Below are 93,824 nucleotides of genomic sequence, written 5' to 3' on the forward strand. Positions count from 1 at the left end.
ATGGAAGAGGAAAGAAAGAATTTTATTTATGGTATTGTGGATGAAAACGGGAATATAGAGGTGCCAGGCTGCATACGTAATGGTATAAAAGAAGAAATAGCTAATAAAATATTTGACCAAATGGTGGATTTTGCTTCCTATGCATTTAATAAATCCCATGCTGCTGCTTATGCAGTAATAGCTTATCAAACAGCTTATTTAATGAGATATTATCCAACAGAATTTATAGCAGCTATGCTAAATAGTGTGATGGGTAATAACGAAAAAGTTGCCTATTATGTAAGGTTTGCCAATGAAAGAGGTATAGAAGTGCTGCCTCCAAATATAAATAAAAGCTATAGTAAATTTAATGCACAAGAAGACAAGATAATATTTGGTATGGCATCTATAAAAAATGTAGGAGTAAATGTAATAGAAAGTATAGTGAAATCTAGAAACGAAAAAGGTAACTTTATAGATTTAATTGATTTTTGTAATAAGGTAGACTTAAGCTGTGTTAATAAAAGGGCTGTAGAAAGTTTGATAAAATCAGGAGCTTTTGATACTTTTGGAATATATAGATCAAAAATGCTGGCAGTATACGAAAAGGTGTTAGATGGTGTAAATAATGATAGAAGGAAAAATATAGATGGACAGATAAATCTTTTCTTAGATTTTAAAGAAAGCACGGTAAAGATAGAATATCCTAATATAAATGAATTTGATAAAAAATATATATTAGCTATGGAAAAAGAAATGACAGGATTATATATATCAGGACATCCACTTGAAGAATATAAGGATATATTAAATAGTAGTTCTATTACAAAAATACCTGAAATAATTGACTCTGAAACTTTAGAGGATGAGTTGGTAGAACAAGAAAGAAAGATAAAGGATGGAGAGATAGTCAAAATAGGGGGAATTATTACTTCAGTAAATAAAAAGGTGACTAAAAATAATGAAATGATGGCTTTTATAACCATAGAAGACCTATATTCCTCTATTGAAGTTATTGTATTTCCGAAAACCTTTAATAGGTATAGGGACTTAATTGATGCAGATTCAATGGTAATAGTAAAAGGAAGAGTAAATATAAGAGAAGGTGAACAGCCTAAGATATTGTGTGAAAATGTAGAAGCATTATGTGAAAATGGAGAAAAGCGCAATTCTTATAATAAAATTTACATAAGAATTCAGCAAGAAAAGTATGTAAATGATGTTATGAAAAAATTAAAACCGGTATGTATACAATATAAAGGTAATATACCAATATATTTATATGTTAGTGAAAACAAAAGATCATTTTTAATTAATAAGAATTTATGGATAAATAGTGATAAAGAAATATTAACATATTTGAAAAATAGCTTTGGAGAAGAAAATGTAAAGGCTGTTTAGAATAATAGTATATTTATCACGGAAAGTAAGCAAAATATTATAGAAAAGATGATTGTTATCATTACATTCTTTAATACTTTGCTTACTTTTACTAATTATTTATATAAATCATTGCATATTTTACTTAATATTATTAAAATTAATAATATAGGTATAGAAGTTTTATTTTATAAAATAAGTGGGACTAAAAATGTCCAAGCGGTAACATAGGAGGTATAATATGAAAAAGATTGCTGTTTTAACAAGTGGTGGAGACGCTCCAGGTATGAATGCTGCTATAAGAGCAGTGGTTAGGACAGGTTTGGATAAAAAACTAACAGTTATGGGAATACAGAGAGGCTTTAGCGGCCTTATAAATGGTGAAATATTTGAAATGGACAGGAGAAGTGTTGCAGACATAATACAGAGAGGCGGAACTGTATTAAGAACGGCTAGAAGCGAAGAGTTTAAGACTGAAGCGGGTCAGAAGAAGGGGGCAGCAATTTTAAATGCCTTTGGAATAGATGGTCTTGTAGTAATTGGAGGAGATGGTTCTTTTCATGGTGCGAGGGCATTATCGAAATATGGAATTAATACTGTAGGACTTCCAGGAACTATAGATAATGACTTAGCTTACACTGATTATACTATAGGTTTTGATACTGCAGTAAATACAGTATTGGATGCTATAAATAAACTAAGGGATACATCCAGCTCTCATGAAAGAGTAAGTGTTGTGGAAGTTATGGGCAGAAATTGTGGAGATATAGCTTTATATGCAGGATTAGCAGGGGGAGCAGAAAGCATTATTGTTCCTGAAAAAGGCTATGATATAAATGAATTATGTAGAACTATATTAGAAGGCAAACTAAGAGGCAAGAGACATAACTTAGTCATTGTTGCAGAGGGCGTAGGTGGAGCTAATGATATTGCTAAGAAGGTAGAAGAGGTTACTGGAATAGGAGCAAGAGCAACAATATTAGGGCATATTCAAAGAGGAGGGAGTCCAACTTCTAATGATAGAATATTAGCATCTAGATTAGGGTATAGAGCGGTTGAGCTATTGATGGAAGGGAAATCCTCAAAGGTTGTAGGCGTAAAAGGTGGAAATGTAATAGATGTAGATATAGATAAAGCATTGGCAATGGAAAGGAAGTTTGATGAGAAGTTATATAACATAGCAATTGCATTATCGTATTAATAGAGTGTATATAAGGGGAGGAATGTTTTATGCAAAAAACTAAAATGGTTTTTACAATTGGACCAGCAAGTGATAAGGAGGATATATTAAGTGAATTAATAAAGGCAGGGATGAGTGCTTCAAGACATAATTTTTCCCATGGAACTCATGAAGAACATAGAACAAGAATAGAATTGGTAAGAAAACTCAGCCAAAAGTTTGGCAAGCAGATAGCAATAATACTTGATACTAAGGGACCAGAAATTAGAACTGGTGATTTTCAAAATGGCAAAGTAGAGCTATTAGAGGGGAATAAATTCACAATATATTGTGGAGAAGAAGTAATGGGTGATGAAACAAAATGTTCAATAACCTATGATGGACTTTCAGAGGATGTAAAACCTGGCAACATGATACTTATAGATGATGGTCTTATTGGAATGGAAGTGCAGGAAGTTGAAGAAAATAAGATCCACTGTATTATTAAAAATAACGGTTCTATAGGGAATCATAAAGGAGTAAATGTACCTGGTGTAGTTACATCATTACCATCTTTAACGGATAAAGATAAAGATGACTTAAAATTTGGATGTGAATTAGGGGTAGATATAATTGCTGCTTCATTCATAAGAAAGGCTTCTGATGTCTTAGCTATTAGAAAGGTATTAGAACAAAATGGCGGAAGTGATATACAGATTTTCTCAAAGATAGAAAATCATCAAGGGGTAGAAAATATTGATGAAATAATTAGATTTTCCGATGGAATAATGGTAGCAAGAGGAGATATGGGAGTAGAGATTCCAATAGAACAAGTTCCTTTAATTCAAAAAATGATTATAGAAAAATGTAATAAATCAGGAAAAGCAGTTATTACTGCTACACAAATGCTTGATTCAATGATCAGAAATCCAAGACCAACAAGAGCTGAGGCATCGGACATAGCAAATGCTATATTAGATGGTACGGATGCTATAATGTTGAGTGGAGAAACAGCTGGAGGAAAATATCCAATAGAGGCAGCTAGAACTATGTCTAGAATAGCTAAGGCTGCAGAATCCAAAATTGATTATGAAATTACTTTAAACAAAAATAGAGAATCTCATGTATTAAATGTAGCTAATGCTATAAGCATTGCAACTTGTACAACTGCAACAGAATTAAATGCTTCTGCTATAATTACAGCTACCCAAAGTGGCCATACAGCTAGAATGGTTTCAAAATATAGACCTGCCTGCCCAATTATTGCTGTAACTCCAAGTAAAAGTGTTGCAAGGAAATTGGCTTTAAATTGGGGGGTATTTCCTATATTAACTAATAAAGTAGAATCCACAGATGAACTTATTGAAACCTCTGTTGAAATGGCATTAGAATCGGGGTATGTAAACAAAGGAGATCTAGTAGTAATTGCTGCTGGAATACCTGTTAGTTATTCAGGAACCACCAATATGCTAAAGGTTCATGTGGTAGGAGATATTTTAGTCCAAGGAAGAGGAGCTGGAATAAATCCAGGTTATGGCACAGTAAAGATTGTAAATAGTCCAAAACAGGCGAATGAAATTATAGAACAGGGTGATATACTAGTAATCAAAAATTCAGATATTGAATACATTTCTGTACTAGATAGGGTTGGAGGAGTAATAACAGAAAAGGGTGGATTAACTTCACACTTAGCTATAGAGTGTATTACTCAGGAAATACCTTATATCTGTGGTGCAGGTGGAGCAATGGAAGTATTAAAAAGTGGTTCCTTTGTGACTATGGATGTAAAAAGAGGAATTGTGTACAATGGAAAGGTTACAATTTCATAAATTGATGAATAGTATTTAAGAGTGTCTGCTGTCAGGCACTTTTTTTAAAATTGACAACCCAATATATCAAATGTAGAATTAAATTAAAATATGGTAAAGGGAGATGTTATATTTGGAATATAGAAAACTTGGGAAATCAGAATTAAAAGTATCAGCAATAGGGTTTGGGGGAATACCTATTCAGAAAACTAATAAGGAACAAGTAAAAGAACTTTTAATTAGATGTGAAGAAAAGGGAGTAAATTTTATAGATACTGCTAGAGGGTATACAGTTTCAGAGGAATATATAGGATATGCATTGGAAGGAAGAAGAGAAAAATGGATTATTGCTACTAAATCCATGGCAAGGGATAAGGATTCAATGATAAAAGATGTGGAGAAGAGTTTAGAAAATCTAAGAACGGATTATATAGATTTATATCAACTTCACAATGTAAAGACTGATGAGGATTACTATAAGGTATTAAGTGAGGATGGTGCATATAATGCTTTATTAGAAATGAAGGGAAAAGGTAAAATAGGACATATAGGAATTACATCTCATAGTTTAGATATACTTAATATAGCTGTGGAAACAGGAAAATTTGAAACCATAATGTATCCTTATAATTTAGTTGAAAATCAGGGTGAAAAGCTATTTAATAGAGCAAAGGAGTTGAACATAGGAGTTATTGCCATGAAGCCTATGGCTGGAGGAGCACTTACAGATGGGAAATTAGCTTTAAAGTACATTCTACAAAATAATAATGTTACAACAGCCATACCCGGTATGGCAACTCTTGAAGAAATAGAGGAAAATACCAAGGTAGGAGAAAACTTAGATATTCTTACTGAAGATGAGAAGAATAAAATAGTAGAAATATCTAAGGAATTGGGAACAGAATTTTGCAGAAGATGTGGATACTGCGGACCATGTCCTGAGGGAATTGATATACCAGGTATATTGATTTTAAAAGCATACAAAGAAAGATATGGTTTACAGGAATGGGCTGAACAAAGATACTATAGCATAAAAAATAGAGCTAAGGATTGTGTGGAATGTGGCAGCTGCGAAAAGAAGTGCCCGTATGATTTACCTATAAGAAAAATGCTCAAAGAAGTTAGAAAGTGTTTTAATGAATAAAAAAATAACAAGGTTTACAGTTTTATTTTAACTTTTTATCTATTTTTTATTATATTAATGATACAAAATCAATTTTTTGTTGTATAATAAAAATATATGTGGATAAAATAAAAAGATAATGAAAATAAGGACAACTGATTCTTACTATGCACCTTTTATAGGTGCAATTTTTTTATTGCATTGAAATCCTCTTTATTATACTATTATACATGTATTTATGTATAAAATACTTATTAAAAGGTGATAATATGGCAAAAAATATTCCAGTAGAAAAAAATAAAGATTATATTGTTGATATAAGCGGTATGGGCAGTGAAGGTGAAGGAGTAGGCAAAATAGAAAACTTCACAGTGTTTGTCCCACAAGCAATAAAAGGGGAGAGATGTAATGTAAGGATAGTGAAAGTAAATAAAAATTTTGCTTTTAGCAAATTGCTTAAAGTTTTAGAACTTTCTCCAAGCAGAGCAGAAGCTGTTTGTCCAATATATAATAGATGTGGTGGATGCCAAATACAGCATATATCCTATAAAGGCCAGTTAGAGTTTAAGAGACAAAAGGTAAAGGATGTTTTAAATAGAATAGGAAAGATAGATGCAAAGGTAGAACCAGTTATAGGTATGAAAAATCCATATAGATATAGAAATAAGGTACAACTGCCTGTGGGAAAACATAATGAGGAGATAAAAATAGGGTTTTATGCTCATAGAAGTCATGAAATTATTGATATAAATGCATGTTTCATACAGGATGAAATAGGAGATAAAGTTATTGCATTAACTAAGGAATGGATAAAGAAATATAAAGTTGAACCCTATAGTGAGGAAATGGATAAAGGCATTATAAGACATATAATGATAAGAAAAGCATTTAAAACAGGTGAGATTATGGTGGTTATAGTTACAAGAACTGAAGAACTACCTTATAAGAAAGAGTTTATTAATATGATTGTGGAACATATACCTGGATTAAAAAGCCTTATACAAAATGTTAATAATAAAAAAACAAATGTAATATTAGGCGGGGAAAATATTACCCTTTGGGGAAAAGACATTATAGTAGATTACATAGGAAAGTTTAAATTTAATATAGCTCCATTAGCCTTCTTTCAAGTTAATCCTACCCAAACAGAAATATTATATAATAAAGTCTTGGAATATGCTGATTTAAAAGGAGAAGAAGTAGTATTTGATGCTTACTGTGGAACTGGAACAATCTCCTTATTTTTATCACAGAAAGCAAAAAAGGTATATGGAGTGGAAATTATAAAGGATGCCATAGACAATGCTATAATAAATGCTAAGGAAAATGGTGTTAATAATGCTGAATTTATTGTGGGAAAATCGGAAGAAGTAATCCCAGGGCTTATTAACAAAGGAATAAGAGCAGACGTAGTGGTGGTAGATCCTCCAAGAAAGGGCTGCGAAAAATCCCTTTTAGAGGAAATTGCCAAAATGAGCCCAAAAAGAATAGTATATGTATCCTGCGACCCAGCAACTCTTGCCAGGGATTTAGGAATTTTAAAAGGTTTAGGATATGAAGCTAAAAAGGTGCAGCCAGTGGATATGTTCCCGCAAACGAGCCACGTTGAGTGCGTGACATTGATGTCAAGGGTTGAGAAGTAGGGGTATTCAAAACACTGATAAATAAAGGGTTTTCAAGGTTGTAAGATTTTCTGTCTGATGTCTGGCAGTCCTCTTAACCTTGGAAATCCTTATTTTTATTTATTGAGGAAACAGGTCGACTGTAAAAAAGTGTGTAGGGTTGAGTTGACAGATTAGATAAAATCGTAGGGTCGAGGAGATAGGATAGATATACATGGGGTTAAACAGATAATTGATTGAGAAAACACTTAGTAATTTAGGACTAAAGAACTTGAAATTATAGCGCAATGCGCTATAATGATAGTAGAAATTAAAACTTAAAGAGGAGATTCACTATGATTAATATAAAGAAAAAGTCGCTTTCTGGTTTTACTTTTATCGATTTATTTGCAGGATTAGGTGGTTTTCGAATTGCATTAGAATCGCTGGGTGCAAAATGTGTTTATTCAAGTGAATGGGATGAACCTGTAAGAGAAGTTTATGCAGAGAATTTTGGAGATATCCCTGATGGAGACATTACTCAAGTAGATGAAAACTCTATTCCTGATCATGATATTCTATGTGCTGGATTTCCATGTCAGGCTTTCTCAATAAGTGGGAAACAGCGTGGATTTGAAGATAGTAGAGGTACATTATTTTTTGATGTCGCAAGAATTGTGAAAGCTAAGAAGCCAAAGGTAGTTTTTATGGAAAATGTTAAGAATTTTGCTTCTCATGATAATGGTAATACTTTGTCCGTGGTAAAAACCATTATGGAAGAGTTGGGGTATACATTCCATCAGAGAGTTTTAAACGCTGCTGATTATGGAATTCCTCAAAAGAGAGAGCGTATTTACATGGTTTGCTTTAGAAATGATTTAGACATTGAAGAGTTTAATTTTCCAAAGCCTTTCCCATTGAAAAAACATGTTGAAGACTTTTTATTAGAAGATGAAAGCCAGGTAGAACATCTATACATACAGAGGCCAGATACTTATTTCAATGGGGTGGAAGATAACAAGTACAGTAACAAACCAATTAGATTAGGAATAGTAAATAAAGGCGGTCAAGGTGAAAGAATATATAGTGTAAAAGGGATAGCGATTACGCTATCGGCTAACGGTGGAGGAATATTTGCCAAAACGGGAGGATACTTAATTAATGGAAAAACCAGAAAATTGCATCCTAGAGAATGTGCTAGACTAATGGGGTTTCCAGATAGTTACAAAATTTGCAAGAGTGATAATCAAGCCTATAAGCAATTTGGTAATTCTGTAGTTATTGATGTTTTGCAACTGATTGGTCAAGAGATAGGAAGTGCCATGGAGGGAGCAAAGAATGAGGGAAATAGAATTCAGACAATGGCTATCTAAAAATAATATATCCAAAAAGATGCAAAGTGATCTTGTGTCGAGATTGAAACGTTTTGAAAAGGCGATAGAAAACTGCGATATTGATGAGCAATATCGCAGTGATAAGTTTTATTACCTATTCTCCCTTTTTCAAAACAAAGGTTTAAATGACAATATGAATAAGTTTAAAAATGTAGATTTGCCAATTGGTAAATACCAGCTTAGTATATTTAAGTATGCACTAAATAAGTATAAGCAATTCATTGAGGACGAGATTACCTCAAAGCCTGAATGAACTCATCTGGTCCAATACCGCTTTTATTTGACTTTAAGTCAATTGAAAAAATGACGTTTGCATTAAATGTATTAGAAAGCTTTCTGATTTCGTATTCAGAGTCTCGTAGAGAGAACATATATTCATAACCGTGTAATAGGAAACGTTGGTTGTGTAAGGATTCCGCTGAAACGACAAAAAGCTTGCCAGCATCTGTTCTTGAGCTTTCAATATTATAGCCATTGGATTTAATATAGTTTAGAACATTGGATATATTACTCTTTCCAACATGACTTGACCCACTGCGTTTAACTCTGTATTTAGCACTAACATTAAAATATTCACTAAATCTTTCAACAGGTAAAATAGTATAGTTATTTGTTATAAAATAGCGAGCACCCTTATTTCTGTAGCTGTCGATAATCCAATTTGAAAAGATTTCAGAACCATTATTCATTACTATATCTTTTCCTGCTGTTCCAGCCTCCTTAAACTCGTCAAATTGGGCATTCATATGTTCAATGATTTGTTTTGCGTATGTATTAATTGGAGTGGTATTTAGACGGCTATAAATAAATGTACTTGATGCAATATCTGGTAGCAAAACAAATTGACCACATTGTGCTGGAGAGTGCTTTGCATCAATGTAAAAAATATTGCCAGACTTAGTTGTAACTTTAATGTCTGGTATAGTGGAGTCAGATCCCCCCTCATGTTTAAAGCTTGCATAATCACCGAATTTTCTATTTAAATATTCGGTACAGTCAATTTCAAAATCTTCCCATATTGATGACATTATATTACCTCCTCTTTTTTTAAGATGTTTAATGATACAATCACCTAACTTTTTAATGACATTAACTGTCATTGCATTTCCAGCCTGCATAAGTAAGTGTCTATTTGTAACACTGTCTTTTACTTTTTCTGCATATTGTACAGGAAAACCTTGTAAAAGTAGTGCTTCAAAACCTGTTAGTTCTTTAATGGCATGATTTTTTATGTAAAAGATCCCGTCTCTTTGAGAGCGTAAAGTTGGCACCTTTCCACGGTATAACCTTAAATCTGACATTCTTGTATCGATTATAAGTAATTCTTCATCCAAGAAATCTGTTGGTACATACTTTCCCTGATTTGTTGGGTTTTTTAGGTAATATGTGAATTTTTCAAGATTAATCTCTGATATATCGTTGTTTGAATCAATTAAATAATTTTCTAAACCAGGTACGGGCTCTACTGTTGGCCATTCGAAGCCATCGGCAGAAAGATTCGATTTTTTATCAAATCCAATGAAATATACTCGTTGCCGCATTTGAGGAACGCCGTAATCAAGGCTGTTTAAAACCTTATAAACAACTGAGTATCCAATATCATCAAATTCAGTCATAATCTTTTTAATTGTTGCACCTTTGTCATGGCTCACAAGTCCACGTACATTTTCTAATATGAAACATTTCGGGCGAGTCTCGTTAAGGATTCTTATAAGGTGAAAAATGATCTGCCCTCTATCATCATTAAATCCTGCTTTTCTACCTATGACAGAGAATGTCTGACAAGGGAATCCTGCAATTAGAAGATCAAATGATGGTAGAGTTTCACTTTTAATTTTTTTTAAGTTTCCATAATTCTTTTCATTTTCAGTATCAAACATCTGTTTATATGTTGCTACCGATAGTCTACTTGTATCTGAATAACCGACACATCTTAATCCACTTTGCTCTAAACCGAGCCTTCCGGCTCCGATTCCCGAACAAAAGTCGAAAAATGTATTTATTTTCATAATGACCTCCGTATATTTGCTTAGACTTCTGCTTAATAAGGCTAGTCTTTTATTATTTCAACGATATCGGAAATATCGCAGTCAAGTGCTTTACAAACTTTAGTTAAAGTTTCTGTACTTACATTTTCATTCTTCGCCATTTTAGTAATGGAAGATGAGCTTATTCCTGCAGCTATCTGTAAATCTTTCTTTTTCATATCTTTGTCGATAAGTAATTTCCATAATTTTTTATAACTTATGGACATCAATTTCCACCTCTCAACTTCTACATTAAAAGAAGTAAAGTGGCTTAATAATAGGCCACTTTACAAGTCCTTTTTCAAGTATATCACCTCAAAATGTAAAAAACAATGCTTAAAGCATGAATAATCATGCGATAGCAAGATTTTCATGCAGAATCGATTGAAAGCTCTTTATTACGATGTTACAATATTATCCAAGGGATTAATAAAAAGAGAGATATTTTAGAAGCAGAATAAATCTTTTTAACATTGATTGGAGAGGGGGATAATATAGTGGCGGGTAATCGTTCTTTTAAAGACTATGTGGCAGATAGGTTCTATAATGAAATATTTGCTGCTATACAAAGTTACACCACGGATAACTACGATGATTTAGACTTAAGGCTATACAGGGTTCGAAATATTGGTGGCATAGAATTATCAGATATAGAAGTAAAGTTTGTATCTGTTAATGACTTACCAGGTATGAAAATAGAATTTGATGTTGTTGTGGAAGCCGAATTAGAAGTCCGTGAGTCAGACTATCATTATGATGAATCGGAAAATTGTAGGCAGTGGTTTATGCTGACATGTTCAGGAGATTTGGCTTGCAATTTAGATGACTTTACAATCTCTAGTGTAACTGAGTATACCAGTAAAAATAAGCAGCCCAAACCTATGTCGGACTCTCTTGTCCCTATCATTCATAAGGAGCAACTTGAATCTGTCGCTACAGACTTTCTTCGCAGACATTACCCAGAAGCACTAAAAACCCCAATGGCAATTGAACCACAAGTACTAGCAGAAAAAATGGGTCTTACAGTGGAAATGAGAGAAATTACAAAGGATTTCTCTGTTTTTGGACAGCTATACTTTCATGATTGTGATGCAGTATTCTATGATGAAGACAGTGATGAAATGGTACAGACCCATGTAGATGCCAGAACTATCATAGTTGATCCAAAAGCGTTCTTCCTACGTAATCTAGGATCGGTAAACAATACCATTGTCCATGAGTGTGTTCATTGGGATCAGCATAGAAAAGCATTTGAATTGGAGCGGCTCTATAACAACAGTCTAACACGAATCAAGTGTCAGGTTGTTGGTGGCATAAAAGACAATAGCAGAGATGCAACTGATTGGATGGAATGGCAGGCAAATGCTCTCACTCCAAAGATACAAATGCCACTTGCAATGTTTAAAACCCAAGCGTTTAAGTATATTAAGCAATTTCGTACGGAATTAGGAACGTCTGAACTTATAGATGTAATGGAACCAGTTATTGACGCTTTGGCTACGTTTTTCTGTGTTTCTCGAACCGCAGCAAAAATCCGAATGATTGATGCTGGGTATGAGGAAGCAATTGGAACTTTTACTTACATAGATGGTCGTTACGTCAAACCTCATAGGTTTAAGAAAGGTGCACTTGAAAGAAATCAAACGTTCTCTATAAGTGCGGAGGATGCTGCCATCCAAAGCATAACTAATCCTGAAATGGCAGCTTTAGTTGGAGATGGAAGTTATGTTTATGTAGATTCTCACTTTGTTTTAAATCATCCCAAATATTTAACACAGGATATATTTGGACAGACTGTACTTACTGATTATGCACGAACCCATATGGAAGAATGCTGTTTGGTTTTTAACTTATCAGTCAAGTCTGGATGTAAGGAAAGATATTATACTGAATGTTTTCTCAACCGAGATAAGACATCAAATATTGATTTCGACATAAAATACTGTAACGGTTTTGAACACGCGACTCCAGAGAAGAAAGCAAAGATACTAGCTGATACACTGGCTGAAGAAACGCGGATCTATAATGAACTGCCAAATAGTTATACAAGCTCTCTTAAAATAGTGCGTGAATGGAAAAATGTAACTTATAAAGAATTAGCTGAACGAATACTGATTAATGAACGTACTATAAGACGAATCGTTAATGGTGAAGAGCCAGGTTCTATCAATTCCATAATCTTAATTTGCCTTGGACTTCATCTACCACCTAATATTAGTAGTCATATAATTCGCAATTCCCCCTTTTCGTTAAACTTCAATAACGATAGTCATATTTGGTATAATTTTGCCCTGACTCACCTATATCCAAAATCGATGGATGAGATTAGAGCGTTTTTACAGGAACATGGTGCAGACCCATTATAAAATTTCAAAATATTTTTGAAAAAGCGGACACGGGATGTCCGTTTTTTTAGCTGTTAGGCACATGAGCCATACATGAATCCTTTTAAGGGTTTGTGTATGGCTTTTTTTATTGCTGTTTTTAGGTGTTTATGAGGAGAAAAGCATCATTTTGAGTATGAAATAACCGGGCATGAGGTGTCCGCCAAGGCTGTCCATTTCTACCTTACAATAATATTAGACGAAGGAAAGGTCCTTCGTAAGTAGCTAGATTAAGACCGTTTCCTCGTCTACAAAAAAATATCGAATGCCTGATTTGCAATAAGGGCAGAGGATACATATTGTTTCGCTCCAATCCGTAAGGATTGTTGCGGTGCAATAGAAGTACCTTACCTTATTGCGCTCATTTTCAGGATAAAAAGGTCTGTGTACTTCTGGTACAGGCCTATTTTTGTATCCTTTGCCGCCAATGCAATCCGGCGGAAAGGATGCAAAATGAAAATTAGAATTCAGCACGAAAACAAATCTATCTATCTGGAGGTACCAGACGAGGACTTCACCTTAATGATTGAGGCGGATTATGAGGACAGGCTGTCTTCTGCAGAGGACAAAGAAACCGTGACCCGGCGCTCTCCACAGGAGATAATGGACGAACGTTTCAACAAGCCGGAGTACAATAACTGGCACAAATTTGACAGGCATAGAGGTATGCCAAAGAAACCATTCCGCAAGGATGACCAAGAGGTTGATGAAACCGACCATATGGACTATTTTCCTGACTACTCAGATGAAATGGCTAGAGAGAAAAAAGAAGAGTATGAGCATATCTGTGAAATTATTCGCAAGGCTCTCAAGAAAAAACAAGCGGAGCTACTGATAGCTATAGTCTTGGATGGTGTTTCGGTAACGGAGTATGCAGAACGTGAGGGAGTAAGTGTAAGTGCCATTTCACACCGCTTAGATACAGCTAAGAAAAATTTCAAAAAAATCTATCCAAAATCCTCAACTTTCCCCTCTTGCCACGGCTAATAGTTAGAGGGCAGCAAATAAACGCTCTCGGAAAGAGGTGAATACATGAAGCACAACTTGAAAATCAGTGTTTCAAAAAAACCACAGACTGGCGGGATTGTTTCCTGTCGAAACGTCACCATTAGGGAGCGTTTCCTTCGTTTTTTACTTGGTGATAAGCAGAAAATAACCATCCTTGTTCCGGGTGACACCGTACAGGAACTCGCCATCAGTGAGATTAAGGAAGGAGGAATAAACCATGAGCAAGATCAAGCTACTTCTTGATGTGGTTTCCGATATGCACTCTTTGGCAGACAGCATACAAGCGGTTGCTGATGTAATGGCAGGCAATGAACCTGTCGAAACAAAAGAACCAACTTCAACTGTAAAAGAGCCTGAACCAAATAAAAAAGAAATCACTCTGGAGGAAGTCAGAGCAAAACTCGCTGAAAAGAGTCAAGCCGGTCTTACTGCCCAAGTAAGAGAAATAATCCAAAAATACGGAGGCTCTAAATTAAGCGAGGTGGACCCGAAACATTATGCAGATATGTTAAAAGATGCGGAGGTACTTGGTAATGAGTAATCATGCAGTTCTTTCCGCATCAGGAGCACATAGGTGGTTGAATTGCCTTCCGTCTGCACGATTGGAACTGGAGTTTGTAAATAACGAATCCAGTGCAGCTGCCGAAGGCACCGCCGCCCATGCTCTCTGCGAACATAAACTCAAAAAAGCACTTCATATGAGAAGTAAGCGTCCTGTCTCAGTTTATAACTCCGATGAGATGGAAGAACACAGTGATGCATATGTGGAATTTGTAATGGAGCAGTTGGAGCTGGCAAAGCAGAGCTGCACAGACCCTTTAATACTAATCGAACAGCGTCTTGATTTTTCTTGCTATGTTCCACAGGGATTTGGAACCGGTGACTGCATCATTATTGCCGATAAGAAACTTCACATTATCGATTTCAAGTATGGCATGGGAGTATTGGTAGATGCGGTGGACAATCCACAGATGAAGTTGTACGCACTGGGTGCTTTAGAAATTTACGATAGTTTGTACGACATCGAGGAAGTTTCCATGACCATTTTCCAGCCACGCAGAGAGAATGTCAGCACATGGACAATACGGGTAGAGGATCTGAAAGATTGGGCAGAAAAAGAACTAAAACCAAGGGCTAAAAAAGCTTATGACGGTGAAGGTGAATATCTTCCGGGTGAGTGGTGTACTTTCTGTCGAGCGGCAGTTAAATGCCGTGCTAGGGCCGAGGAAAAACTGAAATTGGCACAATCGGAATTCAAGCTACCCCCACTACTTACGGACTCTGAAATCGAGGAAGTTCTATCTAAACTGTCCGATCTTACGAAGTGGGCAAATGAAATCATTGCTTATGCCACCGATGCAGCTGTTAATCACGGTAAAGAGTGGCATGGTTTTAAGGTTGTTGAGGGCAGATCTGTCCGCAAATTCAAGGATGAAGATGCTGTGGCTGAAGTAGCCAAAGCAAACGGTTATAAAGATATCTTTCGTCAGAGTCTCATCACTCTTACGGAAATGGAAAGGCTGATGGGCAAATCAAAATTTGAGAAGATACTCGGTGATCTTATATACAAGCCACCGGGAAAGCCGACTCTGGTCCCGCTATCGGATAAGCGTCCGGCTATGAACGTATCTAATGCAAAAAACGAATTTAACGAAATAACGGAGGAATGTGAATATGAATAATAAAAACAGAACGAAGGTTATTACTGGTGTAAACACACGTCTCAGCTACTTTCATGGCTGGGAACCGGTATCCATCAATGGTGGGGCAGAAAAGTATAGTGTATCGGTATTGATTCCTAAATCGGATAAGGAAACCATTAATGCCATCAATGCAGCAGTTGATGCAGCTATTGAAGAGGGCATTGCAAAGTTTGGCGGTAAAAAACCAAATAAGGCTGCTATCAAGCTGCCGCTTCGAGATGGTGATGTAGAACGAGATGATGAGGCTTATAAAGGACATTATTTTGTAAATGCCAACAGCACTACTCCGCCTCAGATTGTAGATAAAGCAGTCAAGCCTATTCTGGATCGCAATGAGGTATACAGTGGTTGCTATGCAAGAGTGTCACTTAATTTCTATGCTTTCAATTCTAATGGGAACAAGGGTGTGGCCTGCGGACTTGGTAACATCCAGAAGATTAGAGACGGAGAGCCTTTAGGCAGCAGAACCACAGCGGCTGATGATTTCACCACAATTGAAGATGATGATTTCCTAGCATAACAGCTAAAGTATGAATACAAACGGGGTGGTGGAAGTTGTTCTTCTGTCACCTCGTTTGCATTGGAAAGGGTGTAATACATGAATTCTATATCTATTGATATTGAGACATTTAGTAGTGCCAATCTTCAAAAATGTGGAGTTTACCGTTATGCCGAGAGTGATGATTTTGAAATTCTATTGTTTGGTTATTCGGTTGATGGTGGTGCAGTTCAGGTGGTCGATCTTGCCTGCGGAGAGAAAATCCCTAATGAAATAATCAATGCCCTTATGGATAATTCCGTTACCAAATGGGCCTTTAATGCTATGTTTGAGCGTGTTTGCCTATCAAAATGGCTTAACCTTACTGATTATCTTGACCCTACATCCTGGAAATGTTCAATGGTATGGTCGGCTTATATGGGACTTCCGCTTTCTCTTGAAGGTGTCGGTGCAGTCTTAGGATTGGAAAAACAAAAATTGACGGAAGGCAAAGACCTCATTAAATATTTCTGTACACCTTGCTCCCCTACTAAATCAAACGGAGGACGAGTTCGTAATTTGCCAAAACACGACATGGATAAATGGGAGCGATTTAAAGCATATAACCTCCGTGATGTGGAAACTGAGATGTCAATACAGCAGAGACTATCTAAATTCCCGCTTCCAGAGAATATATGGTCAGAATATCATCTTGACCAGAAAATCAATGATCGTGGTATCGCTATTGACATGGCTTTTGTAAAACAAGCCGTCAAGATGGATGAACAGTCGCGGGAAAAGCTAATGGCTTTAATGCAGGATATAACTAATTTGGAGAATCCAAACTCTGTACAACAAATGAAAGAATGGCTTGCTGATAACGGATTGGAAACAGATAGCCTTGGTAAAAAAGCGGTTGCTGAGATGTTAAAGACAGCACCTGAACCACTAGGTACCGTTTTGGAACTTCGTCAGCAGCTTGCAAAATCATCGATAAAAAAATACACGGCAATGGAGAATGCAGTATGTAATGATGGTCGTGCAAGAGGAATGTTTCAGTTTTATGGAGCAAACAGAACTGGTAGGTTTTCGGGCAGGCTTATTCAACTACAAAATCTCCCTCAAAACCATATGCCTGATTTGGAACAGGCTCGTGCTTTAGCTCGTAGCGGAAACTTTGATGCTCTTACCTTACTATATGATTCTATCCCGGAGGTACTATCAGAACTTATCCGAACTGCTTTTATACCACAGGAGGGCATGAAGTTTATAGTTGCAGATTTTTCAGCGATTGAAGCTCGCGTTATCGCCTGGCTTGCGGGAGAAAAATGGAGAATAGATGTATTCCAAAATGGCGGTGACATTTACTGTGCAAGTGCATCTCAGATGTTTAATGTACCTGTGGAGAAAAACGGTGTTAATGGACATCTTCGTCAGAAGGGAAAAATTGCTGAATTAGCCCTAGGTTACGGTGGATCTATTGGTGCACTGAAATCAATGGGTGCTTTGGAGATGGGAATTGAAGAAGAGGAACTTCAACCTCTTGTAACGGCTTGGAGACAATCCAATCCCAATATTACAAAACTATGGTGGGATGTTGACCGTGCTGTAAAAACCTGCGTTAAGCAAAAAACTCCTACAGAAACACACGGTATTAAATTTATATATCAAAGTGGAATGCTCTTTATTGTCCTTCCTTCCGGCAGGCGACTTTCCTATGTGAAACCTCGTATGGGAGAGAATGTATTTGGTGGTGAGTCAGTTACTTATGAAGGTATCGGTGGGACGAAGAAATGGGAAAGAATCGAAAGCTATGGACCAAAATTTGTAGAGAATATTGTCCAGGCAATCAGTCGTGACATTTTGTGCCACGCCATGCAGACGTTAAAGAATTGTTCCATTGTGGCTCATGTGCACGATGAAATTATAATCGAAGCGGATATGAGTATGTCACTTTCTACTATTTGTGATCAAATGGCTAGAACACCAACATGGGCAAATGGTCTGTTACTTAGTGCTGATGGCTATGAGTGTCAGTTTTATCAAAAAGATTAAATATATTTTTTCAAAATCCTCAACATTCATTACCTCCTGTGGCTATTAGGTAGAGGGGTTTCCTCTCTGACTATATTACAGGAGGTAATTCGTATGGACGAATTAGTAAGAATCAACTATGAAAAAGACCGCCCCACAGTACTTGGCCGTGATTTGCATGCAGTTTTGGAAGTGAAAACACCCTATGATAAATGGTTTCCAAGAATGTGTGAGTATGGATTTGTGGAGGGTACGGACTTTTCGACATTTCTGTCGGAAAGTACTGGTGGAAGACCAGCTGTTGACCACCAAATAACAATTGATATGGCAAAAGAGCTATGCATGATACAGCGTACTCCAAAAGGAAAACAATGCCGCGGGTACTTTCTTGAAATTGAAAGACGATGGAACTCTCCAGAAGCAATCATGGCAAGGGCATTACAGTTTGCCAATCAGCAACTAAATCAAGTAAGGAATCAAAATAAATTACTTGAAGGTACGATTGCTGTCCAGAATCAGCAAATTGCGGAAATGAAACCGAAAGTCTCCTATTATGATGTAGTTCTAAATTGCAAAGACCTCATTTCTACATCAGCAATTGCCAAAGATTACGGCAAGTCAGCTATTTGGATGAACCGCTATCTTAATAAAAAGGGCATCCAATTTAAACAAGGTGGTATCTGGCTTTTATATCAGAAGTATGCAGAAAAAGGCTATACCAGCACCAAGACACATAGCTACATCGGTAGTAACGGTGAACTGCATACAAAAGTCCATACATATTGGACTCAAAAAGGCAGACTCTTCATTTACGAACTGTTGAAGGCGGACGGTATTTTGCCTCAGATAGAAATGGAGGGTGTGTAATGGGAATCAACAAATTTAACCATGAAGGATACCATGACCCAACTCCCCATGAAGCACTAACCAACATAATGAAAAAGAAAAAGGCAGAGAAAAAATCTGCCTTTAAGCCGCTTGTATATATCTGTTCTCCCTATTCCGGTGATGTAGAAGGAAACGTTAAAAAGGCTCGTAGTTTTTGCAGGTTTGCCTTAGACCAAAACTGTATTCCGATTGCTCCCCATCTTATGTTTCCACAGTTTATGGATGATGAAAACCCAGAGGAACGAGAGCTTGCCATATTTATGGACATCGTGCTTATGGGCAAATGCTCCGAGGTGTGGGTGCTGGGCAATACCATCTCAAGCGGTATGGCGAGGGAAATTGAAGTAGCCAAGAAACGCAGACAAATGGTCAGGTATTTTAGTCCGGAGCATGAGGAGGTTGATAGCTTATGAAAATTGCAGTAGGCAATAGCCGGATGGATAGAAAATGGAAAAACAAAGATATATCCTGGGAGGATTTTTGTTCCCGTGTAAAGACAACCCAACGTACTACAGAAACGGTAGAAGAATATCGGAAATTAAAAAGAGGTCAACAAGATGATATCAAAGATGTGGGTGGTTTTGTTGGAGGGCATTTAAAAGGAGGAAGGCGAAAGAAGGGCAATGTTTTATGCCGTTCTTTGCTTACCCTTGATATGGATTACGGTAGACCGGACATCTGGGAACAAATCAGTATGCTTTTTGATTTCAAATGCTGTGTTTATTCCACCCATAAGCACACACCGGAAAATCCAAGACTTAGGCTAATAGTTCCTCTTGCTCGTGAAATCAGCGAAGAAGAATACGCAGCCGTTGGACGTATGGTGGCAAAAGAAATCGGCATAGATCTTTTCGATGATACGACTTATGAAGCCCATCGCCTTATGTATTGGCCATCCACTTCCTCTAATGGTGAATTCGTCTATGAAGAGCAGGATGGAGAATTGCTTGACCCTGATGTTTATCTTTCAAAATATCAAAACTGGCGGGATACATCAACATGGCCAGTATCAAGCAGGCAGTCTGAAGTTATAAATCGCAGTCTTAAAGAGCAAGCAGACCCGCTTTTAAAGGAAGGTGTGGTAGGAACATTCTGTCGTGCCTACTCCGTTCGTGAAGCAATTGAGAAATTCTTAGGTGCAGTTTATGCACCTTCTACTATGGAAGGGCGATACGATTATATTCCAGCTGATAGTAGTGCCGGTGTGATTATCTATGATGATAAATTCGCATACAGCCACCATGCTACAGACCCAGCAAGTGGATTACTCCTCAATGCTTTTGATCTCGTTCGTATTCATAAATTCGGTTCTTTAGATGATAAAGCTTCTACCACTACAGCTCCTGGTAAGATGCCATCTTTTGTGGCAATGTGCGAGTTTGCTATAAAAGATGAAAGAGTAAAAGCTGAGTTTTCTAAGGAAAGACAGGCACAGGCTGAAGAGGAGTTTAGTGATGAGGATTGGCAGACAGCTTTGGAATTGGATAAGCAAGGCCGAATAAAAGACACTCTAGACAACATCGTTTTGATTATTCGTCATGACAAGGAATTACAGCATATAGCTTTTAATTGCCACCGTGATGGTATTGATGCCAAAGGTGGCCTGCCTTGGGAACAGATCAAGGCGGGTTGGAATGATTCAGATAATGCACTTCTTAAAGTGTATTTAAGCAGCAAATACGGAGTTTATTCACCTACCAAGACCAAGGATGCTGTGTTAGCGGTAGCGGCTGAACGAGCCTACCATCCTGTTAAGGAGTATCTGGACTCCCTGCCAAAATGGGATGGAATTAGTCGAGTAGATAATCTATTAATTGATTATTTCGGTGCAACAGATAATTCCTATACAAAAGCAGTCATCCGCAAAACGATGGTTGCAGCGGTAGCCCGCATTTATAGACCAGGCACAAAGTTTGATAGTGTCCTTATCTTAAACGGTCCTCAAGGTATCGGTAAGTCAACCTTCTTTGCAAAACTTGCTGGAGATTGGTTTTCAGATAGTTTGACCATTACGGACATGAAAGATAAATCTGGAGCTGAGAAACTTCAGGGATATTGGTTATTGGAACTGGGTGAGCTTGCTGGTATGCGTAAGACGGATGTGGAAATTGTGAAGTCTTTTATTTCGAGGGCAGATGATAAGTACCGGGCAAGTTATGGAGTCAATGTGGAAAGCCATCCCCGTCAATGTGTGATTGTAGGTTCAACAAATGCAGAAAGCGGGTTTCTTCGGGATATAACTGGCAATCGAAGATTCTGGCCAGTCCGTATTAGCGGTAATGGCAAAAAGAAAGCTTGGCAGATGACTAAAGAGGAAGTACAGCAGATTTGGGCAGAGACACTAGTGCTATATGAGAAGGGCGAAAAACTCTACCTTGAAGGTGATGATGCATCCATGGCAACTAGTGAGCAGGCAGATGCCATGGAAACAGATGAACGAGAAGGATTGGTTCGTACCTATCTGGATACTCTTTTGCCGGATGATTGGGACAGTATGTCTTTATACGAGCGTAGAAATTTCCTCGGCGGTAGCGAATTTGGCGGCGGCACCCGTGTTGGAACAGTAAAAAGAACCCTTGTCTGCAATATGGAGATTTGGTGTGAATGTTTTGGAAAAGATGCATCCTCAATGAGAACATCTGATTCTTATGCCATCGGTGCCATTATGAGAAAGATCAGTGGGTGGAACAAGTACACCGGGAACAAGAACGGAACAATCAATTTTCCTATCTATGGAAAGCAACGAGCTTATTCCCGAACCGAGGAACAAAGCTAGTTGTACCTTACCTTGTTCTCATGCTGGTTCTTTCCCCAAGGCTAGTAATCAAAAGGAAAATCTACGGTTCGGAACAAGTGGAACAAGAAGTATCCTATTTATTTATAAATAGTAAAAAAGAAGAAAGTGTAGCCTGTGCATACACGCATACGCGCGCGTATAGGAAAAATGGGTCAAAGTTGTTTTCTTGTTCCGAGCCTTTTTATATGGGAGGTATTTATGCTTGAAAAGTATATCGAAAAGAAACTGGTGGCTGAGGTAAAAAAGATGGGTGGCATTGCAGCGAAGTTTGTTAGTCCGGGTTTAGATGGGATGCCAGACCGCCTAGTGCTTTTACCACTTGGAAAGATGGCATTTGTGGAATTAAAGGCTCCCAGAAAGAAACCTCGTCCACTACAGATTAGAAGAATAAAGCAATTACAAAAGTTAGGCTTTACCTGCTATGTCATTGACGATGTAGAGCAGATTGGAGGGATACTCGATGAAATACAATCCTCATAAATATCAAACATATGCTACGAATTTCATACTCGAGCATCCCATAGCAGCGGTGTTTTTAGAGATGGGTCTTGGCAAAAGCGTAATTACTTTAACTGCTATATTTGATTTATGTCTTGATAGTTTTGAAATTGGAAAGGTTCTGGTCATTGCCCCACTAAGGGTAGCAAGGGATACTTGGCCAGATGAGATAAACAAATGGGAGCATTTAAAAGGACTGGAGTATTCAGTGGCTATTGGAACAGAACAGGAGAGGTTAGCAGCTCTTAGGAAACCAGCAAGTGTCTATCTTATAAACAGAGAAAATGTTGACTGGTTAGTAAACAAAAGTGGCATTCCTTTTGATTATGACATGGTGGTAATTGATGAATTGTCATCTTTTAAGTCCTATGGAGCAAAAAGATTTAAGAGTTTACTAAAAGTCAGACCTAGGGCGAAACGTATCGTGGGTCTTACAGGTACTCCATCCAGTAACGGGTTAATGGATTTGTGGGCAGAGTTTCGTATTCTCGACATGGGTAAAAGACTCGGCAGATACATAACTCACTACCGCAATTCCTTCTTTACTCCAGATAAACGTAATCAGCAGATTGTATTTTCATATAAACCGTTACCTGGGGCAGAAGATGCCATATATCGGCTAATTTCAGATATTACCATTTCAATGAAATCGGTTGATTTTCTAAAAATGCCAGAATGCATGATCAATGAAGTGCCTGTGTATCTAAATGACAAAGAACAATCCGTATATGATCACTTTCGTGAAGAGATGGTTCTTGAATTTGCTGATGAAGAAATAGATGCCATGAATGCAGCAGTCCTTTCGGGCAAACTCCTTCAAATGGCAAACGGTGCTGTCTATGATGATGATAAAAATACTCATATTATTCATGACCGCAAGCTGGATGCTCTTGAAGATTTAATCGAAGGTGCAAACGGCAAACCTGTTCTTATTGCATATTGGTATAATCACGATTTAGAGCGTATTAAAGCAAGATTTAATGTTAGAGAAATTAAAACATCCAAGGATATCAAGGACTGGAACAACGGTGATATTTCTGTGGCGGTTATCCATCCTGCATCAGCAGGACACGGTCTCAATTTACAAAGTGGTGGTTCAACACTTATTTGGTTTGGTCTTACCTGGAGTCTAGAACTCTATCAGCAAACAAATGCAAGACTTTGGAGACAAGGACAAAATGAAACCGTGGTTATCCATCACATTATTACTAAAGGCACGATTGATGAAGATGTGATGAGAGCCTTGAAACAAAAGGAAAAGACACAGTCCGATCTTATAAATGCTGTCAAAGCAAATCTGGGGAAAGCGAGGGGTGTTGTATGATGGATGCATTTGAAAAACTGGCAAATGCCATTATTCTACAGGCAGTCAAAGATTATCGTTTTGCTCTGAAAAGACTAGCAAAATACCCTCGCAATGATTCTGCTAGATATACGAAATGTGAGATTGAGCGTTTCTTTCATTCCGGGTATTTCAATACCCTAACATCCCTCGATCCTGAGATGCTAATTCAAAAGCTACATGAGGAGGTGGTGCGATGACGGCAAAGGAATTCTTGAAACAAGCTTATCGCTTAAATGAGCTGATTAATTCCGATCTTGAGGAGTTGCAAAATCTAAGGGAACTCTCAAGAAGTGTTTCATCTCCTGTTCTTGAGGAAAAAGTCAGTAAAACAAAAAGTACTGATCCACCTTTTGAAAAATACGTGATTAGAATAGTAGATTTGGAGAAGCAGATACAACAAGAGGTGGAACGTTTAATAAAGCTTAAGTCAGATATTCGTGAAGCGATTAACCAGATGGAAAATGTGGATGAAAAGCTGCTTCTTCGCTACCGCTACATTAACTTTCTTAACTGGGAAGAAATCTGTGTCAACCTTAATGTTTCTATGAGAACAGTGCATAGACTTCACTCATCAGCCTTGCAGCATTTAAAGGTTCCTAAATAAAAGTTGGCACACTTTGGCACAGGTTGGCATACGATGACACTGTTTGTCCGTAGGGAAAGCTATATAATGGTAGTATGGAATAATAGCAAACAGAAGCCTTCACGGGAGCATTTCTCCTGCGAGGGCTTTTTCTATGAGCAAAAGGAGGTGTAGTATGCCAAGGAAACCTAAGCGTCCATGCTCTTATCCTGGTTGTCCAGAGCTGACTGACAGACGTTTTTGTGAAGAACATGCTAAAAAGGAAGCCGCACGGTATGAAAAGTATGACCGCGATCCAGCAACTCGTAAGCGATATGGTCGTGCATGGAAGAGAATACGTGACCGCTACATTGCGGCTCATCCTCTTTGCGAGGAGTGTAAACGACAAGGAAAGCTGACCCCAGCAACCGAGGTGCATCACATTCTTCCTCTAGCAAGAGGTGGAACCCATGATAGAAGCAATCTTATGTCCCTTTGTACTTCTTGCCACTCTGCCATCACTGCAAAAGATGGAGACCGTTGGGGAACCCGGTAGGGGGAGTCAAATCTCCACAGCTTTTTAGATGTGCAACGGGCGTGGGGTAACGCGTGAAAATTCGCGGTTTCAAACAGGGTAATAGACCCATCAACGAAAAGAGGTGAGTGAATGGCCAAAGATGGAACAAATCGTGGCGGTGCCCGTATAGGCTCTGGTCAAAAAAAGAAACCGCTTGCTGATAAAATTGCACAGGGAAATCCAGGTAAGAGAAAGCTAGAAATCATTGACTTCCAAAATACCGCTGATTTAAAGGGGCAGGAAATGCCAAAGCCAAGGGCCATGCTCTCAGCGGTGCAAAAGGACGGGAAAACCCTAGTAGCCAGCGAGATTTATGAAATTACTTGGAAATGGCTTGAGGAGCGAGGCTGTGCCCATTTGGTGCTCCCACAGCTTCTAGAACGATATGCCATGAGTGCGGCCAGATGGATACAGTGTGAGGAGGCGGTAACTGAGTTTGGCTTTCTTGCCAAGCATCCAACTACCGGCAATGCTATTCAAAGTCCTTATGTAGCTATGAGTCAGAACTTTATGAGTCAGACAAACAGATTGTGGATGGAGATTTATCAAATCGTTAAAGAGAATTGTGCTACAGAGTATTCTGGTTTAAACCCACAGGACGATGTGATGGAGCGACTGCTATCTGCCCGCAGAGGAAAATAAAGATGAGGAGATATATAATGAGTAAAAGATATTTAACAGCTGAAAGTGTATGTGCTGGACATCCTGATAAACTATGCGACATCATAGCAGATAGCATTTTAGAAGCATGTTTACGTAAAGACAAAGCATCACGTGTCGCTTGTGAGGTAATGGCAACCAAAGGGAAAATTATCGTGGCGGGCGAAATCTCCTGCAGCGAGAAAATAGACATCCGATACATTGTTAGGAATGTCCTTAAAGAGATTGGATACAACCCTCTTAAATTCTTGATTTATGTATTTGTACACAAACAAAGTGTAGATATTGCAACTGGCGTGGATACTGCACTGGAAGTAAGAAATGGAATAAATGAACAGTATGGTTCGATAGGTGCTGGAGACCAAGGAACTGTGTATGGCTATGCTACAAAGGAAACGGGAGAAATGCTTCCCCTACCCCTTGTACTATCTCACAGGATTGTAAAGAGACTGGATGATTGCCGAAAAGGGAAACTGATAAAAGGTATACACCCAGATGGTAAAGCACAGGTGACGGTGGAATATGAAGGGGACACTCCAGTGCGAATAAAGACTATTGTGATATCGGTACAGCATGAAAAGAATAAAACACAGGAAGAACTAAAGACAGATATCCTTAACAATGTCCTATGGCAGTGCTTTGAGGACGTCCCATTTGATGATGAAACAGAAATTCTCATTAACCCCTCTGGTAGATTTGTCGAAGGTGGTCCCGCTGCCGATACAGGCTTAACTGGTAGAAAAATTATGGTTGATACCTATGGAGGACTTGCATCCCATGGAGGTGGCGCACTTAGTGGTAAAGACCCCACCAAAGTTGATCGAAGCGGTGCCTATATGGCTCGGTACATTGCTAAACATATCGTATGGTGTGGTTTTGCTGAGAAATGTGAAGTCAGTATTTCCTATGCCATTGGTAAGGCAAATCCTGTGGCTTTTTCAATAAATACATTTGGTACAGGAACTGTTTCAGATGAAGTTTTAACCCTAGCAACTCAAGAGGTTTTCAACCTAAGGCCTGCAGCAATTATTGAAAAGCTTAGACTTAGAAACATTCACTACTCTGATACAGCAGTTTATGGACATTTTAATAGTTGTCTTTTCCCTTGGGAGGATGTTGATAGATACAATGAATTAAAAGCAGCGGTGGAAAAATATGTAGATAGGGAATATGTATAAGTAGTTATCTGCTAGAAAAAAATGCTCCAGTCTTTTTATCTAGAAAGCACAGAATCAACTTTATCTAAATAACCATAATTCATCATAATTTATCTAAATTTATCATTGACAAAAAATCAAAAATAACATATGATTAAATTAGATAAATTAAAGGAGGTATTACGATGAATTATGAAAAAGTAATTCTTGAAATGCTTACACGGATAAAGGACCTGGAAGAAAAAGTAGATATGTTACAAGAATACCAGCAAGAGTTGCAAAACAAAGATGAGGGTGAAGATGATGTAACTAGCGGAGAAGAAAAAAAGGAAAGTGGAAGGAAACGAACCCGCAGAGAGATTATGGCAATTCTAGAAGAAAAGTATGGGTATAGTGTTCGAAAAGGAAATCGCTCTGAAGGAAGTGGTATTGTAGCAAGTAAGAATGGGAAATCATACAATATCAAGGTTTCATATAGTCGTTCATACACTGATAGCGATGAGGTAATTTGCTCTGGATGGCATACTGTATTTGATAAAGAAATAGATAATCCAGATTTCCCATATTTCATCTTTGTAGTTGAAGGCAAAGAGGGTGAATTCCATTACTTTATTTTTAAACGTGAAGACCTTATTAATGAATTTGACGATAAGGCTTATGATGCCAACAAAAAACTCCACTTCTATTTCCGAGTAACAAAGGATGGTAAACCACTTGAGGTCAGAGAGACAGAAAAAGATATGACTGCCTATTATAACAACTGGGATATATTTAAATAGTAAAAGCAAAACTTAAAGATTCATCAATCAATAACACGCTTCTATTAAATGAGGCGTGTTTTTATTTTGGGAGGTTAGCATGAATATAGATAAGATTTCTATCAAGAAGTTGATCCCTGCCGACTATAATCCTAGAAAGGATTTAAGGCCAGGTGATCCAGAGTATGAAAAACTAAAAAGGTCATTTGAGGAGTTTGGGTATGTTGAACCAATTATTTGGAATAAAACTACAGGTAGAGTGGTTGGTGGCCATCAGAGACTGAAAGTTCTACTGAGCATGGGTATGGATGTAGTGGATTGTGTAGTTGTAGAGATGGATGAGGAAAAGGAGAAGGCTCTTAATATTGCATTGAATAAAATAAGCGGAGAATGGGATAAGGAAAAACTGGCACTTCTTATTACAGATTTAAACGCTGCAGACTTTGATGTATCTCTGACTGGATTTGATCCAGGAGAACTGGATGATCTTTTCAAGGATTCTTTAAAAGACAAAATAAAAGAAGACGATTTTGATATAGATAGCGAGCTGAATAAGCCCGCTATTTCGCGTTTAGGAGATGTTTGGATACTTGGTAGGCACAGACTGGTATGTGGAGATAGTACAAATAAGGAGACATTCAATACATTAATGGATGGAAAAGTTGCTAATCTGGTGGTAACTGATCCCCCATACAATGTTAACTATGAAGGTACTGCAGGGAAAATCAAGAACGATAATATGGCAAATGATGCTTTTTATAAGTTTCTGTTAGATGCCTTTATAAATATTGAAACAGCACTGGCAACAGATGGAAGCATTTATGTATTCCATGCCGATACAGAGGGACTTAATTTTAGAAAGGCATTTGTCGATGCAGGTTTTTATCTTTCTGGTACTTGTATTTGGAAGAAGCAATCCTTGGTTCTTGGAAGATCTCCTTATCAGTGGCAGCATGAACCAGTACTCTTTGGTTGGAAAAAGAAAGGCAAGCATAACTGGTATTCCGATAGAAAGCAGACCACCATCTGGGAATTTGAGAAACCGAAGAAAAACAGTGATCATCCTACGATGAAGCCAGTTGCACTTGTGGCCTACCCTATTTTGAATTCAAGCCTTTCTAATTGTATCGTGCTTGATCCTTTTGGAGGTTCAGGAAGTACACTGATTGCTTGTGAGCAGACAGATAGAATCTGCTACACCATTGAACTGGATGAAAAGTACTGTGATGTCATTGTGAAAAGGTATATTGAGCAAGTTGGAAACTCAGATGGTGTGTTTGTTTTAAGAGATGGTTCGAAAATAAGATATTGTGACCTGCCAGACGTTGCTACCGCCGATTAATGGAAGAGTCTTTTCTACAGAAAGATGCTCTAAATGACTTGATATTAACAGCCTTTAGAGTGATATATGTATGTACCGAAAATAGAAAGGCGGTATGAAAAATGCAGATAAACTATAATGTCACAGGAGCAAAAAGAAAAGAGCTAGTCAACGCAATCAGCCAAAAACTGAATGCTCCTGCAAGATATCTCGGAGCACCTACATTTGCATATGAAGTGGCAGACTACAACATTGACAAAAACGGGGTAGTCAGAGGACCAGATAATTATGAACTGGTTAATGATCTATTAGGCCTTTATGACTTCAATGCGGTTACAGCAGAATATGACACACCACTTCCAGAAGCAGAGCCTGTTCTTGAAAATATTCAAGTTCCCAATGAAGCGGCTCTTGGGGGTAGGGTAAATCCAAATAGTGATTACGAAGAACCTCCCGTATACAACGAATCAAATGAAACCGAAGAAGCTATTAGTTTGATTATTCAAATGCCGAGGGAGGGTTTTAGCGAAACTGCACTTGGTAACCTAAAAGGATTGGTAGAAAGCAAAGAAACCCTTATAAAGAAAGCACTTGATACTGACTCTATTCCCATTATCATAAATGAGGAATTTATAACCTTCCCTTGGTTCCAGAGTGAGTGCTCCGCAGAGGAGGTGAAGGCTTATACCCACTTTGTAACAGCACTTTGTGAAATGGCAAAGAAACAGACCCGCGTCAACTCGACCGAGAAATCAGTGGAGAATGAAAAGTACGCTTTCCGTTGTTTCCTTCTAAGACTTGGATTTATCGGGCCAGAATACAAAACAGAACGAAAAATTCTCCTCTCCAAACTGTCGGGTAGCTCTGCCTTCAAAAGCGGAAGTGCCAAGCATGAGGAGGTGAGTGAATAATGAATATCATTCACCCAGAAATGCTAAAGCAACTTAGAAGTTATTACACTCCAGGAACTCGTGTCATGCTACTTAAGATGAATGACCCTTATACCAAGCTTCAGCCAGGAGATAAAGGTACGGTTACTAGTGTTGATGATTTGGGAACTATCCACGTCAGTTGGGATTCAGGCAGTTCCCTTGGAGTGGTTTTTGGAGAGGATTTATGCAAGAAAATCGAAGAATAAAAACACACATTTTAAGCCCAATATGGCAGTAAATATGTAGATTTATATTGCAGAATTGTCTTGCTATATAAGCCTTTTAGAGTGATATATGTACATGCCGAAAGGACAAACACACTTTAAAAGGAGTGATACACGATGTTAAGTGCAAAATTCGGGATTGAGATTGAATTTACAGGGATTACAAGGGAAAGGGCAGCTAGAGTCGCTGCAGAATATTTGCAAGGCATTTACAGTGAAGGCGGGACTTACTACGACACCAAGAAGGTAAAAACTCCAGATGGTCGAGTGTGGAAGTTTATGTACGATGGGAGCATCAACTGCCAAAGAAAAGAAGGTAGAAGAAAAGTAGCTGCAGGTAGAGATTATAGCGTTGAGCTGGTTAGTCCAATCCTAACCTACCGGGAGGACATTGAAACTTTGCAGGAGCTAGTAAGAAAGCTTCGCAAATCTGGAGCCTTTACAAATACATCTTGCGGAATTCACATTCATCTAGACGGTGCTGAACATACCCCACGAAGCATTCGAAACTTTGTAAATATCATTGCAAGCAAAAACGACTTATTTTATAAAGCACTTCAGATTGCACCGCAGAGAATGAATTACTGCAAAAAGATGGACAGTATTTTGGTTGAGAAGATGAACCGTAAAAAGCCTAAAACGATGAGACAAATTGAGGATATTTGGTACGAAGGTTACAGCGAGAGTAGAAGCACTCATTACCACAACAGCCGCTACCATTTCCTCAACCTTCACAGCTTTTTTACCGGAAACCATACAGTTGAACTTAGAGGATTCAATAGCGAACTTCATGCAGGAAAGATAAGAAGCTACATTGTTCTAGCACTTGCCATCAACCACCAAGCCTTAACACAAAAGTGTGCATCAGCAAAGAAACCGCAGGTGGAAAACGAGAAATTTGCCATGAGAACCTATCTAAACCGGATTGGTTTCATTGGAGATGAATTTGCAAACTGCAGAGAACATTTGACAGCAGCACTTTCGGGTTCAGCTGCATGGCGGTTTCGGGCGGCCTGAGCTGCCCCTAACCCACAAAGCTAAGAAGGAGGATTACAATGAAGAATAAATTATATCTTGCCTATGGCTCCAACCTTAATCTAAAGCAAATGGCCGACAGATGCCCCACAGCGAAGGTGGTAGGAGCAAGTCAAATCAATGACCACCGCCTATTATTTCGAGGGGCACACGCGGGCGCTGTGGCGACAATCGAGCCTTTTGAGGGTGGCAACGTACCAGTTTTAGTTTGGGAGATTACACCGACCGATGAAGCGGCACTTGACCGTTACGAGGGATGGCCGTTCCTTTATCGAAAGGAAACAATAAAAGTGAAGTTGGGAAGCAAAACCGTCAAGGCGATGGTCTACATCATGAATGATGGTAGACCGCTTGGACAGCCGAGTTGTTATTATTACAGTACAATTTTAGAAGGCTATAAGAGTGCGGGCTTCGATGTGGAAATCCTGCGCAAAGCTACAACTGATTCAATAGAATCGGAGGAGGTAGCCAATGAATGAGATAATTAAGCAACAAATCCTTTCCATCCGAGAAAGTGGAGTCACAAATATGTTTGATGTGGACCGAGTACAGTATGAGGCAAATGAACGAGGGTTTTATGAATTGGTAGTCTATTTAATAGACCATAAAGCAGAATATGCCCATTTCATACTGACGGGTGAAGTGGATATAAAGAAATAACTAAATCTAAATAGGATAGAGAAAAGGGCTTCATCTATAGGATTGAGGCTCTTTTCTTATGTCCTTTTCCATAAAAGGGGCGGTGTTTATGCGGAAACTGAAGAAATATAAGCCGACCGCCTTTATAGCTGAAGGGTCATATTACGATAAGGACGCTGCTGATTACGCTGTGGCTTTTATCGAAGCACTCTCCCATACGAAAGGTTCATGGGCAGGCAAGCCTTTTGAACTTATCGACTGGCAGGAAAAAATTGTCCGTGATTTATTCGGTATCTTAAAACCTAATGGATACCGGCAGTTTAACACGGCTTATATAGAAATACCTAAAAAGATGGGAAAAAGCGAGCTTGCAGCAGCAATCGCACTTCTCCTCACTTGTGGAGATGGTGAAGAACGAGCAGAGGTATACGGTTGTGCCGCAGATCGCCAGCAGGCATCAATTGTATTTGAAGTAGCAGCCGATATGGTGCGGATGTGTCCAGCGCTGAATAAACGAGTGAAGTTGCTGGCTTCAACTAAACGACTGGTGTACCTGCCGACCAACAGCTTTTATCAGGTATTGTCGGCTGAAGCCTATTCAAAACACGGCTTCAATATACATGGTGTTGTTTTTGATGAACTTCATACTCAGCCAAATAGGAAACTATTTGATGTTATGACAAAAGGGTCTGGTGATGCGAGAACCCAACCGCTATATTTTCTTATCACCACTGCAGGGACGGATACCCAGAGTATCTGCTATGAAACACACCAAAAAGCGGTTGATATTATTGAGGGCAGAAAATACGATCCTACTTTTTATCCCGTAATCTACGGTGCCAAAGAAGAGGATGATTGGACTGATCCTAAAGTATGGAAGAAAGCAAATCCAAGCTTAGGAATTACAGTAAGTATCGATAAAGTTAGAGCCGCTTGTGAAAGTGCAAAGCAGAACCCTGCTGAGGAAAATAGCTTTCGACAGCTGCGTCTGAACCAGTGGGTTAAGCAATCTGTCCGTTGGATGCCAATGGCAAAGTGGGATGCCTGTGCGTTTCCAGTAAAACCAGAGAGCCTTGAAGGTAGAGTATGCTATGGAGGACTTGATTTATCCTCTACCACTGACATTACAGCCTTCGTGCTGGTGTTCCCACCGGAAGATGAAACAGATAAATATACCGTTCTCCCGTATTTTTGGATGCCGGAGGATAATATTGACCTCCGAGTTCGACGAGACCACGTGCAATACGACCTTTGGGAGAAGCAAGGCTATATTTTAACCACCGAGGGAAATGTAGTCCATTATGGATACATTGAAAAATTCATTGAAGAACTGGGGGAAAAGTACAACATTCGAGAGATTGCTTTTGACCGCTGGGGCGCTGTTCAGATGGTGCAAAATCTTGAAGGGTTAGGCTTTACTGTAGTTCCTTTCGGTCAAGGTTTTAAAGATATGTCACCACCTACAAAGGAACTTATGAAGCTGACATTAGAAGAAAGAATAGCACACGGCGGGCATCCAGTACTACGGTGGATGATGGATAACATCTATATAAAAACAGATCCGGCTGGAAATATAAAACCGGACAAGGAAAAAAGTACAGAAAAAATAGATGGAGCAGTGGCAACTATTATGGCACTCGACCGCGCCATCCGCTGTGGACCAGGTAATAGTGGAGACTCGGTGTATGACGAGAGAGGTTTAATAATTCTATAAATTTCAATGATTGTTTGTGGTGTAATTCTTTCAATTTGGAGGTGAGGCCTATGAATTTATTAAAAGGACTGTTTCGTTCAAGGGACAAACCGCAAAACCGTGTGGGTAGCGCATTTTCCTTCCTATTCGGCGGTACATCATCTGGCAAAACAGTAAATGAGCGTACTGCAATGCAAGCAACAGCGGTGTATGCCTGCGTAAGAATACTAGCTGAAGCTATTGCTGGACTGCCACTACATGTATATAGATATCGTTCTGATGGAGGTAAAGAAAAGATTCCTTTCCACCCTTTGTATTACCTTCTTCATGATGAACCAAATCCAGAGATGACTTCATTTGTGTTTCGAGAAACACTGATGAGTCATCTTTTACTTTGGGGCAATGCTTATGCACAGATAGTTCGAAATGGTCGTGGCCAGGCAATTGCGCTTTATCCCCTACTTCCTAACAAGATGGAAGTAAGTCGAGCATCAAATGGTGAACTGGTTTATACCTACTACCGGGATACAGACGAAAGTGGCCTGAATCCAAAGGGAGGCTATGTCACACTTCGCAAAGATGATGTACTTCACATACCAGGTTTAGGTTTTGATGGACTCATTGGCTATAGCCCTATTGCTATGGCAAAAAATGCAATCGGTATGTCACTTGCTACTGAAGAGTACGGTGCGGCATTCTTTGCTAATGGAGCCAATCCCGGCGGTGTGCTGGAGCACCCGGGAGTAATTAAAGACATACAGAGAGTGAAGGATAGCTGGAATAGTGCTTACCAAGGCACAGCTAAGGCACATAAAATCGCTGTATTGGAAGAGGGCATGAAGTTTCAAGCCATCGGTATACCTCCAGAACAGGCTCAGTTTTTAGAAACACGGAAATTTCAAATCAATGAGATTGCAAGGATTTTCCGTGTGCCTCCCCATATGGTGGGAGATCTTGAGAAATCTAGCTTCTCTAATATCGAGCAGCAGTCTTTGGAGTTTGTAAAATACACTCTCGATCCGTGGGTGGTGAGATGGGAGCAAAGTCTCCAGCAATCGCTTATTTTGCCTTCTGAGAAAACATCAGTATTCATCAAGTTCAATTTAGATGGTCTGCTGCGCGGCGATTATCAAAGCCGAATGAATGGCTATGCTATTGGGCGGCAAAATGGCTGGATGTCAGCTAATGATATCCGTGAATTGGAGGACATGAACCGTATCCCAGCTGAGGAAGGTGGCGATTTATATCTGGTTAACGGAAATATGACGAAATTGGCTGACGCAGGAGCGTTTGCCAAAACCGAAGGAGGTCAGTAAATGAAGAAGTTCTGGAATTGGGTGCGAGATTCTGATGAAGGGCGCACTCTCTATTTAAATGGAGTGATATCCGAAGAAACGTGGTGGGGTGATGAGGTCACACCTAAGATGTTCAAAGATGAACTGCTGGCTGGCACCGGTGATATTACAGTGTGGATTAACTCTCCTGGCGGGGATGTGTTTGCAGCAGCTCAGATTTACAACATGCTTATGGACTATACAGGAAAGGTCACTGTAAAAATTGACGGGCTTGCGGCAAGTGCAGCTTCCGTTATTGCAATGGCGGGTGGAGATGTATATATGTCGCCGGTATCCATGATCATGATTCATAACCCTTCGACCATTGCCATCGGTGACAGCGAGGAAATGTTGCGAGCAAAGGCTCTATTAGATGAAGTTAAGGAAAGTATTATTAATGCCTATGAGTTAAAGACTGGTCTTTCCCGAACAAAGCTTTCTCATCTGATGGATGCAGAATCATGGATGAATGCAAATAAAGCCATCGAACTTGGTTTTGCAGATAAGATCATGTTTATGGAAAATGAAACACCGGATTTGGCAGATAGCCTTATCTTTAGCAGGATGGCGGTTACCAACTCACTTATTAGTAAACTACCTAAAAAACAAAAACAAAAAACAGGTACACCTATAGAGTCGCTGGATAAGCGGCTTTCTTTAATTTCTCACTAATTTAAAGGAGGAAATAACAATGAGTAAAATTCTTGAATTGCGCGAGAAACGCGCTAAGGTTTGGGATGCGGCGAAGGCATTCCTTGATTCAAAACGTGGCGGTGATGGATTGTTATCCGCAGAGGACACACAAACCTATGAAAAGATGGAAGCTGAAGTTGTTGCACTTGGTAAAGAAATAGAACGTTTGGAACGTCAGGCGGTTATTGACTTAGAACTTTCCAAAGCCACGAGTAGCCCTATTACAAACACACCGTCCAAACATGCCGATGATAAGACAGGACGCGCGTCTGCAGAGTACAAGAAAGCATTCTGGAATGCTATGCGTACTCGTGCAGGGGAAGGCCTTGATGTAAACGTAAGAAATGCCCTTCAAATTGGTACAGACTCCGAGGGTGGTTATCTTGTGCCTGACGAGTTTGAACGTACCTTAGTAGAGGCTCTTGAGGAAGAGAACATTTTCCGTTCACTGGCCAATGTTATCAATACATCTTCTGGCGATAGGAAAATTCCTGTTGTAGCTACAAAAGGTACTGCTTCCTGGGTGGATGAAGAAGGCACTATCCCAGATAGCGATGATAGCTTCGGACAGGTTTCTATAGGAGCTTACAAACTCGCTACCATGATCAAAGTTTCCGAGGAGCTTCTTAACGATTCTGTGTTCAATCTTGAAGCCTACATCTCTAAGGAGTTTGCAAGGCGTATCGGTAACAAAGAGGAAGAGGCGTTCTTTACCGGTGATGGATCTGGAAAACCGACAGGTATCCTTGCTTCTACAGGTGGTGCCCAAATTGGTGTGACTACTGCAGGTGCTACGGCAATTACTATGGACGAGGTACTTGATCTGTTCTATTCACTAAAGGCACCTTACCGTAATAAGGCTGTATTCGTTATGAACGACGCCACTGTAAAAGCAATCCGTAAACTAAAGGATGGTCAAGGACAGTACCTATGGCAACCTTCCTTACAGGCAGGTACACCGGATACTATCCTCAATCGACCATTGTATACTTCTGCATATATGCCAACTATTGCTGCCGCTGCGAAGAGTATCGCATTTGGTGATTTTAGTTATTACTGGGTAGCTGATCGTCAGGGTCGTGTATTTAAGAGGCTTAATGAACTTTATGCTGTTACTGGCCAAGTAGGCTTTGTTGCAACTCAGCGTGTGGATGGAAAATTAATTCTACCTGAAGCCATAAAAGTACTTCAGCAGAAAGCTTAATGGAGGTGCGTTATGAGCTATAACACTAAGAATTATACCGAACAAGGCGGAGAAAAAACTGTTATAGGCGGAACACTTGAAATCAAGGAAGGAGCCTCGGTAACGGGGCTCTCCGCCGATCCGCTTCTCGTGGCAACAGAGGAGACTCTCGGTGGTGTAAAAGCCGCCGCTGCCGGTGAGGACGATACCGTCGAAGTAAAAATCGGAGAAGACGGTAAGCTGTATGCTCCAGCATATCCTACCGATGCTACGGAGTCAGTATCAGGGTTGGTAAAAATGGCTGCTAATCAAGCCGACAGCATAGCCGAGGATACAGCCACTCTTGTCACAGATTTTAATGCTCTGCTCGCTAAACTAAAAGCGGCTGGGTTAATGGCTGCAGACGAAGCATGACCGGAAGGAGGCGGACGGCATGACAACTGATAATCTTCTCCCTAAAGTAAAAGCAAATCTGATCCTGACGCATGACGCAGACGATGGACTTCTGCTGCATTACATCAAAGCCGCCGTCTCTTATGCGGAAAGTTATCAGCATGTTGCTGAGGGTTATTACACTGAGAATATTATGCCCCCAACTACTGAACAGGCAGTAATCATGCTGTCGAGTCATTTCTACGAAAGCAGAGATGGCTCGACGGCTGGTTTCTTCGCCGATAGCGTACAGGCGGGGCAGCAGGTTTGGAACACGGTGAACCTACTTCTTAGGCTAGACCGGGATTGGAAGGTGTAAATTATGAGTTTTGGAAAGATGAACACCTTTATTGATATCATCAGTACAGAGCCTATTAAAGACAAGGATGGTTTCGCTGCTATAGGCGATAACACACTTGCCAGTGTACGTGCCTACAAGGAAGATCGGCATGGCAGTGAGCGGTGGGCAAATAGGGCATCATTTTCTTCTGCAACTTCCCTATTTAGGTTTAGAAAAATATCTGGCCTTAGGGTGACCAGTGAAATGGTCATCGTTTGTGATGATGGCAGATATCAGATTTTAAGTGTTGATGATGTTAGAAACCGAGGTATGTATGTCGAGGTTTTAGCAGAAAAGATAGAACCAACCGTGAGGTGATGGATATGGCAAAAGTGAATATAAAGATGCCAGAAGAATTCCTTTTAAAGGTATCACGATTAGCTGACCAGACCGATGTAATTCTTCCTAAGGTTCTGGAAGTTGGCGGTGAAGTGGTATTGGATAAAGTTAAGGGAAATCTAAGTAAAGTGATTGGTAAGAATACAAAATATCCATCCAAAAGCACTGGGGAGCTACTATCTTCACTAGGACTTTCAAGTGCAAAGCAAGATAGAAACGGAAACTTCAATGTTAAAGTTGGCTTTGCCGAGCCACGTTCTGATGGTGAGAGCAATGCTAAAATTGCCACAATCATTGAATATGGTAAGCATGGTCAGCCTGCAAAACCCTTCCTAAAGCCTGCGAGAACTGCATCTAGGAAACCTTGTATCAATGCGATGATCGCAAAGCTAGAGGAGGAGATTGATAAAATATGAATATCTTAGAGGAGCTAAATACACTTCTGACAGCAATACCTATCCCCGTAGAAACCGGGGTTTTTTCAGGTTTGGCACCGGATGAGTACGTGGTGATACTCCCACTTTCGGATGTTTTTGAAGTTCATGCGGATAACCGACCTGGCTTTGATGTGCAGGAAGCACGTATATCACTATTTTCCAAGAGCAACTACTTAGAGCGGAAGAGACAGATTACAGCGGCTTTGTTAAACGATGATTTTACAGTGACTGAGCGTAGATATATTGGTCACGAGGATGATACTGGATATCATCATTACGCCATCGACGTGGCGAAAAACTATGGAATGGAGGAATAACATATGGCAACTATCGGTTTGGATAAACTGTACTATGCAAAAATAACCGAGGACTCAAATGGCGAGGAAACCTACGGTGTGCCTTCGGTACTCGCAAAAGCCATTACTGCCGAACTTTCGGTAGAATTGGTGGAAGCAATTCTGTATGCCGATGATGGTGCTGCCGAGGTTGTGAAGGACTTTAATAGCGGTACACTCACTCTCGGTGTAGATGACATTGGCCCGACAGTAGCAGCAGATCTAACTGGTGCGTCGACCGACGACAACGGGGTATTAATTTCTGCAAGTGAGAGTGTAGGTACACCTGTTGCAGTGGGGTTTCGTGCGCAAAAGGCCAATGGAACATATCGATATTTTTGGTTGTATCGCGTTAAGTTTGGACTACCAGCGACCAACTTACAGACAAAAGCGGATTCCATTACCTTTTCTACACCTACTATTGAAGGAACAGTTATGCGCAGGAACAAGCTGGATGGGTTGGGCAAGCACCCCTGGAAAGCAGAAGTCACAGAAGGCGACCCCGGTGTTTCATCGTCCACCATAACAGGCTGGTTCACTGAAGTTTATGAACCCGTATATACACCTGAACCATAGGAGGAGAAATGATGGATAATGAGAGAAGTGCCACAATCAAAATAGGTGACAAAGAGTATGAACTGGTTTTAACTACACGTGCAACAAAGGCAATTGCTGGTCGTTACGGTGGTCTTGAAAATCTTGGAGAAAAACTGATGAAATCAGAAAACTTTGAGATGGCACTGGACGAGATAGTTTGGCTAATCACACTGCTTGCAAACCAGTCCATTTTAATTCGCAATCTTAAGAATAAGAACGCACCAGAAGAATTGTTGACAGAGGAAGAAGTGGAGCTTCTTACCTCACCGCTTGATTTGGCGGAATATAAAAGTGCAATCACCGAAGCAATGTTCAAAGGTGCAAAGCGCAACGTGGAAAGTGAGGAAGAAACTCCAAAAAACGTGGAAGTCGGGTAACGGACGCTGAAGTCTTTACCCGACTTTATTATTATGGAACAGTTCAGATGGGCATGGACGCAGAGGAATTCTGGCTTATGCCAATTGGACTGTTTTTTGATTTATGGGCTTGCCACAAGCAATGGCATGGGATCGAAAAGCCGAAGAAAACTCGAACGATTGACGATATTATCCCACCAGGCATATAGGAGGAGGTGAAGGTATGGCGGACAATTTTGGATTGAAAATAGGCGTCGAGGGCGAGCGTGAGTTTAAGAACGCCCTACGAGATATCAATCAGTCCTTTAAGGTGCTGGGCAGTGAAATGGCACTTGTGACCAGTCAGTTTGATAAAAACGATAAATCTATCCAGTCGGTCACTGCTCGTAATGCGGTTTTGAATAAAGAAATCGACGCACAGAAAGAAAAGATTTCAACCCTTAAGGCCGCTCTTGATAATGCCACCTCCTCTTTCGGTGAAAATGACCGCCGCACTCAAAACTGGCAGATTCAGCTGAACAGAGCTCAGGCAGAACTCAATAATATGGAGCGTGAACTTCAGCAGTCTGCGGTTGAAGCAGATAATCTCGGTGAAGAGTTAGACAACTCAGGCAAAAGTGCGGAAGATTCTGGAGGTAAATTTGAAAAGCTTGGTGGTATACTCAAGGGCATCGGTGTGGCTATGGGCACAGTTGCAGTTGCTGCTGGAGCTGCTGCTATAAAATTGGGTAAAGAGGTAGTTACCCAGTTTGGGGAATTGGAGCAAAACCTAGGTGGCTCAGAAGCAGTCTTTGGAGCGTATGCTGCTTCAATTCAAAAGACCGGTGAAGAAGCCTATAGAAATCTCGGAATTTCCCAAAGTGAGTATTTGGCAACAGCTAATAAAATGGGTGCATTGTTCCAAGGCTCTGGCATTGAACAGCGAAAAAGTCTTGAATTGACAGAAAAAGCGATGCAACGTGCAGCAGATATGGCATCCGTTATGGGTATAGATATGTCTTCTGCCATGGAAGCGGTTACGGGAGCGGCAAAAGGCAACTTTACCATGATGGATAACTTAGGTGTTGCCATGAATGCTACAAACATCGAAGCTTATGCTCTTGCTAAGGGACTAGATTTCACTTGGAATACCGCTACACAAGCGGAAAAAGCGGAAGTCGCAATGCAGATGTTTTTTGAAAACACACAGCAGTATGCCGGAAACTTTGCGAGAGAGTCAACTGAGACCATTTCTGGTTCTATTGGGTTATTACAAGCTGCACTTGGCTCTTTTACAGCAGGACTCGGTAACGCTAATGCAGACATGACAAATTTGACGGAAAATCTTGTGGATGCATTCCGTGCAGTCGTTAAAAATATCGTGCCTGTTTTAGAAAACATCGTAACCGCACTACCGCCTGCGTTCGATGCGATATTAACAGCAATAGGTGACTTGCTTCCGATGTTGTTGGAAACTGTAACGAGCCTGTTCACGCAGGTGTTGGAGACACTCTTGAACTTATTGCCTGAACTGATTCCAGCGGCAGTAGATGCAGTAATGACGATTGTCGGTGCGTTGATTGATAATCTTCCACTGCTCATAAATGCAGCAATAGAACTGGTAACCGCACTTGTGGAGGGTATTGGCATGGCTCTACCGCAACTGATACCCGCAGCAGTTTCGGCAGTCACGCAGATTGTTCAAGGATTAATTGATAACCTACCACTTATTTTGGATGCCGCTTTACAGTTGATAATAGGATTAGCACAGGGATTGGTAGATGCAATACCTCAACTAACATCTGCCTTACCTGTCATCATAAAAGCAATAGTGGATTTTATAGTGGAGTCCATTCCACAGATTATTGATGCAGGTATTCAATTATTGACTTCACTGGTTACAGCACTGCCTACTATTATCACTGCAATCGTGGAAGCAATCCCGCAGATTATCGATAGTATTATCAGTGCAGTTATTGGGTCAATTCCATTGATTATAGATGCGGGCATACGTCTATTAATATCACTCATACAGGCACTCCCGCAAATTATCACTACTGTGGTTGGGGCTATTCCGAAAATAATAACATCCTTGGTAAACGCTATTGTAGGTAACATCGACAAGATCATCTTGGCCGGTGTTCAGCTGTTTGTGGCATTAATTGCGAATCTTCCAAGGATAATCGTAGAGATCGTCAAGGCTGTACCTCAGATTATCTCAGGATTGGTCAATGCTTTTACAAGTTATATAAGCCAGATGGCTAAAGTAGGTGGAAACTTAATCAAAGGTCTGTGGCAAGGTATTTCAGATTCAGGTGCATGGCTATGGAGTAAAATCTCTGGATTTTTCGGCAACGTTGTATCAAAGATTAAGAATTTCTTCGGCATCAGTTCACCTTCAAAGCTATTTGCTGGAATTGGCCACAATATGGGTGAAGGTATTGGTGTAGGTTTTGAGGATGCAATGACAGCAGTTTCAAGGGATATGCAAAATGCTGTACCCACAAACTTCGATTTGAATTACAGAGGTTCATTAGGACAAGGCAGTGCTACAGGCACAAGCATCACGCAAAATCTCTCAGTGGTGACACCAAAGGCTCTGTCTGAAAAAGAACTGGCAAGGGAGTTTAAAAACCTCTCCCGCAAGCTGGCACTTGAATATTAAAGGGGGTCTGACTATGGAACTTACTTATATTAATGCAAATGGCAGGAGTATCACACTCAAACAAAGCCGCCCGTATTTTCTTACCAAGATAGACGGAACAGGCAACATACGCCAGACCGTTAATACATTTAAGGCACCGGATCAAGACGGTGCTTTTTATATTTCCTCCACACTGGATATGCGTAATATCACGCTAGAAGGTACGGTCGTAGCGGATTCTCTTGACGAGGCTTATGTACGGAGACAGAGATTTCTTAAGATATTTACTCCAAAAATGCGAGGGACTCTTTTGTATCGTGGACGGCAAATTGCTTGTGTGGTAGAGGAAGCAGGTTTTACTGTTTCTACTAGGCAACGCATACCAAACTTCTTTGTAAGTTTACTATGTCCATCCCCTTTCTTCGAAACATTAGATGAGGTGAGAGAGGAACTGGCATCATGGATACCTCTGTTTGAGTTTGAATTGGAGATACCAGTAAGTGGTATGGAGTTTGGAATGCGTCAGCCGAACCAAATCATCACAGTAGAAAACATTGGTGATGTATCTTGTGGATGCGAAATCGTATTTCGAGCACTGGGTACGGTTACCAACCCTGAACTACTAAACATAGACACGGGAGAATATATCCGCCTTCTCACTACAATGAGTGCTGGTGATGAACTTCGTGTGTATACCCATTTCGCTGGTAAGCGTGTGGTTCAGGTTGTAGGGTCAACGGTTACAAATGCTTTTTCACTATTGGACACCAATTCAACGTTTTTTCAGCTTGCTGCAGGTACTAACACACTGCGCTATGACGCTTCAGTTAATATGGAACTGTTGGAGGTCAGTATTTACTTTCGTCCACAATTTCTGGGGGTGTGAGTATGGAACTATATATCTTTAATACAAACCGGGAGCTTGTGGGCATCGTGGAATCTTTCGAATATCTTCGATGGACACGGCGTTATTCTCAGTGTGGTTCATTTGAACTAAAAGCCATCGCCACACAAGAGAATGCCGAACTTCTAAAAGAAGGAAATATCATTTGGAAGAACGATGATGAAGAAGCTGGGATTATTGAGCATCTTTTCTTGTCTCAGACGGATCAGGAATTTATTACAGTAAGTGGTCGCTTTGCCACGTCCTTTCTTGCTAGACGCATTGTATGGCAAACGGAGAAATTGTCCGGTGACATTTCTGATTGTGTGGAGCAACTTATAGAAAATAACCTTATCAATCCTTCTGATGTAGCAAGAAAGATCAGCGGTATATCCTTTTCATCCCCAAGCCTGGATATACCCATTAGCACCCAAATTTCGTACCGCAACTTGATGGACGCAGTGACGGAACTATGTGAAGTTTCGGAGGTTGGTATCAAGACTATTTTTACTCCTGAAACAGGGGTTTTTACAATAATGCTGTATAAGGGGACTGAATCACAGGCAGTGTTCTCTAAGGAGTATGAGAACCTAACTGAGCAGGTTTATACAGTAAGTGCAGCAGATTTTGCTAACACCGCTCTTGTTGGTGGGGAGGGCGAAGGTGCAGAGCGGACATTTGTAGCAATTACAAGTGGATCTGGAGAAACACGACATGAGATTTTTGTGGATGCTAAAGACCTACGGGCAGAAGATTTTGGAGTGGATTATATCAATACGCTGATTTTTCGAGGGCAGAGCAAGCTAAATGAGCAAGTAATACGTTATTCCTTTGATACATCAGTTAACCCACATGGCAGCCTGACTTATAAGGTAGACTTTGACCTTGGGCAGGTCGTTAAGGTTATTTCCAAAGCATGGGGTGTATCTATGACAACACGAATCGCTGAAGTGGAGGAGACATATGACGCGGACGGTCAAAGCATCAGCGTAGTGTTTGGAAAGAGCGAGCTAACAATAGCTCAAAAAATTCGCTCTGATATGAGTGAGATTAAAACTGCATTATCTGCCCCAACTGGCATCTCTGATATTGCAGAAGCATTAGGCAATGTGTCAGAAACACTTGGAGATATTCATGACCTTGACCCCAATATCCAAGGAGATACTGTTACCGATAGTATCAACAATCTGTTTGGGAAACTGCCCTCACTTGAGGTAATTGTTGGAGAAGGAGCTATATCGATCGGTCAGTATGCCCTGCACCATATGAGTCCTGGAGATGCTTTTTATTTCACCTCGTGGAGCGGCAACAAATTCAGTGATCAGCCAAGTGATGACGGGCATGTCTTTTTGGTAAAGCATAGCGGGGATAACACGGGAAACGGATATCAGCGGGCAATGGGATTTTTTATATCTCGCAACACAATGACGTTTTATGTGATATCTGTTTTTGTATTTAACAATCCGTCTGGTGAAGCGAACTGGTTGAATATTAATAACGATCCAATAACTACAGCACGGATTGCAAATGGAGCGGTCACTGGTACAAAGATTGCAGAACGAACGATTACTGCAACTAAAATCTCCTCTGCGTTTACTGATTACTCTATGACAGAACAAAACACGGGGCGTCTCTGGATAGATGGTAAGGAAATATATCGAAAAGTTGTAAACATCGGCTCCCTTCCCAACGCTACTCCTGGGAGCGTAGCCCATGGTATTGCAAACCTAAGTACAGTTGTTAGTTTATCTGGCTTTGCAACAAATGGCACCAACTTCTTGCCACTACCGCTTGCACGGTATAACAACTTCGCTTCACAAATCGGTCTCTATGTGGATAAAACAAATGTCGTTGTTGAACCAGGTATTGACCGGACAGATTATACGGGCTACGTGGTTATCGAGTATACGAAAACCATCTAGGAAGGAGGAATTTTTGTATGGAGAAAAGCGGTTTTTTTAATTCATCCGATGGAGATAGAGTCTATGATGCCACGGATTTTGCAGCATACTTTGGAAGTCTTGTTTCAAACGGGATATTTTATAAAACAGCTACAAATCTGCAGGTATCACCAGGGATGGGATTGGCAGTAAGCGTGGCGGCTGGAAGTGCGTGGATTAATGGATATAGATATGAGAATACAGATGCGTTAAATATGCCTCTCACAACAGCACACGGTAGCAATCCACGCATTGACCGGATTGTTGTTCGCTTAAGTCAAATCAGCAGGAGTATTCAGCTTGCAGTTGTTACCGGTACTCCAGCTGCTACACCAGTAGCTCCTGATTTAACAAGAACCAGCGATGTATATGAACTCGGTATTGCAGAAGTTCTTGTACCTGCTGCGGCTACATCAATTGCAGCAAATAACATTACTGATACCAGATTAAACACCAGCCTTTGTGGGTTAGTGAACTCATTGGTATCGGCGGTTTACGAGTGAGGTGAATTTCTATGGCAACCTATCAAGCGATAAATGCTTGTACATGGCGTAATGGCAGTTGGATTGCGGGTGTAACCGACTACGTTCGACAAGGGGTTTATGCCCCAGCCAATAATTATGAGAATGTTGGTGCCATGTTATTTGACCTTACAAGTATTCGAAATACCTATGCAAACTATTATCCTACCTCTGCCAGTATTCGTCTTGTTAGGATAGCTGCAGGTGATTGGGGTTCAGCCAGAACGATAACACTATATGCTGGAAATGCATATGGTTTGCCATCTCCTAGTTCGGGTACCAGCATATCCGGGAGTAGACCTACGAAAGTTACTTCTGGATATAGCTATACTGTTTCTGCCGGACAGGGTACAAAGGATATCGCAATTTCCACCGCACTCATTGATTCCATCGGTAGTGGAGCTAGTAATTGTTTATTCATGGATGCTGGCTCCAGCACACTAAACTATATGGGATTTCGAGCTAGAGATGATTTAAGCCAGATAGTGTTAACCATTAACTGGGCAATAAGAACCACAGCTTGTAGTGCTCCGACATCCTGTTCATTGAGTGCAACCCTCTCGGAGGACAATGTTACATTATCATGGAGTGGTGCTTCCGGTGGTACAAATAATGCCATCTCCTCCTACGAGATACAGTATAGTGATTCTGCTGACAATTTGAATTGGGGATCGTGGACAGCACTAACTACAGTAACCACCACGGCCACTAGTGGCAGCTTGTCAGTTGCACCACCATCAACACGGGGTAATTATCGTAGGTTTCGGGTGCGAACTCGAGGTACAGCAGGAGCAAGTTATTATTCAGGCTGGAGAGTATCATCGAACTCTGTTCGCAGAAACACAGTTCCTAGCCCACCAACTACAGTGACTGCTACTCCAATCAATTATAGTGATGAAACAATCACGCTTACTTGGAGCGGCGCTTCTGGAAGTACGAGTGCAATCAAGGGATACCAGATTGCTAGTCGAACATCTACGGATAACAGCACATGGAGTTCATGGAATGTTCTAACCATTTTAGCCCTATCGGCCAGTGGAGGTAGTTATAACCCTAACGTGTCACGAGTTCCAGGAACATATACTCAATTTGGTGTATGGACGATAGATAATCTCGATGTCTACTCCTCGGAAAAAATCAGTAATAGCATCTACTGTGATATCACGGCTTGTGGAGCACCGACCGCTTGCTCGGTAAGTTCAACTTTAGCTGAAGGAAATGTTAATCTTTCATGGAGTGGTGCATCCAGTGGAGCAGGCAACACCATCACATCCTATGAGATTCAATATAGTGACTCGGCAGATAACAGCACATGGGGAGCATGGACAGCATTAACAATAGTGGTTACCTCAACAACAAGTGGCAGCGTAGTTGTTAGCCCACCGACAACTCGCGGTTATTACCGTAGGTTTAGAGTTAGGACACGTGGTACGGCTGGAGAGAGTTTTTATTCTGACTGGACTATATCTAGCAACACTGTCCGCAGAAATACACTGCCCATTCCGCCTACTTCTTTCACTGCTACTCCGCCAATATATGAGACGAATACAGTAACTCTTATGTGGAGCGGAACGATACCGGGAACCAGTGCCATCAAGCAATATGTTATTCAACAAGCTACATCAGCAGACGGTATAAATTGGTCGGTATATGAAGCATTGACTACTATTATTTCAAGTGCTACTTCAGGTACCCATCAGGTAAATGCTTCCCCGGTACCTGGAATGTATACCCGCTATCGAATAAGCGTAACAGATACACTTGATGCAGTTTCAAGCCATGTGGTTAGTAACACGGTAAAGAAAAACAGTCCGCCTGCAGCTCCGATCATCGTCAGTCCTATGACCGGAAAGTCTACTTATAACACTATACCACGCTTTATGATTACTACAGGCACTGAACCAGACGGTCATACACAGATTGTGGAAGTAAAGATTGATTCAGGTGAGTGGGTTAATAGTGTGGATAATCCTGAGAGATTTTCTACGAGTGGCTATCTGGGAAATGGTGTTAGTACGGTGTACAAAGCGGAACCGCTTGCAGTAGGAAACCATACTGTAACCTTCCGCTGCCTTGATAGTGATATTGAGTCGGCAAGCACAGAAGTTGTCAGGACATTTACTATATTACCGCCACCTTTTGAAACGATTACTGCAAATGAGACTGTTGTAAAGGCAGCACATATTCAGACGCTTCGAACCGCTTTAAATATAGTGCTAAGTTATTACAACTTATCCCCTGTAATTTGGAGTGAAGAGATTATTGCTGGAAGAACAACAGTTAAAAAATGGCCATTTCACATTACTGAAATCCGAAAGGCTATTGATACTATCATTACAGTGGTTAATGGTTTTGACTCTTCTGCAGCATTTGATATACCACCTGTGACATGGCTCCCTATTGGAACAGGGCGTCCAAAGGCGGATGTGATGCAACAAATCCACGATCTTATACTGATGCTGTAAGGTGTGTGATACGGCAACAGCACTCTTGTATTTTACAGGGGTGCTTTTTTAAATACACAAATTAATGTAATGGAGGTGTTTACAGTGAAAGAGATTTGGAATTGGATACAGTTAGCTTTTGCGGCTGTTGGTGCTTTTCTTGGATGGTTTCTCGGCGGGTTTGACGGATTTCTATATACACTGGTCACTTTTGTAGCTATTGATTATCTGACAGGTGTCCTTTGTGCGATTACAGATAAAAAGCTGTCCAGCGAAATTGGTGCCAAGGGAATTTTCAAAAAAGTGCTCATCTTTGTAATGGTAGGTATCGCTCATATTCTTGATACACAAATTTTGGGGAGTGCAGGATATGATGGCAGCGCTTTGCGAACAGCGGTAATCTTTTTCTATCTAAGTAACGAGGGTGTATCCATTTTGGAGAATGCAGGTCATATTGGACTACCCATCCCAGAAAAACTAAAGGCGGTTCTTAAGCAACTACATGGTCGTGATGAGGAACCTCCTAAGCCAGGTGATGAAATATGATTGACTTAACAAAAGCGGTAACGGTATTCATTGGTCGACGCGGTGAACACAATTACCGAAATATTGAGTTTGATGTATCAAGCCTACTGGAAAATAACTACCCAAGTGCCTCCTTAAATGCGATTTACAAAAGGCCTGATGGGATTGCATATCCGGTAGTCACGAACTACGCTGATGGTGTCCTTACATGGCAGCCCAATGCAACGGACACATCATTTGTTGGTGTTGGTCGGCTTGAAATAAGGGTTACTTATGGTGATGTGGTTGGAAAGAGTGCAAGAATACTAACCATAGTGGAGGATGCTCTTGTGGATGGAATTGTTGAACCACCAGAACCTCCTGCACAGGAATGGTTAAATAGAGTGCTTTCGGCTTTAGCTGAACTGGATATTGATGAAATAAATAATCTGCTCAACCTCACTTACAATCTATTAAACAACAACTATGATTTGCTAAATACAACACACAATTTGGTTGAGGATACCCGCGAAAATTTATATAGGCGGACAGGTATTCTACTCAACCATTTGCATCCAATAGAAACAGCTAGTGCACCGGATATGATTAGCCGGAGAGCAGCCATCACATTTAACAACATAGCAAATGGAAACAATGTAGTGATTGGCATGATAACATATACCTTCGTTACAGCTTTGGGCAGTCCAGCTGCAAATAATGTGCAGGTTCTAATTCAAGACACCCTTCGTAATACAGTTAAGACACTTGCTAGAGCTATAAGGGGCATTGATGACGAAATGAATATTGCCTATGGAACTGGGACTGATCCAAACCCAATTTGTACAGCTTACTGGACAAGTCAGAGGTTTTCCATAGGTAGTACCACCGTTGAGGCAGGTGAGAGCCTTTTTCTACTTGAAAGAGCAGAAAATGTGACTTCCGCAATACCTCTCTCATCCACTGCAACCACTATTATTAGTGACTTCACCCGGTCGGCCTATTCAAGATATATTTTGTCTGGCAATGTCTCAGGTTCAGGCGGTGTAAACAGTGTCCGTGGCCCTTTGCACACGATATTACCTATTAATAGTGTGGTTATTGGCGGTCAGGGCGGAGAATTGTATACGACGGCTTATGATTGCCATTTGATAACTCTTTGTCGTCAATCGGATACTAGTGAAAAGGAACTGGACTTGTATATTTCCAATGATGAGGAGACGTTCACCAGAATTCAACGGAGTACACCTGTCGGATCGAATACTTCAGCAGAATCCTTGCACATTCATATTCAAATGCGGCAGGCCAGAGTTCCAGCCGGTTATGGACTGTATATCTGTATGGGAAGTGATGGAACATCATCAAATGCTTATTGTGATTTAAAGTTTACCTATCACCTGTACCCTGTCCATCTTACACCTGAGCCAAATGATTAAATGTTGAGGTGATTATAATGAAATTATACAAATTAATACTTACGAATAATGCCTGTTACAAAGCAGGCAAAACAATAAAACCGAAGGGTATAATGGTTCACTCTACAGGGGCTAACAACCCGTGGTTGAAGAGATATGTTGGTCCAGATGACGGTTTGCTCGGAAAGAACCAATACAACAATCATTGGAATCAGGATAAACCCGGAGGTCGTCAAGTTTGTGTCCATGCTTTTATTGGTAAGTTAGCAGATGGCTCCATTGCCACATACCAAACATTGCCTTGGAATCATCGTGGTTGGCATGCTGGAGGAGATGCGAATAACACGCATATAGGATTTGAGATTTGCGAGGACGGTCTAACCGATGGCTCGTATTTTTCTGCTGTTTATAAGGAAGCAGTAGAGCTTTGTGTACATCTTTGCAAACTCTATGGACTAAGTGAGAAGGATATCATCTGTCATAGTGAAGGCTATAAGCAAGGTATAGCCAGTAACCATGCGGATGTTATGCACTGGTTTCCTAAGCATGGCAAGACCATGGATACCTTTAGAGCAGATGTTAAGAAACTTCTAAGAGAAGAAGAAAAATCAGCAGAACCAGCGAAAAAGAAATACTATCGTGTACAAATAGGTGCATACACTGTCAAAGCAAATGCTGAGGCGCAGCTTGCAAAAGCTAAAAAGGCAGGATTTACGGATGCATTTATTAAGTATGATTAATCAAGGGGAGCGAGTTAATAGGCAATTATGCTTTAGCTTTACAGAGTTTCCCTAAAAAATATTAACTATTAGATGTATATAGCCTGTGGGGGTTATTCCCTTGCAGGCTCTTTTTTTATGCTCTGATTTAATTTAATTTTTACAAATCCTCAACTTCGACCTGTTCCCGCGGCTATTAGGTAGGAGGTGATTCTACATGAATCAGCATGAGGTTAAAAAAGTTATGAAGATCTCAGATGGGGTTATAGACAAAAGCACCGAATTAAAGAAAATGTCACAGGAGCAGCTACAGCGTGAGTTTGATTATATTCAAGCAGAGAAATTACTTAGAAAGATGCTCCAAAAAGGTTTAATAACGGAAGCAGAATTCAACAAGATAGAGGCACTTAATCGCCAATCTTTCTCTCCTTTTTTAGCGGAGATAATGCCCTGAATTCGTTGATATATAAGGGTTTCAGAGGTAATATGTGACCTACCAAGAAGGAGGTGAGGCGATGAAAAAGATAACGAAAATAGAAGGAAATAAGGTTGCATCGATTATCAAACCTAAACTACGAGTGGCCGCATACTGTCGTGTTTCTACGGGTAGTGATGAACAGTTAGTAAGTCTACAAGCACAAAAATCCCATTATGAGACTTACATAAAGGCAAACCCAGAATGGGAGTATGTTGGCTTGTATTATGATGAGGGAATTAGTGGTACCAAAAAAGAAAACCGAACGGAACTTCTCAGAATGCTGTCAGATTGTGAAAACAAGAAGATTGACTTAATTATTACAAAGTCCATTAGTAGGTTTGCGAGAAACACTACGGATTGTTTGGAGATGGTTCGTAAACTGCTGGACATTGGGATTTATATCTACTTTGAGAAAGAGAATATCAATACCCAATCAATGGAAAGTGAACTGATGCTTTCTATATTAAGTGGGCTTGCAGAAAGTGAGTCAATCTCCATTTCGGAAAATAACAAGTGGGCAATTCAAAGGAGATTTCAGAACGGAACTTTTAAGATTTCTTACCCACCATATGGCTATGACAACATTGATGGTCAAATGGTGGTAAACCCTGAGCAAGCAGAAATTGTGAAGTATATTTTCGCAGAAGTATTATCAGGCAAGGGTACACAGAAAATAGCAGATGATCTTAATCAGAAGGGTATCCCTTCCAAAAGAGGCGTTCGTTGGACTGCTACCACAATTCGAGGAATTCTAAAAAATGAGAAATATACCGGGGATGTTATACTGCAAAAAACCTATACAGATTCCCGTTTTAATAAGCGCACCAATTATGGTGAGAAAAACAGATATTTAATAGAAAATCATCATGAGGCAATTATCAGCCATGAAGTGTTTGAAGCAGTAGAGGCTGCCTTAAATCAAAGGGCAAAAGAAAAGGGAATAGAAAAGCGTAATGATAAGTACCAAAACCGGTATTCTTTCTCCGGAAAAATTATTTGCTCGGAATGTGGTAGCACCTTTAAAAGACGAATTCATTCATCCGGCACAAGAAAATATGTAGCCTGGTGTTGTAGTAAACACTTAAAGCAGATAACAGAATGTTCAATGCAGTTTATTCGAGATGAGGATATAAAGACGGCCTTTGTTACTATGATTAACAAGCTGATTTTCGGAAGAAAACTTATTCTACAACCACTATTAGATGCTTTGCGTGGAATGAGCAACTCAGATAACCTTTCAAGAATTCAGGAATTAGAGAAGCAAATTGAAAAAAATGCAGAACAGAGAGAACTGCTTGTAAAGCTTATGGCAAAGGGGTATCTAGAACCTGCCCTTTTTAACAGAGAAAACAATGAACTGCAAATGGAAGCAGATAATTATATGGGTCAAAAAGAAGCTTTAATTCATGCTTTAAATGGAGAATTATCAAAGGTGCAGGAAGTCAGTAGCTTAATAAAGTTTACAAATAAGGCTGAAATGATAAACATATTTAACGAGCAAATTTTCAACGATCATATTGAAAAAATTATCGTTTACTCAAGGGTAGAGATAGGTTTCGTTATGAAATGTGGAATCACACTAAGGGAAAGGATGTGAGAAAAGTGGCACATACGCCTTATGGCTATAGGATAGAGAATGGAATAGCAGTTATCGATGAAGAAAAAGCTGAAAAGGTTAAGAATTTGTATAAGGGCTACTTATCAGGCCTTTCCTTATCGGTCGCGGCAAAGTCTGCTGGAATAGATGCTTATCATGGAACTGCTGGAAGGATGCTAAGAAATGAACGTTATCTTGGTGATGATTATTACCCTGCCATCATTGATAAAGAAACCTACGAAAAAGCAGAAGCAGAGAGGGTAAAGAGAGCGAAAAAGCTAGGCAGAATCTTTGAACCCAAGACAGAAGATAAACCTACTATTTCTAAGAAATTTACCATAGGACAAGTAATTCAGAAGCATACAAATCCTTTTACACAAGCGGAATTTGTATACAGCTTAATAGAAAGTGAGGGACAGCAAGATGGCAGTTAATAAAAATGTAATGATTATACCTGCAATAAAACGTATGGGCAACAATCGAAAAGAAGATGAAACACCAAAACTTCGGGTCGCTGCTTATTGCCGAGTTTCCACAGACAGTGATGAGCAGGCTAGTAGTTACGAAGTGCAGATTGAACACTATACAGAGTTTATCAAGAAGAATTCAGAGTGGGAATTTGCAGGGATCTTTGCTGATGATGGCATCAGCGGCACAAATACAAAAAATCGCGACGAATTTAATCGAATGATTGATGAGTGCATGGCTGGGAAAATTGATATGGTTATTACCAAATCAATAAGCCGATTTGCTAGAAATACCTTGGACTGTCTACAATACATCAGGAAACTTAAAGATAAAAATGTAGCAGTATATTTTGAGAAAGAAAATATCAATACACTGGATGCCAAAGGTGAAATTATGCTTACCATTATGGCATCCTTAGCGCAACAAGAGAGCCAGTCATTAAGCCAGAATGTAAAGCTTGGCTATCAATACCGATACCAACAGGGAGAGGTAATGGTCAATTGTTCTAGGTTTTTAGGATATACCAAAGATGAAAATAAGCGATTAGTAATTGTGCCGGAGGAAGCTGAAATAGTCAAAAGGATTTACCGAGAGTATCTTGAAGGCTCAAGTATGGATAAAATCAAAAAAGGACTTGAAGCTGATGGCATACTTACGGGAGCGGGGAAAAAAAGGTGGCATACCAGTACTATAAGGAAGATATTAAGCAATGAAAAATATATTGGTGATGCATTACTCCAAAAAACTTACACAGTAGATTTTCTTACAAAAAAGAGGGTTGTAAATAACGGTATCGTACCTCAATATTATGTTGAGAATAGTCATGAAGCCATTATCCCGCGTGAAATTTTCATGCAGGTACAAGAAGAGTTAGTTCGTAGAAGTAGAGGACATATAAGTACTAGTGGAAAGAAAAGAAACTTTAGTTCAAATCATGTATTTTCGCAAATTATCTTCTGTGGTGAGTGTGGCGAAATATACCGTAGAGTTCATTGGAATAACCGAGGTAAAAAATCGATTGTTTGGAGATGCGTCAGTAGACTTGAGAATACAGGGTTAACTTGTCATTCCCGAACCGTGCTGGAGGATATGATAGGCCTTGCTACGGCGGAGGCAATTAATAAACTAATAGGGCAAAAGGATGGCTTTTTAACTATCTTAAAGGAAAATATAGAAACAGTGATAAGTGAAACGGACAATAATATTGTTTCCGAGATAGATAAAAAGCTAGAGGAATTACAAAAAGACCTTTTGAGACTGGCCAATTCCAAAGAGGATTATAACGATATAGCCGATGAGATTTACAGGCTCAGAGAGGAAAGGCATAAGGCTTTAGCAGAAGAAGCTGGCAAAAAAGGCTCCAAGCAAAGGCTAGAAGATATGGAAAAATTCCTTAATGAACAATCCACCCTCCTGGATGAGTATGATGAGTAACTAGTAAGGAGACTTATAGAGAAAATAACGGTCTATGATAATAAACTAACTATTGAATTTAAATCTGGTGTAGAAGTAGATGTATAAACATAACCTACATGAATGACCACCATTCAGGAGAAATATTCTCTTGATTGGTGGTTTTCTTCTTATTGACTGGAATTGGTAAAAGGAATATAATCTTATTAACAATGTTGTTGATATTGTTATTGATGAGGAGATGACAACATGAGTGATGTTAATGAGTTACTAGAACAAGCTATTAAGGAAACTGAAAACTTGAATGAAGGTGAAGTCTTTCTTGTAAAAGATCTATTCAAGGGTTATGTATGGAATAGAATACCTAGAAAGGATCGGCTTCTGCTTGGGACTTTATTTTTAAACTACATAAATAAAATGGAAGGTAATATAAAGGCTATTGAAAAAACTTCATCTAATCAGCAGAGGTATAAAAAGATTAACTCTGGATACTAGCTGAAATGATTTATTGCCTTTTTACTAATATTCCTAAGAATAGCAAAATCACATGCGAGAGGTGGTGAAAGAATGCTAAGCATTGAGGAATACATTGCACGAAGGAAAAAGGAAGATAAATTCAATGAATTTGACATTGATTCACGTGCACAAAATATGAAAATCTGTGTTGATTATGTATTTGAGTATTTTAACAACTATCTGAATATTACGGAAGCTGAGGAAAAAACAGTACTCCATAATGAAAAGTTGGAGAAATATCGTAAGCAGCTAAGAGAGTATGATCCTGAAGTTAGAGAATGGGCTGTTAGTATTTATAATGAGTACGGGAAGCAAATACACAGATACATTGGAAACATCATGAAGGAGAATGACCTTTTCTTTTTATATAATACTGATAGTGAATTTAGAAATGCTTCATATGATTGTTATTCACGACTAATTAAAAGGTTACCATTTCTTAAGGATCAGACAGAAATGCTTTTTCTTTTTATAAAAGAATATCATAGGGTAGAAAGTGAGCAAAAGTTTAATTTTGGGATACCGTCAATATCGGAAGAAATTACTGATTGGATTGAGAAAACCTGGGCAAAGCATCAAGTAAATCTTCTTGCCTTTGCTTATGATTGGATAAACAGTTTTTTTGATAATGAGGATATTTGGCCCTCAACACATAGAAGAAAGAGTCAATATAATTGGAGAAAGTACGATTATGATTATAGGCAAAAAAGTAACCTTTTTAATCTTGATTCTTTGTATAGAAAAATGCCGAAAAAGTCCTTTATAAAAGGTAGAAAGCAGGAATTTGAGATATTATTTATGTACTATTGGCTTCACGATATGGAAGGCGATGACGAGGGATATTGGCAGGAATATTTAGAGAAAGTGTTACCTACTTTGAAAAAGTTATAGTTATTAAATATTAGGTGAGGTGAAAAAAATGAATGATAAAGAAATAATTCTTTCAAAAATTGCAGAAATAGTTAGCAGACCAGGCTTTTTTATAAGAAAAAACTCGGAATTTAAGGCCAGATTAAAATGTGTGGGGCTTAATGACCTTTACGAAAAATATATAGACTATCTGGTGCCATATTTCTATAATCAAGGTTATGCGCACAAATTCGAGAATAATAACGAAGAATACGATGTGTTCTTAGGTTTAGATAGTATTTTCTCGGATTTATATAAGGAAAACAGGCATGAGGATATTATCAACCTGCTAAAAGAAATAACAAAATCTTTCAATGTAAGATACATTTGCGAAAATGGCGTTGAAGACTTTGAAGAACTAGCTAAACTTTACGAGATTTTAGGATTAAACATATCCATTGAATTTGAAAAAGTTAAAGTTTCTGCTTGTATGGAAAGTGACTTTGTAAGAGTAAGTGAGATGTTTTCTGTTGAATCATGGATAAAAAGTAACCATATAGAAGTATATGATGCTTACAAATCTGCAGTTGACGCTTATACACAAGGCCATTCAGGAGCTTGTATTGAATCATGTAGGACGTGTATTGTAAGTATATTTTCAAAATATAAGGGGACTGAAAAGTTTGCAAAATGGATGAGAGGTGTCTTTAATACTAGTGGAGACAGTGCAACTGCATCAGTCGCTGACTTAGATAGGGCCCTTAAATCAGATTTAAGAAAAGAAGATTTAGCAGAATTTTTTAATGAAAATAAAGATGGAAAGCTGACAAAGACAAAAACAATTTATATGATTTACTCTATGATGTCTGATTACGGAACCCACAGAAATGAGAATGCTATTGAATTGCCGACAGTTGAAGATGCGCTGTTTTGTTTGAGATTAACTGATAGCATTTTATTTTGGGTATATTCAAAAAACAAATAGCGATTTTTATTAGTTAAGGAGTGAATAAAATGTCCGACGTAAAAAATGCGTATGATCAGATTATTGATTTCTTGAACAATGAAACAGAGAAAACATTATTACTACGAGGTATCGCTGATAAGGAAAAGCATCAGGCCCTTCTTAAAGCTTTGAATGCTCAAGGGAACTTGAAAGGACTAATTAATTTAATTCATACAACAAAAGATGGAATGGAGAATTTCTTTCGATGGGCGGAACTTTATAAAGTTAACGTACCGAAGAAATATGGGCAAGGAATGAAATTATCCAATCTTACAATTTTCTTTGATAATCTGACCACTAAAAGTAGTAGTGATAAATATGATAATTATGCCTTCGATTTTATGATTGTATGGCCAATTCAAAGTGTAACAAAAAATGAAAAAGAGATTCAGATGCTGAAAGAAATGGCCGAACGTCAAAAGACAAAAAAGATCATTTACAATGCTCCCATAGGCTGAGACACGGGAGCGTGATAAATAAGTTATAATGAAGCCATGGAAAAACGGAACCGATATACCCCAGAATTTAAAACGAAGGTCGTGCTTGAGGTTCTTCAGGAAGAGCAGACCGTGAATCAAATTGCCGCCAAATATGAGCTGAATCCGGTGATGATCAGCCGGTGGAAAGCCGAGTTTCTTGAGCGAGCCTCGATGGTGTTCGAGAAGGGAACCAGTGAAGCGGACAAACTGAGAAAGGAGTACGAGAGCAAACAAGAACATCTGGAAAAGCTGGTCGGTCAACTAACCGTGGAGATCGACTGGCTCAAAAAAAAATCTGGCCTTAAATAAATCCGTCAAAGAGCGCCAAGCCATGATTGAGCGCGATCATCCCACAATTAACATTAAGCGCCAAGCTTCTTTGTTAGGTGTTAATCGTACAAGTGTGTACCGCAAGCCCGCAGGAACGGAGGAGAGCGCTGAAAACATTCAAATCATGCACGTGATTGATGCCATCTACACCGACAAGCCCTTCTTCGGGTACAGGCGGATCACCGTCAAACTGCGGGAAATGGGTTTCAACGTCAATCGCAAACGTGTACGGCGTCTGATGAGACTCATGGGGATTCACGGAATCCATCCACAGCCCAATTTGAGCAAGCGACTGCATGCAAAGTACGTTCGCCCTTACTTGTTACGGGGACTGGACATCCATCGCCCCAATCACGTTTGGGGAGTAGATATCACATACCTTCGCATGGGGAAAGGATTTATGTACCTGTTCACCATCATAGACTGGTTCAGTCGCAAGGTGGTTGATTACGAGTTGTCGAGCACGCTAGAGAAAGGGTTTGTCATGACCTGTCTGAAACGAGCATTTCGTCGCTGTAAGCCAGAAATCATCAACAGTGATCAAGGCAGCCATTTTACGAATGCAGATTATCTCAATCTGTTGGCAGAACATGAAATCCAGGTATCGATGGATGGCAAGGGACGTGCGACGGACAACAGTCGTACAGAACGATTCTTTCGAGCTTTAAAGTATGAATGTATCTATCTGAATGAATTTGAAAATCCACGAGAATTACGGAAAGGCATCAAACGGTACGTCACGTTCTACAATACGGACCGTCCTCATCAATCTTTGGACTATGCAACACCAGACAGGATTTACTACGAGCATGTAACATCGGTAGCATAGGCAGCTTTACATGGAGGGGCGGGCATGATAGGCTAGTTAGCCTCGCGATGCTAGCTTACTAGCCATCGCCCGATCGCGAGCAGTCATGCCCGCAGAGGCTCCATGTCAAGCGGCCTTCGGAACGGTACCACCATTCAAAAAGATGGGAGGACATAACTTATTTTCGTTCTCAAAGTGTCTTGACAAAGGGGGGCATTACAATTTATCTTACAATTAAGGAACCTTGGTACAACCCTGATTCTTTAGATTCTATTGTGGATCGAGTGATAAAACTGGACTGTGAGAATGATGACCCAAAAGAATATCAGCGTATTCTAGCCGCCTACGAAGAGGATATGAAAAGGCGCTATTAAGTTAGATTATATGAATTAACAGTATTACTTGGGAGGAATTTAGCATGGCTACTTTTTGGGATTTTATGAAATTAGATAGGAATTTGAACGGAGGGATTACATGGTAAGTAAAACTGACGCTATTGAGATAATAACGTACGCTGAAGAAAATGGAATTAACATATGGATTGATGGCGGTTGGGGAGTAGATGCACTATTAGAAGAAGAAACAAGAGTACACAACGATATTGATTTATTTGTGGAAGAAAGTAATGGTAAAAAGTTTATTGAAATATTAAAAGAAAATGGCTTTACTGAAGTTATCGAAGCATATACCACCACATCTCATAAGGTTTATAAGGATAGTAAAGGTAGGATAATTGATCTTCATATATTTAAATTCAACGAACAAGGATACATTGTTTTTGAGGGAGAAGCATATCCTCCAGAAGTCTTTAGCGGCATTGGGAAAATAGGCGATAAAATGGTCAGATGTATTGATGCTGAATATCAAGTGTTATTTCATCTAGGCTATGAGCATGATGAAAATGATGTGCATGATGTAAAACTATTGTGTGAGAGATTTAATATTCCTATTCCGAGTGAATACAAGTAACCAACAATTGTGCTGAAAAGCACATTCGGTTTAACTATGCAAATTTAGTGGATATGTTCCCGCCTACCGATAGTGCAAAAAGTGGCGATGACGTGTTTCCGACTACCGACAATGTAAAAGACATCAATCCACCCCGCTCGTTGCACGTGGAGACGGTGGTATTGATGTCAAGGGATGAGAAGTAAGGGGCTACTGAAAATACTGATGAATAAAGGGTTTCCTGACATTGCATTTTTCGTTCGAAAATTTTTACGAAGACGCTAATGCTGGGAAGCCATTATTTTTATTGTTCGAGGAAACATATCAACTGCCCTAAAAACGATGGATTGAGTTGATAGATTGGATTTTTTACTGGGGTTGAGGAGATAGAATAGATGAATATTGATACACAGCATTACCTTAGGTAATTAAAAGTCTTATTTTGTGAATTGTCAATATATATTTACTTTTTGTAAATATATATTGACAATAACATAGGGAAGTGATATTCTTACAACAAGATTAAATGGAGGTAAAATGTATGAAGTTAAATATTATCATCAATCAGAATTGTATAGAAGGAATGAAAACCCTTGAAGACAATGCAGTTGATTTGATTATAGCAGATCCGCCTTATAATTTATCAAAAGGTGGTGAGTGGAAATGGGATAATAGTGTAAAACTTGCGGGAATGGGCGGCAATTGGAACAAGGTTATGGAGAGTTGGGACAATATGTCTTTGTTGGAGTACTTTTCCTTTACAATTACTTGGCTAACTGAAGCGCAAAGAATTCTAAAACCAACTGGTTCTATGTGGATTTTTGGTACATATCACAACATTGGAATTATAAATGTAGTTTGTCAACTTCTTAATATAGAAATTATTAACGAAGTTATTTGGTATAAGCGTAATGCCTTTCCTAATTTAGCTGGTAGGCGATTAACTGCTAGCCACGAAACTATACTCTGGTGTAATAAAGGCGGTAAAAAGCGAGAGTATTACTTTGACTATGAATATTCTAAAAATGGTAATTTTGATTACGATTCTTTAAAGCAGCCTGGAAAACAGATGAGAACTGTATGGGATATATCTAATAACAAAGAGAAACGTGAATTAGAATATGGGAAACATCCTACCCAAAAGCCTCTAAGGATTCTTAAAAGAATGATTCAACTTTCATCAAGAGAAGGAGATATTATGTTAACACCTTTTTCAGGGGCTGGTAGTGAATGTTTAGCAGCTAAGGAACTTGGCCGAAACTATCTAGGGTATGAAGTTGACCCTCAGTATGTAGATATTGCACATAAAAGATTGGAAAATGCTATGATAAATAATCAAATAAATATTTTTGATAGTATTAACAAAGGTGAAGAATAATGAAAAAGTATATAGCTGATGAGAAAAAGATTAGGAAAACCATGATTGATAAAAATATAAAAACAATAAATGAACTTTCAAGACTCTCAGGGGTTTCAAAACCAAAAATATACGAATTTCTCAATGGGAAAACACCGTTGCAGACTACATTTGTTAGATTAGCAGAGTTTTTAGAAATTGATCCAAATGAATTAATTGTTGAGGTAGAAGAAGATGAATATTAATATTAAGCCAGTTATTAAATGGAGTGGAAGCAAACGCAGTCAAGCTTTTGAAATAGTTAATAAAATTCCAAAACATAACAAATATTTTGAGCCCTTTTTAGGGGGCGGTTCTATAATGTATGCTTTGAATCCTAGTAACGCTATATGCTCAGATATTTGTGAACCTTTAATAAAATTATGGGATGTTATTAAGAAAGACCCTATTGGTTTGGCAGATTATTATCGTGAACAATGGGAAAGGATGCAAGAGGAAGGTTATCAGGTCTATTATGAAATAAGAGATGAATTTAACAGTTCATTTTCTCCGTATAATTTGTTGTTTTTATCACGTACATGTGTTAATGGATTAATTCGATTTAACAGTGATGGTCAATTTAACAATTCATTACATTACTCAAGGAAAGGAATTAATCCAGAAACCCTTAGAAAAATTATCTTAGATTGGTCGAGCCGTATACAAACTGTAACCTTTAAAACATGTGATTATAAAGAGGCTACAAAAGAAGCCGGTGATGGTGATTTTATTTATCTTGATCCGCCATATTTTAATACGAAAGGTCGCTATTATAACCTATCCACAATCGATTTTGATGAGTTTTTCGATTATATAAAAGAGCTTAATAATCGAGGTGTTAAATGGGCGCTGTCTTTTGATGGGAAAACTACCAATAAAGATTATAGTGTACAGCTGCCAGAGGATCTATTTGTTAACCATTATTATTTGCACGCAGGAAAATCAGCGTTTAAAAAAGTAATGGATAAACAGAGCAATACGGTGTATGAATCATTGTATACAAATTATTAAAAAAAGAGGCACTTATTCAAAATGCGCCTCCTTTCCTTATAAAAAAGTACAAGTAATTCCTATGTTGTTTGGGTGTGATAATATTAGCTCTTTTAATTGCGTATATTGGGAGTTGTCAGACATGTAGTTTATAATTTTAATGTTCCAGCCAATTTCTTTTTGGCTTAATGCAAATATTAAGTCGCATGTGGATAATCGATGGATATTATCGTAGTCTTCTGAACCAGAATCAATAAATGCAGCAACAGAAACAATCTTACTTGGGTTAAGAGAAATTTTTCTGCTGGAAATCGACCAGTCGCCATTAATACTTTTCTCGCAGCTAGGAACGAACGTGGATAGGTATTTAATATACTGTTTTAGTTGCGTTCCTACATTAGGTTCTAAATCAAAGGATCTATCCTTTGATTCAATTGATAAAATTATAGAATTGGTATCATGGGGGTAAAGTTGTAATACATGATCAGGCCTTTTTCCATTAATTTCGCCACTAACTCGTGGTAGTGATACCCACCTATATTCACATTGATTAACAATAACAGAGAGACCGCTCCAATCACCTCCTGGAGGATTGCATAAACCTTCAAAACATTTATTAGAAGGTAAACTAGTAAATAATATGTGAATTGCAGAATCCACATCATCTTCGTGTACACTATTTGGAATAGGTGAAACAATATCTGAGAAAATAATTTCTTTAGCTGATAGCGCTGTGCACTGTTGTTTATATCTACGATTTGTTCTAAAAAGTGTTGCATTTCTTTCTTCATTTAATACTGGGACATCAAGTAACAGGTAATCACTTAACCCTAAAAAAACATTCCAAAAACCACTTACACGCGCAACTGCACCTGGATCATTTTTAATCTGTTTAACACGGGTAGAGGTCATTGGACCATAAATTAAAGTCAATATTTTGGCATGTTCTGATGTCAGCATTACTAAGAAAGGTAGTAGGCCGCGATCAGGTCGATTATCATCCCCTCTTGGTTTAAAACCTTTAATAAGACAAATTAGAAGATCGTGGTCGTCCTCTAAAATTGCCTGAGCGTCATTTTGACTAATGGGATAAAGTGAAACCAGCTCATTAACAAAGTTAGCCTTATTTTCTACTGATATAACCCCAAATGGTAAATCCCTGCATGATATACCATAAGCGTATTTTTTAACCACCTTAACAAATTCACGAAGGTTACTAGTCATAGATTTTTCTGCAATTTTCTTGCCGAATTGCCATTTCTTTTCTTTGGATAATTCTATAACAGTTGTCTCACCTTTATAAATACGTTGCCAGTCTTCAGGTTTAAAATAATATTGTCCATTGGTATGTATTGAGAAGTAGTTTACCATTTTTAGATTTTTATCAAGTAAAGATTTCTCATATTCAGTAGTATCATACCCTAGCATTAGATTTATTAAATAATCTGCTATATCGTCTTCTGAAAAAGTTGATTCATCAAAGTTTTTGAGTAAAGCATTGTTTTTGTCAAATTCTTCTGATTTAACAAAAGCTTGGGCTCCAAATACATTTTCTTGCTGTGTATTGTTTATATAACTGTAAGGTATAGCTGGATTCGGTGTCCTTATAGCTTTCCTTTTTCTTGTAGTGGTATCCAGTTCATATTTTACAAAATCAACAATGTATAGGTAAGGACAACCTGTTCTAATAGTTGAATATGCTCGTCCACTCCGTTGCCATGCTTGATTTCCTGCTTGTAAGGCACTACAAAATTCAATGGCACACAATATTTTTTCTTTTTGTTTATCGAAGTTAACTTGAGTTATAATGGCGTCTGGTGTTTCATCTAAAAAACTTCCTGCAGCTTTTAATGAATCAAAGATATTATTATTCCAGCGTCTACGGTTAGATTTATTAAAGCCTGGATGATAAATAAGCCTCCATTGAAATTTAGATTTATTGTAAATAAATCTAATATCCACCCGGATTGCTGCTTGCGAAATAAATTGTTTATTGATATCAATGATATTAAGCCTACGAGATATAAAATTAAAAATACGTTCGCATTCAACGATATTATCTCCATGAATTTTGAATGTTTGAAATGTCATTCTATCCCATCCATATTTTCCTTTTTTTACATTTTCAAAATTATTTTTTCATTTGTTTATCTGAATGAAAATCAGGCATGTTGCAGCTGTTAATATATTGCAGCAAGTTTCACGACTTACATACTTTTATTAAAATTTCAGTATTAACATTTTCGTTTTTGCCAAGCTTAGCCATTGAAGCTATACTAATACCTGATGCTCTCCTCAAATCTTTCTTTTTCATGTCTCTGTCTATAAGAAGTTTCCAAAGCTTTTTATAACTTATGGACATAATATCATCTCGCCTTAGTACATCGCCCTAATATAAAATAAAGTGTACCAGAAAATTAGTAGTGGTACAATTAAAATTTACGAATGCAAAATAAATATTGAGATAGCTATAATGTATGTTATAATTTACCTATGAACTAATATTTACAATAAAGGAAATCTATTAAGATATTTTCCATATGACTCCGAAAGATGTATCACTTGAAATAGAAGACTTTGAAAAATTTTATGAGGCAAGAAAAGCAATACTTACGGAAAAGATACGTGAATTGTTAGGATAATATCTTAGTTCCATGTGAATAAAAAAGTTGAACTGTGTACGAATTTTCAATATTTTGGGGAGATAAAAGAATATGTTTATGAAGTTATATTACATATTTGATGAAGTGCACTATTTTTATTTGCGAGAAAAAGAAGCAAGGAGCAAATTAGTAACCATTAATGTTGATGATACAGATCTAACAGGCATATTTGTTCAAAATAGAAATATAATGAGAAATATCATTGATGCGTGCAATGTGTGGATAGAAAATTGTGTATTATATCAGCATGATACTGATACTATGTCCAAGGCAAAAGACAGAGAATTTAAGATGGATTTTGATTTGCTGATAGACTTATATTTATATGGTTTTGCTTCTCAAAGTGTTTCCCTCTTAACATTATCTAAAAATCTTGGTTCTCAAGAGCTATATTATGGGTTGGCAGTAAATACTTATGATAATACACCTGCGGAAGTATTAAAGTATCACCCTATTATATTTTTTAATACAGCAATTACAGGAAATCAAAACGTATTAGTAGAAACACCATTAACTATAGAAGCAAATAATACTGAGTTTGGTATGGGTTTTTCCAAAGAGTATGGTGTGGAATTTTTGCTGTTTTTAGCAGCTATAAAGGGATTTCAAGACGACCTACTACGTGGTGACAAAAAATCATTAACAGTGATTAGCAAAGAATATTTTATTGATTTAGTAGAGAATTATACCAAACCTAAAATTGACGGAAGAGCTTTTTATGATAGCTTTGTTATGACAAAAGATAAAGTAAAAAATCAATTGAGAAAGAAAGAAAACATCATTTGGATGATTGGAACAAATAAATACCGCCATGAACTTAGACCTTTTTTAGGCTTAGAAGACGGAAATATTCTAATTTCATACTATCCTCTCAAGCCACGTGGAGTGCGCAGTGTTGATTACAAGAAAAGAGAAGTAAATGGCATGGTAATAAAAGTACCGAGAAAAGAAGTTGATACATACACAGGTGCTGAACTGAACAAACCTGGTATATATTTTCTATTCTGTAAGAGTGAAGAGATAGCTGCTATACAGGAATTCTCTGATAATGTTAATATGCTGACGGGCTGTAACTTCAGAACATATAATAAATATTGATAAAATGAAAGATCAATAAATGAATTATAGGTACTAAATTGAAATAAATCATTGTAGATATTTTGCATTGTATGTACATCTTGTAGAAATAATATTAAGACATACTGATAAATGTATGCGTCAGTAGTAACCTTTACATGCTTCGGAACATAATATATAGGGTAGAACTTATTAAGGGGAATTTGAATGAATCAAAGTGAAAAGAATAAACCGATATTTGATTATGTAGTAGTCGGAACAGGACCTGCGGGTGCAGTTATTGCTAAAAAACTTACAGACGATAATAGAACATCGGTACTCATTTTAGAAGCAGGGGATAACAATAGCAATGAAATTCCAATTAGGGATTCCCTATATGCCCCACCATTTATTTTAAGGAATAATTTTTCCTCACAATATTATTGGCCAGGGAAAGGTATTCCTCAAAAATATGTAAATTCTCGCTCTTTCCCATGGACAGGTGGGCGAACCCTAGGTGGCACTTCCTCGGTTAACAATGAACAGTATGTAAGACCTTCGCAAGCCAATATGAAACAGTGGGAGGACTTCCTTGGATCACTTTGGTCTCCAGAGCAAGAGACAGACCAGTTTTCAAAACTGGAGAACTATAACGGTATGACCAATAATTCGAATGCACGTGGATTCAATGGAAGATTGGATATTAGGCAGACACCTGTACACCCAACCAGTATGGTTGAAAAACTGGTTTTGGCTATGGAGAGGGCTACTGGTTTTCCAAGAATTCTGGACTATAATGATCCTTGCACTCCAATTGGGCCTTTTACAAGATGGCAACTCTATCAGATGCCTAATGGTATCCGAGAAAGTTCAGACACAGCATTTTTATCACCAGACATTGTAAACCGATATGGCCAAGGGGTGGGAGGAAGAAGGTTAATAGTATCTTTAAATTCAACGGCACAACGTATAATTTTCAATAATAAAAAATGTGCAATAGGCGTTGAATTCGTCAAAGAAGGAAAATGTGTTTGTGCCTATGCTCGTAAAAAAGTCATTATATCTGCGGGAATTAGAAGTCCCCAGCTACTAATGCTTTCCGGAATTGGACCATCAAAAACTTTAAACGAAGCTGGTGTTCCCGTTATCTGCCATAACCCCAATGTTGGCAGACATCTAACAACCCACGCTGTTAATATGGTAACTTTCACAACAAATCCACATGATAAAGCATTACCAGATAATGACCCATTTGCATTATATTCCAGCGGGGCCTTTTTACCAGATCCAACTCCTGGAGCAGATCAGAGCCGCCGTGGAGTGCAAGTTATTGGCTTAACTGGTAAAAATAATACATTAAATATTGCCTTTTATTTGACAGAGCCTAAAGCTAGGGGATCCTTAAAAATTCAAAACAATGATCCATTAAAGATGGTACTTGCAAATGAAGGATTTTTGAATCATCCAGATGATATTGCAGCCATAAAAAATGTTCTTAAAGTATATATTAAAAATATTGCAGCAGAACTCTCAAGAATTGATTCAAACTATCGGCTTATTTCACCCACACTTGAAACCATTGATGATGATCAAAAACTTGAGGCGTTTATAAAGGAAAACTTGGATGCAACACACCATGTACAGGGAACACTACGAATGGCACCCAATGCGGATAGTGGAGTTGTAGATGCTTCAGGACATGTTTTTGGGGTAAAGAATTTGATTGTTGCAGATGATTCCATTGCACCATTTGTTTCAGATGGTAATACCTCGGCTCCATCGTTCTTTATCGGTGCAAACATTGCGTATCAATTATTAAAATCTTCACAAGATATAAATTAAAAGGTATCTTTTAATTTATGGACTTTAGTCTGTTGAGCGTAGGCGAAACATAAGACCGGCTGTTACGTGGGTGGAGGTTAATAAAATTATGCAAAACTGCCATTGACCCGTTTCCACAAACGCAAACATTTAAAAGGATAAAGTTTACAGATTAAAAATGGCTCGGACATCAATTCAAGCTTTACGTTTCATGTGGAGACAGTAGTAAGGCTATATAAAAAATAAGAAAGAAGAGTAACATTATGGATGGAACCATACGTAAAAATATAAAAGTAGGAACAAAAGTTTTAGTTGTACAAAAACAAGACCAGCGTTCTGGAAAATTAACTGAAGGTGTAGTGCAAAAACTCCTTACAAAATCAGAGGTTCATCCTCGTGGCATCAAAGTCATGCTTGAGGGTGGAATTGTAGGAAGAGTTAAAGAAATAAAATAATATTTAGGTATAATAAACGGCATTCAATCTTTGATATGATACCTCTTAAGTAGACATGGCAAATAACCAAAATCTACTTGGGAGGTATTTTTATGTCCAAATCACCATATACTCCAGAATTTCGTGCGAAAGTTTCGCAGGAATATCTTAATGGAGTTGGTTCTTATGATTATATATCTGCTAAATATGAAATTGGAAAGAAAACATTACATCAATGGGTTGCTAAATACAGGATTTACGGAATTGCAGCATTTGTTCATAAATCAGGGAACACTTCCTATTCATCTGATTTTAAAATCCTGTGTGTGGAAGCTGTCTTGTCAGGTGAAGGAAGTGTCGATGATATAGTTGCTAAATACAACATTTCTTCAAGAGAAGTGCTTAGGAACTGGGTTAAGCGTTATAATGTCAATAGAGAACTTGAAGAAAAGGACATGGTAGTTAAATTATTAAAAAAAGTGAAAGAATTCGAAAGGATGTGAGGCTTGGAAAACTGCGTTACGAATCAAAATATTTAGCTATGAGACATTTCCATGAAACAAAAAAATGGAGTATAGAATGGATGTGCGGGCAGCTTGGAATTTCCAGAGCTGCTTATTATAAATGGTTACATCGCGAAATCCCGGAACAGGAACTGGAAAATATTAAGTTGGCAGAACTTATCAAAGAATACGATGAGCGTTTTAGTCATATTTTAGGCTATCGTAGAATGACTTCATGGATTAATCACTTTAATCGTACCAACTAGGTATTCATTCCGTAATCAGGAAGAAAAAGCAAAAATATAAACGTTCTACTCCTGAAACAACAACGGGAAATAAGCTAAGTAGAGATTTTTATACAACTGCTCCAAATCAAAAGTGGTCTACAGATGTAACTGAATTTAAGATTCCGGGCGGAAAAAAAACTGTATTTAAGTGCAATCCTCGATTTGTACGATAGATATCCTGTTTCATATGTGGTTAGCTGTCGAAACGATAATAAGCTAGTATTTAAAACATTCGATAAAGCAATATCTTCTAATCGGATGCAAAACCAGTCTTTCATAGTGACAGATGGTTCCAATATACAAGTAAAGTTTTTCAGAAGAAACTTAGAAATCAGGAAAGTGAAGAACGTCCTCAGGATAGATACCATTGCAAGACACCGCTGGAAGTAAGAAGAGAAACATTGTCCTTAGAGAAACCAGAGAAATATCCTATTCTTGAAAACAAACGAATTGAGAAATATAAAGAAAAATGGTGTGCATAGAAAAACGACCACACAAAATTATGCGCGGTCGTTCATCAGCACCTCGTTTTAGATATTTGCCATGTCTACTTGACAGGTGGCACATATCAACTCTCTTTCCCATATGTAGACACTTTCCTTCCTATATTTTATTATATACTTTAAGTAAATCTACTATTTTGTGTCTACACTTTTATACTATCATTAGATGAACATGATACATCATACTTAGCTGCGTCTGAAAGGATTTCCAATTTTTCTTTTATATCCACCAAAATCACCTTTACTACTAGTATAACAAACGTGTGTTCCTCTTAAAACAAATATTTGAAATTTTTTAGAACACAAAAAAAGCCTATCAAAAGGATAGGCTACTAGTGTAGACATTGTGCAATTAGGGTGTAATATTTTTTAAGCTATGATTATTTAGCTAAATGCAAAATATCTATAAATTTATCTTTATCTAGATGAATATAATGACCTACTGTAGAGGTATTATTATTTGTAGCTCTTAGAGCCATTTCTTCAAAATGTTCATCACCAATATTTAGTTCACTAAGAGTTGTTTTTAGGTTAAGAGATAAGAAGAACTCTTTTAATTTCTTAGAAAGAATTAAGGCCATCTCTTTTTCCGTGTAATTGTGATAATCAATTCCATATAATCTGTTAGCTAGCTGAGCTAATTTTTTTGGCTTATTTAATGCCATATAATGGGTCCAAGCAACTAGGACTACTGCCATTCCTTCACCATGAGTTATACCATATTGTGCACTTAATTCATGTTCTATTCTATGAGATCCCCAGTCACTTATTCTTCCTGTATCTAAAAGATTATTATGAGCTATAGATGCTAACCATTGAACTTCAGCACGAGCATTATAATCTTCTGGATTAATCATAAGTCGATCAGCATTAAGCATTAATGCTTTAACTGCACCTTCAATTAAATAGTCAGTAGTATCAACATTATCTATATCTGTAAAGTAACGCTCTAATAGATGAGAAAGTATATCTGCTAGTCCACAAGATGTTTGATAAGGTGGAAGTCCCATTGTAAATTTAGGGTTCATTACTGCAAATTTAGGAATTATTAAATCATTTTCAACTCCAACCTTTAAAATCCCGTTAGATATAATTGAGCAATTTGATGTTTCAGATCCACTTGAAGGTAATGTGGTAATTACTCCTATTGGAAGAGCTTCTTTTATGTCACTTTTCCCTTCAAAGAAATCCCATACATCTCCATCATAAGGAATTCCAATAGCTGTAGCCTTAGCAGTATCTATTGAACTTCCACCACCTACAGCTAGAATAAAATCTACTGACTTTGATTTGCCTAGGGAAACTAAATCCCTAACTAGCTCTATCTTAGGGTTAGGCACAACATTGCCTTCCTCATAAAAAGATATATTTAACTTCTTACAAGCTGAATGAACAGTATCCCATATTCCAAGATCTTTAATAAAAGATCCACTATAAACTAAGAGTAAGGATTTAACATTATATTCTATGAAAAGTGCCTCTATTGATTTTTCAGCACCATCACCAAAAATAACTCTTGCAGGATTATTGTATTGAAAATTTATCATAATAAGCCTCCTATAATTATAGTAAGCTATGTAAATGGAGCTTATTTATTAAACGTAGTCTAATTTAATGTTTAGGGATGAACACTTATCTTCCCAATCATAATTTAACCTTTTATCAGTAACTATCACATCTATATTGCTTAAATCAGCAAAGATAGAATTTGTTGATTCTGAAAACTTAGTGTGGTCTACTACTAAAAAGTTTTTTCTAGATTGCTTAAGCATGCATGCTCTAACCATACCTTCATTGACATTATTGTCAACAAGTCCATAATTTATATCTACAGAAGGACAGCTTATAAAACTTTTATCTGCCACAAAATATTGTAGGGCCTCAGTAGTTCTATAACCAACAAAAGAACTATTTCTTGTAACCAAGATTCCTCCTAGACATACAACTTTAACGTTTGAAGTAGCTTCATTGCATAGGTTACAAATTTTTAATGAATTAGTTACTATAGTAACATTGATATTAGCTAAGATTAATTCTTGAGCCAATGTCAAACATGTACTGCTAGAGTCTAGCAGTAATAAATCATTTTCTTCTATATAAGTGCTAATAATATGTTTTGACATCATTGTCTTTTCTTTTACGAAATAGATTTGTCTAAGTTGTAATGGAACTCCTTTTGTACATTTCTCAGGGAGATATGCACCACCATGAATCCTGACTAATTTATGGTCTTGTTCCATTTCCTTTAAATCACGTCTAATTGTTTCTTCACTACAGCATAATTGCTGACTTAATTCAGATATTAAAACACTACCATTAGAATTAAGCCCTTCCTGTATCTTACTTTGCCTATCAATTTTCAACATTTCAGGGTCTCCTTAATAACTAAAATTAATTGTTAAACGAATAAACACATTATATAACATAAACAAAATAAAGACAATATGAATGGCGTAATAAAATAACATAAACCACAAAATACAAAAACATATATCAAAAAACCACAGAAATATGTTTACTTTTGGAGGAATATATTGTACACTGTTGATATGATATAAAGAAAGGAGGCAAGAAAATGGAAGAAGACAAGATTGTGCTAAAAGCCGCAAAAAAACTTTATAACCAGAAATTAGTAGCAGGAACTAGTGGAAACATAAGTATGAGAAAGATAGGAAGTATTGATAACAGTTTTTTTATAACACCAAGCAGTCTTCCTTACGACACAATGGTTGAAGGAGATATAGTTGAAATTGATGGCAATGGAGTAACTAAAAACCTAAGTCAAAAACCATCATCAGAATGGAAAATGCATTTGGCTATATATAAAAAATATCCTAATATCAATGCAATTGTTCATACACATTCACCTTTTGCAACTAGCTTTGCTGTAACTAGACAGGATATCCCCCTTATTTTAATAGAGATGAAACCGTTTTTAGGAGGAGATATCAAAGTAGCGCCTTTTAAACCTGCAGGATCCACAGAATTAGGAGATGTGATACTTCCTTATTTAGAAGATAGAAATTCTTGTTTATTAGCAAACCACGGTACTATAAGCTGTGGAAAAAATATGGACGAGGCATATACTGCAAGTGAATATGTTGAGGATGCTGCAAAGATATATTATTATGCTAAGACATCAGGAACTCCTATTATACTTGAGTAAATTTTAATAATTAATTGTTAAACGGGTAAATGATTTTGTTGATTAATAATTTTCCGTAAAATAAGTTCGAAAACAACATTTATAAAATACACATACTGTTAGTAATGATAACGTTTACGTTGCTTTAAATTATAAGTTTTAAGCAAAATTTGACTCCAAGCTGACGATGTGAATAAATAAATTTATTTAAAGGGGAGATTAACAATATGGAACAAAACTCAAATAAAAAAGGAAATTTTATAGGTATTCTACCATTGATAGTTTTTTTAGTGCTTTATATGAGCACGGGAATTTTTACAGGTAGCTTTGACAATATGCCTCTTATGATAGGAATTATGATAGCATCTGGCATTGCATTAGCACTAAAAAAGCCAGGAGAAACAAGACCAACTACTTTTGATGAGAAAGTATCAATGTATTGTAAAGGTGGCGGAGAAGAAACATTGATTTTAATGGTATTAATTTTCTTACTTGCAGGAGCTTTTTATGGTATAGCTAATGAGATGCATGCAGTAGAATCTGCTACTAATCTAGGGCTTTCAATATTACCTTCTAGATTAATACTACCAGGATTATTTTTAATAGGATGTATATTAAGTTTTTCAATGGGAACTTCAATGGGAACTGTAGCAGCATTAATGCCAATAGCTGTAGATATTGCTAATAAAACTGGATTTAATATAGCTTTAGTTAGCGGAGTTGTTGTAGGTGGTGCAATGTTTGGAGACAACCTATCATTTATTTCAGATACTACAATAGCAGCTACTCGTACACAAGAAGTATCTATGAAGGCAAAGTTTAAAGCCAATATACTTATGGTATTACCAGCAGTAATTATAAACTGCATATTACTATCTATGCAAACATCATCTACCCCTATAACTCAAGCAGTATACGATTATAATATTGTAAATCTTATTCCTTATGCTGTAGTTATAGTACTATCACTAATAGGATTAAATGTCATAAAAGTTATGACAATTGGTGTTGCTTCAGGAATTATAATAGGAATCATACATGGAGACTTTACATTGGTATCTTCCCTAGGTATTATACACACAGGCATGACTTGGATGGAAGATATGTCACTTATAGCTATATTGGTAGGTGGTATGGTAGCGTTAATGAACTATCTAGGTGGAATAGATTGGCTTCTTGAAAAGTTAACTAGAAAAACAAAGACAGCAAGAGGTGGAGAATTAAGTATAGCTGCTTTAGTAAGCTTACTAGATATAGCTACTACAAATAATACAATTTCAATAATTGCAGCAGGTCCTATTGCTAAGGAAATATCAGATAAATTTGGAATTGCTAGAGAAAGAGTTGCAAGTATTCTTGACTTATTTTCATCAGCATTTAATGGATTGCTTCCATATGCTGGACAATTGTTGGTGGCAGGAGGTATTGCAAAAATCTCCCCTATGTCAATAATGCCTTATGTATGGTACTGCATACTTATGCTTATATTTGGTACTATATTTATACTTATTGGATGGCCTAAATTTAAGAAAAAAGATATAGCAAAAGTAGAAGCTAATTTACAGTAAGAAAGAATTTATGATTTGATAGGGGGAAAATAAAGTGGATAAATATTGTAAGCATTTTTTAATGGATATAGAAGAAGCAAAAATTTATTCTAAAGATGTAGTAAAATATTTCGCTCCTGATGAGAAGTTGGAAGCTAAAGAGATTGGAGACGGAAACATAAACTATGTGTTTAAAATATGGAATCCTGAAACAGGGAAATCCCTAATTATAAAGCAGGCAGATACTCTTTTAAGATCTTCGGGAAGACCTTTAGATATTAGACATAGCAGAATTGAAGCAGAAATTTTAAAGATACAAGGGCAACTGGCACCAACTTATATACCTAAGGTTTATCACTATGATGAAACTATGTGTGCAATTTCTATGGAAGATATATCAGAATATAAAAACTTAAGAAAAGAACTTATGAATGGAAAGACTTTTAATCATTTAGCAGAAGAACTATCTACGTTTTTAGCAGATACTCTTCTTCCAACAACAGATTTAGTAGTAGACAGAGCAGAAAAGAAGGACAGAGTTACAGAGTTTACAAACAAAGAGCTTTGTGACATTAGTGAAGACTTAGTTTTTACAGAGCCTTATTACAACTATAAAAATAGAAATATAATCATAGATGAGAATAAGGAATTTGTTGAAGAGCATTTATACAACAATGAAAAATTAAAAGCTCAAGTTGGAATATTGAGAAATAACTTTATGAATTATGCACAGTCACTTATTCATGGAGATCTTCATTCGGGTTCAATTTTTGCTAATGAAAAGGGAATTAAGGTAATAGACCCTGAATTCGCATTCTATGGGCCTATGGGATATGATATAGGAAATGTTATAGGAAATCTATTCTTTTCGTGGGCTAATAAATTTTATACTGACAATGAAAATAAAGAGTTTTTAAATTGGATAGAAGAAACTATAGGAAATACTGTTGATCTTCTTATAAATAAGATTTCAAAAAAATATGATTCAGTAGTTACTTTCAATTTATACAATAAGTATTTCAAAGAAAATTATCTTAAGGAAATATTAGCTGATTCTATGGGATATGCAGGAACCGAAATGATAAGAAGAGTAGTAGGAGATTCTAAGGTTATTGAAATAACCAGTGTTAAAGATATAAATCAAAGAGTTCCTTTAGAAAGAGCTTTAATCAAGATGGGTATTGCTTTAATAACTGATAGATATAAGATTGCAATGGGAAGAGATTTAACTGAGAGATTTAAGTTAATATTAGCATAATAGTGATATATGATTAATTTATAGAACATTTAAAAGCTATGATAAATATAGAAAAAGGTGATATATATGAAAAGAATGGATGAAGGGTTGGCTTTTTTGTTACAGTATGAAAATGTAGCGTGGTATGAGGACGGGAAGGTAAGAATTCTTGATAGAAGAGTTTATCCAAGGGAAGTGCGTTTTGTAACATGTACTACCTATATGGAGGTAGCTTATGCTATCAGAGATATGGTAACTCAAAGTGCAGGACCATATACAGCAGCAGGAATGGGTATGGCATTAGCAGCTCATGAAATAGAATATAAGACAGAGGAAGAACAAATAGAATTCCTCGAGAAAGCTTCTTATGATATATCACATGCTAGACCTACCACTGCAAATCGCATGGGAATCATAACTAATAATTGCTTAGAGGCAGCTAAAAAAGCTTTATTAGAAGGAAAGAGTGCATCGGAAGCTATTTTTAACACTACTGTAGATTCATTGAATAGACGTTATTCTACAATGGAAAAGGTAGGAGAGTATCTTGCAGATATGTTTCCTCAAAATGGGACAATAATGACTCAATGTTTTGGAGAAACTATCATAGGAATGATGCTTAGAGTTGCTAAGAAAAGAAATAATGATATAAAAATTTATTGTGCTGAAACTAGACCATATTTGCAAGGAGCAAGATTAACTGCTAGTTGCTGCAGCCAAATGGGTTTTGATACCACAGTAATAACAGATAATATGGTAGCATATACAATGCAAAATAAAAATGTAGATTTATTTACTTCAGCAGCAGATACAATAGCTAGAGATGGACATATTGCAAACAAAATAGGAACTTTACAAATAGCTATATTGGCTAAATACTTTGGCATACCTTACTTTGTAACAGGAATACCTGATATAGGGAAAAAGAGTGGAGCAGATATAGTGATAGAAGAAAGAGATCCCAAAGAAGTTTTATCATATGGTGGAATTAAGAATACATTAGATACGGTGAAGGGAATATATCCATCTTTTGACATTACACCACCACATCTTATTAGTGGAATTGTAACTGATAAAGGAATATTTTCAAGCTATGATTTGCCAAGGTATTTTGAAACAGAGGTTCAGCAATTTTACTAGAAATTATGCGTAAATTGAAAATGTAACTTCCGGTTTTCTTAAACCTTTGAAGTTGGTCAATTGAAAAACTAAATTCCACTTTGTAAGATTAAATTCCACCTAGGTTAATTAAAATCAAATAATGAGGAAATAAATTCATTAAAATACACTGTATTTTGAATAATTTGGTATAATAATATTAGAAACTGGCTAATTTAATATGATTTTTAGATATAACAAAAAGAGGAGGAAAAATAACCGTTTTTTTGCAAAGGTAAATTCCACCCTTATGTTTTCGGTATATTTGTAAAAAATCATGGTAAGATGATGCCTTTTTCTATGCTAAATTATTTCTTTAGAAGTTCAGGTTTTAACAGTATTTCGTTTGGTGGTATGAGTACTGCACCTAGCTTCTCAAGGATACTATTTCCATAGAGAAAGCTGAATAATTGGTGTGGTGACTGATTGTTCAGTTTTTTTCTTCCGTAAGAATCTATATGGTTCATCATGAGTTTAATATCATTTTGACTATATCCATCAAGACTAGTGCCCTTTGGAATGATTCTACGTATTAATTCATGATTGTTTTCTACTGCACCTTTCTGGTAAGGAGCACCTTCCCACCCTTTACCCCTTCAACACTAGCTATTTCAACAACAGATGTATTAGGATTATTACTCAAATAATCATTGAAATCATTGAATGTACGACCAATGCGGCAAGACTTGTTTACCTTAAAAGAATCATTTAAATTATCATTTTCCTTTTCTAGCTTCTTAATTTTTTGCTCTAGTTCCTTGATCCTTGAGTTTTCATCATCAGCAGGTTCTTTAGCTGCATTTAACCATCCCTTAATGCAGGTTCAGATACATCTAAACTCCTCGATACCTCACTTATGTTTCCGCCTTTTTCTGTTATCATTTTTACTGCACTTGACTTAAATTCTTCATCATATGCAATTATTAAACGTAAATGGATAAATCGCTTTAGAATTAAGAATTACCGCCATGCGTATATTCTTGTGTTTGAATACATCGAAACATTTTATAATACTACAAGGATTCATAGCCATTGCAACTATATGTCACCAAATGAGTTTGAAAAAGCATATTAAGAAGTCAAAAGATCAAATATGATAATTGCAAGTTAAAGTATGGAAGGCTAAATTATATGTTCCAATAGAAGCAATAAATTCGAAAGGACAAAAGCATGAAAGAATTATAACTTTAGGATCAGATATTAACAGTGGGCATATTTTGAAAAACAATTGAATTTATCCATATATAGATTATAATTGAATCATGCGGATAATAAGGGGGAGATTAGGAATGATATGTCCAAAATGTGGGGCTGAAAATCAAGAGGGAAGCTCATTTTGTAACAAATGCGGTACAAGATTAAATGAAATGATTAATGATGCTTTGGAGGACAATAAGATGAAGCAGAGTATTTGTGAGGAAAATGAAGGCAATAAAGAGCAAGATAAAGGTGTGCTTAAAGAAAGAGAAACTGCAAAGAATAACATTGAAAAAAATATGAAAGAATTGCGAAATCCACCTAAAGATTATGAAGAAGCTTATAAATTATTTGTAGATTTATATAGTCTATATGGACAAATTTATAGCCAAGCTATGTCACCGCAAGGTTCATTAATGACATATAATCAAGACATAAATCAAAAATCAAGCGAGTTTAGTCAAATTTATGATAAGATAAAAGTTTTAGAGCCTGATATTGAAACAAAAGCAAAGAAAAAATAATATAATAATAAATGTCTTAAGCTTATACAAAGAAGTATAGGCTTTTTTATTTTTGAAAGGGAGCTGATAAATTTGCAAATAGATGAAAATTTTATATTACAATGCTTAAATGAACCTAATAAAATTCATTATCAAAGGAAAATATACAAAGACTATTACAAAGGTAATCACAGTATATTGAAAAACTATCGCATGCAGGACAGCAGGAGCAATATGAAGCTGGTATTTAATTATCCAAGAAAGTTTACTGATAACGAAACAGGATATTTACTCGGAAAGCCTGAGATTAGTATATAATTTAATTACAAAATTAAGGCAATATTGATATAATAGAATAGATAATTTACAGTAAAATGGAATGATAAAATTACTAGATTAAAAATAATCGATCGCTTAATCGTTCGTTTAATCGCCCGATTAATCAATTGATTAACCGAGCGATTGTTAAAAGAGGCAAAACCTTCGAAGAGGTGATTAGTAAATGTGAAAGTAAGCTAAAAAGGAAAAGATGAAGGTGGGAAAAAACAGAAAAGGTAAAGAATGATATTTTAAGGAAGGAGTAAAATGATATTGAAACTAGAGGCAGTGAGGCCTAATAATTAATAAGTTAATAGTGATATCTCCCATATCGCAAACCTTACAACAACTGTAAGTATTAATTAATAATATTATATTTTATAGTATTATATATAGAGAAAAGTGCAGGGAGGATACGATATGAAAATTTCAGATAAGCTACTTCAAGTTCAGGAAGTGCATAAGACATATGGTAAGGAACAAAATGAAACTGTTGCATTAAAGGGAATTACCTTTGATGTTCTTCCAGGAGAATTTCTTGGAATCATGGGCGCAAGTGGATCAGGCAAGACCACATTGCTTAATTGCATTGCAACCATGCTTAAGCCAACATCTGGGCAAATTTTATTAAGTGGTAAGAATATTTCTTCATTTAAGGGATCACAACTAGCAAAATATAGAGGAAGCAAAATTGGATATTTATTTCAGGAATTTGAATTGTTAGACAATTTAACCGCTAGAGAAAATATTGTTTTACCATTGTCAATACATGGAGAGAATCCTAAAAAGCAAGAGTTACAGCTTCAACAATTAGCAAAACAATTTGATATTGAAGATATATTAAATAAATTTCCTTCCCAAATACCAGGAGGCCAGAAGCAAAGAGTGGCAGCGGCAAGAGCGCTGATTTCCAATCCAAGCATTGTGCTAGCAGATGAGCCAACTGGCGCTTTGGACACCAAAAATGCAAAAAGCTTAATGCAAAAGTTATCTTCCATCAATCAAACAGATGGTGCTACCATTTTGATGGTTACTCATGACGCCAATGCAGCAAGTTTTTGCTCAAGAATCTTGTTTATCCAAGATGGTGTGATATTTCATGAACTCCGAAAGAAAGTACCAGGAGAAACTCAGAATTTCTTCTATGAACGTATCTTAACTGTTATGGCACAGTTGGGAGGAGGCAGCAGCAATGTTCTTTGATTTTATCAAGCGAAATAGTCATAAGACCCGAAAAGAGAATGGGGTTTATTTTGCTTCACTTATTATTTCAATTATAGCTTTTTATGTCATCCTTTCACTTGGTGAACAAGATGTTATGTTATATCTGAAGACCGTTGAAAGTGATGCAGTAGCTAGGCTTTTGCTAATGATTCCCATGCTATACGCGGTTTCGCTATTCTTTGTTTTTTTCTTAGTTTATTTTGCAAATAAGTACCAATTACAACTTCGTAGTCACGAATTTGGATTGTATTTAATGATGGGTATGAAGCGAAGCAAGCTGTTTACAATGATTATGGGTGAAACATTGTGGAATGGCTTAGTAGCCTTGATTATAGGATATTTGCATTGATACTAATCATAGGAATCAGTGGAACTTTCATACTGTTTCGTGGATTGGGAAGTTTAATTGGAGCATGGATAAAACGTAAAGGTAGTTCCTCTACCGGTTTATTTGTATTTACAGGAAGGCAACTTCAAGAAAACGTTCTAAACCAATGGGGTTCACTTGCTATATCATCACTGTTAATCCTTATGGCAATGGTTTGTTTTGCTTATGGTATTTCTACTGCACTAAATAACAGTGCAGCATCTGATAGAACTGTAGACTTCACTTTTAAAGGATCAGAAAAAGAAGTTGTTTCTGTACTGGCTTCCGATAAATTAAAGCCTTACGTAAAGGATTATTATGCTATGAGATTAGACTTTTTTCGGACTTCAGATGTAAAAATATCTAAAAATACAGCTTCATGTATTTTTTCCTGGTCTGAATTAGAAGATTCAATTTCCAAGGAAAAAAATTCAGATGAAAAAGATAATCTATTAAGGGATTTATCTTATCAGGATGGGCCTTATTTAATTTCTCTTTCTAGTTTTAATGCGTTGCTTAAATCTATTAATAAAGCTCCTATTATATTGGGAGATAATGAAGCTGCAATGTATTCCAGTGAAGTATTTTCATACTCTCATGATATACTGAGGAGGGTGCTGCAGTCTAATCCCACAGTTAGTATGGGTGAAAAGCAATATAAATTGGCATCAACATTATATACAAGCAATATTGTTGCAGATAGAGCTATTACTTTTTCATATGCATTGATTGTAACCGATGATGCCTTTAATGCCTTTGCTGAGGGTTCCCAAGATTCATACCTTTGGAATATGGTTTTAACTTCTGATTTTGTCAAGGAAAAAGGTTTAATGCAAGCCATGTATCAAGTAGATGAGCTGCTCAACACATCCGGCTTAGACTATGAAAGTTATCTTGCCAGTATGGGAAGGCAGTTGTTTTATACAGTGGCAGGAAGTTACACCACATTCTATTTAGGTATAATGTTCCTAATCATTGCAAACACGGTGTTGGGCTTAAAGTTTCTTATGCAGCAAAAAAGTACGAGACATAGATATTCCACAGTAGCTATACTAGGAGCAAGTGTTGAATCGCTATGTTCATCAGCAAGGATACAAATTTGGATATATTTTGGTTTAGCTATATCGGTAGCATTGATAAGTTCTATTTTTGGTATTTGGTCCATGCTGGATGCTTTCCCAAATTCAATAAGTATAAATAAGAGTACTAGCACAGTAGTGATTTCTCTTATTGTATTTATAGTTTTTGAACTTTGTTATATTTGGATGATTCAGCGAAAGAGTGATGAGGAAATTAAGAAATTAAAAGAGATAGGATAGAGGGTGGATGTGTGGAAAAGATAGTTATTGTTGAGGACGATGTTTTTCTACGTGAAGAGCTGCAAGATATATTAGAGAAAGAAGGGTACTCTATAGAGTGTATCTCTTCTTTCGATACCCCTGTGGAAGATATTGTTTCAGCTTCCCCTTCATTAATTTTATTGGATTTAAATTTACCAAAGCTATCTGGATTTGATATTTGCCATGTACTAAAGGCTAGGGGAATAGGCCCCATTTTAGTATTGACTTCACGCAATCAACTTCGTGACGAGCTGCATGCATTAGATTTAGGTGCAGATGATTATTTAACCAAGCCCTGCCATCCTAAACGGCTGATTGCTAGAATTCAAAAGCTGCTTCACCTATATGAAAATATGCGTGCTCTATTAGATGCTGGTGATTTTCAGATAGATGAGAAGGCAAATATATTGTATGTTGGTAAGAATTCTATTTCATTATCGGAGAATGAGGGAATTATTATGAAGGCATTGGTTACCAGCTAATAGAAGGTGATTGCCAATGAAGCCAAGTGATTACCTAAATATTCTAAAGGAATCACGCCCTTGGATATTACTTCTTTGCATAAATGATCTCTTTTTCATTTTTCTGGCATGGACAGCATATCCAGAAACATTCAGACTCCTAGTTGGTATCATGATTGTTTTTTCTATAGCCAGCATTATTTTAGGTATGCTGTATGCTTGGAAAGGGAAGGAGAATCAGGATAAAGTCTTTTATGATTTTTTTAGACAGCCTTCATGGGAACATGAGCATGAATTAATAAAAACCATTGGTGAATTACATAAAGAAAAGGTTAAAGTTGTTTCTCATATGGAAGATGTCCCAATTGTGTCAGACAAGAAGGCTCTTCAGTTTATTTTTACACAAATATTTGTTAATGCAGCTAAATACTCTAATGAAAAAATTGATAGCTTTATCTGGCTAAAAACTGGTTTTGACAGTTCAAATAATCGATATTATTTAAGAATATGGGATAATGGTATGGGGGTTCTTAATTCTGACCTTCCTTTCCATTTTCGACAAAGGATTTACAGGAGATAGTCTTAGCCAAAAGCAGTCTACTGGTATAGGGTTGTATCTTGTAAAGAAGTTATGTGATGAATTGCAGATTGGAATAGAAGTTGAGTCTGAGTATGGGAAAGGATTTGCAATTCAGTTTCTATTTCCGGTAATTGAGGATCAGTAGACATTGATGAAATTGATTTGAGCCATAGATTAAGGCTTTTAGTAATACTTATTGTATTAATAGAATTATAATAATAGGAGATAGGCTTATAAGGGGGAAGTAGCTATGACGAATATTGGAGCTGAGAGATTTGAAAAAGTTTTTAATAAATTTACAAACTTAAAGGAAATCAATGAAGGAATTTTGCTGATAGAAAGCACAAATGGAGAGTTCTCATTTTGCAAAGGATATGGCGGGAAGGGGTTAAATTCACCGTTTCTTATGGCAAGTATCACGAAGCTATTTACTACTACTTGCATTTTAATATTATTAGAACAAGGGAAACTATCCTTAGATGATAAAATATCTGAGCATTTTGATAAAAATATTATAAAGGGAATCCATGTTTATAATGGTAAGGATTACTCTTTGGAATTAACAATATCTGATTTGCTGTTTCAGACAAGTGGACTGCCAGATGTGTATTTAGAAGGAAAAGACAGTGTTAGGAGTCGAGCCATTCTAGAGGATTTTTATATCACTTTTATTGACATGATAGATATGGTTAAGAATTTAAAACCTCACTTTGCACCAAGAAAGGGAGAAAAGGCTTATTATGCAGATATTAATTTTGATTTACTAGGTGAAATAATTGGAAATATAAGTGGTTTCAAACTATCCGAAGCATATAAAAACTATATTTTTGAACCCCTTGGGCTATCCCACACATATCTTCCGGAAAATGAAAATGATGGGATACCTCATATCTATTATATGAATCAAGTCATTCACCGTCCTAAGCTTGTGATTAGCTGTGGTGCAAGTGGAGGATGTATTACTACTGCCCATGAATTAATGATATTTACAAAGGCATTCTTTGGAGGAAAATTATTTAACAAAAATATATTTAATAGCTTATCCACCTATAATAAGCTGCAGGTTTCCATGGGACCGATTTATTATGGAGGGGGATATATGCAAATTCCATTAAATGGGGTTATCAGTCTTTTTATGGGGAAAGGTGAACTGATTGGCCATTCCGGATCAACAGGTTCATTTGCTTTTTATTATCCTTTGAAAGAACTATTCTTCGTAGGGGATATTAATCAGATGGCTAAAGCAGCTCTTCCTATCAGATTATCAATGCAACTTGCTATGGCTGCAAAATAACATCTTTTTTTATTTATACATGCTATACCTATTTCCACCGCCTTTATGAACCGAAAAATCAAATAAAATTGACTTCAGAGGCAATTTAGCCTCATTATGTGGGAAATCTCTATTTCTTTGATTAGCGAAGAAATTAGAGATTTTTTTCTCTTCATCACTGATTTATTTATTTTAAAAATGAATATTTAAAATGTAATTTTTTAAAATTACATTTTAATAGTTGCAATAGGACTTCTTTTGTGATATGATTACATCATAGCAAATAAAGTTAATTTTAGAAAGGCACAATATTTTATGAAAAGGTTGAGTGAATTAGTTGAATTAGTAAGTGGGTCGCCTCAGTTTAGAATTACTGAAGTGTTTGATGAGAAAACACCGCTTTTTACTTATTATAGTCAAACAGATTTAACAGATGATTTGGTAGGTATTATCTCAAAAGATGTGGACAATAAACAAGTCAGAACCAACGATAAAGTAAATACCTTATGCCATGGTGATGTGGTGTTTAGTTTAATCACGGGAATTGCAGCCATAGTAGGAAAAGAACATCAGGGATATCTTTATACGCAAAACTACGTTAAGTTATTACCTGGTCATAACATTGATTCAAAGTTTTTGGTTTATCTCATTAATGAAAACAAAACAATCAAGAAACAGTTTGCGTTGGGTCTGCAAGGTTCGCAAGTTTTAAAATACACTCTCAAGCAACTTAAAGAGCTTGAAATACCGAAAATGCCTTCTATAGATAAGCAAAAAATTATAGGACAAGTTTATTTTAATCAGTTAAAGATGCAAGCCCTTAGAAATAGAGTAGCAGAACTTGAAACAAAAATCAGATTATCCCAGTTAGAGGAGGCAAATAGTAAATGAGTGAAGAGCAATTTGAAACTGAATTAATACAATATATTACCAGTGGAACCATAACTAAACCTGAGCACCTAGAAGGAATCAGCGACTTTAAGGTTGGTGAAAAACCTACTTGTTACGGTGCAAAAACAAAGCTATGGAAGTATGAACCAAAAATTAAAACTACAGAAAAGCTTTGGAATAACTTCAAGGAGATCCTTGAACAACACAATCAAAGTACACTTGATCATCCACTAAGTACTGTGGAATTTAATCAAGTTAAAAAGATTATATCTGATATTCAAACACCATATGAAGCTGGACAATTTTTATATGGACTTAATGGTGTATCGCAAATTGAAATTGATTTAGATGACGGTCGTCACGTGTTTTTAACGGTTTTCGATCAAAAACAAATTGGTGCTGGAGATACAGTGTATCAAGTAGTTAATCAAATTGAACGCCCTGCAGTTATTACTGGTAAACAAGATCGTCGCTTTGATACCACACTTCTTATTAATGGTTTACCCATAATACAAATTGAAGAAAAACGTGATACACATGATGTCAATGAAGCACTAAATCAAATGCATCAATATTTAGAAGAAAACCAATATGGTGATATTTTTTCCACTTTACAAATATTAGTGGCAATTACGCCAAATAACGTGAAGTATATGGCCAATACCACGCCGGATAAGTTCAATAAGGATTTTGCTTTTAACTGGCAGCGTAAAAGTGATAATACCATTGTGCGTAATTGGAAGGAATTTGCTGATTCAATGTTAAGTATTCCAATGGCACATCAGATGGCTACTAATTATATGATTTTGGATGGCACAAAAAACAAACAAATGTTAAAGGTAATGCGTCCATATCAAGTATATGCGACTCAGAATGTAATTGAAAATTTAAAGAAGGTTGACTTTGAACTTGGCACAAATAAAGTAGGTTATGTTTGGCATACTACTGGTTCTGGTAAAACTATAACTAGTTTTAAAACTGCATGGCTTGCAAGTCGTATGCCTAAAGTTGATAAAGTTGTCTTCGTAGTAGATAGAATTGCTTTAACTAAACAAACAAGTGAAAATTATAGGGCATATGATCCAGATGCTAGTGAAGATATGATTGGTAGTGTTCAAAATACTTATAATACCAGTGATTTGAGTCGTAAACTAAAGAGTAAAGATAATAATATTATTGTTACTTCTGTTCAAAAGCTTGATACCTTAGTGAAGCGTAAATCTTTTAAAGCACCTGATAAAAATATTGTATTTATCGTGGATGAAGCACACCGTTCAACTGGTGGTGAAAGTTTTGCAAAGATACAAAAGGCTTTTAAAAAATCTGCTTGGGTTGGTTATACAGGAACGCCAATGTTTGATGAAACTACTAGTGGTTTACGGACAGAAGATATTTTTGGACCATTGTTACACGCCTATACCATTCGTGAAGCAATTGCAGATAAAAATGTTTTAGGCTTTAAAGTGGATTTTGAAACAACCATTGATGAAGAACAAATGAAATTGAGATATCTACCAGGTTTTTATCGAGAACATTATCCGAAGTGGACCGAAGAACAGATTCAAGAGAAAATTTATAATCTAAGTCAAGAAGATATGGATGACGCGGTTGAACCAAGTTTTTATGATGAAAATCCAGATCACATCAAGTTAGTAGTTGAAGATATTTTCAAGAACTGGCGAAATCGTTCAAATGGAGGTAAGTATAATGCCCTTTTTACCACTCATGTTGGTGGTGGGAAAGCGAGTACTCCCATGGCAATGATGTATTTCAATGAATTTCAACGAGTAAATGATGAGAATAAGAAGAATGGTGGGCAAACATTAAAAGTAGCAGTTACATTTAGCCAAAACTCATCCAATAATGATAGTATGCTTGCCACTAATCAAGGTTTACATAATGCTATTAAGACCTATAACAAAGAATTTGGTACAAGCTTTGGCATGGATGATGTAGCAGGATATACACAAGATGTTACCAGTCGTTTGAATAAAACTGCTACAGACAAGAACTTCTTAGATATTGTGATTGTGGTAGATCAACTTTTGACTGGATTTGATGCACCAGAACTTAATACCCTTTATGTAGATAGAACACTTAAAGGGGCTGGACTTATTCAAGCCTATTCAAGAACAAATCGTATTGCTGATATGCAAGAAAAACCTTGGGGGCGTATTGTAAATTATCGTTGGCCTGCTCAAAATGAGAGGTTGATGAATAAGGCTCTCGCAATTTATGCTAATAAAGATTCAGCAATTTTATCGGAAGATGAACAGCGTGAATCTAACCAAAAGGCTGGTATTATTGCTAAATCTTTTGAAAATGTATTTAATGAAGTTAAAGAGGTTGTTGAGAAATTAGACAGCTTAACCAATGGGTTTCAACAATTACCACCTTCTGAGAAACAAAAAGAATATATGCTTGATTTATTGCGTGATTATAATGTTGGTATGGCTAAATTAAAGCAATATGCTCCTGAAGAAGCTAATGGAAATACGGTGGGTTTCAATTACGACAACCCAGATGAGTTAGTTGAAAAATTAGGGATGACTAGTGTTCAAGAAGCTATGCTTACTACAGTTTTAACCAATGAACTTAAACAACATATATCAAAAGAAAAGAAAATTCCTTTTTATCAAATTGAATTAAAAATGACTCATGTGAAGGATGTGAAGATAGATTATGATTATTTAACTGAATTGGTGGAACAATTATTAAACCAAGTGCATGAGGGCAAGAGCCAAGAAGCAAAAGCCACCAAGGAGAAAATTGATCAATTTGCCAATGGTTTGGAAGACAGAAATTACGCTGCCAAGGTTATGAATGCAGCAATGGCTATTATAAAAGGGCATTTTCCAACCGAAGGTTTTAATATTAAATATCCAGTAAAATTGAGAGATAGTGAACAAATTATTCAAGCAGCTAACAATGTGAGCATTGATAGAATGTTCTTAGATTTTCGTGTGAAGTGGGGCATTGCAGATATTATAACAAGTGCTCAGATGCGTGAATTATTTAGTCGTCATCATTACGGCTTACAAGATTTAGATGATACTGGTCAAATTCGAGATATAATTGCCCAAGCAAGCGTGAATTATAAGATATTGGCACATGACGAAGATATACAATCCTTATCTAAAATCAAGTACCGTAATGGTTTGCGTGAGGCAATTTATGAATTAGCTGATGATCAGCCTGAAAGTTAAATTATATATAATGATACTTTAAAATTAATTATTAAACTGTTGACTATGAATTGACAGTTAAGATAGGAGACAAAATGGACAAAAACAAAGAAAATGTACCTAAAATAAGGTTTCCAGGATTCACTAGCCCTTGGGAACAGCGTAAGGTTAAAGACATATTCAAAGTAACTCGTGGATATGTTCTTGCAGCTACTGAAACTATGGATAAGAAAACTGATGAAATGCCTTATCCAGTTTACTCATCTCAGACAAAAGATAATGGTTTAATGGGGTATTACAAAGACTTTCTTTATGAAAATGCTATCACGTGGACAACTGACGGAGCTAATGCTGGAACGGTTAATTATCGTGACGGGAAGTTCTATTGTACTAATGTTTGCGGAGTTTTGTTGTCTGATGATGGATATGCAAATAAGATGGTTTCAGAAGCGCTAAATAATATTTCATGTAAGCATGTTTCAAAAGTTGGAAACCCAAAGTTAATGAATAATGTAATGAGCGAAATTGTTGTTTCACTTCCTAAAACTATAGAAGAACAAAACATAATTTCTGATTTATTAAATAGACTTGACAACCTTATCACCCTTCATCAACGTAAGTTAAATCACTTGCAAGATAAGAAGAAAAGTTTGTTACAAAAAATGTTCCCGAAAAATGGAGAATGTTTTCCAGAACTTCGTTTCCCAGGATTTACTGACCCTTGGGAACAGCGTAATTGGGAAGAGACTGCAGATATATCTACAAATATGGTGGATCCAAAGACAGGCAGCTATGATGAATTACCACATATCGGTCCAGGAAACATTGAGTCATTTACAGGGAAAATTTTAGATAATGTAATGAAGGTTAAGGACAGCAATTTGATAAGTGGGAAATTTCATTTTTACAAAGGCGATATAATCTATGGAAAGATTAATCCGCAGCTTGGAAAGTATGCAATTGCGCCATTTGAAGGGCTTGCTAGTGCTGATTCTTATATATTAAATACTAAGAATGGAGTGGTACAAAATTTCTTATATTCTGTACTCCAGACTAATGATTTTTATAAATATTCAGTATCTGTTTCGACTCGGACAGGAATGCCAAAAATCAATCGTGATGAATTAAATGTATATAATTATAAAGCTCCAAAAACAGAGGAACAGACAAGAATAGGAAACCTTTTTGTAGAACTTGACCACCTTATTGTCCTTCATCAACGTAAATTAAATCATATAAAAGAACAAAAGAAATCATTGCTACAACAGATGTTTATATAAACAAATAATTTTAAAAGAGAAAGGAAATAAAGATAATGGGTAATAATTCACAAACAATTACTAGTAAACTTTGGGCTATGGCAAATGAACTGCGTGGCACAATGGATGCGTCAGAATACAAAAACTATATATTGGCATTTATGTTTTATCGATACCTTTCAGAACATCAAGAGCAGTATTTAGTGGGAAATAACGTTATTGATGTTGCAGAGGGAGAGTCTATCAATGATGCTTACTTAAAACAAGCGGCAGGTGAGGATTTAAATGACTATTTACAAGATATTTCATTAAGTTTGGGGTATGCAATTGCGCCAAATGATACATGGGAGTCCCTGATTAATAAAATTAATGATGCACAAGTTATTCCGAGTGACTACCAAACTATTTTTGATAACTTTAATAAAAATGCGGAATTAAATAAAGAAGCAGTGAAAGATTTTCGTGGTATATTCAACGATATTAACTTGGGAGATTCACGTCTTGGAAGTTCTACAAATGAACGTGCAAAATCACTTAACAATATAGTTAAGTTAGTTGATGGAATTGAGTACAAGGGAGAGGATGGAAAAGATATTCTAGGTGAAATCTATGAATACTTAATAGGTCAATTTGCTGCAAGTGCGGGTAAAAAAGGTGGAGAATTCTATACACCTCATCAAGTAAGCAAGATTTTAGCTAAATTAGTTACTAATGGTGTAGAAAAATCAGATGAATTCTTCAATGTATATGACCCAACAATGGGCTCAGGATCCTTACTACTTACTGTCGGACAAGAATTGCCTAATGGTACTCCTATAAAGTACTTTGGTCAAGAGTTGAATACAACAACTTATAACTTGGCTCGTATGAACTTGATGATGCACGATGTACCTTATAATAATATGACACTAAATAATGCTGATACTCTGGAAAGCGATTGGCCAGATGGACCAGATGGAAAGGGGATTGATCACCCACGCAGTTTTGATGCAGTGGTTGCAAATCCACCATATTCTGCAAAATGGGATAATGATAAAACCAAATTAAAAGATCCACGTTTTAGCGATTATGGGAAATTAGCACCATCCTCAAAGGCGGATTACGCTTTTATATTGCACAGTATATATCATTTAAACAACACTGGCACAATGGCTATTGTTTTGCCTCATGGTGTGCTGTTTCGTGGTGCAGCAGAAGGCAAAATTCGTCAAACTCTCATTGAAAAAAATTATCTTGACACGGTTATAGGTCTACCAGCTAATTTATTCTATGGAACAAGCATACCAACAACCATTTTAGTATTTAAGAAGAATCGCAAAAGGAAAGACATATTGTTCATTGATGCAAGTAATGATTTTGAGAAAGGTAAGAATCAAAATAACTTAAGTAATGAAAATATAGATAAAATCATCAATACATTTAAAGAACGTAAAGATGTTGATAAATATGCTCACGTGGCATCAATTGAGGAAATCAAGGGAAATGAGTTTAACTTGAATATTCCGCGTTATGTTGACACTTTTGAAGAAGAGGCTCCAATTGATTTAGATGAAGTAAATAAGCAGTTAGAACAAGATAATAAGGAAATTGCAGAACTTGAAGCAGAGATTAATGAACAATTGAAGATTTTAGGTGTAAAAAATTAGATTTGTTGGTAATGGGGCTGCGGTACTAAGGAATTTATATACAATATATTGTAGTATTTATCCTTAATGCCACAGCCCCTTAATTTACATATTTCTAAATATTTTGACTATTATTTTTAGTATTTTTAGTATTTTTAAATAAATCTTTATTTAACAAATAGGAGTATGCCATTGAAATTAATATGAATATAGGCATTACATACCCTTGAATAGTAGCATATTTTTCCCTTGAAACAATAAGTAAAAATATAACTGGCAGTACTACAGGTAAAATACTTTCCTTTTTATTTTTTATAATGAATGGAGCCATGATTGAGCCGAATAAAGCAGGAATGAGATTGTTAAATGCTGGCTGTATATATGGGTTATTAAATAGTGGCTCTATAAGAGGAGCAAGAAACAACATTCCTAAGAAAACTATAATAACTGTTACAATAGATGAAGCAGAAATGGCGATTATAGACAGCACATCACCTTTTTCAGTTCCTGGTTCACATCCAGCAACTTCTATAGCATTTAGGGCAGCAGGAATTTTAAGATTGCTTACATTCCCAGTTACACAGGCAACATAAAGACCCCCTGCACCTATAATAGGTTCATAAGAGAGATTTTCACAAACAGCCACTGTAGCAAAGGTGATAAACATTGGTACAGCGTTAGCAAAAACTATAGCTACGTTTACGTTAACTTTATAATAAAGCGCTAAAACTACAGGAAGCATAGTAAAACATGTAAGCGCTAACATTACTGTAATCCTTCCAACCCTATGTGTTAATTTTGAAAAATCTTTCATATTAGTTTCCATTATATTAACCCCCTAAGTTATTATTTTAAAAAAAGATTTAGCAAGCAAGCGGAAGCCATTCCAGTAATAATACTTAAAGAGAAAGAAAATTCTTTAAGTGATTTATATTTTTCTGAAAGCTTTCCAAAAATAAGAGAGGCGATACCGGATATAATTAAAGTTGTTATAGATAATGGGTTTTTGACATTGCTTATATGTGGAGCAGTAAATACTCCATACATACCAAGAAACATTGCTGTGGTCATAATTGGAACAACAGCGCTATTTAAGGATTTTACATTTTTAACTTTCTCATCATATTTTTTTAAAAATAAAAGATTAAATATATTACCACCTAGGATAGCTATGCTAACTACCGCTACAATGGCAATAAATACATCAGGTGGAAAGCTGGCTGTAAAGATATTTTCATAGCCAAATGCTTCAGCAGCCATATTGGCAGCCATGGTTTCGTAAGTTGCGGAACCAACTACGCTAAGTCTTAACCATGGGAAAAACTTACCGAGAGCAGGTACTAACATCAAATAGCTGATAATGATGGGAAGTGATGGTATAATAGCAAATATTGAACTGCTTTTGGTAGCTGTCTTCATTTCATCGCTAGTTAAGCCAACATTTTTTCCTCTTTTCCATGCTATTTTCATAAATATAATAGGCTGAATTAAAACTACTAAAATAGTAACACTACATAAAAGTAGCATAATATTACTATTAGCTATAGCTAAATGTTCTTTTGCCATGATAAACCCTCCTAAATTTTTAATTTCATACAAGTTTAAGAGTATAAACAAAAGCTGATACTAAATTTAATATTTTGGTGAGATTTCTGGTGGAATTGGACAAATATATTTTTCACCATTTAAATCATTTTCAAAAGATTCCTTAATTTCTTTTAATATTTGTGGATTTTGTAAAATATCAAAGGCAGATAATGCCATTGTCTTAGCAGCAGTAAGCATGCCTTGATGTGCTAAGTTTGATTTCCCCTGAGCAACAAATTGCCATGAGTGCATAGGAGTTCCGCAAGCTGCACAGGAGGTAGTAAACTGTGCTGTAGGCACTACCCAGCTAACATCCCCCACATCTGTAGAGCCGCTGCCAAGTCCAGTTATATTTTCTATGAATCCATTACAGATGCCAGTTTCCCTGATATGCTCTGCAAGTTTTTTATCTTCAAGCCTAGACAAGAAAGTATCTATAGAAGGTATTGTATCAGTTATAGATTTAGCAAGGGAAATATCCTCATTGGTATAACCATCTATAGGCAGGATCCTTTTCAGGTTTTTCTCTAGTAGCCCTGTTAATGGAATATTTGGTTTGAATTCAGAAACACCAGTATTGAATTCGATTTCTACCTTAGTCCCAGTCATGAGAGCGGCTCCTTGAGCAATCTTACAAACTCTGTTATAAATATCTCTCACTTGGTTTGACTGTGGTGCTCTCATAAGATAAAGTACTGTTGCTTCAGCTTGTACAATATTTGGAGCTGTACCACCGGTATTTGTAACAGCATAATGGAGTCTTGCATCTGAAATAATATGCTCTCTAAGATAGTTAGCCCCTACATTCATGAGTTCTACGGCATCCAATGCGCTGCGCCCTAGATGAGGTGATGCTGCGGCATGGGAGCTTATACCTTTAAAATTGAAATAGGCTTGATTATTTGCTAAACTACTATCCTTCCAAACTATATTTTGTGAGGCAGGGTGCCATGTCATAGCTACATCTACGCCTTCAAAGCAACCACTTCGCACCATAAATACCTTACCTGCACCGCCTTCTTCAGCAGGGCAACCGAAGAATTTTATAGTTCCTTTCATACCTGTTTCTTTTAAGTATTCCTTAATTGCAATGCAGGCTGCTAGAGAACCTGTCCCTAAAAGATTATGACCACATCCATGACCAGGAGCGCCATCCACTAGGGACCCTTTACATGCTATACCACTTTTTTGGCTCATATTTGAAAGGGCATCAAATTCTCCTAAAATACCAATAACGGGATTCCCGGAACCATAGCTGCCAATAAATGCGGTTTTAATGCCTGCAACATTTTTTTCTATGGTAAAATCTTCATTTGCCAAGAAGCTAGAAAGTAGCTCCGAGGATTTTTCCTCCTTAAATTGTAATTCGGCAAATTCCCAAATTTTATCACTGATTTTTGAGAAATCTTTAACTCTGCTATCTAGGAATTTTATTAATGTTTCTTTAGTAATCATAAAAAAACCTCCTACAAATTATTTGAATATTGACACTATATTGTATTTCCTTTATAATAACATTGATTTTCAGCCTAGTGTTAATGCTTTTTAGTTATGTAGTCATAACATTTAGTAATGTGATAAACTACTAAACTTTAGTGTATTCGAAAAACAATAATTAACAATTACTAGGGGTTGTAATAAAAGTGCTTATTTGGATAGAAAAACATTATGAATTTAATTTACTGTATGACAAAAAGGCTTTTAGACACACAATTTTAAAAAGCCGTAGGCTGGTTATTAAATTTAATATAGCTTTGAATTATGCAGCAATGTTATTTAGACATGGGAAAATATCAGAAATTGATACTGGTTTTTCCGAAGCCCAAGCATCTATAAAACAATTAAATGCTCCTAGAAATACTCTTATTATTCTGCGTTCAGCAGAATAAACAATGGCATCTTCAGCATGGAAATCGTTATTTATTCTATCCCAGCATCTTTCAGTGGTAGAGCGCCTTTTATAAAGAACCTTCCATTGTTTAGAGCCTCTTAATATAGGAGTAAAATACCTAGGATTATCCAAAGTTTTTGTGTAATAAGTTTGATTGCTTTTCATTGGGCATTTATCACAATTTTTGCATTGAACAGGAAATAACCATTTGTGTCTAAATTCTTTAGAAACAATT

Annotated in this window: 95 protein-coding genes and 3 pseudogenes (1 of these 98 running past the window's edge); 86 read left to right on the plus strand and 12 right to left on the minus strand. The window is 37.2% G+C overall.

Annotation, left to right across the window (positions count from 1 at the left end):
* The 7 genes from CLLI_RS00915 to CLLI_RS00945 form a co-directional block, all read left to right on the plus strand.
* On the plus strand, positions 1 to 1,380 hold the 3' portion of the coding sequence (locus CLLI_RS00915; protein WP_106062405.1) for a DNA polymerase III subunit alpha. Its footprint begins 2,124 nt before the window's first position; the window shows 1,380 of its 3,504 coding nt (coding positions 2,125-3,504); its start codon lies beyond the left edge, outside the window; the stop codon is at positions 1,378 to 1,380.
* A 220-nt stretch (positions 1,381 to 1,600) separates the two neighbouring features.
* Complete coding sequence (pfkA, locus tag CLLI_RS00920) at positions 1,601 to 2,560, plus strand: 6-phosphofructokinase (protein ID WP_106062406.1); 960 nt, start codon at positions 1,601 to 1,603, stop codon at positions 2,558 to 2,560.
* Positions 2,561 to 2,589: 29 nt separating this feature from the next.
* Positions 2,590 to 4,347: a pyruvate kinase gene (gene pyk, locus CLLI_RS00925; RefSeq protein WP_106062407.1), complete on the plus strand. Its 1,758-nt coding sequence runs from the start codon at positions 2,590 to 2,592 to the stop codon at positions 4,345 to 4,347.
* Between the two features lie 112 nt (positions 4,348 to 4,459).
* Complete coding sequence (locus CLLI_RS00930; RefSeq protein WP_106062408.1) at positions 4,460 to 5,470, plus strand: aldo/keto reductase; 1,011 nt, start codon at positions 4,460 to 4,462, stop codon at positions 5,468 to 5,470.
* Positions 5,471 to 5,718: 248 nt separating this feature from the next.
* Entirely contained in the window at positions 5,719 to 7,092 is a 1,374-nt protein-coding gene (gene rlmD / locus CLLI_RS00935) for a 23S rRNA (uracil(1939)-C(5))-methyltransferase RlmD (protein WP_106062409.1), read from the plus strand.
* A 314-nt stretch (positions 7,093 to 7,406) separates the two neighbouring features.
* Positions 7,407 to 8,423: a DNA cytosine methyltransferase gene (locus CLLI_RS00940; RefSeq protein ID WP_058009471.1), complete on the plus strand. Its 1,017-nt coding sequence runs from the start codon at positions 7,407 to 7,409 to the stop codon at positions 8,421 to 8,423.
* On the plus strand, positions 8,389 to 8,697 hold the full coding sequence (locus tag CLLI_RS00945; protein ID WP_216585076.1) for a hypothetical protein: 309 nt from the start codon (positions 8,389 to 8,391) through the stop codon (positions 8,695 to 8,697). Before CLLI_RS00940 ends, CLLI_RS00945 begins: the two co-directional genes overlap by 35 nt.
* On the opposite strand, the gene dcm is transcribed toward CLLI_RS00945, so the two are convergent.
* Together dcm and CLLI_RS00960 are read right to left on the minus strand one after the other, a co-directional pair.
* The gene (dcm, locus tag CLLI_RS14670) at positions 8,678 to 10,453 is read right to left on the minus strand and encodes a DNA (cytosine-5-)-methyltransferase (protein ID WP_202861484.1); all 1,776 of its coding nucleotides are present in this window, start codon (positions 10,451 to 10,453) and stop codon (positions 8,678 to 8,680) included. The two genes, CLLI_RS00945 and dcm, sit on opposite strands and share 20 nt — an antisense overlap.
* Before the next feature lie 41 nt (positions 10,454 to 10,494).
* The gene (locus CLLI_RS00960) at positions 10,495 to 10,698 is read right to left on the minus strand and encodes a helix-turn-helix domain-containing protein (protein ID WP_058009470.1); all 204 of its coding nucleotides are present in this window, start codon (positions 10,696 to 10,698) and stop codon (positions 10,495 to 10,497) included.
* 270 nt (positions 10,699 to 10,968) lie between these two features.
* On the opposite strand from CLLI_RS00960, the gene CLLI_RS00965 reads away from it, so the two are divergent.
* From CLLI_RS00965 to CLLI_RS01240, 56 genes and pseudogenes are all read left to right on the plus strand, one after another.
* Positions 10,969 to 12,837, plus strand: coding sequence for a helix-turn-helix domain-containing protein (locus CLLI_RS00965; RefSeq protein ID WP_106062410.1), 1,869 nt, complete (start codon positions 10,969 to 10,971; stop codon positions 12,835 to 12,837).
* Between the two features lie 471 nt (positions 12,838 to 13,308).
* A complete protein-coding gene (locus tag CLLI_RS00970; protein WP_242975485.1) occupies positions 13,309 to 13,842 on the plus strand; it encodes an ECF-type sigma factor in 534 nt (177 codons plus the stop codon).
* 45 nt (positions 13,843 to 13,887) lie between these two features.
* Positions 13,888 to 14,106 (plus strand): hypothetical protein, encoded by a 219-nt coding sequence (locus CLLI_RS00975; protein ID WP_106062412.1) that lies wholly within the window; start codon positions 13,888 to 13,890, stop codon positions 14,104 to 14,106.
* On the plus strand, positions 14,081 to 14,404 hold the full coding sequence (locus CLLI_RS00980; RefSeq protein ID WP_106062413.1) for an rRNA biogenesis protein rrp5: 324 nt from the start codon (positions 14,081 to 14,083) through the stop codon (positions 14,402 to 14,404). The genes CLLI_RS00975 and CLLI_RS00980 overlap by 26 nt, the downstream gene beginning before the upstream one ends.
* Positions 14,397 to 15,545 carry a DUF2800 domain-containing protein gene (locus CLLI_RS00985; protein WP_106062414.1) on the plus strand — a complete coding sequence of 383 codons (1,149 nt, stop codon included), beginning with the start codon at positions 14,397 to 14,399 and terminating at the stop codon, positions 15,543 to 15,545. The genes CLLI_RS00980 and CLLI_RS00985 overlap by 8 nt, the downstream gene beginning before the upstream one ends.
* Complete coding sequence (locus tag CLLI_RS00990; protein ID WP_044036310.1) at positions 15,538 to 16,086, plus strand: DUF2815 family protein; 549 nt, start codon at positions 15,538 to 15,540, stop codon at positions 16,084 to 16,086. Before CLLI_RS00985 ends, CLLI_RS00990 begins: the two co-directional genes overlap by 8 nt.
* 78 nt (positions 16,087 to 16,164) lie before the next feature.
* Entirely contained in the window at positions 16,165 to 18,099 is a 1,935-nt protein-coding gene (locus CLLI_RS00995) for a DNA polymerase (RefSeq protein WP_106062415.1), read from the plus strand.
* A 93-nt stretch (positions 18,100 to 18,192) separates the two neighbouring features.
* Entirely contained in the window at positions 18,193 to 18,945 is a 753-nt protein-coding gene (locus CLLI_RS01000) for a phage antirepressor KilAC domain-containing protein (protein WP_050355257.1), read from the plus strand.
* On the plus strand, positions 18,945 to 19,379 hold the full coding sequence (locus CLLI_RS01005) for a DUF7768 domain-containing protein (protein ID WP_106062416.1): 435 nt from the start codon (positions 18,945 to 18,947) through the stop codon (positions 19,377 to 19,379). The genes CLLI_RS01000 and CLLI_RS01005 overlap by 1 nt, the downstream gene beginning before the upstream one ends.
* Complete coding sequence (locus CLLI_RS01010) at positions 19,376 to 21,742, plus strand: virulence-associated E family protein (protein WP_106062417.1); 2,367 nt, start codon at positions 19,376 to 19,378, stop codon at positions 21,740 to 21,742. The genes CLLI_RS01005 and CLLI_RS01010 overlap by 4 nt, the downstream gene beginning before the upstream one ends.
* Before the next feature lie 219 nt (positions 21,743 to 21,961).
* Entirely contained in the window at positions 21,962 to 22,243 is a 282-nt protein-coding gene (locus tag CLLI_RS01015) for a VRR-NUC domain-containing protein (RefSeq protein WP_035150316.1), read from the plus strand.
* Positions 22,224 to 23,585 carry a DEAD/DEAH box helicase gene (locus tag CLLI_RS01020; RefSeq protein WP_106062418.1) on the plus strand — a complete coding sequence of 454 codons (1,362 nt, stop codon included), beginning with the start codon at positions 22,224 to 22,226 and terminating at the stop codon, positions 23,583 to 23,585. The genes CLLI_RS01015 and CLLI_RS01020 overlap by 20 nt, the downstream gene beginning before the upstream one ends.
* Positions 23,582 to 23,803 carry a hypothetical protein gene (locus CLLI_RS01025; protein WP_207655049.1) on the plus strand — a complete coding sequence of 74 codons (222 nt, stop codon included), beginning with the start codon at positions 23,582 to 23,584 and terminating at the stop codon, positions 23,801 to 23,803. The genes CLLI_RS01020 and CLLI_RS01025 overlap by 4 nt, the downstream gene beginning before the upstream one ends.
* On the plus strand, positions 23,800 to 24,210 hold the full coding sequence (locus CLLI_RS01030) for a DUF1492 domain-containing protein (protein WP_035150326.1): 411 nt from the start codon (positions 23,800 to 23,802) through the stop codon (positions 24,208 to 24,210). Before CLLI_RS01025 ends, CLLI_RS01030 begins: the two co-directional genes overlap by 4 nt.
* A 154-nt stretch (positions 24,211 to 24,364) precedes the next feature.
* A complete protein-coding gene (locus CLLI_RS01035; RefSeq protein ID WP_074050016.1) occupies positions 24,365 to 24,724 on the plus strand; it encodes an HNH endonuclease in 360 nt (119 codons plus the stop codon).
* 111 nt (positions 24,725 to 24,835) lie between these two features.
* Positions 24,836 to 25,387 carry a P27 family phage terminase small subunit gene (locus tag CLLI_RS01040; RefSeq protein ID WP_024400905.1) on the plus strand — a complete coding sequence of 184 codons (552 nt, stop codon included), beginning with the start codon at positions 24,836 to 24,838 and terminating at the stop codon, positions 25,385 to 25,387.
* A gap of 17 nt (positions 25,388 to 25,404) precedes the next feature.
* Positions 25,405 to 26,583, plus strand: coding sequence for a methionine adenosyltransferase (metK, locus tag CLLI_RS01045; RefSeq protein WP_146127062.1), 1,179 nt, complete (start codon positions 25,405 to 25,407; stop codon positions 26,581 to 26,583).
* A gap of 164 nt (positions 26,584 to 26,747) precedes the next feature.
* Entirely contained in the window at positions 26,748 to 27,341 is a 594-nt protein-coding gene (locus CLLI_RS01050; protein WP_106062421.1) for a hypothetical protein, read from the plus strand.
* A gap of 79 nt (positions 27,342 to 27,420) precedes the next feature.
* A complete protein-coding gene (locus tag CLLI_RS01055; protein ID WP_106062422.1) occupies positions 27,421 to 28,662 on the plus strand; it encodes a site-specific DNA-methyltransferase in 1,242 nt (413 codons plus the stop codon).
* A 101-nt stretch (positions 28,663 to 28,763) separates the two neighbouring features.
* Positions 28,764 to 29,552 (plus strand): virulence protein, encoded by a 789-nt coding sequence (locus CLLI_RS01060; RefSeq protein WP_106062423.1) that lies wholly within the window; start codon positions 28,764 to 28,766, stop codon positions 29,550 to 29,552.
* A complete protein-coding gene (locus CLLI_RS01065; protein WP_050355265.1) occupies positions 29,552 to 29,779 on the plus strand; it encodes a DUF4314 domain-containing protein in 228 nt (75 codons plus the stop codon). Before CLLI_RS01060 ends, CLLI_RS01065 begins: the two co-directional genes overlap by 1 nt.
* 135 nt (positions 29,780 to 29,914) lie before the next feature.
* The gene (locus CLLI_RS01070; protein WP_106062424.1) at positions 29,915 to 30,814 is read left to right on the plus strand and encodes an amidoligase family protein; all 900 of its coding nucleotides are present in this window, start codon (positions 29,915 to 29,917) and stop codon (positions 30,812 to 30,814) included.
* A gap of 38 nt (positions 30,815 to 30,852) precedes the next feature.
* Complete coding sequence (locus CLLI_RS01075) at positions 30,853 to 31,311, plus strand: gamma-glutamylcyclotransferase family protein (RefSeq protein WP_018664387.1); 459 nt, start codon at positions 30,853 to 30,855, stop codon at positions 31,309 to 31,311.
* Complete coding sequence (locus tag CLLI_RS01080) at positions 31,304 to 31,492, plus strand: DUF5049 domain-containing protein (protein WP_012102988.1); 189 nt, start codon at positions 31,304 to 31,306, stop codon at positions 31,490 to 31,492. The genes CLLI_RS01075 and CLLI_RS01080 overlap by 8 nt, the downstream gene beginning before the upstream one ends.
* Positions 31,493 to 31,580: 88 nt before the next feature.
* Positions 31,581 to 33,185, plus strand: coding sequence for a terminase large subunit (locus tag CLLI_RS01085; protein ID WP_106062425.1), 1,605 nt, complete (start codon positions 31,581 to 31,583; stop codon positions 33,183 to 33,185).
* A gap of 50 nt (positions 33,186 to 33,235) precedes the next feature.
* Complete coding sequence (locus CLLI_RS01090) at positions 33,236 to 34,480, plus strand: phage portal protein (RefSeq protein WP_012102986.1); 1,245 nt, start codon at positions 33,236 to 33,238, stop codon at positions 34,478 to 34,480.
* A complete protein-coding gene (locus CLLI_RS01095) occupies positions 34,481 to 35,170 on the plus strand; it encodes a head maturation protease, ClpP-related (protein ID WP_067839158.1) in 690 nt (229 codons plus the stop codon).
* A 19-nt stretch (positions 35,171 to 35,189) separates the two neighbouring features.
* Positions 35,190 to 36,395, plus strand: a complete 1,206-nt coding sequence (locus CLLI_RS01100; RefSeq protein WP_106062426.1) for a phage major capsid protein — start codon at positions 35,190 to 35,192, stop codon at positions 36,393 to 36,395.
* Positions 36,396 to 36,407: 12 nt separating this feature from the next.
* Entirely contained in the window at positions 36,408 to 36,788 is a 381-nt protein-coding gene (locus CLLI_RS14940) for a head fiber protein (RefSeq protein ID WP_106062427.1), read from the plus strand.
* A gap of 19 nt (positions 36,789 to 36,807) precedes the next feature.
* The gene (locus tag CLLI_RS01110) at positions 36,808 to 37,125 is read left to right on the plus strand and encodes a head-tail connector protein (RefSeq protein ID WP_012102982.1); all 318 of its coding nucleotides are present in this window, start codon (positions 36,808 to 36,810) and stop codon (positions 37,123 to 37,125) included.
* Positions 37,126 to 37,128: 3 nt separating this feature from the next.
* Positions 37,129 to 37,464 carry a head-tail adaptor protein gene (locus CLLI_RS01115; RefSeq protein ID WP_079411120.1) on the plus strand — a complete coding sequence of 112 codons (336 nt, stop codon included), beginning with the start codon at positions 37,129 to 37,131 and terminating at the stop codon, positions 37,462 to 37,464.
* A gap of 5 nt (positions 37,465 to 37,469) precedes the next feature.
* Positions 37,470 to 37,901 (plus strand): HK97 gp10 family phage protein, encoded by a 432-nt coding sequence (locus CLLI_RS01120; protein ID WP_035150353.1) that lies wholly within the window; start codon positions 37,470 to 37,472, stop codon positions 37,899 to 37,901.
* Complete coding sequence (locus CLLI_RS01125) at positions 37,898 to 38,239, plus strand: hypothetical protein (RefSeq protein WP_079411122.1); 342 nt, start codon at positions 37,898 to 37,900, stop codon at positions 38,237 to 38,239. The genes CLLI_RS01120 and CLLI_RS01125 overlap by 4 nt, the downstream gene beginning before the upstream one ends.
* 3 nt (positions 38,240 to 38,242) lie before the next feature.
* On the plus strand, positions 38,243 to 38,833 hold the full coding sequence (locus CLLI_RS01130; protein ID WP_012102978.1) for a major tail protein: 591 nt from the start codon (positions 38,243 to 38,245) through the stop codon (positions 38,831 to 38,833).
* Between the two features lie 11 nt (positions 38,834 to 38,844).
* Complete coding sequence (locus CLLI_RS01135) at positions 38,845 to 39,231, plus strand: hypothetical protein (RefSeq protein ID WP_106062428.1); 387 nt, start codon at positions 38,845 to 38,847, stop codon at positions 39,229 to 39,231.
* Between the two features lie 202 nt (positions 39,232 to 39,433).
* A complete protein-coding gene (locus CLLI_RS01140; RefSeq protein WP_106062429.1) occupies positions 39,434 to 41,854 on the plus strand; it encodes a phage tail protein in 2,421 nt (806 codons plus the stop codon).
* Positions 41,855 to 41,867: 13 nt separating this feature from the next.
* Complete coding sequence (locus CLLI_RS01145; RefSeq protein ID WP_106062430.1) at positions 41,868 to 42,719, plus strand: phage tail family protein; 852 nt, start codon at positions 41,868 to 41,870, stop codon at positions 42,717 to 42,719.
* Between the two features lie 2 nt (positions 42,720 to 42,721).
* Positions 42,722 to 44,638, plus strand: coding sequence for a siphovirus ReqiPepy6 Gp37-like family protein (locus CLLI_RS01150; protein WP_106062431.1), 1,917 nt, complete (start codon positions 42,722 to 42,724; stop codon positions 44,636 to 44,638).
* A 17-nt stretch (positions 44,639 to 44,655) separates the two neighbouring features.
* Complete coding sequence (locus CLLI_RS01155) at positions 44,656 to 45,159, plus strand: hypothetical protein (RefSeq protein ID WP_079411131.1); 504 nt, start codon at positions 44,656 to 44,658, stop codon at positions 45,157 to 45,159.
* Between the two features lie 11 nt (positions 45,160 to 45,170).
* The gene (locus CLLI_RS01160; RefSeq protein ID WP_106062432.1) at positions 45,171 to 47,642 is read left to right on the plus strand and encodes a phage tail protein; all 2,472 of its coding nucleotides are present in this window, start codon (positions 45,171 to 45,173) and stop codon (positions 47,640 to 47,642) included.
* An 84-nt stretch (positions 47,643 to 47,726) separates the two neighbouring features.
* A complete protein-coding gene (locus CLLI_RS01165; protein ID WP_106024192.1) occupies positions 47,727 to 48,167 on the plus strand; it encodes a phage holin family protein in 441 nt (146 codons plus the stop codon).
* Positions 48,164 to 49,558, plus strand: a complete 1,395-nt coding sequence (locus CLLI_RS01170; protein WP_106062433.1) for a hypothetical protein — start codon at positions 48,164 to 48,166, stop codon at positions 49,556 to 49,558. The genes CLLI_RS01165 and CLLI_RS01170 overlap by 4 nt, the downstream gene beginning before the upstream one ends.
* Before the next feature lie 17 nt (positions 49,559 to 49,575).
* Positions 49,576 to 50,277, plus strand: a complete 702-nt coding sequence (locus CLLI_RS01175) for an N-acetylmuramoyl-L-alanine amidase (protein ID WP_106062434.1) — start codon at positions 49,576 to 49,578, stop codon at positions 50,275 to 50,277.
* 196 nt (positions 50,278 to 50,473) lie between these two features.
* Positions 50,474 to 50,710 carry an SHOCT domain-containing protein gene (locus tag CLLI_RS01180; RefSeq protein WP_106062435.1) on the plus strand — a complete coding sequence of 79 codons (237 nt, stop codon included), beginning with the start codon at positions 50,474 to 50,476 and terminating at the stop codon, positions 50,708 to 50,710.
* 61 nt (positions 50,711 to 50,771) lie between these two features.
* Positions 50,772 to 52,331, plus strand: a complete 1,560-nt coding sequence (locus CLLI_RS01185) for a recombinase family protein (RefSeq protein ID WP_106062436.1) — start codon at positions 50,772 to 50,774, stop codon at positions 52,329 to 52,331.
* 5 nt (positions 52,332 to 52,336) lie between these two features.
* The gene (locus CLLI_RS01190; RefSeq protein WP_479723238.1) at positions 52,337 to 52,765 is read left to right on the plus strand and encodes a recombinase family protein; all 429 of its coding nucleotides are present in this window, start codon (positions 52,337 to 52,339) and stop codon (positions 52,763 to 52,765) included.
* Positions 52,755 to 54,320, plus strand: a pseudogene (locus CLLI_RS01195) (recombinase family protein). The gene CLLI_RS01190 and the pseudogene CLLI_RS01195 overlap by 11 nt, the downstream one beginning before the upstream one ends.
* A gap of 141 nt (positions 54,321 to 54,461) precedes the next feature.
* Positions 54,462 to 54,707 carry a single-stranded DNA-binding protein gene (locus tag CLLI_RS01200; protein WP_106062438.1) on the plus strand — a complete coding sequence of 82 codons (246 nt, stop codon included), beginning with the start codon at positions 54,462 to 54,464 and terminating at the stop codon, positions 54,705 to 54,707.
* 72 nt (positions 54,708 to 54,779) lie between these two features.
* Complete coding sequence (locus CLLI_RS01205; protein ID WP_106062439.1) at positions 54,780 to 55,619, plus strand: hypothetical protein; 840 nt, start codon at positions 54,780 to 54,782, stop codon at positions 55,617 to 55,619.
* A gap of 28 nt (positions 55,620 to 55,647) precedes the next feature.
* The gene (locus tag CLLI_RS01210; protein WP_074365814.1) at positions 55,648 to 56,562 is read left to right on the plus strand and encodes a hypothetical protein; all 915 of its coding nucleotides are present in this window, start codon (positions 55,648 to 55,650) and stop codon (positions 56,560 to 56,562) included.
* A gap of 29 nt (positions 56,563 to 56,591) precedes the next feature.
* A complete protein-coding gene (locus CLLI_RS01215) occupies positions 56,592 to 57,041 on the plus strand; it encodes a hypothetical protein (protein WP_207655050.1) in 450 nt (149 codons plus the stop codon).
* A 36-nt stretch (positions 57,042 to 57,077) separates the two neighbouring features.
* Positions 57,078 to 58,221 (plus strand): IS3 family transposase gene (locus CLLI_RS01220; protein WP_423236789.1). Its coding sequence is split into 2 segments (ribosomal slippage): positions 57,078 to 57,349 and positions 57,348 to 58,221, totalling 1,146 coding nucleotides; the frame shifts between segments, so codons are not numbered across the junction.
* Positions 58,222 to 58,674: 453 nt separating this feature from the next.
* Positions 58,675 to 59,169: a nucleotidyltransferase domain-containing protein gene (locus CLLI_RS01225; RefSeq protein ID WP_106062441.1), complete on the plus strand. Its 495-nt coding sequence runs from the start codon at positions 58,675 to 58,677 to the stop codon at positions 59,167 to 59,169.
* A 520-nt stretch (positions 59,170 to 59,689) separates the two neighbouring features.
* Complete coding sequence (locus tag CLLI_RS01230) at positions 59,690 to 60,526, plus strand: DNA-methyltransferase (protein ID WP_106062442.1); 837 nt, start codon at positions 59,690 to 59,692, stop codon at positions 60,524 to 60,526.
* Positions 60,526 to 60,750, plus strand: coding sequence for a helix-turn-helix domain-containing protein (locus tag CLLI_RS01235; RefSeq protein ID WP_106062443.1), 225 nt, complete (start codon positions 60,526 to 60,528; stop codon positions 60,748 to 60,750). Before CLLI_RS01230 ends, CLLI_RS01235 begins: the two co-directional genes overlap by 1 nt.
* Complete coding sequence (locus CLLI_RS01240; RefSeq protein ID WP_106062444.1) at positions 60,740 to 61,555, plus strand: DNA adenine methylase; 816 nt, start codon at positions 60,740 to 60,742, stop codon at positions 61,553 to 61,555. Before CLLI_RS01235 ends, CLLI_RS01240 begins: the two co-directional genes overlap by 11 nt.
* A 36-nt stretch (positions 61,556 to 61,591) precedes the next feature.
* On the opposite strand, the gene CLLI_RS01245 is transcribed toward CLLI_RS01240, so the two are convergent.
* Together CLLI_RS01245 and CLLI_RS01250 are read right to left on the minus strand one after the other, a co-directional pair.
* The gene (locus tag CLLI_RS01245) at positions 61,592 to 63,625 is read right to left on the minus strand and encodes a hypothetical protein (RefSeq protein ID WP_106062445.1); all 2,034 of its coding nucleotides are present in this window, start codon (positions 63,623 to 63,625) and stop codon (positions 61,592 to 61,594) included.
* 109 nt (positions 63,626 to 63,734) lie between these two features.
* Positions 63,735 to 63,896 (minus strand): helix-turn-helix domain-containing protein, encoded by a 162-nt coding sequence (locus tag CLLI_RS01250; RefSeq protein ID WP_106062446.1) that lies wholly within the window; start codon positions 63,894 to 63,896, stop codon positions 63,735 to 63,737.
* A gap of 352 nt (positions 63,897 to 64,248) precedes the next feature.
* Between CLLI_RS01250 and CLLI_RS01255 the strand changes: the two genes are divergently transcribed.
* The 5 genes from CLLI_RS01255 to CLLI_RS01275 all read left to right on the plus strand — a co-directional run bounded on the left by CLLI_RS01255 (position 64,249) and on the right by CLLI_RS01275 (position 68,277).
* On the plus strand, positions 64,249 to 65,295 hold the full coding sequence (locus CLLI_RS01255; protein ID WP_106062447.1) for a hypothetical protein: 1,047 nt from the start codon (positions 64,249 to 64,251) through the stop codon (positions 65,293 to 65,295).
* Positions 65,296 to 65,481: 186 nt separating this feature from the next.
* Positions 65,482 to 67,095 carry a GMC family oxidoreductase gene (locus CLLI_RS01260; RefSeq protein ID WP_106062448.1) on the plus strand — a complete coding sequence of 538 codons (1,614 nt, stop codon included), beginning with the start codon at positions 65,482 to 65,484 and terminating at the stop codon, positions 67,093 to 67,095.
* Between the two features lie 242 nt (positions 67,096 to 67,337).
* On the plus strand, positions 67,338 to 67,529 hold the full coding sequence (locus CLLI_RS01265; RefSeq protein WP_106062449.1) for a YwbE family protein: 192 nt from the start codon (positions 67,338 to 67,340) through the stop codon (positions 67,527 to 67,529).
* 92 nt (positions 67,530 to 67,621) lie between these two features.
* Positions 67,622 to 68,011, plus strand: coding sequence for a transposase (locus tag CLLI_RS01270; RefSeq protein WP_242975486.1), 390 nt, complete (start codon positions 67,622 to 67,624; stop codon positions 68,009 to 68,011).
* Between the two features lie 80 nt (positions 68,012 to 68,091).
* Positions 68,092 to 68,277 carry a hypothetical protein gene (locus CLLI_RS01275; RefSeq protein ID WP_106062450.1) on the plus strand — a complete coding sequence of 62 codons (186 nt, stop codon included), beginning with the start codon at positions 68,092 to 68,094 and terminating at the stop codon, positions 68,275 to 68,277.
* A gap of 904 nt (positions 68,278 to 69,181) precedes the next feature.
* Here CLLI_RS01275 and CLLI_RS01280 read toward each other — a convergent pair.
* Positions 69,182 to 70,348: an iron-containing alcohol dehydrogenase gene (locus CLLI_RS01280; RefSeq protein ID WP_106062451.1), complete on the minus strand. Its 1,167-nt coding sequence runs from the start codon at positions 70,346 to 70,348 to the stop codon at positions 69,182 to 69,184.
* Positions 70,349 to 70,396: 48 nt separating this feature from the next.
* Positions 70,397 to 71,167, minus strand: a complete 771-nt coding sequence (locus CLLI_RS01285) for a DeoR/GlpR family DNA-binding transcription regulator (RefSeq protein WP_106062452.1) — start codon at positions 71,165 to 71,167, stop codon at positions 70,397 to 70,399.
* Between the two features lie 209 nt (positions 71,168 to 71,376).
* On the opposite strand from CLLI_RS01285, the gene CLLI_RS01290 reads away from it, so the two are divergent.
* From CLLI_RS01290 to CLLI_RS01305, 4 genes are all read left to right on the plus strand, one after another.
* Entirely contained in the window at positions 71,377 to 71,967 is a 591-nt protein-coding gene (locus CLLI_RS01290) for a class II aldolase/adducin family protein (RefSeq protein ID WP_106062453.1), read from the plus strand.
* Between the two features lie 206 nt (positions 71,968 to 72,173).
* Positions 72,174 to 73,514: a Na+/H+ antiporter NhaC family protein gene (locus CLLI_RS01295; RefSeq protein ID WP_106062454.1), complete on the plus strand. Its 1,341-nt coding sequence runs from the start codon at positions 72,174 to 72,176 to the stop codon at positions 73,512 to 73,514.
* 34 nt (positions 73,515 to 73,548) lie between these two features.
* The gene (mtnK, locus tag CLLI_RS01300) at positions 73,549 to 74,751 is read left to right on the plus strand and encodes an S-methyl-5-thioribose kinase (RefSeq protein ID WP_106062455.1); all 1,203 of its coding nucleotides are present in this window, start codon (positions 73,549 to 73,551) and stop codon (positions 74,749 to 74,751) included.
* A 66-nt stretch (positions 74,752 to 74,817) separates the two neighbouring features.
* Positions 74,818 to 75,870 carry an S-methyl-5-thioribose-1-phosphate isomerase gene (locus CLLI_RS01305; protein ID WP_106062456.1) on the plus strand — a complete coding sequence of 351 codons (1,053 nt, stop codon included), beginning with the start codon at positions 74,818 to 74,820 and terminating at the stop codon, positions 75,868 to 75,870.
* 326 nt (positions 75,871 to 76,196) lie between these two features.
* Here CLLI_RS01305 and CLLI_RS15160 read toward each other — a convergent pair.
* Positions 76,197 to 76,466: pseudogene (locus tag CLLI_RS15160) on the minus strand (IS30 family transposase); the annotation flags it as partial.
* A 223-nt stretch (positions 76,467 to 76,689) separates the two neighbouring features.
* A complete protein-coding gene (locus CLLI_RS15070; protein WP_423236791.1) occupies positions 76,690 to 76,842 on the minus strand; it encodes a transposase in 153 nt (50 codons plus the stop codon).
* Between CLLI_RS15070 and CLLI_RS15075 the strand changes: the two genes are divergently transcribed.
* The 14 genes from CLLI_RS15075 to CLLI_RS01375 all read left to right on the plus strand — a co-directional run bounded on the left by CLLI_RS15075 (position 76,811) and on the right by CLLI_RS01375 (position 90,132).
* The gene (locus CLLI_RS15075; protein WP_423236792.1) at positions 76,811 to 76,963 is read left to right on the plus strand and encodes an IS3 family transposase; all 153 of its coding nucleotides are present in this window, start codon (positions 76,811 to 76,813) and stop codon (positions 76,961 to 76,963) included. The two genes, CLLI_RS15070 and CLLI_RS15075, sit on opposite strands and share 32 nt — an antisense overlap.
* A 214-nt stretch (positions 76,964 to 77,177) precedes the next feature.
* Positions 77,178 to 77,609, plus strand: a complete 432-nt coding sequence (locus CLLI_RS01320) for a zinc ribbon domain-containing protein (protein ID WP_170063616.1) — start codon at positions 77,178 to 77,180, stop codon at positions 77,607 to 77,609.
* A 72-nt stretch (positions 77,610 to 77,681) separates the two neighbouring features.
* Complete coding sequence (locus CLLI_RS01325) at positions 77,682 to 77,906, plus strand: phage portal protein (RefSeq protein WP_242975487.1); 225 nt, start codon at positions 77,682 to 77,684, stop codon at positions 77,904 to 77,906.
* Between the two features lie 426 nt (positions 77,907 to 78,332).
* The gene (locus CLLI_RS01330; protein ID WP_479723239.1) at positions 78,333 to 79,109 is read left to right on the plus strand and encodes an ABC transporter ATP-binding protein; all 777 of its coding nucleotides are present in this window, start codon (positions 78,333 to 78,335) and stop codon (positions 79,107 to 79,109) included.
* Positions 79,099 to 79,479: an FtsX-like permease family protein gene (locus CLLI_RS14675; protein ID WP_207655051.1), complete on the plus strand. Its 381-nt coding sequence runs from the start codon at positions 79,099 to 79,101 to the stop codon at positions 79,477 to 79,479. Before CLLI_RS01330 ends, CLLI_RS14675 begins: the two co-directional genes overlap by 11 nt.
* Positions 79,437 to 80,816, plus strand: a complete 1,380-nt coding sequence (locus CLLI_RS01335; protein ID WP_207655052.1) for an ABC transporter permease — start codon at positions 79,437 to 79,439, stop codon at positions 80,814 to 80,816. The genes CLLI_RS14675 and CLLI_RS01335 overlap by 43 nt, the downstream gene beginning before the upstream one ends.
* A gap of 11 nt (positions 80,817 to 80,827) precedes the next feature.
* Entirely contained in the window at positions 80,828 to 81,319 is a 492-nt protein-coding gene (locus CLLI_RS01340; protein ID WP_207655053.1) for a response regulator transcription factor, read from the plus strand.
* 16 nt (positions 81,320 to 81,335) lie between these two features.
* The gene (locus CLLI_RS01345; protein WP_207655054.1) at positions 81,336 to 81,878 is read left to right on the plus strand and encodes an ATP-binding protein; all 543 of its coding nucleotides are present in this window, start codon (positions 81,336 to 81,338) and stop codon (positions 81,876 to 81,878) included.
* Positions 81,814 to 82,023, plus strand: a complete 210-nt coding sequence (locus CLLI_RS15080) for an ATP-binding protein (RefSeq protein WP_423236790.1) — start codon at positions 81,814 to 81,816, stop codon at positions 82,021 to 82,023. Before CLLI_RS01345 ends, CLLI_RS15080 begins: the two co-directional genes overlap by 65 nt.
* A gap of 105 nt (positions 82,024 to 82,128) precedes the next feature.
* On the plus strand, positions 82,129 to 83,172 hold the full coding sequence (locus CLLI_RS01350; RefSeq protein WP_106062461.1) for a serine hydrolase domain-containing protein: 1,044 nt from the start codon (positions 82,129 to 82,131) through the stop codon (positions 83,170 to 83,172).
* 294 nt (positions 83,173 to 83,466) lie between these two features.
* Positions 83,467 to 84,042 carry a restriction endonuclease subunit S gene (locus tag CLLI_RS01360; protein ID WP_106062462.1) on the plus strand — a complete coding sequence of 192 codons (576 nt, stop codon included), beginning with the start codon at positions 83,467 to 83,469 and terminating at the stop codon, positions 84,040 to 84,042.
* Positions 84,039 to 87,248 carry a type I restriction endonuclease subunit R gene (locus CLLI_RS01365; RefSeq protein ID WP_106062463.1) on the plus strand — a complete coding sequence of 1,070 codons (3,210 nt, stop codon included), beginning with the start codon at positions 84,039 to 84,041 and terminating at the stop codon, positions 87,246 to 87,248. The genes CLLI_RS01360 and CLLI_RS01365 overlap by 4 nt, the downstream gene beginning before the upstream one ends.
* Before the next feature lie 74 nt (positions 87,249 to 87,322).
* On the plus strand, positions 87,323 to 88,507 hold the full coding sequence (locus CLLI_RS01370; RefSeq protein WP_106062464.1) for a restriction endonuclease subunit S: 1,185 nt from the start codon (positions 87,323 to 87,325) through the stop codon (positions 88,505 to 88,507).
* A 35-nt stretch (positions 88,508 to 88,542) separates the two neighbouring features.
* Complete coding sequence (locus tag CLLI_RS01375; RefSeq protein ID WP_106062465.1) at positions 88,543 to 90,132, plus strand: type I restriction-modification system subunit M; 1,590 nt, start codon at positions 88,543 to 88,545, stop codon at positions 90,130 to 90,132.
* A gap of 94 nt (positions 90,133 to 90,226) precedes the next feature.
* Here the strand turns inward: CLLI_RS01375 and CLLI_RS01380 are convergent, their stop codons facing one another.
* The 4 genes and pseudogenes from CLLI_RS01380 to CLLI_RS14395 all read right to left on the minus strand — a co-directional run.
* On the minus strand, positions 90,227 to 90,937 hold the full coding sequence (locus CLLI_RS01380) for a hypothetical protein (RefSeq protein WP_106062466.1): 711 nt from the start codon (positions 90,935 to 90,937) through the stop codon (positions 90,227 to 90,229).
* Between the two features lie 20 nt (positions 90,938 to 90,957).
* Complete coding sequence (locus CLLI_RS01385; protein WP_106062467.1) at positions 90,958 to 91,677, minus strand: DUF5058 family protein; 720 nt, start codon at positions 91,675 to 91,677, stop codon at positions 90,958 to 90,960.
* 66 nt (positions 91,678 to 91,743) lie between these two features.
* A complete protein-coding gene (locus tag CLLI_RS01390) occupies positions 91,744 to 93,153 on the minus strand; it encodes a M20 family metallopeptidase (protein ID WP_106062468.1) in 1,410 nt (469 codons plus the stop codon).
* Between the two features lie 304 nt (positions 93,154 to 93,457).
* A pseudogene (locus tag CLLI_RS14395) lies at positions 93,458 to 93,824 on the minus strand (hypothetical protein); the annotation flags it as partial.

The sequence above is a fragment of the Clostridium liquoris genome (genome assembly GCF_002995785.1).
Classification (GTDB): Bacteria; Bacillota; Clostridia; order Clostridiales; family Clostridiaceae; genus Clostridium_AO; species Clostridium_AO liquoris.

Bases quoted from the DNA above. Each gene is read 5' to 3' on its own strand.
- CLLI_RS01180 (WP_106062435.1), top strand. From the start codon at position 50,474: ATGAATCAGCATGAGGTTAAAAAAGTTATGAAGATCTCAGATGGGGTT.
- CLLI_RS01365 (WP_106062463.1), top strand. From the start codon at position 84,039: ATGAGTGAAGAGCAATTTGAAACTGAATTAATACAATATATTACCAGT.
- CLLI_RS01265 (WP_106062449.1), top strand. From the start codon at position 67,338: ATGGATGGAACCATACGTAAAAATATAAAAGTAGGAACAAAAGTTTTA.
- CLLI_RS00995 (WP_106062415.1), top strand. From the start codon at position 16,165: ATGAATTCTATATCTATTGATATTGAGACATTTAGTAGTGCCAATCTT.
- CLLI_RS01295 (WP_106062454.1), top strand. From the start codon at position 72,174: ATGGAACAAAACTCAAATAAAAAAGGAAATTTTATAGGTATTCTACCA.
- CLLI_RS01065 (WP_050355265.1), top strand. From the start codon at position 29,552: ATGAATATCATTCACCCAGAAATGCTAAAGCAACTTAGAAGTTATTAC.
- CLLI_RS01005 (WP_106062416.1), top strand. From the start codon at position 18,945: ATGGGAATCAACAAATTTAACCATGAAGGATACCATGACCCAACTCCC.
- CLLI_RS01020 (WP_106062418.1), top strand. From the start codon at position 22,224: ATGAAATACAATCCTCATAAATATCAAACATATGCTACGAATTTCATA.
- CLLI_RS01115 (WP_079411120.1), top strand. From the start codon at position 37,129: ATGAGTTTTGGAAAGATGAACACCTTTATTGATATCATCAGTACAGAG.
- CLLI_RS01070 (WP_106062424.1), top strand. From the start codon at position 29,915: ATGTTAAGTGCAAAATTCGGGATTGAGATTGAATTTACAGGGATTACA.
- CLLI_RS00980 (WP_106062413.1), top strand. From the start codon at position 14,081: ATGAGCAAGATCAAGCTACTTCTTGATGTGGTTTCCGATATGCACTCT.
- CLLI_RS01210 (WP_074365814.1), top strand. From the start codon at position 55,648: ATGAATGATAAAGAAATAATTCTTTCAAAAATTGCAGAAATAGTTAGC.
- CLLI_RS01055 (WP_106062422.1), top strand. From the start codon at position 27,421: ATGAATATAGATAAGATTTCTATCAAGAAGTTGATCCCTGCCGACTAT.
- CLLI_RS01120 (WP_035150353.1), top strand. From the start codon at position 37,470: ATGGCAAAAGTGAATATAAAGATGCCAGAAGAATTCCTTTTAAAGGTA.
- CLLI_RS01025 (WP_207655049.1), top strand. From the start codon at position 23,582: ATGATGGATGCATTTGAAAAACTGGCAAATGCCATTATTCTACAGGCA.
- CLLI_RS01215 (WP_207655050.1), top strand. From the start codon at position 56,592: ATGTCCGACGTAAAAAATGCGTATGATCAGATTATTGATTTCTTGAAC.
- CLLI_RS01075 (WP_018664387.1), top strand. From the start codon at position 30,853: ATGAAGAATAAATTATATCTTGCCTATGGCTCCAACCTTAATCTAAAG.
- CLLI_RS01110 (WP_012102982.1), top strand. From the start codon at position 36,808: ATGACAACTGATAATCTTCTCCCTAAAGTAAAAGCAAATCTGATCCTG.
- CLLI_RS01135 (WP_106062428.1), top strand. From the start codon at position 38,845: ATGGATAATGAGAGAAGTGCCACAATCAAAATAGGTGACAAAGAGTAT.
- CLLI_RS01305 (WP_106062456.1), top strand. From the start codon at position 74,818: ATGAAAAGAATGGATGAAGGGTTGGCTTTTTTGTTACAGTATGAAAAT.
- CLLI_RS01270 (WP_242975486.1), top strand. From the start codon at position 67,622: ATGTCCAAATCACCATATACTCCAGAATTTCGTGCGAAAGTTTCGCAG.
- CLLI_RS01235 (WP_106062443.1), top strand. From the start codon at position 60,526: ATGAAAAAGTATATAGCTGATGAGAAAAAGATTAGGAAAACCATGATT.
- CLLI_RS15080 (WP_423236790.1), top strand. From the start codon at position 81,814: ATGGTATGGGGGTTCTTAATTCTGACCTTCCTTTCCATTTTCGACAAA.
- CLLI_RS01255 (WP_106062447.1), top strand. From the start codon at position 64,249: ATGTTTATGAAGTTATATTACATATTTGATGAAGTGCACTATTTTTAT.
- CLLI_RS01205 (WP_106062439.1), top strand. From the start codon at position 54,780: ATGCTAAGCATTGAGGAATACATTGCACGAAGGAAAAAGGAAGATAAA.
- CLLI_RS01100 (WP_106062426.1), top strand. From the start codon at position 35,190: ATGAGTAAAATTCTTGAATTGCGCGAGAAACGCGCTAAGGTTTGGGAT.
- CLLI_RS01225 (WP_106062441.1), top strand. From the start codon at position 58,675: ATGGTAAGTAAAACTGACGCTATTGAGATAATAACGTACGCTGAAGAA.
- CLLI_RS01085 (WP_106062425.1), top strand. From the start codon at position 31,581: ATGCGGAAACTGAAGAAATATAAGCCGACCGCCTTTATAGCTGAAGGG.
- CLLI_RS01060 (WP_106062423.1), top strand. From the start codon at position 28,764: ATGCAGATAAACTATAATGTCACAGGAGCAAAAAGAAAAGAGCTAGTC.
- dcm (WP_202861484.1), bottom strand. From the start codon at position 10,453: ATGAAAATAAATACATTTTTCGACTTTTGTTCGGGAATCGGAGCCGGA.
- CLLI_RS01280 (WP_106062451.1), bottom strand. From the start codon at position 70,348: ATGATAAATTTTCAATACAATAATCCTGCAAGAGTTATTTTTGGTGAT.
- CLLI_RS14940 (WP_106062427.1), top strand. From the start codon at position 36,408: ATGAGCTATAACACTAAGAATTATACCGAACAAGGCGGAGAAAAAACT.
- CLLI_RS01375 (WP_106062465.1), top strand. From the start codon at position 88,543: ATGGGTAATAATTCACAAACAATTACTAGTAAACTTTGGGCTATGGCA.
- CLLI_RS01240 (WP_106062444.1), top strand. From the start codon at position 60,740: ATGAATATTAATATTAAGCCAGTTATTAAATGGAGTGGAAGCAAACGC.
- CLLI_RS01200 (WP_106062438.1), top strand. From the start codon at position 54,462: ATGAGTGATGTTAATGAGTTACTAGAACAAGCTATTAAGGAAACTGAA.
- CLLI_RS01090 (WP_012102986.1), top strand. From the start codon at position 33,236: ATGAATTTATTAAAAGGACTGTTTCGTTCAAGGGACAAACCGCAAAAC.
- CLLI_RS01095 (WP_067839158.1), top strand. From the start codon at position 34,481: ATGAAGAAGTTCTGGAATTGGGTGCGAGATTCTGATGAAGGGCGCACT.
- rlmD (WP_106062409.1), top strand. From the start codon at position 5,719: ATGGCAAAAAATATTCCAGTAGAAAAAAATAAAGATTATATTGTTGAT.
- CLLI_RS00960 (WP_058009470.1), bottom strand. From the start codon at position 10,698: ATGTCCATAAGTTATAAAAAATTATGGAAATTACTTATCGACAAAGAT.
- pfkA (WP_106062406.1), top strand. From the start codon at position 1,601: ATGAAAAAGATTGCTGTTTTAACAAGTGGTGGAGACGCTCCAGGTATG.
- CLLI_RS01345 (WP_207655054.1), top strand. From the start codon at position 81,336: ATGAAGCCAAGTGATTACCTAAATATTCTAAAGGAATCACGCCCTTGG.
- CLLI_RS01230 (WP_106062442.1), top strand. From the start codon at position 59,690: ATGAAGTTAAATATTATCATCAATCAGAATTGTATAGAAGGAATGAAA.
- CLLI_RS00975 (WP_106062412.1), top strand. From the start codon at position 13,888: ATGAAGCACAACTTGAAAATCAGTGTTTCAAAAAAACCACAGACTGGC.
- CLLI_RS01125 (WP_079411122.1), top strand. From the start codon at position 37,898: ATGAATATCTTAGAGGAGCTAAATACACTTCTGACAGCAATACCTATC.
- CLLI_RS01175 (WP_106062434.1), top strand. From the start codon at position 49,576: ATGAAATTATACAAATTAATACTTACGAATAATGCCTGTTACAAAGCA.
- CLLI_RS01160 (WP_106062432.1), top strand. From the start codon at position 45,171: ATGGCAACCTATCAAGCGATAAATGCTTGTACATGGCGTAATGGCAGT.
- CLLI_RS01040 (WP_024400905.1), top strand. From the start codon at position 24,836: ATGGCCAAAGATGGAACAAATCGTGGCGGTGCCCGTATAGGCTCTGGT.
- CLLI_RS00945 (WP_216585076.1), top strand. From the start codon at position 8,389: ATGAGGGAAATAGAATTCAGACAATGGCTATCTAAAAATAATATATCC.
- CLLI_RS01050 (WP_106062421.1), top strand. From the start codon at position 26,748: ATGAATTATGAAAAAGTAATTCTTGAAATGCTTACACGGATAAAGGAC.
- CLLI_RS01080 (WP_012102988.1), top strand. From the start codon at position 31,304: ATGAATGAGATAATTAAGCAACAAATCCTTTCCATCCGAGAAAGTGGA.
- CLLI_RS00940 (WP_058009471.1), top strand. From the start codon at position 7,407: ATGATTAATATAAAGAAAAAGTCGCTTTCTGGTTTTACTTTTATCGAT.
- CLLI_RS01380 (WP_106062466.1), bottom strand. From the start codon at position 90,937: ATGGAAACTAATATGAAAGATTTTTCAAAATTAACACATAGGGTTGGA.
- CLLI_RS00970 (WP_242975485.1), top strand. From the start codon at position 13,309: ATGAAAATTAGAATTCAGCACGAAAACAAATCTATCTATCTGGAGGTA.
- CLLI_RS01150 (WP_106062431.1), top strand. From the start codon at position 42,722: ATGGAACTATATATCTTTAATACAAACCGGGAGCTTGTGGGCATCGTG.
- CLLI_RS01290 (WP_106062453.1), top strand. From the start codon at position 71,377: ATGGAAGAAGACAAGATTGTGCTAAAAGCCGCAAAAAAACTTTATAAC.
- CLLI_RS01170 (WP_106062433.1), top strand. From the start codon at position 48,164: ATGATTGACTTAACAAAAGCGGTAACGGTATTCATTGGTCGACGCGGT.
- metK (WP_146127062.1), top strand. From the start codon at position 25,405: ATGAGTAAAAGATATTTAACAGCTGAAAGTGTATGTGCTGGACATCCT.
- CLLI_RS01320 (WP_170063616.1), top strand. From the start codon at position 77,178: ATGATATGTCCAAAATGTGGGGCTGAAAATCAAGAGGGAAGCTCATTT.
- CLLI_RS01185 (WP_106062436.1), top strand. From the start codon at position 50,772: ATGAAAAAGATAACGAAAATAGAAGGAAATAAGGTTGCATCGATTATC.
- pyk (WP_106062407.1), top strand. From the start codon at position 2,590: ATGCAAAAAACTAAAATGGTTTTTACAATTGGACCAGCAAGTGATAAG.
- CLLI_RS01390 (WP_106062468.1), bottom strand. From the start codon at position 93,153: ATGATTACTAAAGAAACATTAATAAAATTCCTAGATAGCAGAGTTAAA.
- CLLI_RS01260 (WP_106062448.1), top strand. From the start codon at position 65,482: ATGAATCAAAGTGAAAAGAATAAACCGATATTTGATTATGTAGTAGTC.
- CLLI_RS01145 (WP_106062430.1), top strand. From the start codon at position 41,868: ATGGAACTTACTTATATTAATGCAAATGGCAGGAGTATCACACTCAAA.
- CLLI_RS01155 (WP_079411131.1), top strand. From the start codon at position 44,656: ATGGAGAAAAGCGGTTTTTTTAATTCATCCGATGGAGATAGAGTCTAT.
- CLLI_RS01245 (WP_106062445.1), bottom strand. From the start codon at position 63,625: ATGACATTTCAAACATTCAAAATTCATGGAGATAATATCGTTGAATGC.
- CLLI_RS01140 (WP_106062429.1), top strand. From the start codon at position 39,434: ATGGCGGACAATTTTGGATTGAAAATAGGCGTCGAGGGCGAGCGTGAG.
- CLLI_RS01035 (WP_074050016.1), top strand. From the start codon at position 24,365: ATGCCAAGGAAACCTAAGCGTCCATGCTCTTATCCTGGTTGTCCAGAG.
- CLLI_RS01385 (WP_106062467.1), bottom strand. From the start codon at position 91,677: ATGGCAAAAGAACATTTAGCTATAGCTAATAGTAATATTATGCTACTT.
- CLLI_RS01285 (WP_106062452.1), bottom strand. From the start codon at position 71,167: ATGTTGAAAATTGATAGGCAAAGTAAGATACAGGAAGGGCTTAATTCT.
- CLLI_RS01370 (WP_106062464.1), top strand. From the start codon at position 87,323: ATGGACAAAAACAAAGAAAATGTACCTAAAATAAGGTTTCCAGGATTC.
- CLLI_RS01350 (WP_106062461.1), top strand. From the start codon at position 82,129: ATGACGAATATTGGAGCTGAGAGATTTGAAAAAGTTTTTAATAAATTT.
- CLLI_RS00985 (WP_106062414.1), top strand. From the start codon at position 14,397: ATGAGTAATCATGCAGTTCTTTCCGCATCAGGAGCACATAGGTGGTTG.
- CLLI_RS01130 (WP_012102978.1), top strand. From the start codon at position 38,243: ATGGCAACTATCGGTTTGGATAAACTGTACTATGCAAAAATAACCGAG.
- CLLI_RS01015 (WP_035150316.1), top strand. From the start codon at position 21,962: ATGCTTGAAAAGTATATCGAAAAGAAACTGGTGGCTGAGGTAAAAAAG.
- CLLI_RS01000 (WP_050355257.1), top strand. From the start codon at position 18,193: ATGGACGAATTAGTAAGAATCAACTATGAAAAAGACCGCCCCACAGTA.
- CLLI_RS01360 (WP_106062462.1), top strand. From the start codon at position 83,467: ATGAAAAGGTTGAGTGAATTAGTTGAATTAGTAAGTGGGTCGCCTCAG.
- CLLI_RS14675 (WP_207655051.1), top strand. From the start codon at position 79,099: ATGTTCTTTGATTTTATCAAGCGAAATAGTCATAAGACCCGAAAAGAG.
- CLLI_RS01275 (WP_106062450.1), top strand. From the start codon at position 68,092: ATGTGCGGGCAGCTTGGAATTTCCAGAGCTGCTTATTATAAATGGTTA.
- CLLI_RS00990 (WP_044036310.1), top strand. From the start codon at position 15,538: ATGAATAATAAAAACAGAACGAAGGTTATTACTGGTGTAAACACACGT.
- CLLI_RS01010 (WP_106062417.1), top strand. From the start codon at position 19,376: ATGAAAATTGCAGTAGGCAATAGCCGGATGGATAGAAAATGGAAAAAC.
- CLLI_RS01250 (WP_106062446.1), bottom strand. From the start codon at position 63,896: ATGTCCATAAGTTATAAAAAGCTTTGGAAACTTCTTATAGACAGAGAC.
- CLLI_RS01030 (WP_035150326.1), top strand. From the start codon at position 23,800: ATGACGGCAAAGGAATTCTTGAAACAAGCTTATCGCTTAAATGAGCTG.